This window comes from Xanthomonas sp. 1678 (genome assembly GCF_031455575.1).
Lineage (GTDB): Bacteria > Pseudomonadota > Gammaproteobacteria > Xanthomonadales > Xanthomonadaceae > Xanthomonas_A.
In genome coordinates, this window is sequence record NZ_JAVDSZ010000010.1 from 1 (window position 1) to 115,343 (window position 115,343).

Genomic DNA, 115,343 nt, shown 5'->3' on the forward strand with positions numbered 1-115,343 from the left:
GCCGAGACCTGCACCGGCAGCCGTCCGCCGCGGTAGCGCTGCACCGCCGGACGCGGCCGGTCCCACGGCAGTTCCAGCAGCCGCGGCGCATCGGCCAGGTCCTGACGCCAGTACGCCAGCTGCGCCTCCAACGCCTCCCCCTGCAACCACTGCCGCTGCCACAGCGCGTAGTCCGGGTACTGCACCGGCAAGGGCGGCAACGGGTCCGGCTCGCCGGCATGGAACGCCGTGTACAACGTGCGCAGCTCGCGGATCAGCACCCCCATCGACCAGCCGTCGGACACGATGTGGTGCTGGGTCAACAGCAGCACGTGCCGCCGCGGCGACAGCCGCACCAGGCTGCCGCGGATCAAGGGACCGCGTTCCAGGTCGAACGCCTGCCGGGCTTCCTCCGCGTCCAGCTGCGCCAATGCCGCCTGCTGCGCCTCGGGAGCTTGGTCGGAGAAGTCAAACTGCGTGAGCGCAAAGCCCACCGACGCCGGCGCGATCACCTGCCGCGGCACCCCCGCCTCGCTGGCAAAGCAGGTCCGCAGCGCCTCGTGCCGCGCCACGATCCGGTCCAGCGCCGCCTGCAGCGCCGCCAGGTCCAGGTCCCCGTCCAACTGCAGCCCCGCCGCGATGTGGTACGCCGCCCCCGCCGCCGCATCCAGCCGGTCCAGGAACCACAGCCGCTGCTGCGACCACGACAGCGGCAAGGCCTGCGAACGGTCCGCCGGGAGGATCGGCATTGCGAGGATCGGCTGCACCGCCATCCGCTGCCGCACGATGTGTTCGGCCAATGCCATCGGCGTGCGGTGATCGAAGAAATCCTGGGGCACCAGCTCGACCTGCCAGCGATCACGAATCCGCGCGATCAGTGTGGCGACTTCGATCGACTGGCCGCCCAGCGACAGGAAATCGTCCTGGATGGAGACCTCCGCAAGCCCCAGGACATCCTGCCACAGTGCCGCGATGCCCGGCGCCACATCACCCGCATCGCCCACTGGCGACGGCGGCAGGTCGCGCGCCGGGCCGGGCTGCGTCTGCTCCATGCGCCATGCCCAGATCTCGTTCAAGGCATCGCTTTGGTACAGCTCCCGGCAATGAAGACGCCGCGGCTTGCCGCTGGAAGTGCGCGGCAAGTGGCCCTTGCGCAGGAACACGATCGCCTCCACGTCCGGCAGCGCATGGACCATGCTCAACTCGCGACGGACACGCGCTACCAGCGCGTCGCTGAACCGGATCGTCCTCGCATCGACCTCCTGCACTACCACCACGCGCGCCGGTTCGCTGTCCTCCATCGAGAACACCACGCAGCCATTGCGCAGGAACGCGGCATCCAGACATTCGACCGTCTGCTCCACGTCCTGCGGATAGACGTTGCGGCCGGCGATGATCATCACCTCCTTGATCCGCCCGCAGATGTACAGCCAATCGTCCGCGACGAACGCCAGATCGCCGCTGCGCAGCCACTCGCCCGTTTCGCCGCGAAGCGCCGCGCGGAAGGTCTGTCCGCTCAGCTCCGGACGCCGCCAATAGCCTGCGGCGACCGACGCGCCCTGCACCCACAGCTCGCCGACCGCCCCGTTGTCCACGCGGGTACAGGTCTCCGGATCGACCAGCGCAAGGCGGTGCGATGCGCATTCCGGCCGGCCAACGCTGGCGAACGCAAGGCCCTCCTCCGCGACCTGCACGCGTCCGCCGCGCAAGGCGTCGCGATCCACCCGCAGCACCGGCGGGCGCCGATCGCGGCCGGCAAGGGCGCTGTCGGCAGCGACCAGCAACGTGGTCTCGGCCATCCCGTACGCGGGAACGAAGGCATCGCGGCGCATGCCGCAAGACGCGAACGCCGCGACGAACGCGTCCTGCGTTTCGGGCCGGACCCGTTCGGCGCCGTTGATGGCGATCCGCAGCCTGTGCAGATCCAGGTCGGCAATGGCCATGTCGCGCTGCCGGTCGGCGCAGAGCTGGTAGGCGAAATTGGGCGCCACCGTCACCGTCGCGCGAAAATCCGACAACGCCTGCAGCCAACGCATGGGACTGGCCAGAAACGCCGCCGGCGCGAAATGGATGCTCTGACAACGCGCGAACAGCGGATACAGGATGGCACCGATCAACCCCATGTCGTGGTAGGGCGGCAGCCACGAGAGCACGACGTCGTCGCGCTGCAGGCCCAGCAGTTCGGCGGCGACACCGGCATTGGCCATGATGTTGCGATGCGTCACCATCACCCCTTTCGGGTCGCCGGTCGATCCGGAGGTGTATTGCAGGAAGGCGATGTCCGCCACGCCAAGCGACGGGCGCTGCCACGCGCGCCCGCAACCGTCCAGCGCCTCGAATGCGAGCCATTGCACGCCTGCATCGTCGGCATGGCTGCCACCGAGCCTGTCGACGATCGCGCCTGGCGCGATCGCCCAGCGCGCCTGCGCGTCACGCGCGATCCCCTGCACCCGCGGCGCGCGGCGCGCGTTCAACGGCGGCGTCACCGGCACCGCCACGGCACCGGCGTATGCGCAGGCAAAGAAGGCGACGATGTAGTCGAGCGAGGGCGGACAGGCCACCAGGACCCGGTCGCCCGGCGCGATCCGCGCCTGCAGCGCGGCGGCGATCGTCTGCGCACGCCGATGCAGTTGCAGGAAGGTCAATCCCTCGCCGGCACCGTCGCGCTCCAGGAACGTGAAGACCTGGCGCTGCGCATCTTCACCGAGAGCGCGATCTTCGAGCAGGTCAACGAGCGTGGAACAGTCTGCATCACTCCTTCCCCGCATCGCCCGAAGCCTCTAGCTTGACCGTACTGGATTCCATGGAACGCTCAGGCGGCCCGCCCATCGGCAAGGCCCGCGAAGTTCGATCATACCCGCGTGCACCGTCGTGTCGACGGCACCGATGCAATGCAGCTGCACCGTCCGCGCTCACGTGCGCCCGCGCTGCGGGTGAATGCAGGTCAGAACAGCACGTCCATCTGCGGCACGCCGAGCCGCTGCCCGGCCACGTCGATCGTGATCGCCTCACCTGCGTACGATTCGGGCACGGGCGCCTCCAGGTAGCCCTCGCCGACGCACGGCATCGCCTGCACTGCCGCCGGCGGCAACGGCACGCCGAAGATGGCGTCGTGCCCATGCCGCGCCGTGCCGCGCAGCAACATGACCTTGCGTGCCCCTTGCACCATGCAGAACACCGCCTCCGACCCGTCCGCGCCGGCGTAGCCATGCACCCAGTGGCGGCCGGGAACGCCGGGGAACGTACGCCGGCTGCGCGCCACGGTACGAAACACGAAGCGTGCCAATTCCGCGGCGTAGCCTGCGGCATCGGCGGGCGCGCTCCGCAACCAGTCGTGGATGCTGGCCTGCAGGGCCTCGCGTTCCAGCAGCGGGCGGCCGCGCAAGGTCCGCCGCGCCTGCGCAAGGCAGGTCTGCAGCCGTACCGGGTCATCGCCGCAGGCGCTCTGCAAAGCGCGTTCGACCGCTGCGGCTACTGCATGGTCGGCGCTCGCCGTGGCGGCGTCGAATGCAGGCGCCGCCAGGCCGTCGCCGAACCATGGCGTGGACGCGGGATCGGCCATCGTGCGCAAGGTGACCTCCGGTTTCTGCTGCCGGGCAAAGTAGTCTCGCAGCACGCTGCAGATGGCCTCGGCAGCGGCCGGATCGCAGGCGTCGCGCTCCAGCCCGAACAGCGCCAGGAACGCCTGGTCGAGGCGGCGCCGGTAGCTGCGCTCCATCAACCCGCGAACCGGTTCGTCCAGCGCCGCGAACGCCGCACCGGACGCGTACTTTCCGAAATAGAAGGACAGGGCCTCGCAGGCGCCCCCGAACACGTGCAGGTCATCCCTGCCGAACGCGGGGAAGGTGTCGACCGCTCGCCCCCAGTTGCGCACCGACCTGGCCGAGCCATAGTCCAGTTGCTCGCCGTTGATGGTCAGGTTGCTGGTGGTGCAGGCGCCGAAGTACAGGCGATTGGCCTGGCAGAAGGCCAACTGATGCACGACGCGCTCGATGAAGTGCGCCAGCGACCGCACGGCGATGCCACAGCGCCGACGCTGCTCCTCGTCCGCGTCCAACAAGCGGATCGCGTCGCGCACGCGGGTGACGTCCTCCAGATGCGCGAAGCGCTGCTCGCGCAACGGCCGATGATACGGCGCGCGCTCCAGCGCCGAGGTGCGGAAGAAGTTGGGCCGCACGATCAGCGCCTTTTCCTCGCCGCTCTGGGTCTGCGTGCCGGTCGCGATGATCGCGACGATCGGAATCGCGCCATACGGCAGTTCCGCGCCGGCCAGCCGCGCGTACACCAGCTCGCGAATGGCCTCTTCGACGGTGACCGAGCCATGCGAATGCTGGATGTCGCGCTCCACGCCGACCAGCGGCGTAACGCCGATCCCCTTGACCTGCAACTGCCCGTGGGTGCCGCAACGGCCGCTTCCGGCATGCGGCCCCACCCCCATCCCGCCATAGCGGTCGGCAAAGAAGGTCTTCTCCTGCGCCTCGAACGCCTCGGCGGCATCGTGCTCCTGCGGGACGGCATAGGCGCACGTCCCCGTGATCCAGTCGCGCAGCCGCGGCGGGTCGGCCGCGGCATCCTCGCCAGGCCGGGCATGCGCGGCCAGCCAATCGAGGTCGATCCACAGCAGCCGCGGCCGCGCCAGCCGCCGTGCCTGGAATGGCACCCACATGGAGGCTGGGAAATCGCGTTGCCGGGGTATCAGGTCGAGGTGCATGGCGACTCCTTTGCCGAAGGCGGAACACGGGACGGCCAGGCGCGCGCCGGCTTCATCGCGCACGGGTGCCCTGCGCCGAGCCGGCGTAGGCGGCCAGCAGCGGCGACACCAGCCACACCAGCATCGGCACGATCGCCGCAGGCAGCGCCCCGGGGCGATACACCGCCAGCAGCCCGGTGGTCGCCAGCGCGAGCGCAGGCCCCAGCCACATGAAGCGCAGATACTGCAACGGGCCGTGGATCGACGTCACTTCCTCCGAGGGGCGCCACTGCAGCAGCCGCCGCCCGGACACGGACATCCTCCAGATCGAGCGCACCATCGCGTCGAAGGTGGTGGCTGCTTCGGTCGGCATGATGACCCATTTGAACAGCAGCACCTGCACACCGCCCAGGCTCAACCCGGCCAGGGCGCGCAGGTGCAGCGGCCACAGCCGCGGACTCATGCAGGCGCGGCGCACGATGCCGTACAGGCCAAATCCGAATTCCACCCCGACCATGCTCGCGGCAACGACGGCGGTCCACAGCCAAGGCCATGGCAGCAGTGCCCAACCGGCGATCATCAGCGTCAGCTGCGACATGGCATTGAGCGCACGCACCAGGTTGCACAGCAACTTCCAGCGCGACAGCAGCGACAGCGGCGTGCCCGCCCGGCCCGATCGGCCATCGCCGCGCGGTACCGGCACCCACGGCAGGACCCAGGCGGCGTTCTGCCAGTCGCCGCGGGTCCAGCGGTGTATCCGGACCACGTCCAGATACACGTCGTAGGGGCATGGCTCGCGGAAGTTGACCGCGTCGGCGAAGCCGACCCGCGCGTAGCAGCCTTCGATGACGTCGTGGCTGAGGATGCGGTTGTCGGGGAAGCGTTCGCCGACCGCCGCCAGGAAGGCATCCACGACCACGATGCCCTTGCCGAGATAGAAGCTTTCCTCGAAGGCGTCGTTGTAGACCTCACGGTCCGGGAATCCGGGATACGGCAGCCCGCTCACCTTGGACCAGACGATCCTGGAATACACCGAGCGGGTGCTGTCGACGTCGTTGAAGGTGCTCGACGGCGACAGCGCGCCATGGCCGGCGACAACCACCCCGGTCTGCGGATCGAGCACGGGGCGATTGAGCGGATGATGCTGCGTTTCCACCAGCCGGATCGCCGCCGCCGGCGGCACCTCGTTGTCCGAGTCGACGCAGATCAGGTATGGCACCGCGCCGAGCGCGGTCGCGTCGCCTTCGATCACCGCGAACGGCGCGCTATCGCGGTCGCGCAGGAACCGCGCCAGATGCAGCAGCTTTCCGCGCTTGCGCTCCCATCCCATCCAGCATTGCTCCTGCGCGTTCCAGGCGCGTGCGCGATGGAAAAGGTAGAAGGGCGGCGCGCGATCGCCGGCATGCTTGCGGTTCAGCGCGGCTACGGCGGCGACCGCGTGCGCCACCAGCGCCGCATCGGCGGGCATGGTCTGCGCATCCGCATCAGGCAGGTCGGTTGCCAGCGCGAACAGCAGGTTGGGGTCCTGGTTGGCCAGGAAGTGCTGCTCCAGGCGCGCACACAGCTGGTCGATCTTGGCCGGCGCGGACAGCATGCACGGGATCGCCAGCACGGTCCTGGCCTGGTCCGGGATCCCGGCGCGGAAATCCAGCCGCGGCATCGCCCGCCGCGGGACCATGTGCAGCAACAGCTTTTCGAGGAACTGCCGTGCCGTGTCCAGGCAGACGACCGCCAGCGCCGCGACCAGCGCCACGCCGATCCAGGCCGGGGCATGCCGCGCGGGCAACCACAGCAGCGTCACGGCGACGGCGCTCAGCACGGCGGCCGCCCACAGGAATGCCCGATGCCGGCGCGCGCGCGCGCGCGGCACATCGTCCGCGCAGCGCGTCGCCAACGCCATCGACGCATGCAGCTCGCACGTGCCGTCCCCCAGGTAGAAGCCGACATGCGCACGCGCCGCCTGCGGGTCGGCGGCATGCGCCGCATCGGCCAGTTGCAGTGCCGCCGTGGCCAGCGCCCGCAGGTCGCAGCGCCAACGCCGCGCCAACGCCGCTGCGCGCGCGCAGCAGGCCTCGCGCGTGCCGATCCAGCTGGCGGCATAGCCACCGGAACGTTCTCGCCGGAAGATCGGATCGCACGGCCCTGGATCGAACGCCTGCTCAACGAATCGATCCCACTGCGCCTGCGCCAGCGCCACGGCCTGCGCGTCGGTTCGCGGCGCGGCGTTCGGCGACGGCCCGGCGGCGGCGCCTGATGCGCGTTCGATCAGCGCCAAGTCCAACAGGTGCCGCAACGCCCACAGCTCGTTCAAGCTCAGCGACTGCGACTGCTGGTAGGCGGCGAGGAACGAAGGCAACTGCCGCAACGGCGCCGCCAGCGACGCCACCGCATCGGCGACTGCCTCCACGCGCAGCGTAGCGCCGGTCGCCAACCCCAACACCGGCAAACGGAAGCAATACCGCGAGGAGACATAACTGCGCGCGGCCACCAAGGGGTCCGCTGCATCGTCCGCAGCGGCGCCGGCCCGCGCGGTTGCCTGCACTCCCACGCTGCGCTGCATCATGGCGATGCGCCCCAGCAACGCGGCGACCAGGCGGCCATCGTCGACGCCGGTCGGCACGCCGTGGCGCGCCGCCAGGCTGCGCCCGGCCAGGGCCGCACTGTCAAGATCCACTGCGGCGCAGACTGTCATGCATGTCGAACCCGGATGAAACTTCGATGAAAACGGAACCGCTCTGGGCCGACGCCCGCCGCAAGTTGACTTTCCAAAAGCTCCTAACCTAGATTCAAACATATCAGACGCTCGCCATTCCCGGCCAGCCTCTCGCCTGGCCCTTCCATGCCGCGGACACTGCGCATTTTCCGAACACTGGTTCTGGCGTTCGTCGTTCTGCTCCTGGCATTGGCACTCGGCATCTACGCACTGCTGCGAATGGGCACGGCGCAGTTGAACGGCAGCGTTTCCGACGCCGGCGTGCGAGGCGCGGTCGCCGTGCAGCGCGATGCGTCCGGCACCGTCACCCTGCGTGCGGGCAGCCGGCGCGACGCGGTATTCGCGCTCGGGTTCGTGCACGGCCAGGAACGCTTCTTCTCCATGGATCTGATGCGCCGCGGCGCCGCCGGCGAACTGTCGCAATTGCTCGGCCCGATGGCGCTGCCGATGGACCGCCAGCGCCGCCAGTTCCGCATGCGCAGCCGTGCGCAGGCCGCGCTGGCCGGCCTGCCCGCATCGCAGCGCGAGGAACTGCAGGCGTATCGCGACGGCGTCAACAGCGGCTTGCGCGAGCTTACCGCGCGGCCGTGGGAGTACTGGGTATTCCGGCAGCCACCGGCCCAATGGAACGAGGAAGACAGCCTGCTGGTGCTGTATGCGATGTACTTCGAGCTCAACGACGCCTCCAACGGCCGCGAACTGGCCTTCGCGCGCATCCAGGACGCCCTGGGTCCGGCGGTTCGCGCATTCCTGTCCGCCGCCGGCGGGCCGCTCGATGCGCCATTGACCGGCGCGGCGCTGCCGACGCCGCCGGTGCCGCCGGCGGCCGACTTCGATACCCGCCGCGCGCCATCGGCCGCATCCGCCGCGCCGGTCTCGTCCGCACCGGTCGACCGGGCGATGGCCGGCAGCAACGCCTTTGCGGTGGGCGGTGCGTTGACCGCCTCGCGTGCGGCAATGGTCGGCAACGACATGCACCTCGGGCTGGGCATGCCCAATCTCTGGTTCCGCGCGCGCCTGCAATACCCGGTCGACGAGCAGCCGGCGACAGTGGACATCAACGGCCTCACCCTGCCCGGCGCACCGCCGGTGGTCGTCGGCAGCAACCGCTTCGTGGCCTGGGGGTTCACCAACAGCTTCGGCGACTGGACCGACTGGGTGCGCGTCCGCGTCGACCCGGCCCGCGCGGAGTTCTACGCCAGCGATGCCGGTTGGGAACGCTTCAACGAGGTACGGGAAACGATCCATGTCCGCGGCGGTGCCGATGAGATCCTGACGGTGCGCGAGACGCGCTGGGGCCCGCTGATCGCCCGCGACAGCGACGGCGTCGCGCTGGCGATCGCGTGGACGGCGCTGTTGCCGGGCGCAGTGAACCTGCGCCTGGGCGAACTCGACCGCGCGCGCGACGTCGGCCAGGCACTGGAGATCGCCAGCGCCGCCGGCATCCCCGCGCAGAACTTCGTGGTCGGCGACCGCGCCGGGAACATCGGCTGGACCATCGCCGGCAGCATGCCGTTGCGCCGCACCGGCGGCGACCCGGTGCTGCCGGCGGACTGGAGCCTGCCCGGCCATGGCTGGGACGGCCTGTTGCCGGCCGCCGCGCATCCGCGCATCGTCAATCCCGCGTCCGCCCGGCTATGGTCGGCCAATGCCCGCGCGCTCGACCCGCACGATGCGGGCTACGCACTGATCGGCGACGGCGGCTACGACCTGGGCGCGCGCGCCGGACAGATCCGCGACGACCTGTCGCGCCGCAACCGCTTCGCCGAGGCCGATTTCCTGGCGATCCAGCTCGACGACCGCGCCCCGCTGATGGATTACTGGCGCGAGTTGCTGAAGCAGACACTGGCACGGGCGTCTGCGCGAGCGCCGATGCGCCGCCTGCAACCCCATGTGGACAGCTGGAACGGCCATGCGGCGGTCGATTCGGTCGGCTATCGCGCAATCCGCCAGTTCCGCCAGGAAGTGACCAACACCACCCTGGGCGTGTTCGCCGATCGCATCCGCGAACGCGACAAGGACTTCTACCCGCCAGCCATTCCGCAAGGCGAGAACCTGGTCCGCCGCCTGCTGCAGGAGCGCCCGGCGCACTTGCTGCCGGCGCACTATCGCGACTACGACGCGATGCTCACCGCATGCGCCGACAAGGCCTACGCCCAGCTCGCCGGCAACGACCCGGACCGGCTCGCCGCGCGCACCTGGGGCGAGGAAAACACGGTGCGGGTAAGGCACCTGCTCAGCGGCGCGATCCCTGGGGCGTCGTGGCTCCTGGACATGCCGGACGTGCAGGCGCCGGGCGACCTGAATCTGCCGCGCGTGCAGGGCGCGTATTTCGGCGCGACCGAGCGCTTCGCCGTCCAGCCCGGCCACGAGGAAAAAGGCTACCTGCACATGCCGCCGGGACAGAGCGGAAACCCGCTGTCGCCGTTCTACGGTGCCGGGCACGACGCCTGGGTCAAGGGCACGCCGACGCCGTTCCTGCCCGGCGCCACGGTCTATACGCTGACCCTGCAGCGCGCGCGGTGACGCGCCGGCACGCGCCCATCCACCGCTGCGGATCAAGGCACCGTCACCGCCCTCACGAACGCCAGACCGGCGGCCGCTTTTGCAGGAACGCGCGCGGCCCCTCCTGGCAATCCGGCCCCTCCAGCCGCCGCTCCTCCCATTCGTAGCGCGCGGCGAACGCCTGCTCCACGCTCAGGCCGGAAGACGCCAGCGCCGCCTCCTTGATCGCGCGCAGCGACGCCGGGGAACAGCGCAGCATGTCCTGTACCCACCCCTCCACGCAGGCATCCAGCTCGTCCGTCGCGACCACGTCGTTGACCATGCCCCAGTCCAGCGCGCGTTGCGCGGAGAACTGGCGCCCCGTCAGCAGATAGCCCATCGCGATCCTGGGCGGCAACTGCCGCGGCAGCCGGAACACGCCACCGGCCCCCGCGATCAGCCCCAACCGCGCCTCCGGCAGCCCGAACATCGCCCGCCGGTCGACCACCAGCACGTCGCAGCACAGCGCCAGTTCGCAGCCACCGCCCAGCGCATAGCCGTTGACGCGCCCGATCAGCGGCTTGGAGAAGCGGCGCTCGGTCAGCCGCGGCCAGCCGGCCGCACCGCGGCTGCCGAAGCTGGAGGGTGCCACGCCCTGATCGATACGCGCCGCCAGCTCCTTGAGGTCCTGGCCCACGGAGAAGGCGCGATCGCCGGCACCGGTGAGGACCGCGACGCGGATCTGCGGATCCTGTTCGATGTCGTCCCAGACCCGCGCCAGGTCGCGGTGCATGCGCAGGTTCATCGCGTTGAGCACATCGGGACGGTTCAAGGTCACCCGGGCCACGTGCCCGGCCTTGGCGTAGATCACGTCGGAAGAGAGGTCTTGCAGCACAGGGTCGGTCATGGTCTGGTCCTGGAAATGGCCGGACCGCGGCGGCGCGGCGCAGGCACGGCAACGGCGCGCGTCTGCGGCGCCGCGCTCACGGCGGCTTCTCGCATGCCTGAGCCTGCCACAGCGCGGCGTACACGCCGGGGGTGGCCATCAGTTCGTCGTGGGTGCCGTTCTCGACGATCCGGCCTCGGTCCAGCACCACGATCCTGTCCACGTGGCCCAGCGACGCGAAGTTGTGTGCGATGACGATGGTCGATGCGGCGCGGGAGATCTGCGCCAGGTTCTCCTGGATAGCGCGCTGGGTGCCCGCATCCAGCGCCGCGGTCGCCTCGTCGAACACGAACAGGCGGGGATTGCGGAGCACGGCGCGCGCGATCGCCACGCGTTGCCGCTCGCCTCCGGACAACCGCAGGCCGCGCTCGCCGACCATCGTGTCCCAGCCTTGTGGCAACCGCTCGATCAGCCCGTCCAGCCCGGCCAGGGAACAGGCACGCTGCAGCGCAGCGACGTCGGCATCGGGACGTCCCAGGCTCACGTTGTTGCGCAGGCTGTCGTTGAACAGCACCGTGTCCTGCGGCACCACCGCGATCGCCTGGCGCACGGACGCGACGTCGAGCGCTTGCAGGTCCTGGCCATCCAGCACGACCCGCCCGTGCGCAGGCCGGTACAGGCCCAGCAACAGCTTGGTCAAGGTAGTCTTGCCGGATCCGCTGGCGCCGACGATCGCGACCGTTTCGCCCGGCTGCACGGTCAACTCCACCCGCCGCAGGATCGGCCGCCCCGGCTCGTAGGCGAAGTCCACCTCCTCCAATGCCACCTGCAACGGCCCGTCCGCGGCCAGCGGCGTGCTGCCGCCGGGGCGTTCGGCCGGCTCGGCCAGGATGGTCCTGAGCTTGCTCACGTGGCCGAGCGCCTGCATCAGGTCGCGCGACATGATCCCCAGAAGTTCGATCGGCGCGATCATCTGCATGACGTAGGCGCTGACGAGGATGAAGTCGCCCTTGCTCATCTGCCCGGCCGACACCTTCTGCGCCGCGACCAGCAGGATCGCGCCCAGCGCGAGCGTGAACACCGCGGCGATCGCGCCGTCGACCTGCAACCTGGCCCGATAGAATCCGTCCCAGCCGCGCACGCTGTCGTCCAGCGCCAAACGCATGCGTCGAAACACGCTGCGCTCGGCGCAGAAGGTGCGCACCGCCTCATAGTTGAGCAGCGCATCGGCGGATACGCCGGAAAACACGATGTCGGCATCGGCGGCGCGCCGGTGGGCATCGCGCTGCCGTCCCATGCCGCGGTACGACAGCCACGAATACGAGGCAGCGAAGGCGAACCAGATGGCGACGATCAGCGGCTGCTGCAGCGCGAACAGCACGCCGACCATCGCCCCGATCTGCAGCACCACCGGCAGCACCCCGAACACCAGGCTGGCCTGCGCGGCCTGCACCGCATTCAGGCCTTCGGTAGTGGTGCGTTCGAGTTCGCCGATGCTGCGCTTGACGTGGTAGCCATGCGGCAACGCGAACAGGTGCTGGTAGACGCGGTGCGAGACCGCCGCGCGGGACGCGTAGGCGACCTTCTGGTACACGTAGCCCAGCAAGCCGCGCGCGACCCGGGAAAAGCCGAGACAGGCGGCGAACACCAAGCAGGCGATCGTCATCCGGTAGCCCGCCCCCGGTCCTTCGCTGTCCACGGCGGCGCGCAGGGCCAGTGGCGCCAGCGCCTGCAGTCCCGCGTCCAGCAGCAACAGGAACGCGCTGGCCACCAGCTTGCCACGCTGCGAGCGCTCCAGTAGCACGTCCCGCAGCAGCGTGGGACGGCGCATGGGTGACGCGCCTGCCTCGGCCGCGCTCAAGCGGCGGTACCGACGCCGGCCGCGGCGGCCGGCGCCGCCGGGACCGCGCGATGCCGCTCGCGCCGCGGACGCTTCGCGGCATTCGCCGCGCCCAGCGCATATGGATGTTGCATCGTCACATTCCGCTCCCGAGAAAAGCGACAGGCGCTCGCCGACGCCGCGGCGCATCGCAGCATCGCGCAACAGCCGGCCTGCAGGAAGTGCGCACTGCGCCCGCACGCGGCCGAGCGGCATCATAACGCGGCGCACGCGCATGTCCCGGTCCAGGCAAGTGTGGTAAAACCCTGCCGACAGCACGCTCAAGCAGACGCAACCGGATCCTGGAATTCGATGACAGCTTCTCGCCGGCACCGCCCCCGCCTCATGTCACCTCAGGACCCACAGGGAGTGCCCGAGGCGAGGCCAGCGCCCGCTCCCGCCGCTGCCCGCCGTACCCTGCTCCGAACACATGCCGTGCCGTCCCATGGATGACAGCGTGCGGCTGCCGCGGCCACACCTGGTTTCCATCGGGACCGCCACTCCCGCGCACAGCTATTCGCAGCAGGCGCTGCTGGATCTCTTCGCGATCGACGACGAGCGCATCCGCTCGATCTACCTGCGCGGTTCGATCGAACGCCGCTTCCTGGAGTTGCCGCCCACGGACGCATCGGGGCGACCGCAGGCCGAGAGCCAGCAGGACCTGCTGCACAAGCATCGCAACCACGGCACGCAGATCGGTGCCAGTGCGGTGCGTGCGTGCCTGGAGCGGGCAGGATTGGCGGCGCAGGACGTCCGCCACCTGTGCTGCGTCACCTCCACCGGTTTCCTGGTACCGGGACTCAGCGTGCTTTTGTGCCAGGCACTGGGATTGTCGGCGTCCTGCAGCCGGCTGGATGTGGTCGGCATGGGCTGCAATGCCGGTCTCAATGGCCTCAGCGCGGTTGCGACCTGGGCTCAGGCGCATCCGGGCGAACTGGCGGTGATGGTCTGCGTGGAGATGTGCTCGGCCGCCTACGTGGTTTCCGACAACCTGCAGACGGCGGTGGTCAACAGCCTGTTCGGCGACGGCGCCGCCGCGGTCGCGCTGCGCGCCGCCCCGGCGCCCGAGCGCCTCGCGCCGGCGCTGCTGAAGTTCTCTAGCTTCGTCATCCCGCAGACCGTGGACGCGATGCGCTTCCAGTGGGACGACGCGCACGGCAAGTTCAGTTTCCTGCTAGGCCGCGACGTCCCCTACGTGGTCGGCGCGCACGTCGAGGGCGTGGTCGATGCCCTGCTCGAAGGCACCGGCGTACGCCGCAGCGAGATCGCCCATTGGCTGGTGCACTCGGGTGGAAAGAAGGTCATCGACTCGGTCAGGATGAACCTGCGGCTCAGCCGCCACGAGCTGCGGCATACGCTCGGCGTGTTGCGCGACTACGGCAACCTGTCCAGCGGCTCGTTCCTGTTTTCCTGCGAGCGCCTGCTGCAGGAAGGCTGCGTCCGTGATGGAGACTACGGCGTTATGATGACGATGGGCCCCGGCTCCACCATCGAGACCGCGCTCGTGCGTTGGTCGGCGGCCGAACAAGGATAAGGACACGCCTCCCCCCATGATCCGACTCGAGTCGCTCGGCGCCACCGTGATCCCGCTGCAACTGGATGGCACCAACGGCCTCACCCAGGACACGATCGACTGCCTGCAGCAGGCCTGCGACCAGGCCGAGGATCTGAACGCGCGCAGCGTGCTGGCCATCGCCTACGGCGGCCCCCGCGGCGGCACGACCGGGACCGGTCCTGGCCCGTCGCTGCCGCTGGTCAACCGCTGGGAGCGCGCGGTGCAGCGCGTGGAGCGTTGCGCGGCGGTCACCGTGATGCATGTGGACGGCCACGCGGGCGAACTGGGCCTGGGCCTATTGCTAGCGACCGACTACCGCACCGCGTCGCCGGACGCCAGTTTCAGCCTGCACGACGCCGTCGGCCGCTGCATGCCGGGCATGGCGCTGTACCGGCTGGCGCAGCAGGTCGGGATCGCGCGCGCGCGCGGCCTGGTGCTGCTCGGCCAGATCGTCCCTGCGCTGCAGGCGGAGCGGCTGGGGCTGCTGGACGCGCTCGTGGATGACGCAGCGCAGGCGCTCGACGCGTTCGCCAGGGCGGCCACGCACCTGGAATGGAGCGGCGTGCTGACCCGCCGCCAGCTGCTGCTGGAATCGACCGCCACCAGTTTCGAAGAGGCCCTTGGCGCCCACCTGGCGGCCTATGACAGGAAGCTCCGCGACCACGCGTTCGCGGCCGAACGGTAGGCCCGCCACCTCCGGGCACGGACATCCACCCACCATGCACATCGCCTCGCACGACCCGCCCCCTCCGCTGCCAACGGCGCTGGCCGACGCCTCGGGCGACGCCAAGCGCCTGTCGGCGCAGGTGGCGCCGCTGGAGGCAGCCATCGCGGCATTGCCGGCGCCGCCGGCCCGGTCCGAGTCGCAGCGCAGGCAGGCCGGCGACTTGCACGCACAGGCGCGCGGACTGCGCCGCCGTTTCGCGCAGGCGCATGCGGCCTGGCTCTATGCGCAACTCACCCGCGGCTACCGCGACCGGCCCAGGGTCGGCGCGCTGCTCTATGCCGCAGCGGACGCGGTGCCGGGCCTGGTGCCCAGCGCGGCGCAGATCGAGCAGGAACGCGAATATCCGCAGCGGCTCAAGGACGGTCGCGAACTCGACCAGGCCATCCTGCTCTCGGCGTTGCTCGGCGAGCAGAACGCCGGCACCCACCTGATCGACAGCATGCTGCTGCCGACCCCGGCCGCGCTGGCCGCGCTCGGCGCCTTCCAGGCCGAGGGCCACCTGGATCTGGGGCCGGTCAGGCTCGCGCGCGAGGGCCGCACGGGCGTGCTCACCACCCACAACGACCGCTATCTCAACGCCGAGGACGACGCCCTGGCCATGGCAATGGAAACCGCGGTGGACGTGGCGCTGCTGGATCCGGCGATCGGCGTGTGCGTGTTGCGTGGCGGGCACTGCACCCACCCCAAGTACGCGGGCCAGCGCGTGTTCAGCCCCGGCATCAACCTCAAGCTGCTGCGCGATGGACGCATCTCATTCGTCCACTTCCTCATCGAGCGCGAGCTGGGCTATGTCAGCAAGATCGCCGACGGCCTGCTGCGCGAAGACGGCGGCGCCCGCCACGAAGGCAAGCCGTGGATCGCCGCGGTCGAGGCATTCGCGATCGGTGGCGGGATGCAGCTGGCGCTGGTCGCCGACCATGTCATCGCCACGCCGGACAGCTACTTCTGCCTGCCCGCCGCCAAGGAAGGGCTGATCCCGGGCACCGCCAACTTCCGCCTCGGGCGGATCGCGGGAAGCCGCGTCGCCCGCCGCCTTGTGCTGGGCGGACGCCGGATCCAGGCGACGGATGCCGACGCGGGCTTGCTGGTGGACAGCGTGGTGCCCGCCGCGGAGATGGACGCGGCGATCGCCGCAGCGGCGCGTCAGCTGGACTCGGTCTCGGTCGTGGCCAACCGGCGCATGCTGCATCTGGCCGAACAGCCCGTGCAGGCGTTCCGCGAGTACATGGCGGAATTCGCCCTGCAGCAGTCGGCGCTGCTCTACGACGCGCGCATCCTGCACAACCTGCCGCACTGAACCGAGCGGCCGCAACCTCTGCACCCGGGCCAGATACGTTCCTGCCGAGACCACGATGACCGTTGCCCTGCCCCTGTCCGGACTGCACCCATCCATCACCGACCCGGTGTTGCGCTCGATCAGCCTGCTCAACGAGATCATGGGCCGCTACCCGGAGGCGATCTCCTTCGCGCCCGGCGCTCCGCATCCGCAGTTCTTCGACGACATCGACATCGAGCGCCACGTGCAGCGCTACAGTCGCCACCTACGGGAGACGCGGCATCTGAGCGAGGCGCAGATCCGCCAGTTGCTGTTCCAGTACGGGCCCAGCCAGGGACTCATCAACGACCTGCTGGCGCAGGCCTTGCGCAACGACGAAGGCATCGACGTCGCCGCCGCGGACATCGTGGTCACCGTCGGTTGCCAGGAAGCGCTGCTGCTCGCGCTGCGTGCGCTGTGCCCTTCGCGCAACGATGTCCTGGCCATCACCAACCCCAGCTTCGTCGGCATCACCGGTGCCGCCAGGCTGCTCGGCATCGAGACCGTCGCGATCGCCGAGAACGAGGACGGCATCGACCTGGAGGCGCTGCAGCACGAATGCACGCGGCTGCGCGGGGAGCAACGGCGCATCGCCGCGCTCTACGTCGCGCCGGATTTCTCCAACCCGTCGGGCACTGTGATGGGCCTGGAGGCCCGCCACGCCCTCCTGCAGGCGGCGCAGGCGCACGACCTGCTGCTGCTGGAGGACAACGCCTACGGGTTCACGTCGCCGGGCGAACAGGCCCTGCCGACGCTGAAGGCGCTGGACCGGGATCGGCGCGTCCTGTATTTCGGCACCTGCGCCAAGATCTGTTTTCCCGGCGCGCGGGTGGGCTACGTGGTGGCGGACCAGCCCGTCGCCGGCGGCGGCCGCGAGGTACCGAACCTAGCCGCGGCCCTGACCCTGCTCAAGAACATGGTGACGGTCAACACCTCTCCGGTATGCCAGTTCATCGTCGGCGGCATGCTGCTGGAGTCGGGCCTGTCGCTGCGGCGCCTGTCCGCGGTCAAGGCGGCGTTGTACCAGCGCAACATGGCACTGCTGCAGGCCGCATTGCGCCGTCATCTGGGCGCGTCGCGCACGCCCTGCCCCTGGAACGGGCCGACCGGGGGCTTCTTCATGCGCATTGACACCGCGCGGGAAGTGACCGAAGCGCTGCTGCAGCGGTCGGGCGAGGACTACGGCGTACTGTGGATGCCGATGCGCTACTTCTACCTGGACCGTAGCGGCGACCGGCAGATCCGGCTGTCGTGCAGCTACCTGAACCCGGACCAGATCGAAACCGGGGTCGCGCGGCTGGCGCGGTTCCTGGATGAACAGCAACTGCTGCCCTGAGCCAGGTACGCCCGATGAAACCGCTCGTCGTCAAACCCGCAAGCATGGACGAATTCCCCGCGGTCGTCGGTCTCGCCGCCCTGGTGATGGCGGAGGTGCCGGCACTGGGCAGGCGCGACATCGCCTATTTCCGCGACTGGGTGATCCCGGCGATCCGCCACGGCCAACTGGGGCTGTTCTTCGATCCGGCGACCCATCGCCCGGTTGGGCTGGCCACCTGGGCCTATCTGGCGCCGGACGTGGAGGCGCGGATCCTGGCGGCCGACCCCGCGCCGCTCCACGACAGCGAATGGAAGGAAGGCGGCAACGTGTGGGTCATCGACCTGGTGTCGCCGTTCGGCGCGGCCCGCTCGATCGGCCGCTGCCTGCGCGAACAGTTGTTCCCGGACGTCGCGCGGCTGCACTGGCGCGGTCATATGTCCAGGCGCGCGGCGCAGCCGATCGCGCAGGTCTGGACGCGGGCGGCCCCAGTCTAGGCGGGATCGGCTGCTGCCACGACGGTCGCGGCAGCGCGCCCGGCCGGCCGTACGCCCGTGGCGGCGCGTTCAGCCCGCGTGCTCGGCGGCGGTGGTGAAGCTCTCGCCGCAGCCGCATTCGGCGGTGGCGTTGGGGTTGCGGAAGATGAAGGTCTCGCCCAGGCCCTGCTTGGCGAAGTCGATCTCGGTGCCGTCGACCAGCGGCAGGCTGGCGGCGTCGACGTAGATGCGCACCCCGTCCTGCTCGAACACCGCATCGTCCGAATGCGCCTCGCGCGCCAGGTCGGTGACGTGGCCCCAGCCGGAGCAGCCGGTCTTGGCGACGCCGAAGCGCAGGCCCAGCGCGCCAGGGGTCTGGGCGACGAAGCGCTGCACGCGCTCGAAGGCGGCAGGAGTGAGGTGGATGGCCATGGCGTAACGACTCCGGGAACAGCGAACGGTCATTATAGGGAGGAAGCGCTGCGGCGGATGCGCGCCACGCCTCGCAAGCGCCGCGGTTCAGCCAGTACACTTGCCCGTTCCATATCGAGTCGCTACGGCGGGGATTCAAGTCATGACGGTGGTAAGCGTTGAGCATGCGCTGGCCGGGAAGATCCCGGCGGGCGGCGAAGTGACGGTACGCGGCTGGGTCCGCACCCGGCGCGATTCCAAGGCGGGGCTGTCCTTCGTCAACGTCAGCGACGGCTCGTGCTTCGCGCCGATCCAGGTGGTGGCGCCGGCCGAGCTGCCCAACTACGAGTCGGAAGTGAAGCGGCTGACCGCCGGCTGCGCGGTGATCGCGCGCGGGCGCCTGGTCGCCTCGCAGGGCCAGGGCCAGAGCTTCGAGATCCAGGCCGAGGGCATCGAGGTGGTGGGCTGGGTCGAGGATCCGGAGACCTACCCGATCCAGCCAAAGGCGCACTCGCTGGAATTCCTGCGCGAAGTGGCGCACCTGCGCCCGCGCACCAACCTGTTCGGCGCGGTCACCCGCATCCGCAACTGCCTGGCGCAGGCGGTGCACCGCTATTTCCACCACAACGGCTACAACTGGATCAGCACCCCGATCATCACCACCTCCGACGCCGAAGGCGCCGGACAGATGTTCCGCGTGTCGACCCTGGACCTGGCCAACCTGCCGCGCGACGGCAAGGGCCAGGTCGATTTCAGCCGCGACTTCTTCGGCAAGGAAACCTTCCTGACCGTGTCCGGCCAGCTCAACGTCGAGGCCTACTGCCTGGCGCTGAGCAAGGTCTACACCTTCGGCCCGACCTTCCGCGCCGAGAACAGCCACACCACCCGGCACCTGGCCGAGTTCTGGATGATCGAGCCGGAGATCGCCTTCGCCGACCTGGCCGAGGACGCGCGGGTCGCCGAGGATTTCCTCAAGTACCTGTTCCGCGCGGTACTGGAAGAACGCGGCGACGACCTGGCGTTCATCGCCGAGCGCGTGGACAAGACCGCGATCAGCAAGCTGGAAGCGTTCATCAACTCGCCGTTCGAGCGCATCGAATACAGCGATGCGATCGCGCTGCTGCAGAAGTCCGGGCACAAGTTCGAGTTCCCGGTGGAATGGGGCCTGGACCTGCAGACCGAGCACGAGCGCTGGCTGACCGAACAGCACGTCGGCCGCCCGGTGGTGGTGACCAACTACCCCGAGCACATCAAGGCCTTCTACATGCGCCTGAACGACGACGGCAAGACCGTCGCGGCGATGGACGTGCTGGCCCCGGGCATCGGCGAGATCATCGGCGGCAGCCAGCGCGAGGAGCGCCTGGACGTGCTGGACACGCGCATGGTGCAGTTCGGCCTGGACCCGCAGCACTACGGCTGGTACCGCGACTTCCGCCGCTACGGCACGGTGCCGCACGCCGGCTTCGGCCTGGGCTTCGAGCGCCTGGTGGTCTACATCTGCGGGCTGAGCAACATCCGCGATGCCATCCCCTACCCGCGCGCGCCGGGCAGCGCCGAGTTCTGAGGCGATGACCGACGCCGCCGCCACGGTGACCATGTATCGGCCGCTGGGACCGGAGGAGTTCGCGCTGGTGCGCGACTCCGGGTTCCGACGCTGGCCGCCGCGCTTGCCCGAGCAGCCGATCTTCTATCCGGTGACCAACCAGCGCTACGCCGAAGAGATCGCCGGGCGCTGGAACGTCAAGGACAGCGGCGTCGGCTACGTGGCGCGGTTCGCAGTGCGCGCGGCGTTCCTGGCGCCGTATCCGATCCAGAAGGTGGGCGGCGCGCAGCACACCGAATGGTGGATCCCGGCGGAGGCGCTGGATGCGCTGAACGACAACATCGTCGGCCCCATCGAAATCGTCGCACGCTTCGATGCGCCGCTTGAGGAGACCTCGCCATGATCCTGTTCTTCGCGCTGTGCTTCGTCGGCGTGGCGATCGCCGGCTTCAGCGCGTTCGTGATCTTCTGGCCGCTGACCCTGGTGCATATCCGCGACCGGCATCCGCCGCTGGTGGCCGCGTTCGGCCCCGGCGCCTTCCTCAAGCCGGTGGCGCTGGGCTGGCTGCTGGCGCGGCGCTACCGCCCGCTCGGCGACCGCTCGCTGTCCGGGCTGGCGACGCCGGCCTGGCTGTCGCTGCTGACCATCTTCTTCGGCCTGGGCATGGCCGCCCTGCTCTGGCTGCTTTCCGTGGTGACTTCATGACTTCAGACGCTTCCGCCGCCGACCGCTGGTACCTGGCCAGCCTCGGCCGCATCCTGGTGTGGGCACGCCTGCGCGTGCGCGAGGCCGGCACCGCCGAGGTGCTGGACAGCGACGGCAACACGCTCAGCTACGACAGCGAGGACACCGCGCAGGCGGCCCTGTTCGACGCAGAATTCGTCGCTTACGACGGCCTGGACGAGGACGATGCGCTGGCGCGCGGCTTTTCGCTGAGTGAAGTGTCGCCGCCGCAGGCCGACGACGACGCGGCGCTGCGCGGGCGCATGACCCAGACCCTGGGCGCGCGCGTCTGAGCCGCCGATGCACATCCCGCCGGCGTTCGCCGAAACCGACCTGCAGGCGCTCGACGCGCTGATCGCGCGCGATCCGTTCGTCACCCTGGTCACCGTCGCCGACGGCCTGCCCTGCGCCACGCCGCTGCCGGTGCTGTACCGGCGCGACGGCGCGCGCATCGTGATCGAAGGCCATTGGGCGCGCGCCAATCCGCAGTCGCGGCATGCCGGCCCGGCGCTGCTGATCGTGCACGGCCCGCAGGCCTACGTGTCGCCGGGCTGGTATCCGGACAAGGAGGCGATGGCGCGCGTGCCGACCTGGAACTACGCCATCGCGCAGCTGCACGGCCAGTTGCAGGTCAGCGACGACGAAGCGCTACTGGCCGACATCGTGGCGCGGCTCAGCGAGCGCCACGAGCAGGCGATCGGCAGCGACTGGCGCTACGAGCCGCACAACGACGCGCACCGGCGCCAGTTGCGCGGCATCGTCGGCTTCCGCTTCGAACCCGAGCGGGTCGAGCTGAAATTCAAGCTCAGCCAGAACCACCCGGCCGCGAACGTGGCGGCGGTGAGCGAGGCCTTGCAGGCGCAGGCCGATCCTGGCGCGCAGGCGGTGGCCGCGTTGATGCGCGAGCGCCTGCAGCGACGCTGACCGCATCTGTCGCCGCGCGCGCTGACGCGCCGCTCGGCCCCGACGCAACATACGCCGGCGTGTGTACGCACCGTCGCCGCGCGCCGATGAACCGCCCTATGCCCGCTGCGGCCGCGCCGCGCCCATGCGCGCGCCGGCTTCTGGGATAATGCGTCGCTATGAGCAAAATCGATCAGCTGCTGCACAACAACCGCGCCTGGTCCGAGCGCATCAATCGCGAGGACCCGGATTTCTTCAGCCGCCTGTCCAAGCAGCAGACGCCGCAATACCTGTGGATCGGCTGCTCCGATTCGCGGGTGCCGGCCAACCAGATCATCGACATGGCGCCGGGCGAGGTGTTCGTCCACCGCAACATCGCCAACGTGGTCGTGCATACCGACCTCAACTGCCTGTCGGTGATCCAGTTCGCGGTCGAGGTGCTGAAGGTGCGGCACATCCTGGTGGTCGGCCACTACGGCTGCGGCGGCGTGCATGCCGGACTGACCCGCGCGCGCCTGGGCCTGGTCGACAACTGGATCCGCCATGTCACCGACGTGGCCGAAAAGCACGAGGGCTGCCTGCAGCAGGCCGGCGACCTGAGCCTGCAGCATGCGCGCCTGTGCGAGCTCAACGTGCTCGAGCAGGTGGTCAACGTCAGCCGCACCTCGATCGTGCGCGACGCCTGGAGTGCCGGCCAGGAACTGACCGTGCACGGCTGGGTCTACAGCCTGCGCGACGGCCGCGTGCACGACCTGGGCATGGAACTGGAGCGCATCGAGGACCTGGCGCCGCGCTACGATGCGGCGCTGGCGCGGATCTGCCAGGATCGCGAGGATCGCTGATCCGGCGCCGGCGCCCGCACCGACGCGACCACCCAAGGACACCGCATGCTCCCCGCCCCGCTGAACCTGCACGCCTGGATCGAAGAACACCGTCACCTGCTGAAGCCGCCGGTGGGCAACAAGTGCATCTACGCCGGCGAGTTCATCGTGATGGCGGTCGGCGGGCCGAACGCGCGCTCGGACTTCCACTACGACGAAGGCCCGGAGTGGTTCTACCAGCTCGAAGGCGAGATGGTGCTGAGGATCCAGGAAGACGGCGCGGTGCGCGAGATCCCGATCCGCGCCGGCGAGACCTTCCTGCTGCCGCCGAAGGTACCGCATTCGCCGCAGCGGCTGCCCGATTCGGTGGGCCTGGTGATCGAGCGCCGCCGCCTGCCGCACGAGAACGACGGCCTGCAGTGGTACTGCGAACACTGCAATCACCTGTTGTACGAAGAATACTTCCCGCTGCGCAATATCGAGACCGATTTCCCGCCGGTGTTCGCGCGCTTCTACGCCTCCGAGGCGCTGCGCACCTGCGGCCGTTGCGGACAAGTGCACCCAGTGCCGGCGCCCGCCGCCGCGCCGTGAGCGCGCCCTCGCCGACCATCGCGCCGGGCCGCGATGCTGCATAGCCTGATCGCGCTGAAGCCGCGCGACGTCCCGCTCCGCGTCGCCCTGCGCAACACCTTCGCGGTGGTCGCTCCGCTCGCCGTGGGCGTGGCCAGCGGCCATGACGCGCTCGGCCTGGCGATGGCCACCGGCGCGCTGAACACCATGTTCTCCGATCAGCCCGGGCCGTACCGGGCGCGCATGCAGCGCATGCTGATGGCGGCGCTGGCGGCCGGCGGCGCCGCGCTGCTGGGCATGCTGATCGGCGCGCATACCCCGGCGCTGGCGCTGGCGGCGCTGCTGCTGGGCCTGGGCGGCGGCCTGCTGGTGGCGCTGGGCCCGGTCGCGGCGCGGGTCGGGCTGACCAGCATGATCCTGCTGGTGGTCAGCGCCGACGTGCGCCTGCCGGCGGCGCAGAGCGTCGGCGTGGCCACGCTGATCTTCGCCGGCGGCGTGCTGCAGATGCTGATGGCGCTGGCGGCGTGGCCGCTGCAGCGCTACCGCCCGGAGCGTTTCGCGCTGGCCGAGCTGATGCGGCAGCTGGCCGGCATCGCCCGCCAGCGGCCGAGCGCGACGCTGGCGCCGCCGGCCACCGAGGCGGTGCTTGAGGCGATGGTGATGCTGCACGGCGAGCATCGCTCGCGCGGGCTGGCGGTGCAGTCGTTCCGGATCATCGCCGAACTGTGCGAACGCGCGCGGCTGGAACTGCTGACCCTGGCCGATCTGCACGGGCGCCTGGACGAGGCGGCGCAGGCGCGGCTGCCGATCGAGCGGGTGCTGGAGCGCAGTGCGGTGGTGCTGGACCAACTCGCCTACGCGCTGGACAACGCCGAGGACCCGGCCGCGGCCGAGGCCTCGATGACCGGCTTCGACGACCTGGTCGAGGCCTTGGCGCAGGTCCAGACGCAGGCGCAGGACACCCGCGAGCGGCGCCTGCTGCGCATCGCCGTGGCCCGCGCGCAGGGCCTGGGCGGGCAGCTGCGCGCGCTGGTGCGCAACGGCCACTGGGCCAGCAGCCGCGGCGAGATCCAGGCCGAGCTGGCCGAGGCGCGGCTGCCGGCGGCGCTGCGCCCGCTGGCGCCGCTGCAGACCCTGCGCGCCAACCTGGGCTTCTCCTCGGTCGCGTTCCGGCATGCGCTGCGCTGCGGCGTGTGCCTGAGCCTGGCGGTGCTGTTCGCGCGCTGGCAGGCGATCCCGCACGGCTACTGGATCCCGATGACCACCGCGATCGTGCTCAAGCCGGATTTCGGCGGCACCCTCAGTTTCGGCGCGCTGCGCGTGGCCGGCACCTTCGTCGGGCTGGTGCTGGCCACCGTGCTGGCCCACTTCACGATGGACGGCGCGGTGGTGCGGCTGTTGTTGCTGACCGTGTTCTGCCTGGGCTTCCGCCTGCTGACTCAGGTCAACTACGGCCTTGGCGTGGCCTCGCTGACCGGCATGCTGGTGCTGCTGCTGTCGTTCGAGGGCATGGCCCCGGGCGAAGCGATCGGCGAGCGCATCCAGGCCACCGTGCTCGGCAGCGCGCTGGCGCTGGTCGCCTACGCGCTGTGGCCGACCTGGGAGCGGCGGCATATCCGCGCCACCCTGGCGCAGCTGCTGCTGGCCTATCGCGACCACCTCGCCGCGCTGCTCGAGGGCCGCCTGCAGGCGCTGCCGGAGACCCGCGCCGCGTCGCGCACCGCGCGCACCAACGTGCAGGCCTCGATCGAGCGCCTGCGCGGCGAGCCGCGGCGCAAGCGCAACCTGCGCGAACTGACCCTGGCCGAGTCGGTGCTGGCCAACGGCAACCGCCTGATCCGCGCCTCGCTGGCGCTGGAGGCGGTGCTGCGCGACAGTCCGGCGCTGCCGCCGCTGCCGGAACTGCAGCAGTTCCAGCGCCAGGCGCACGCAGCGCTGAGCCAACTGGCCGAGAGCCTGGGCAGCGGCACCGCGCCGGCCCAGGCCAGCTTGCGCAATGACGAACGGCGCCTGGCCGAGGCGCTGGCCGCGCGCCAGGCCGACGCCGCCGACGCCGCGGCGCTGTCCGCGCTGGCCGATACCAGCGACCGCGTCGCCGACAGCGTCGGCACCCTCACCCACCTGTTGCGCAGCGCCATGCTGCCGGCCGCCGTCGCAGCCGCCGACGAAGCGCCGCAGCGCGACCGGTAGACTGTGCCCTCGTCCCGTCACCCGCCGCCGATGAACGACCTCCTGACCCGCACCCACGCCACCGCGCTCGACGCCGCCGACCCGCTGCGCGAACTGCGCCGCGAATTCCTGTTCCCGCAACACCAGGGCACCGATCAGGCCTACTTCGTCGGCAACTCGCTGGGCCTGCAGCCGCGCGGCGCCCGCGCCGCGGTGCAGGAGGTGCTGGACAAATGGTCGACGCTGGCGGTGGAAGGCCACTTCACCGGCGACACGCAGTGGATGACCTACCACGAGCTGCTGGCCGCGCCGCTGGCGCAACTGGTCGGCGCACTGCCGCACGAAGTGGTGGCGATGAACACGCTGACGGTGAACCTGCACCTGTTGATGGTCAGCTTCTACCGGCCCACCCGCGAACGCCCGGCGATCCTGATCGAGGCCGGCGCGTTCCCGTCCGACCAGCATGCGCTGGCCTCGCAGATCCGCTTCCACGGCTTCGATCCGGCCACCGAGCTGATCGAAGTGCAGCCCGATAGCGACGACGGCATCGTGTCGATGGCCGCGATCGAACGCGCCATCGCCGAACACGGCCCGCGCCTGGCGCTGGTGCTGTGGCCGGGCGTGCAATACCGCACCGGGCAGGCCTTCGACCTGGACGCGGTGACGCGGCTGGCGCGCGCGGCCGGCGCCGCGATCGGCTTCGATCTCGCCCACGCGGTCGGCAACCTGCCGCTGACCCTGCACGACACCGCGCCCGACTTCGCGGTGTGGTGCCACTACAAATACCTCAACGCCGGACCCGGCGCGGTCGCCGGCGCCTTCGTGCACGAACGCCACGGCCATGGCGACACGCCGCGTTTCGCCGGCTGGTGGGGCCACGACAAGCGCACCCGCTTCCAGATGGGGCCGCAGTTCGTCGCCGCGCCCGGCGCCGACGGCTGGCAGCTGAGCAATCCGCCGATCCTGAGCATGGCGCCGCTGCGCGCCTCGCTGGAACTGTTCGAACGCGCCGGGCTGCCGGCGCTGCGGCGCAAGTCGCTGCAGCTCACCGGCTACCTGGACACGCTGATCCGTGCGCGCCTGGCCGAGACCCTGCAGATCCTCACCCCGGCCGACCCGGCACAGCGCGGCTGCCAGTTGTCGCTGCGCGTGGCCGGCGGCCGCGAGCAGGGCCGTGCGTTGTTCGAGTACCTGCAATCGGTCGGCGTGCTCGGCGACTGGCGCGAGCCGGACGTGATCCGGATCAGCCCGGTTCCGCTGTACACCCGCTACCGCGACGTCTACCGCTTCGTCGAGGAAGTGGAAACCTGGGCCGGCGTCTGAGCCGCCTCCTCCTGCGCGGCCACCGCCGCGCGTCTTGCCGGACTTTTCCTTGAGCGACTCCCCTCGCAGCATCACCCTGATCGGCGCCGGCCTGGCCGGCTCCCTGCTCGCCATCCTGCTCTCGCGCCAGGGCTGGCGCGTCACCGTCTACGAACGCCGCGGCGACCCGCGCGTGCAGGACTACGAACGCGGCCGTTCGATCAACCTGGCCCTGGCCGAGCGCGGTCTGCATGCGCTGCGCCAGGGCGGCGCCGATGCCGCGGTGATGGCCAAGGCGGTGATGATGCGCGGGCGCATGGTGCATTTCGCCGACGGCCGCCAGCAGTTGCAGCGCTACGGCCGCGACGACAGCGAGGTGATCTGGTCGGTGCACCGCAACGACCTCAACATCACCCTGCTGCAGCTGGCCGAACAGGCCGGCGCGCAGATCCATTTCTACCGGCGCCTGCACACGGTGGACTTCGACGCCGGCTACGCGCGCTTCATCGACGACCGCGACGACCAGCCGCACGACATCCGCTTCCACAGCATGATCGGCGCCGACGGCGCCGGCTCGGCGCTGCGCGCGGCGATGCAGCGCAAGGCGCCGATGGCCGAGCACACCGAGTTCCTGGACCATTCGTACAAGGAACTGGAAATCCCGCCCAACGCCGACGGCAGCTTCCGCATCGAGGCCAACGCGCTGCACATCTGGCCGCGCGGCCACTACATGTGCATCGCCCTGCCCAACGACGAAGGCACCTTCACCGTCACCCTGTTCCTGCCCAACACCGGCGAACCGAGCTTCGCCACCACCCGCAACGGCGCCGAAGCGCTGGCCTTGTTCGCGCGCGACTTCCCCGATGCGCTGCCGCTGATGCCGCAACTGGCCGAGCACTGGGAGCAGCACCCGCCGGGCCTGCTCGGCACGCTGCGGCTGGAGCGCTGGCACCTGGACGGGCGCGCGGTGCTGCTCGGCGACGCCGCGCACGCGATGGTGCCGTTCCATGGCCAGGGCATGAACTGCGCGTTCGAGGATTGCGTGGCGCTGGCCGCGCACCTGCAGCGCGAACCGGACCTGGGCCGTGCCTATGCGGCGTTCGAGGCCGAGCGCAAACCCAACGCCAGCGCGATCCAGCAGATGGCGCTGGAGAACTACATCGAGATGCGCGACCGCGTCGGCGATGCCGGCTTCCTGCTGCAGCGCGAACTGGAGCAGGCGCTGCAGGAGCGCCACCCGACCCGCTTCGTGCCGCACTACACGATGGTCACCTTCCTGCGCACGCCGTACGCGCTGGCGCTGCGGCGCAGCGAGATCCAGCGCGACATCCTGGTGCAGGCCACGCAGGGCCACCGCGACCTGTCGCGGATCGATTGGGCCTGGCTGCAGCGGATCGTGCACGAACGCCTGGCGCCGCTGGAAGGCGCGCATTGAGCCGATCTTGGCTTACCCTGTAGGAGCGGCTCTTGTCCCCTTTTCGGGATTAGCCGCGACCGGCATTACCGGTAGCGTTGGTCGCGGCTGAAGCCGCTCCTACAAAAGCGAGCCCGCGCGTTTGCATCCGCGGCCGACGCGCACCACCCCACACCGCTCTGGTCCGACCATGCCCGACAGCTTTCTGTTCTACGACCTGGAAACCTTCGGCGCCGATCCGCGGCGCACGCGCATCGCCCAGTTCGCGGCGGTGCGCACCGATGCGCAACTGAACGTGGTCGAGGAGCCGATCAGTTTCTTCGTGCAGCCGGCCGACGACCTGCTGCCCTCGCCGATCGCCACCCTGATCACCGGCATCGCCCCGCAGCAGGCGCTGCGCGACGGGGTCAACGAGGCCGACGCGTTCGCGCGCATCGCCGAACAGATGGCGCGTCCGCAGACCTGCACGCTGGGCTACAACTCGCTGCGCTTCGACGACGAGTTCGTGCGCCACGGCCTGTTCCGCAATTTCCACGACCCCTACGAGCGCGAGTGGCGCGGCGGCAATTCGCGCTGGGACCTGCTGGACATGCTGCGGCTGATGCACGCGCTGCGTCCGGAGGGCATCGTCTGGCCGCAGCGCGAGGACGGCGCCACCTCGTTCAAGCTGGAACAGCTGGCGCTGGCCAATGGCGTGCGCGACGGCGACGCGCACGAGGCGCTGTCCGACGTCTACGCCACCATCGGCATGGCCCGGCATTTCCGCGAGCGCCAGCCGCGGCTGTGGGACTACGCGCTGAAGCTGCGCGACAAGCGCTTCTGCGGCGGCCTGCTCGACGTGGTGGCGATGCAGCCGGTGCTGCACGTGTCGATGCGCTATCCGGCCGCGCGCCTGTGCGCGGCGCCGGTGCTGCCGCTGGCGCGGCATCCGCGCATCGACAGCCGGGTGCTGGTGTTCGACCTGGAAGGCGACATCGAGCCGTTGCTGCGCTACAGCCCGGAGCAGATCGCCGACCGCCTGTACACCCCGCAGGCCGACCTGCCCGAAGGCGAGCAGCGCATCCCGCTGAAGGAAGTGCACCTGAACAAGGCGCCGGCGCTGGTCGCCTGGTCGCACCTGCGCGAGCCCGACTTCGTCCGCCTGCAGATCGATCCGGCGCAGGTCCAGGCCAAGGCCGCGCGCCTGCGCGAGGCCGGGCCGGAGCTGGCCGAGAAGGTCCGCCGCGTGTTCGGCAACGAACGCGCGGCGGCCCCGGCCGACGCGGATGCGTCGCTGTACGACGGTTTCCCGGCCGACGCCGACAAGCGCGCGATGGCACAGGTGCGCGCGAGCCCGCCGACCCAGCTGGCGCCGCTGGAATCCAGCTTCCGCGATCCGCGCCTGTCCGAACTGCTGTTCCGCTATCGCGCGCGCAACTGGCCGCAGACGCTGTCCATCGTCGAGCAGAGCCGCTGGGACGACTACCGGCGCCGGCGCATGGTCGACGACAGCGGCCTGTCCGAACTGAACTTCGACGCCTATTACGCGCAACTGGCCGATTTACGCTTGACTCACCCCAACGATGCTACCAAGCAGGCTCTGCTCGACCAGCTGGCCGCCTGGGGCCACGACCTGCAACGCACCCTATGACCAGCTATTTCAGCGACGCCAGCTTCAAGTTCCTGCGTGCCCTGGCGCGACACAACGACAAGGCCTGGTTCAACGACAATCGGCACAAGTACGAGGAGCACGTGCGCCAGCCGTTCCTGCGCCTGATCACCGACCTGCAGCCGGACCTGGCCCAGGTCAGCGAACATTTCCGCTCCGACCCGCGCGGCGTCGGCGGCTCGCTGTTCCGCATCCATCGCGACGCGCGCTTCTCCCACGACAAGTCGCCGTACAAGACCTGGCAGGGCGCGCGCCTGTTCCACGAGCGGCGCAAGCAGGTGCCGGCGCCCTCGTTCTACATCCACCTGCAGCCGGGCGAGAGCTTCGTCGGCGCCGGCCTGTGGCATCCGGAGCCGGACACGCAGCGCAAGGTGCGCCAGTTCATCTTCGACAACCCGGGCAGCTGGAAGGCCGCCGCGCACGCGCCCAAGCTGCGCCGGCGCTTCGAACTGGAGCAGACCGAAGTGCTGGTGCGGCCGCCGCGCGGGTTCCCGGCCGAGTTCGAGTTCATCGACGACCTCAAGCACAAGAACTGGGTGTTCTGGCGCCAACTCGACGACGCCACCATGACCGGGCCGAAGCTGCGCGCGCTGATCGCCGCCGACCTGCAGACGCTGGGGCCGTTCGTGGATTATTTGTGCGCGGCGTTGGATCTGGAATTCTGAGACGGCAACGCCTTCTGTAGGAGCGGCTTTAGCCGCGACCGGGCGTTGCCGGTAGACACCCCGTCGCGGCTAAAGCCGCTCCTACAGAAGAACATTCTGAACACCGGAGGCACACGATGAAAAAATGGCTGGCCTTGCTGTTCCTCGCCCTGCTCGCCCTCGGCGGCTACGTCGTCGCCGGGCCGTACCTGGCGATCCGCGGGATCAGCCAGGCGCTGGAACAGCGCGACGCCGCGGCGCTGGAGCGCTACGTCGACTTCCCCACCCTGCGCGTGAACCTGAAGGCGCAGGTCGACGATGCGTTGCTGCGCCGCGCCGGGCCGGAGCTGCAGTCGGGCCTGTTCGGCGGCGCGTTGCTGTCGCTGGCCGGCAGCGTCAGCGGCATCGGCGTGGATGCGATGGTCACCCCGGCCGGAATCGCCGCCTTGCTGCAGGGCGATGCGCTGTGGAAGCGTGCCCGCGGCGACACCGTCGGCGGTGACACCTACGCCGCGCCGCGTCCGGTACAACCGCTGCAGCAGGCCGAGCACCGCTTCGAATCGACCTCACGCTTCGTCGCCACCCTGCACACCGCCGACGGCACCGCGGTGCCGTGCGTGTTCACCCGCAACGGACTGCGCTGGAAACTCAGCAACATCCTGCTGCCGTTGTAGGAGCGGCTTCAGCCGCGACGTGATTCCACCGAAGCCGCATTCGTTTCTGCACCGATGTGTCGCGGCTGAAGCCGCTCCTACAGGGGGCGGCGGCGCCGCTCAGCGGCGCCAGGCGGTCGTCTCGAACGCCCGCTGCAGGCGCCGGAACGTTGGCCGCAACTGCCAGCGTGCCGACCACGGCAGGCGCGCCAGCGCGGCGCGCGCGTCCAGCGCCGGCAACTCGCCGGTCCAGGCGAACACGATGTGGTTGTCCATCTCCGGTTCGTCCATGCGCAGCACGCGGCCGCCGAAGATCTTGCGCAGGTGCGCCAGGTGCTGGCGGGTGTCGGTGTCGTACAGGTTCACCGCCAGCACGCCGCCGGGCGCCAGCGCGGCATGGCAGTCGTCGTAGAAACCGCGGGTGCGCAACGCGGCCGGGATGCCATCGGCATCGTAGGCGTCGAGCAGCAGCAGGTCGTAGCGGCCGCGGCGTTGCGGCAGCAGGCGCGCGCCGTCGCCGTGCAGCGCCTGGAAGCGCGCGTCGTCGGCCGGGATGTGGAAGGCGTCGCGCAGCGCCAGCACGTCGGCGTCGGCCTCGATCGCCTCGATCCGCGCCTGCGGCAGGTGCCGATGGCAGAACTTGGCCTGCGAGCCGCCGCCCAGGCCGACGATGCCGATGCAACGCGGCTGCGGCCGCAGCAGCAGCGCGCCAAGCATGCTGCGGGTATAGCCCACCTCCAGCACGTGCGGCCACCAGGTGAGCATCCGGCTCTGGGTCACTTCGCCCTTGAACTGAAGGCTGGTGTAGCGCCAGCCGCGCTCCACGTAGGGCCGCCCGGGTAGCACGCGCGTCTCCGACCCGTCCGGCCGCAGCAGCTGGCGCAGCGTGGCCCAGCGGCTGGCGCCGCCGTTGCCGCCGGAGGCCGCGCTCACGGCTTGGCGATGACGTTGGCCACGCCGTGCGGCACGTGCCCGGCGGCCACGCGCTCGCGTGCGGCGCTGTCGATGTTGTGCTGCGAGTCGTCGAAGAAGATGTCGGCGCCGAACGCCTGCAGGAACGGCCCCTTGTGGCGGCCGCCGAGGAACAGCGCCTCGTCCAGGCGCACGCCCCACTCGCGCAGCGTGCGGATCACCCGTTCGTGCGCCGGCGCCGAGCGCGCGGTGACCAGCGCGGTGCGGATCGGCGAGGCCTCGCCGGCCGGGAACGCGGCCTGCAGGGCGTGCAGCGCGGACAGGAAGTTGCGGAACGGCCCGCCGGTCAGCGGCTCGCGCGCGTTCTCGCGCTCGTAGCGGCCGAACGCCTCCACGCCCTGCTCGCGCGAGAAGCGCTCGCCCTCGTCGCCGAAGATCACCGCATCGCCGTCGAAGGCGATACGCAGTTGGGTGGACAGGCGTTCGGAATCGATCGCCCCGGCCGCCGCGGCCGCCTCCTGCGCGCGCTCGCCCGGCGGCTTGGGCAGGATCGTCGCCGCGGCGATGCCGTGGCTCAGCGCGCGCCGCACCGAATCCGGATTCGCCGACAGGAACAGGTCGGTGCCGAACGGCTTGACGTACGGCCAGGTCGGCTCGCCCGAGGTGAACGTGGCGCGGACGATGCCCAGCCCGTAGTGCTGGATCGAATTGAAGATGCGCAGGCCGGTGTCGGCGGAATTGCGCGACAGCAGGATCACCTCCACCGGCGGCGTCTCCGGCGGCGTGCCCTGGTTCAGCGCCAGCAGCTTGCGCACCACCGGGAATGCCACCCCCGGCGCCAGCACATCGTCCTCGCGCTCGCGCTGGTACGCGCTGTACGCCTCCACCCCCTGCTGCTCGAACAGGGCATGGCCCTCTTCCAGATCGAACAGGGCGCGCGAGGTGATGGCGACGGTGAGCAGGCGGGGGGCGTTGTCGGACATGGGAGCAGGGATTCGGAATTGGGGATTCGGGATTGGCAAAAGCGGCTTGCTGGATCGGAACGTAAAAGAGCAAACGTCGGAGCGGCAGACCCACCGTTACGAATCCCCAATCCCGACTCCCTGCTTCCAATCGGGCGGTGATTCGGAATTGGAGATTCGGGATTGGCAAAAGCGGGCTACTGGATCGGAACGCAAAAGAGTGAAGTGGCGGAAAGACCGACCCGCTGTTGCGAATCCCAATCCCGCCCCCCAGTCCGCGCTTTCACACCATGAACTGCTCGCTCAAGATCCGCTCCTCCAGATTGTGTTCCGGATCGAACAGCAGCGTGACCAGGCGGTCGCGCGATTCGCGGATGGTGACTTCGACCACGTCGCGGGTCTCGTGCGAGTCGGCGGTGACGCTGACCGGACGCTTGTAGTGGTCGAGCACGCGCAAGCGCACTTCGGTGTCGGCCTTGAGGATCGCGCCGCGCCAGCGCCGCGGGCGGTACGGGGCGATCGGGGTCAGTGCCAGCGTGTGCGAGCCCAGCGGCAGGATTGGGCCATGCGCGGAATAGTTGTAGGCGGTGCTGCCGGCAGGCGTGGAGACCATGACGCCGTCGCAGATCAGTTCGTCGACCCGGGTCTGGCCGTTGAGGTCGATGCTGACATGCGCGGCCTGGCGCGTCTGCCGCAGCAGCGACACCTCGTTGTAGGCCAGCGAACCGGTGCTGGTGCCGGATTCGGTCTGCGCCAGCATCTCCAGCGGCCGCAGCTTGGCCGGCTCGGCCTGCGCCAGGCGTACGGGCAGGTCGTCGTCGCGAAACTGGTTCATCAGGAACCCGACCGTGCCCAGCTTCATGCCGAACACCGGCTTGCCCAGCCCGCCGTGGCGATGCAGGGTCTGCAGCATGAACCCGTCGCCGCCGAGCGCGCACAGCACATCCGCATCGGCAGGCGCGTGGTCGCCATAGCGCGCGATCAGCTGATCGCGCGCCTGTAGCGCAGGCGGCGTGGTACTGGCAAGAAAACAGATACGGGGAGCGGACGGCAGCACGGAAGCATTCATGGCCCGATCATACCCGGCACACCGTTACGACGCGCCCTCGCCCGCATAGGCGAAGCGGTGAGCCGAACAGACTCGGCTCACGCAATGCCTCTGGAGCAAAGCCCCCCTTCTGTTAAGGGGGGCGCGGCGACAGCCGCGGGGGATAGGCGAAGCGGCCCGACGGCGCCAAACGTTTGCGCCGCAAACGTTTGGGTCAGGCCCGCAAGCGGGCCTGACCACGGGGTACAACCCCGTGTGTCGTTACACCCCGTGCGCCGCCAACTGGCCCAGCCGCTGCACCGCCACCGACACGGTCGGGTAGTCCAGCGCCTTCTGCGCCGCCAGTTCCTGCAGCATGTTCAAGGTGAAGCGCAGGCTGCTGTCGTCGCGCTGCAGCCACTGCTGCACCTTGGCCTCGGCATTGCCGCCCGGCAACGCCAGGGCCTGCCCGGCCAACGCGCTGTGATGCTTGGCCAGTTCGTCGCGCAGCACGCCGCGGGCCACCGCATGCCAGCGACCGTTGACCTCCAGCGCGTCGATCTGCTCGAACAGCCACGGCAGCTGCAAGGCCTCGCCGAGGCGGAAGTGCACCTTCGATACCTCCACCGGCTTGAGCTTGCGGGTGCGCGCCATCTCGATGATGTCGAACGCCGGCTCCAGGAAGCGCAGTTCCGACAGCTGCTGCGCCAGCGCCGCCGGCAGGCCCTTGTCCTGCCATTCCTGCACCAGCGCCTCGTACAGCGGACGCTGCGAGTCCGACAGCACGCCGGAGGCGACGCGGATGTCGTTGAACGGCTCGTGGTAGCGGTCCACCGCCGCGGTGATGCCGGGCATCGGGCCGGGGCGGAACAGCAGCCAGCGCACGAACGCGCGCTGCAGCTTCCAGATCACTTCCAGCGCATCGATCTGCACCGACTCGGGCACCTGCCCGTCCAGCGCGTCGATCTGCGTCCACAGCGCGCGCGCGTCCAGCGTCTCGCGGCTGATCGTGTACGCCTTGGCCACCTCGCCGATGCTGCGCCCGGTGTCTTCCTGCATGCGCATCAGGAAGGTCGCGCCCATGCGGTTGATGGTGGTGTTGGTGACCGCGGTGGCGATGATCTCGCGCTTGAGCCGGTGCCGCTCCATCGCATCGGCGTACTTCTTCTGCAGCGGCTGCGGGAAGTAGCGCTGCAGCTCCTTGGACAGGTACGGGTCCTCGGGGATGTCCGATTCCAGCAGCTGCTGGAACGCGACCAGCTTGGAGTACGACAGCAGCACCGCCAGCTCCGGCCGGGTCAGGCCCTGGCCGCGGGCCTTGCGCGCGGAGATCTCCGCATCCGAGGGCAGGTATTCGATCTGCCGGTCGAGCAGGCCCTGCGCTTCCAGGGTGCGGATGAAGTGCTGCTTGGAGCCCAGCCGCTTGGCGCTCATCCGCTCCATCAGGCTCAGCGCCTGGTTCTGGCGGATGTTGTCCCACAGCACCAGCTCGGCGACCTCGTCGGTCATCGACGCCAGCAGCGTGTTGCGCGCCGCCACGGTCAGCTTCTTGGCCTGCACCACGTCGTTGAGCAGGATCTTGATGTTGACCTCGTGGTCGGAGGTGTCCACGCCGGCCGAGTTGTCGATGAAGTCGGTGTTGAGCAGCACGCCGACCTGCGCGGCCTCGATGCGGCCGAGCTGGGTCAGCCCCAGGTTGCCGCCCTCGCCGACGATCTTGCAGCGCAGCTCGCCGCCGTTGACCCGCAGGCCGTTGTTGGCGCGGTCGCCGACGTCGCCATGGGTCTCGCTGGCGGCCTTGACGTAGGTGCCGATGCCGCCGTTCCAGAACAGGTCCACCGGCGCCTTGAGGATGGCGTTCATCAGCTCGTTCGGCGAGAGCTGCTTGACGTTCGCCTCCAGGCCCAGCGCCTCGCGCACCGGCGCGCTGATCTCGATCGACTTCAGCGTGCGCGGATAGATGCCGCCGCCGGCGCTGATCAGCTTGGCGTCGTAGTCGGCCCAGCTGGAGCGCGGCAGCTTGAACAGGCGCTCGCGCTCGGCGAACGAGCCGGCCGCATCCGGCGTCGGATCCAGGAAGATGTGGCGGTGGTCGAACGCGGCCAGCAGGCGGATGTGCCGCGACAGCAGCATGCCGTTGCCGAACACGTCGCCGGACATGTCGCCGATGCCGACCACGCTGAAGTCTTCGCTCTGGCAATCGCGGCCCAGCGCGCGGAAGTGGCGCTTGACCGACTCCCAGGCGCCGCGCGCGGTGATGCCCATGCCCTTGTGGTCGTAGCCGACCGAGCCGCCGGAGGCGAACGCGTCGCCGAGCCAGAAGCCGTGGTCGAGCGCCAGCCCGTTGGCGATGTCGGAGAACGTGGCGGTGCCCTTGTCGGCGGCCACCACCAGGTACGGATCGTCCTGGTCGTGGCGCACCACCTGCGGCGGCGCCACGATCTTGCCGCCGACGATGTTGTCGGTGATGTCGAGCAGGCCCTGGATGAACAGCTTGTAGCAGGCGATGCCCTCGGCCAGCACCGCGTCGCGGTCGCCGCCGGCGGGCTGGCGCTTGCAGAAGAAGCCACCCTTGGCGCCGACCGGCACGATCACCGTGTTCTTGACCATCTGCGCCTTGACCAGGCCCAGCACCTCGGTGCGGAAATCCTCGCGCCGGTCCGACCAGCGCAGGCCGCCGCGCGCCACCGCGCCGAAGCGCAGGTGCACGCCTTCCACGCGCGGGCCGTACACGAAGATCTCGCGGTACGGGCGCGGCTTGGGCAGCTCCGGTACCTTGGCCGAATCGAGCTTGAAGCTGATGCAGTGGCCCGGCTGACCGTCCTTGCCGGTCTGGTAGTAGCTGGTGCGCAGAGTGGCCTGGATCACGCCCTTGAAGCTGCGCAGGATGCGGTCCTCGTCGAGGCTGGCGACCTGGTCGAACAGTTTCAGCATGGCCGCGGTAGTCGCCTCCAGCTGCGCATCGCGGTTGCCGCCGCGCGCGTCGATCACCGGCTGCAGCGCCTTCAGCGCGGCCTCGTCGCCGCCCGCCAGCAGGCGCAGCTGCGCCGACAGCGCGGCCTGGCCGTCGGCGATCTGCGCCTTGCTCTCGTTGCCGGTGGCCGGATCGAAGCGCGCCTCGAACAGTTCCACCAACAGCCGCGCCAGCAGCGGATAGCGGCTGCAGGTCTCTTCCACGTAGGCCTGCGAGAACGGCACGCCGGTCTGCAGCAGGTACTTGCAGTAGCCGCGCAAGATCGCCACCTGGCGCCAGTCCAGCCCGGCGCCGACGATCAGCCGGTTGAAGCCGTCGTTCTCGGCATCGCCGCGCCAGATGCGCACGAACGCTTCGCACAGCGGCGCGTCGGCGCGTTCGACGTCGATGCTGCCGGCCAGCGGCTCCACCTCGAAGTCCTGGATGTACAGCACGGTGCCGTCTACGGTGAGCCGGTACGGGCGTTCGGAGATCACCCGCAGGCCCAGGTTCTCCATCATCGGCAGCACGTCCGACAGCGGCAGGTCGTCGCGCTGGCGGTACAGCTTCAGGCGCAGGCTGTCGGCGCCGTCGCGGCGCAGCGACTGCAGGCTCAGGTGCAGGTCGTCGGGACCGCGCAGCGCGGCCAGGCGCTCGACGTCGCGCGCGGCGATCTGCGCGGTCGATTCCTCGATGTAGCCGGCCGGCAGCGCGCGGCCGTAGCTGGCCGACAGGCGCAGGCCGTCGCGCTCGCCGCGGCTGGCGACCAGCGCCTCGCGCAGGTCGTCCTGCCAGTTGCGCAGCAGGTGCGCCAGGCGCGATTCCAGTTCGGTGGTGTCGAATTCCAGCGCCTCGCCCGGCTTGGGCCGCACGATCAGGTGCAGCTGCGCCAGCGGCGATTCGCCCAGCACCACGCTGGAGTCGATGTATTCGCCGTGCAGCGCGTCCTTCAGCAACGCCTCGATGCGCAGCCGCACGTCGGTGTTGAAGCGCTCGCGCGGGATGTACACCAGCGCGGAGATGAAGCGGCCGTACTTGTCGCGGCGCAGGAACAGGCGGCTGCGCACCCGCTCCTGCAGGCCGAGGATGCCCATCGCGGTGCGGTACAGCTCTTCCTCGTTGGACTGGAACAGCTCCTCGCGCGGCAGCGTCTCCAGGATGTGGCGCAGCGCCTTGCCGCTGTGGCTGCTCGGGGTCAGCCCGGACTTGCGCATCACGTAGTCGTAGCGCTCGCGCACCAGCGGGATCTCCCACGGCCGGCGGTTGTAGGCGCTGGAGGTGAACAGGCCGAGGAAGCGCTGCTCGGCGACGATGCGGCCCTTGGCATCGAACTCCAGCACGCCGATGTAGTCCATGTAGCCGCTGCGGTGCACGCGCGAGCGCGCGTTGGTCTTGGTCAGGATTAGCGCGTCCTTGATTCCGGACTCGCTCAGGCCATGCGCGGCCAGCGTGCGCACCGGCCGCGCCGGCGACTTGTCGTGGCCGCGCAGCAGGCCCAGGCCGCTGTCCTCCAGCGGCGCCAGCACGTCTTCGCCGCCCTGCTTCTCGACCCGGTATTCGCGGTAGCCGAAGAAGGTGAAGTGGTCGGCCGCGGCCCAGCGCAGGAATTCCTGCGCCTCGCGCCGGCCCTTGTCGTCCACCGGCAGGCGCCGCGTGGTCAGGTCGTCGGCCAGCGACAGCATCTTCTCGCGCATGCCGCTCCAGTCGCGGACGATGTTGCGCACCTCGCCGAGGATGCGCTGGATCGCCGCGTCCACCCGCGGCATGTCTTCCGGCGGCTGGCGGTCGATCTCCAGCAGCATCAGCGATTCCGGCTTGCCCTCGCCCACCGCCTCCAGCTTGCCGCCCTTGTCGCGGCTCATGCGCAGCACCGGGTGGCCGAGCACGTGCACGCCGATGCCCAGTTCCGACAGCGCCATGCTCACCGAGTCCACCAGGAACGGCATGTCGTCGTTGACGATCTGCAGCACCGTGCGCGAGGACTCCCAGCCGTCGTCCTTCAGGTTCGGATTGAACACCCGCACGTTGACCGTGCCCGGCTTGCGCTTGCGTGCGAATTCCAGCGTCGACGCCGCCAGCGCCGCCCACTCCTGCGCGCTGTGGTGGGGGAACTCGTCCTCCTCCATGCGCCGGTAGAACTCCTCGGCGAACGCCTGCGCCTCGTCCTGGCGCGCGCTCGGATAGCGCTTGCGCAGCGCCGCGTACACCGGCTCCAGGCTGAAACCGGTCGCGGCGGCGGCCGGTGCGGCATCGATCATCCGCGAGTTGGTCGCGGCCTGCGCGGCGCGCTTGCGCGCGACCGGCGCGGCCTTGGCCTTGCCGGCCACGGGCTTGGCCACGGGCTTGGACGCGGGCTTGGACGCGGTGGACGCGGGCTTGGCGACGGGCTTGGACGCGGATTTGCTGGAGGATCCGGCCGACGATTTGCTGGAACGGGAGGCGTCTTGTTTGGGTTTCATGACGGGGAGCAACAACGATGCTCGTTAGGAAAGCCGGAATTGTACCGGTGGCGCGTTCAACTACCTTGCTGCATGGCGCAAACCGGGCGGCGCGGCGCCACGACGCGCCATATCGTGCAAAGCGGCGCACGCGCTTCGTCACGCCGCCGTAACTCCCACCCGCGGAGCGTCGCCGCTGCCGTGTGCTGTCGCGATCGGCGCGCCGCTGTCAAGGCTGTTCTAATTCTAAACTGGACGGTATAGTCCACATTCGATGAGCATCTCCCCGGCCCCCGCCTCCCTGCGTCAGGCGCGCGATCAGCGCGTGTACGACGCCGTGCGCGAGCTGCTGGCCGAGGAAGGCATGCGCCTGAGCATGGACGCGGTGGCCGCCCGCGCCGGCTGTTCCAAGCAGACCCTGTACAGCCGCTACCGCAGCAAGCAGGACCTGCTGCAGCGGGTGATGCAGAACCACATGGAACTGAGCATCACCCACCTGGGCCCGGCCCAGGGCGATCTGCGCGGCAGCCTGCTGCGCTTCGCCTGCGAGCACCTGGAGCTGCTGTCCGAACCGCGCGTGCTGCAGAGTTCCCAGCTGATCTCCGCCGAGTCGCGGCATTTCCCCGACCAGGCCCGCGCCCTGTTCCGCGACAGCGCCGAGACGCTGATGCAGCGCCTGGGCGAACGCCTGCAGCTGGCGGTGGCCGCCGGCCAGCTGCGGCATGACGATCCGCACTTCATGGCCGAACTGCTGTTGAGCATGATCGTCGGCATGGATTTCGAGCGGCAGCGCTTCCACACCGCCCATCGCAGCGACGCCGCCGCGCAGCGCGCATGGGCCGAATTCGCCGTCGACGGTTTTCTGCGCGCGTTCGCCGCGCCCCCTTCCCTTTCGTTTTCAACACCAGACCGGAGTACCACCCGATGACCTCCCCGTTGCGTTCCCTCGCCCTGGCCTGCGCCGTCGTGGTGGTGTTGGCGTCCTGCAAGAAGAAAGAGGAACAGCAAGCCATGCCGCCGCCGGAAGTGGGCGTGCTGGAAGCCAAGCCGCAGTCGCTGCCGCTGCAGCGCGAACTGGTCGGGCGCCTGTCCGCGTACCGCAGCGCCGACGTGCGTGCGCGCGTGGCCGGGGTGCTGGAGAAGCGCCTGTACACCGAAGGCACCGACGTGAAGGAAGGCCAGCCGCTGTTCCAGATCGATCCGGCGCCGCTGCGCGCCTCGCTGGCCTCGGCGCAGGGCCAGCTGGCCGCAGCCGAGGCGACCTACACCAACGCCAAGGTCGCCGCCGGCCGCGCGCGCAGCCTGGCCCCGCAGTCCTACGTGTCCAAGTCCGACCTGGATACTGCCGAAGCCACCGAGCGCACCTCGGCCGCATCGGTGCAGCAGGCGCGCGCGGCGGTGGAAACCGCGCGCATCAACCTGGGCTACGCCACGGTCACCGCGCCGATCGCCGGCCGCGCCGGCAAGCAGCAGGTCACCGAGGGCGCGCTGGTCGGCCAGGGCGACACCACCCTGCTGACCACGATCGACCAGCTCGATCCGCTGTACGTGAACTTCTCGATGAGTTCGGACGAAATGGCGCAGCTGCGCCAGGCGCAGACCCAGGGCAGCGTGGCGCTCAACGAGGAAGGCAAGTCGACCGTGCAGGTCAAGCTCGGCGACGGCAGCACCTACGCCCAGCCCGGCACCCTGGACTTCTCCGACACCGCGGTCGACCCGAGCACCGGCTCGGTCACCCTGCGCGCGCTGCTGCCGAACCCGGACCGGGTGCTGCTGCCCGGCGCGTTCGTCACCTTCGCCGCCAACCTGGGCCAGCGCAACAACGCCTTCCTGATCCCGCAGGAAGCGATGCTGCGCGACGCCAAGGGCGCCTATGCGCTGGTCGTCGGCAAGGACGGCAAGGTGGCGCGCAAGGACGTGGCCACGGCCGGCCAGCAGGAAGGCAAGTGGATCATCACCTCCGGCCTGCAGGCGGGCGACCAGGTGATCGTCAGCGGCCTACAGAAGGCCAAGGAAGGGGCACCGGCCAAGGCCACGCCGTGGACGCCAGGCGCCGCACCGGGCCAGGGCGCTGCCGCGCCGCAGGGCCAGGGCCAGGCCGCAGCGCCGCAGGGCCAGGCCGCCGGCAAACCGCAGGACGCAGCGAACGGCGACACGCCGGCCGCCGCGGCCGATTCCAAGCCCGAGCAGCAGTAACGGACCCCCGCCATGCCTAAGTTCTTCATCGAACACCCGGTCTTCGCCTGGGTGGTGGCGATCCTGATCTCGCTCAGCGGCGTGATCGCCATCCTCAACCTCGGCGTCGAGTCCTATCCCTCGATCGCGCCCCCGCAGGTCACGGTCACCGCGACCTACCCCGGCGCCAGCGCCAGCACCACCGAACGTGCGGTCACCCAGGTGATCGAGCAGCAGCTGACCGGTATCGACCACCTGCTGTACTTCAACTCCTCCTCGTCCTCCAGCGGCACCGCGACCATCACCCTGACCTTCGAGACCGGCACCAACGCCGACATCGCGCAGGTGCAGGTGCAGAACAAGGTGTCGCTGGCGACGCCGCGCCTGCCCTCGGAAGTGACCGCGCAGGGCGTGGTGGTGGCCAAGGCCAACGCCGGCTTCCTCGCCGTGTTCGCGCTGCGCTCGGAGAATCCGTCGGTCGACCGCAGCGCGCTCAACGACATCGTCGGCTCGCGCGTGCTGGAGCAGATCTCGCGCGTGCCCGGCGTCGGCAGCACCCAGCAGTTCGGCGCCGAATACGCGATGGACATCTGGCTCAACCCGGAGAAGCTGCAGGGCTACCACATGTCCGCGGCGGACGTGTACAACGCGATCAGCGCGCAGAACGTGCAGTTCGCGGCCGGCTCGATCGGTTCGGATCCGGCGCCCAGCGGGCAGTCGTTCACCGCCACGGTCTCGGCCGAGGGCCGCTTCAGCTCGCCCGAGCAGTTCGAGGACATCATCCTGCGCGCGGACGGCAACGGCACCGTGGTGCGGCTGAAGGACGTGGCCCGGGTCGCGTTCGGCCCGACCAGCTTCGGCCTGGATACCCAGTACAACGGCAAGCCCACCGGCGCGTTCGCGATCCAGCTGCTGCCGGGCGCCAACGCGCTGAGCGTGTCCGAGGCGGTCAAGGCCAAGATGGACGAGCTGCAGCCCAGCTTCCCGCAAGGCGTGAGCTGGTTCACCCCGTACGAAAGCACCACCTTCGTGCGGATCTCGATCGAGGAAGTGGTCAAGACCCTGATCGAGGCGATCGTGCTGGTGTTCCTGGTGATGCTGGTGTTCCTGCAGAACTTCCGCGCCACCATCATCCCCACCCTGGTGATCCCGGTGGCGCTGCTGGGCACGTTCCTGGGCATGTGGCTGATCGGCTTCACCATCAACCAGCTGACCCTGTTCGCGATGGTGCTGGCGATCGGCATCGTGGTCGACGACGCGATCGTGGTGATCGAGAACGTCGAACGCATCATGTCCGAAGAGCACCTGGCGCCGAAGGCGGCCACGCAGAAGGCGATGACCCAGATCACCGGCGCGGTGGTGGCGATCACCGTGGTGCTGGCGGCGGTGTTCATCCCCTCGGCGATGCAGCCCGGCGCGGCCGGCGCGATCTACAAGCAGTTCGCGATCACCATCGCCATGTCGATGGCGTTCTCGGCGTTCCTGGCGCTGAGCTTCACCCCGGCGCTGTGCGCGGCGTTCCTGAAGCCGACCCACAACGACAACCCGAACTGGATCTACCGCACTTTCAACAAGTACTACGACAAGCTGGCGCACCGCTACGTCGGCGCGGTCGGCGGCACCATCCGCCGCGCGCCGCGCTGGATGGCGGTGTTCGCGTTGCTGGTGGTGCTGTGCGGCTTCCTGTTCACGCGCATGCCGGGCAGCTTCCTGCCCGAGGAAGACCAGGGCTTCGCCCTGGCCATCGTGCAGTTGCCGCCGGGCGCCACGGTCGGCCGCACCAACGAGGTGTTCGCGCAGATGCGCGGCGTGCTCGCGAATCAACCGGCCGTGGAAGGCATGCTGCAGGTCGCCGGCTTCAGCTTCCTGGGCCGTGGCGAGAACGTCGGCATGGGCTTCATCCGGCTCAAGCCCTGGGCCGACCGCGACGTCACCGCCGCGGACCTGATCGGCCAGCTCAACGGCGCGTTCTACGGCATCAAGGGCGCGCAGATCTTCGTGGTCAACCTGCCCACGGTGCAGGGCCTGGGCCAGTTCGGCGGTTTCGACATGTGGCTGCAGGACCGCACCGGCGCCGGCGAAGAGGCGTTGTTGCAGGCGCGCAACATCCTGCTCGGCAAGGCCGCCGAGCGCCAGGACGCGCTGGCCGGCGTACGCCCCAACGGCCTGGAAAACGCCCCGCAGCTGCAGCTGAGCGTAGACCGCGTGCAGGCGCAGTCTATGGGCCTGTCGGTCAGCGACATCTACCAGTCGATCCAGATGATGCTGGCGCCGGTGTACGTCAACGACTTCTTCTACGAAGGCCGCATCAAGCGCGTCAACCTACAGGCCGACGCGGCGTACCGCACCGGTCCGGAGTCGCTGCGCAACTTCTATGTGCCCAGCAGCAGCGCCACCGACAGCAACGGCCTGCCGCAGATGATCCCGCTGAGCACGGTGGTGAAGTCGGACTGGATCTACAGCTCGCCGTCGCTGAGCCGCTACAACGGCTATTCGGCGGTCAACGTGGTCGGCAACCCGGCCCCGGGCGGCAGTTCCGGCCAGGCGATGAGCGCGATGGAGGAGATCGTCAACACCGACCTGCCGCCGGGCTTCGGCTTCGACTGGAGCGGCATGTCTTACCAGGAGATCATCGCCGGCAATACCGCCACGCTGCTGCTGGTGCTGTCGATCGTGGTGGTGTTCCTGTGCCTTGCCGCGCTGTACGAGAGCTGGTCGATCCCGGTGTCGGTGCTGCTGGTGGTGCCGATCGGCGTGCTCGGCGCGATCACCTTCTCGCTGCTGCGCGGCCTGCCCAACGACATCTACTTCAAGATCGGCCTGATCACGGTGATCGGCCTGGCGGCGAAGAACGCGATCCTGATCGTGGAGTTCGCGGTGGAGCAGCGCGCGGCCGGAAAGACCCTGCGCGAGGCGGCCACCGAGGCGGCGCACCTGCGCTTCCGCCCGATCCTGATGACCTCGTTCGCGTTCATCCTCGGCGTGCTGCCGATGGCGATCTCCACCGGCGCCGGCGCCAACGCGCGCCACTCGATCGGCACCGGCGTGATCGGCGGCATGGTGTTCGCCACCCTGCTCGGCGTGCTGTTCATCCCGCTGTTCTTCGTGGTGGTGCGGCGCATGCTCGGCGACAAGCTGGACGAGCCGTCGAAGGAATACGCGGCGCTGCAGCAGGAAGGGCAGACGCGGAACCAGCCGGATCGGTGAGGGGCCGGGATTCGGGATTCGGGATTCTTATGAATCCTGGGTCCTCGAGGACCTCGGCCCGTGATGCAAAAAAAGCGGCCGATAAGGCCGCTTTTTTTTGTGGTGCCGGCAATGCCTGCCGCAGTGCCGGCTATTCCCTATTCCCTATTCCCGGGCTCTTAACGCAGCCCGGTCTCGTTCCGCGCAATCACCAACCGCTGGATTTCAGACGTGCCCTTGTAGATCTCTGTGATCTTGGCATCGCGGTTGAGCGTTCCAGCGCCGCCGCTCAAGCGGCGGAGCTGGAGCGCGGTCAGGCCTCAGCGCAGCCCGGTCTCGTTACGGGCGATCACCAATCGCTGGATCTCGCTGGTGCCTTCGTAGATCTCGGTGATCTTGGCACCGCGGTTGAGCGTTCCAGCGCCGCCGCTCAAGCGGCGGAGCTGGAGCGCGGTCAGGCCTCAGCGCAGACCGGTCTCGTTACGGGCGATCACCAATCGCTGGATCTCGCTGGTGCCTTCGTAGATCTCGGTGATCTTGGCATCGCGGAAGTAGCGCTCCAGCGGCATTTCCTTCGAATAGCCCATGCCGCCGTGGATCTGCACCGCCTGGTGGGTGATCCACATCGCCGCTTCCGAGGCGGTCAGCTTGGCCACCGAGGCCTCGGTGGTGAAGCGCTGGCCCTGCCCCTTCACCCATGCCGCACGCAGCGTCAGCAGCAGCGACGCGTCGAGCTTGCACTTCATGTCGGCGATCTTGGCCTGGGTCATCTGGAACGCGCCGATCGGCGAGCCGAACGCCTTGCGCTCCTTCACGTAGTCCAGGGTGGCCTGGTAGGCGGCGCGGGCGATGCCGATGGCCTGCGAGGCGATGCCGATGCGGCCGGCGTCGAGCACGCTCATCGCGATCTTGAAGCCCTCGCCCGGCGAGCCCAGGACCTCGTCCGGGGACGCTACATAATCCTGGAACTCGATCTCGCAGGTGGCCGAGGCGCGGATGCCCAGCTTGGGCTCGGTCTTGCCGCGGTGGAAGCCGGGCTTGTCGGTATCCACCACGAACGCGGTGATCCCGCGCGAGCCCTGCTCCGGATCGGTGACCGCGAACAGCACGATGTACTTGGCGACCGGGCCGGAGGTGATCCAGCTCTTCTTGCCGTTGATCACGAAGCTGCCGTCGTCCTGGCGGACCGCCCGGCAGCGCATTGCGGTGGCGTCGGAGCCGGACTGCGGCTCGGTCAGCGCGAACGCGCCGATCTGGCTGCCGTCGGCGATCGCGCGCACGTAGGTCTGCTTCTGCGCTTCGTTGCCGTTCTTCAGGATGCCGGCGCAGAACAGCGAGTTGTTGACCGACATGATGGTGGAATGGGCGGCGTCGCCGGCGGCGATCTCGACCATCGCCAGCACGTAGGAGATCGGGTCCATGCCGGCGCCGCCGTATTCCTCCGGCACCTCGATGCCCATCAGCCCGTTCTCGCCGAGCAGGCGGATGTTCTCCAGCGGGAATTCGCCGGTGCGGTCGTGATGCTCGGCGCTCGGGGCGATCCGTTCCTGGGCGATGCGTCGCGCCACGTCCTGGATCATCAATTGTTCTTCAGTAAAGCTGAAATCCACGTAGAACCCCTCCCGGGCTGTCTGGTGCGCCATTGTAGCCACCCAGACCATACGCAGGCGTGTGCACGACTTGACCCGGTGCGCCCGCGGGACCAGAATATCTCTATATCGCGATGGGAAGATATTAATGGATCTGGAGGACTGGTCGACCCGGCTCAAGGTGTTCGCCGATGCCACCCGCGTGCGCCTGCTGGCGCTGCTGGAGCAGGAAGAGTTGACCGTGGCCGAACTGTCGGCGATCACCCGGCTGGCGCAGCCGCGCGTCTCCACCCACCTGGCCAAGCTCAAGGAAGCCGGGCTGGTGCGCGACCGCCGCGCCGGCGTGTCTGCCTACTACCGCTTCGACGAGGCGCAACTGGACCCGGCGCAGCGCGCGCTGTGGCTGGCGCTGAGCACCGGCAGCGACGACCCGCTGCTGCGCCAGGACGCCGAGCGCGTGGCCGCGGTGCTGGCCAACCGCGCCGCCGACCAGAACTGGGCCGATTCGGTGGCCGGCGACATGGAACGCCACTATTCGCCCGGGCGCACCTGGGAAGCGCTGGCGCGCACCGCGCTGCCGCTGCTGGAAACCGGCGACGTGCTCGATATCGCTTCCGGCGACGGCGTGCTGGCCGAACTGGTCGCCCCGCACGCGCGCCGCTACGTGTGCATCGACACCAGCGCGCGGGTGGTGGCCGCGGCCAGCGAACGCCTGCGCCGGCTGGGCAACGTGGAAGTGCGCGAAGGCGACATGCACGCGCTGCCGTTCGCCGACGCCAGCTTCGACCTGGTGGTGATGATGCATGCGCTGACCTACGCGGCCAAGCCGGCGCAGGCGGTAGCGGAATCGGCGCGGGTGCTGCGCCCCGGCGGGCGCCTGCTGCTGTGCAGCCTCGCCCGCCACGAACACAAGGCCGCGGTGCAGGCCTACGGCCACGTCAACCTGGGCTTCGCCTCCAAGGAGCTGCGCAAGTTCGTGGACAAGGCCGGCCTGGACGTCTCCAGCCTGGAAACCGTGACCCGCGAGAAGCGGCCGCCGCATTTCGAGGTGATTTCGTTGATTGCGGTGAAGTCGGCGGGACCGGGGACCGGGGACCAGGGACCCGGGCAGGCAAAAACAGGAGCAAAAACATGAGCACAGACATCGCTGCCCCGGTCCCCGGTCCCCGGTCCCCGGTCCCGGCCCCCTGGCTCCACCCCCAGCGCACGCAGCAACTCCTGCAGGCCCTGTCCGAACGGATCCTGATCATCGACGGTGCGATGGGCACCATGATCCAGCGCCACGACCTGCAGGAGGCCGACTACCGCGGCGAGCGCTTCGCCGCCGGTTACGACAGCGCGCACGTGCACGGCCCCGGCTGCGACCACGCGCCGCAGGGCCACGACCTGAAGGGCAACAACGACCTGCTGCTGCTGTCGCGGCCAGAGGTGATCGCCGGCATCCACCGCGCCTACCTCGACGCCGGCGCCGACCTGCTGGAGACCAACACCTTCAACGCCACCTCGGTGAGCCAGGCCGACTACCACCTGGAGCACCTGGTCTACGAACTCAACAAGGCCGGCGCACGGGTCGCGCGCGACTGCTGCGACGCGGTCGAGGCGCTCACCCCGGACAAGCCGCGCTTCGTCATCGGCGTGCTCGGCCCGACCAGCCGCACCGCCTCGATCAGTCCCGACGTCAACGATCCGGGCTTCCGCAACACCAGCTTCGACGAATTGCGCGGCACCTACCGCGAGGCGGTCGAGGGCTTGATCGACGGCGGCGCCGACACGCTGATGGTGGAGACCATCTTCGACACGCTCAACGCCAAGGCGGCGCTGTACGCGATCGAGGAAGTGTTCGACGCGCGCGGCGGGCGCCTGCCGGTGATGATCTCCGGCACCATCACCGACGCCTCCGGGCGCACCCTGTCCGGGCAGACCGCCGAAGCGTTCTACGCCTCGGTCGCGCACGGCCGGCCGCTGTCGGTGGGGCTGAACTGCGCGCTCGGCGCCAGCGACCTGCGCCCGCACGTGGAGACCTTGGCGCGGATCGCGGACGGCTACGTCAGCGCGCATCCCAATGCCGGCCTGCCCAACGCCTTCGGCGAGTACGACGAGACCCCGGAGGAAATGGCCGCGACGCTGAAGGAGTTCGCCGAATCCGGGCTGCTGAACCTGGTCGGCGGCTGCTGCGGCACCACCCCGGCGCACATCCAGGCGATCGCCGAGGCGGTGCGCGGGTTGCGTCCGCGCGTGCCGCTGGCGGCGCAGGCGCAGGCCGCCTGACGATGACGACCACGCATCCACTGCCACGCCAGGCAGTCGCGCTGCACGCGCAGCGCAATGCACGCGCCGATCGCGCGCGCGCATCCACGGCAACGATTCTGGAAGGCTGAGCCCATGTCCGTCCGCATTACCCGCCTGTCCGGCCTGGAGCCGCTGCTGCTCACCCCGGACCTGCTGTTCGTCAACGTCGGCGAACGCACCAACGTCACCGGCAGCGCGCAGTTCCGCAAGCTGGTCAAGGAAGAGCGCTACGAGGAAGCGGTGGAGGTGGCGCGCCAGCAGGTCGCCAGCGGCGCGCAGATCCTCGACGTCAACATGGACGAGGGCCTGATCGATTCGGAGAAGGCGATGACCCGCTTTCTCAACCTGATCATGTCCGAGCCGGACATCGCGCGCATCCCGATCATGGTCGACTCCTCCAAGTGGAGCGTGATCGAGGCCGGGCTGAAGTGCCTGCAGGGCAAGAGCGTGGTCAACTCGATCTCGCTGAAGGAAGGCGAAGCGGTGTTCGTCGAGCACGCGCGCAAGGTGCTGCGCTACGGCGCCGCCGCGGTGGTGATGGCGTTCGACGAGCAGGGCCAGGCCGACACCTGCGCGCGCAAGGTCGAGATCTGCACCCGCGCCTACCGGGTGCTGACCGAACAGGTCGGTTTCCCGCCGGAAGACATCATCTTCGATCCGAACATCTTCGCCGTGGCCACCGGCATCGAGGAACACGACAACTACGCGGTCGACTTCATCGAAGCCACCCGCATCATCCGCAAGACCCTGCCGCACTGCCACGTGTCCGGCGGCGTGTCCAACGTGTCATTCTCGTTCCGCGGCAACGAGACCGTGCGCCAGGCGATCCACTCGGTGTTCCTGTACCACGCGATCGCCGCGGGCATGGACATGGGCATCGTCAACGCCGGCGGCATGCCGATCTACGACGACCTGGACCCGGATCTGCGCGAGCGCGTGGAGGACGTGATCCTCAACCGCCGCCGCGACGGCACCGAGCGCCTGCTGGAGATCGCCGAGCGCTACAAGGGCAAGAAGGGCCAGAGCAGCGTCGAGGACTTGGCCTGGCGCGAAAAACCGGTGCGCGCGCGGCTGGCGCATGCGCTGGTGCACGGCGTGGACGCCTACGTGGAACTGGACACCGAGGAAGCGCGGCAGCAGTCCACGCGTCCGCTGGACGTGATCGAAGGCCCGCTGATGGACGGCATGAACGTGGTCGGCGACCTGTTCGGCGCCGGCAAGATGTTCCTGCCGCAGGTGGTGAAGTCGGCGCGGGTGATGAAGAAGGCGGTGGCCTACCTGCTGCCGTACATCGAGGCGGAAAAGCTGCGCACCGGCGACACCGGCAAGTCCAACGGCAAGATCGTCATGGCCACGGTCAAGGGCGACGTGCACGACATCGGCAAGAACATCGTCGGCGTGGTCCTGGCCTGCAACAACTTCGACGTGATCGACCTCGGCGTGATGGTGCCGACCCAGACCATCCTCGACCGCGCCCGCGCCGAGAACGCCGACATCATCGGCCTGTCCGGGTTGATCACCCCGTCGCTGGAAGAGATGAGCCACGTCGCTCGCGAGATGCAGCGGCAGGGCTTCTCGATGCCGCTGCTGATCGGCGGCGCCACCACCTCGCGCGCGCACACCGCGTTGAAGATCGACCCGCATTACGGCGCGCCGACGGTGTGGGTCAAGGACGCCTCGCGCGCGGTCGGCGTGGCCCAGTCGCTGATCTCCAAGGACCTGCGCGCCGCGTTCGTCGCCGCCAACGACGCCGACTACGCCGAGATCCGCCAGCGCCACAAGAACCGCGGCGACGCCAAGCGCCTGGTGTCGCTGGAGAAGGCGCGCGCGCAGCGCTTCGACGGCGGCTGGGACGCGTACACCCCGCCGGCGCCGCGCCAGCCCGGCCTGCACGTGTTCGACGACTACCCGCTCGAGGAACTGCTGCCGCTGATCGACTGGACCCCGTTCTTCCAGGCCTGGGAACTGGCCGGCAAGTTCCCGGCGATCCTCAGCGACGCGGTCGTCGGCAGCCAGGCCAGCGAGCTGTACCGCGACGCGCGCGCGATGCTCAAGCGCATCGTCGGCGAGAAATGGCTGACCGCCAAGGCGGTGTTCGGGCTGTGGCCGGCGAATGCGGTGGGCGACGATGTGGAAGTGGTGCTGGGGCGGGACTCGGGACTCGGGACTCGGGACTCGGAAGCGCTTGCCTCCTCGGCCGCGCCCACAGCGGATGCATCTGCCGAGTCCCGAGTCCCGAGTCCCGAGTCCCGACATCTCCTGCACTTCCTGCGCCAACAAGTCGACAAACCCATCGAGCGCCCCGATTTCTGCCTGGCCGATTTCATCGCGCCCAGGGACAGCGGCAAGCAGGACTGGATCGGCGCGTTCGCGGTCACCGCCGGCATCGGCATCGAGCCGCACGTGGCGCGGTTCGAGGCCGCGCACGACGACTACAACGCGATCCTGCTCAAGGCGCTGGCCGACCGCCTGGCCGAGGCGCTGGCCGAGCGCCTGCATCAGCGCGTGCGCAGGGAATTCTGGGGCTATGCGCAGGACGAGGCGCTGGACAACGATGCGCTGATCGCCGAGAAGTACCGCGGCATCCGCCCTGCCCCCGGCTATCCGGCATGCCCCGAGCACAGCGAGAAGAAGACCCTGTTCGCGCTGCTCGATGCCGAACGCAACGCCGGCATGTCGCTGACCGAGAGCTTCGCGATGCTGCCCACCGCGGCGGTGTCTGGCTACTACTTCAGCCATCCGCAGAGCCAGTATTTCGTGGTCGGGCGGTTGACCAAGGAGCAGGTCGCCGACTACGCGCGGCGCAAGGGCGTGCCGCTGCTGCAGGCCGAACGCTGGCTGGCCTCGAACCTGGACTACGACCCGGAATGAGCCGTGCCGGACGCGCGCCGCGCAGCGGCAGCGTCGGCCCGGCAGCGCAGCAGCCGGCGCGGTTCGCAGCATGACATCGGAGCGGCACGCATGAACATCGTGGTCACCGGCAGCAGCGGCCGCATCGGCCGCGCGATCCATGTCCGTCTGTCGCGGCAGCACCGCGTCGCCGGCTTCGACAGCGCGCCCTCCTCCACCAGCGCCTGGGTCGGCGACCTGGACGATGGCGCGCTGCTGGCGCGCGCGCTGCAGGGCGCGGACGCGGTGATCCATACGGCGGCGCTGCATGCGCCGCACGTGCCGCATGTGCCGGCTGCGAGATTCCGCCAGGTCAATGTCGACGGCACCCGCCGCGTGCTGGATGCGGCCGCCGCCGCCGGCGTGCGCCGCATCGTCTTCACCAGCACCACCGCGCTCTACGGTAGCGCGGCCAACCCCGGCGACACCGCGGCCTGGGTCGACGAAACGCTGCCGCCGCAGCCGCAGACCATCTACCACCACACCAAGCTGGAAGCCGAAGCCCTGCTGCGCGAGGCCGCCGCCCAGGGCGGGCCGAGCGTGCGCATCCTGCGCATGTCGCGCTGCTTTCCGGAACCGGCCAATCTGATGGCGGTGTTCCGCCTGCATCGCGGCATCGATGCGCGCGACGTGGCCGACGCGCATGCCGCGGCGCTGGTCCATGCCGGACCGGCCGAGGCGACCTTCGTCGTCTCCGGCGCCACACCGTTCCTGCGCGAGGACTGCCAGGCGCTGCATCGCGAACCGCAGGCGCTGCTGGAGCGACGCGCGCCGCTGCTGGTCGAGGCCTTCCGTCAGCGGCGCTGGCGGCTGCCGACGCGGATCGACCGCGTCTATTCGGCGCAGCGGGCGATGCAGGCGCTGGACTGGCGACCGCGCTACGGGTTCGAGGAGGTGCTGGCGCAGTACGACCAGCACGTCCCGGAGATCCTGCCGCCCGGCGACGGCATGCCCGCGCGCGAGTGAGCGCGCGTCGGCAGGAGTGCGCCACTGCTGCAGAGCGAGCGCGGGCCAGCCTCGGACCTGGACAACCGAAGCGAATCCTTCTCCCTCCGGGGCCATGGCCCCCTTTTCGGGGGAAGGTGCCCCGAAGGGGCGGATGAGGGTGCGACCGCTACGCAGCGCCACGCCCACCAATGCGCCTGGGCCGCACCCTCACCCCAACCCCTCTCCCGATGGGAGAGGGGCTAAGCATGGCAGCGCCATTCCTGCCGAGCGCCTCCCTTCTCCCTCCGGGACCATGGCCCCTTTTCGGGGGAAGGTGCCCCGAAGGGGCGGATGAGGGTGCGACCGCTGCGCAGTGCCTCGCCTACCAATGCGCCTGGGCCGTACCCTCACCCCAACCCCTCTCCCGATGGGAGAAGGGCTAAAACCGACGCTCAGCGCAGCAACACCGACACGCCGAGACCGCCCTGCCAATCCGAGGATGGCGCGGACAGGCCGCGCAGCACCGACAGGTCCAGTTGCACGCGCCCGGCGAGCAACCAGGTCAGTCCGGTGCCGAGCGCGCGCATCTCGTCCTCGCCGCCGCCGATGCCGGCTTCGGCATAGGCGCTGAGGTTGCCCTGTGCGTAGAACGTATAGCTCGGCGACACCGTCCAGCCGTGGCCTTCGTCGCTGTCGCTGAGGTTGGCGTACAGCGCGACATTGCGTCCGCCGTCCAAGTCCCAGCCGGCGCTGACGCCGAGATCGTAACGATGCCCGTCGTCGCCGTAAGGCGCGCGCCCCACCGGCACAGCGGCGGTGCCGAGCACCGCCCAGGAAAACCTATCGCGCGTGCTCGGCAGCGCCCATTTCAGGCCGACACTGGCATCGCCGCCGCCATGCCCGCGCAGGTCCTGGCCGGCGCCGCGCACGCGCTGCCAGACCTGGCTGTCGATGGCCACCTGCAGTTCCGCCTGCGCGCTCATGCCGATCCGCAGCCGGCTGTCGGCCACGTATTCGGTGCTGTGCACGCCACCGCTGCGATCGTAGGTCACATCCGACACGGCCTGCTCCCATGCCACGCCGCCGGCCGGCAGGGTCTGCGAGGCGAAGCCGATCCCGGGGCGGTCGAAAGCCGGCGCGTCGGCGGCGCAGGCGGCGCCCGATGCGCCCAGCGCGCCCAGGACCAGCACGCCGCGCATAAACAGGAAGCCAGTGCGTCTTGCGACAAGGCCGGCGCTGCTCCCGCTACGGACATCCGGACCGCGCGTCGCGCAGCCACCATGGGCGCGAACGTTCGCACGTGGCGTCATCGCAGAATTGTCGGTGGTCATGCCCTCCCGGTCCATTGCGCGACGCCGCCGTTACGGCGTCGCCCCCGCTTCGGCCTGCACCGCCTTGAAGTGCGCGGTGAAGCCCGGCAGCAGCACGCGGTTGCCATAGCCGCTGAGATGGTCGGCATCGAAGAACAGCGGGCGGCCGTCGCGCATGCCGGCGCAGCGGGTGGGCTCGCACAGCTCCGGCAACGGATCCCAGACCGACGCATGCGGCAGCCGCGCGGCGATCCGCTGCAGGCTCTGCAGCACCGGCGCACGGTAGCTTTCCATCGTCGCGCGCGGGATCTGGGTGCCGCGCGCGCAGATCGCGTTGCCGCGGTTGAACCAGTCCGAGCAGCGGTACGGCGGCGCGCGCAGCAGCGGCTTCGGCGCCTCGAACACGATGCGCACGCCGCGCTGCGCCAACGGCTGCAGCAGCGCGACCGCCGCGTCCTCGCCAGCGGCGCGTACCGCCTGCGCCGGCGCACCGCCCTGCTCGGCCATCACCGCCGCCTCGTCGAACAGTTCGGTCTGCTCGGCCAGGCGCAGCAGCCGCAGCGCGGGCAGGAACAGCACGTCGCCGGCGCGCGCATGCGCGGCGACATCGTCCAGGGTGCTGCGCTCGTAGGCCTGGCACCCGGCATGCGTCGCCTGCCAGGCCTGCAGGCCGACGATCGGGCAGCCGCCGACGCCGTACAGGCGGACCGCGACCCCGCTTTGCAGCGCGAACCGGCGCAGCAGTTCGTTGTAGGCCAGCGCATGCGAATCGCCGGCGACGAACAGTTGTCCGCCATCGCGGTTGCGCAGGTCGCAATCGCCGCGCTCGAACAGCTTGGCGCTGCCGACCTGCACGTCCACCCGCCCGGTCTTCAGCGTGCAGCGCGGGAAATCCTTGCGCAGATCCTTGGCGTAGGCGTACCAGTCCAGCGGATGCCGGCTCACCGTGCTCAGCGAGTAGTAGCGCTGCGTGTCCAGCAGCAGCGCATGCACGCCGGCGGCCAGCACGACCAGCCCCAGCCCGGCGGCGATGGTCCGCGCCGGGGTGCGCGTCCTGCCGATGCGGCCGCTGCGCCACGGCCGTTCCACCCAGCGGTACGACGCCAGCGCCAGCGCCACCACCAGCGCCAGCGCCGACACTTTGGCCAGCGCCGATTCCAGGCCCACGGTCCAGCGGAACAGCACGAACACCGGCCAATGCCACAGGTACAGCGAATAGGAGACGCGGCCGATCGCCACCACCGCACGCTGCGACAGCGCACGCTTGGTCCAGCCGGCGGGCGCGCCGTGCAGCAATCCCAGCAGGCCCAGCGTGCCCAGCACCGGCCACAGGCCGTCGGGCCATGGCGAATGCCCCGGACGCGCGCGCCACAGCCCGTAGCCGACCGCGGCCAGGGCCAGCGCCAGCAACGGCGAACGCCAGCTCCAGGCCGCCCGCGGCGCCGCCGCCACGGCGCCATCGAAGCGCCCGCCGAGCGCCAGCGCCTGGTACAGCAGCACGCCGCTGCCCAGCTGCCAGAAGCGCGCGGTGGTCAGGTAGAACGCATCGCCGGCCTCGCCGCCGCCGCGGCTGCGCAGCCACGCGTAGCCCAGCGACGCGACCGACGCCAGCGCCACCAGCAGCGCCGACCACACGCGCCCGCGGCCGCCGCGGTTCCAGGCCAGGAACAGCAACGGGAACAGCAGGTAGAACTGCTCCTCCACGCCCAGCGACCAGGTGTGCGTATACGGATTGAACTCGGCCTTCGGCGAGAAATAATCGTTGCCGGTGGCCGCCAGCACCCAGTTGCTGAGGCCGACGAAGGCCATGCGTCCGGTCTTGGCGCTGGTCTCGCTCAGCCAGGACTCGGGGATGAACAGGCCGCTGGCCACGCCGGTCGCCAACAGGCAGGCCACCAGCGCCGGCGCGATGCGGCGCATGCGGCGTGCGTAGAACTGCGCGAACACGCCCCAACTGCCGGCCGCCGGCAAGCGCTGCAGCGAGGCGCTGACCACGAAGCCGGAGATCACGAAGAACACATCGACGCCGGTGAACCCGCCCGGCAGCCAGGCCGGATCGAGGTGATAGGCGATCACCGCCGCCACCGCGATCGCGCGCAGCCCGTCGATGTAGGGCAGATAGCCGCCCGCCGCGTGCGCGGACGGCGCGGAGCGCAGCTGCGCGGAGCCTGCCGTCTCCGTCCCTGGACCCATGGCGCTTACCAGATCAGGTCGTCGGGGATCTGGTACTTGGGATCGGCGTAGGGATCTTCCTCGGCGCTGGCGTTCGGATCCACCCGCAGCGCCACCGACGCCGGGAAGATCGCCTCGGCCTGGTCGAGCAGCGCCGCCGTCACCAGCAGGTAGCGCCCGTTCTGCTGCAGCACGCCCAGCTCGCCGGCGTTGAGCGCCTTGAGCTGGTCGGCGGTGACGTAGATGCGCTTGATCTTGCCGCCATAGGGGAAATGGCGGGCGATGTCGGCCTCGGCGTGGTTCAGCGCCTGGTCCTTGAGCAGTTCGTCGAGCTTGGCCCGCGCTTCGCGGCGCAGCCTGGCCTGTTCCTGCTTCAGCCGCTCGGCCTCGATGCGTTCGTCCTTCTCGCGCTGCGCACGGATCGCATAGGCCTTGGCCAGATCGATGTCCTCGCGTGTGCGCGGCGGCCGCGCGCCGTGCGGCCGCGCCGGTTGCTGACCAGGTGCGCCTTGCGGCCTGCCCGTACCCTGCTGCGGACGGCCACGCCCGTCGCCGGCCGCATGTGCACGACCGGCGCCGTCGCCACGCGGACGGCCGACGCCGTCATGCGCGCGCGCGCCACCGGGCTTGCCGGCGGCGTGCGGACGTTCGCCACGCGCGCCCGCCGGCTTGTGGCCGTGCGCCGGATGCTGGCCGGGCCGCCCTCGCGAGGGCTGCGCGGGCGTGGCGTTGCGCTCTGGGCGTTCGGGTTTCGGCACAGGCTTGAAGCCCAGGCCGAGCAGCTGGTCGCGGAGGGTATCGCTCATCGTGTCAGGATCGGATCGGTTCGTGCATCAGTAATGCGGAGGGGGCGGTTCGTCGGCGGGATCGGCATACAGCGTGCTGCGCACCTTGCCCAGGTCTTCCAGCAGGTGGCGCAGCAGCACGGCGTTGCGCTGGCTTTCGGCACGCGCCTCGGCCAACGCATCGCTCACTTCGGACAGCGCCTGTTCCTGGAAGGACAGGCGCGTCTCCAGCTCGATCAACCGGTTCTCCAGCAATCGATCCTGGGTGGAGAAGTCATGCTTCACTGATCGAACGCCCGCGGCCGATGCCATAGTAAGCCAGGCCGAAGGTCTCGATTTCCGGCGGATCGTAGAGATTGCGCCCGTCGAACACCACCGCGTCGCCGAGCAGTTCCTTCATCCGGGTGAAATCCGGGCTGCGGAACTGCTTCCACTCGGTGACCACGACCAATGCATCGGCGCCTTCCAGCGCAGCGAAGGCGTCCTCGCAGAAGCTCAGGTCGTCGCGTTCGCCGAAGATGCGCTTGGCTTCCTCGGTCGCCTCCGGATCGTAGGCACGCACCTTGGCCCCGGCCTCCCACAGCTGCGCCAGCAGGCGGCGGCTGGACGCGGCGCGCATGTCGTCGGTATTGGGCTTGAACGCCAGGCCCCACACCGCGAAGGTCTTGCCGGCCACGCTCTGGCCGCGGTAGTGGCGCTGGATCAGCTCGTACAGATGGCCCTTCTGCGCCTCGTTGACCGCTTCCACCGCGTCCAGCAGCTTGGCCTCGTGGCCGTACTGCTGCGCGGTGCGCGCCAGCGCCTGCACGTCCTTGGGGAAGCACGAGCCGCCGTAGCCGGCGCCCGGGTAGATGAAGTGCCAGCCGATGCGCGGATCCGAGCCGATGCCCTGGCGCACCTTCTCCACGTCGGCGCCGACCCGCTCGGCGATGTTGGCGATCTCGTTCATGAAACTGATCTTGGTCGCCAGCATCGCGTTGGCCGCGTACTTGGTCAGCTCGGCCGAACGCACGTCCATCTCCACGATGCGGTCGTGGTTGCGGTTGAACGGCGCGTACAGGCGGCGCAGGCGCGCGGCGGTGCCCGGCTTGCTGCTGCCGATCACGATGCGGTCCGGGCGCATGCAGTCGGCGACCGCGTCGCCTTCCTTCAGGAATTCCGGATTGGACACCACGTCGAACTCGATCGTCTCGCCGCGCTTGTCCAGCTCGGCGGCGATCGCCGCGCGCACCTTGTCGGCGGTCCCGACCGGTACCGTCGACTTGTTGACCACCACGGTCGGCCCCTGGATGTGCTGGCCGATGGTGCGGGCCACCGCCAGCACGTACTGCAGATCGGCGCTACCGTCCTCGTCCGGCGGCGTGCCGACGGCGATGAACACGATATCTCCATGCGCGATGGCGCTGGCCGCGTCGGTGGTGAAGAACAGCCTCCGTGCGGCGTGATTGGCCTTGACCATCGGCGAGAGGCCAGGCTCGTAGATCGGGACTACGCCCTTGTTGAGCCCATCCACTTTGGCTTGGTCGATGTCCACGCACACCACGTGATGGCCGACCTCGGCCAGACAGGTTCCGGTGACAAGCCCGACATAGCCGGTGCCGAATATCGCTACGCGCATGTAATCTCCTATCGGTTATTGAAGGATGCCCAACAGTTCCACGTCGAACGTCAGCATGGAATCCGGGCCGATCGGGCCGCCCGGCGTGCCCTGCGGGCCATAGCCCAGATTCGACGGAATCCAGAAACGGTATTTGGAACCGACCGGCATCAACGCCACGCCTTCGCTCCAGCCCGGCACCACCTGGCTGAGCGAGAACTCGGCCGGCTGGCCGGTCTTGTACGAGCTGTCGAACACTTCGCCGCTAAGCAGCTTGCCTTCGTAGTTCACCCGCACCTTGCTGGTCGGCATCGGCCGCTCGCCGCTGCCCTGGCGCAACACCATGTACTGCAAACCTGACGGCGTGGTGACCACGCCCTTCTGGGTCTTGTTCTGGGCCAGGAAGGCGTTGCCCTTCTCGCGGTTCTCGGTGGCGGAGGCGGCCTGCTTGGAGGCGCCGAAGGCCTGCAGCATGGCGGCCGCCTGCTCCTGGGTTAGCGCGGTCTCGCCCTTGGCGAACACGGTGCGCACCGCGCCCAGCAGCGTGGGCAGATCGATGTCGTTCTGGATCCGCGCCAGCGACGGGCCGACCGCGCGATCGCCGAGCATCAGGCCCACGTTCTGCTTGGATACCGGCGGCGGCTGGCTGCCCGGCGCCATGCCCGGCAGCGGCTGGCCGCTGCGCGCGGCCAGCTGGGTGCGCAACGCGGTGTCGGTGGCCTGGGTCTGCTCGTCGGACAGCAGCGGCTTGCCGCCCTTGAACGCGTTCTCGATCGCGCGCTGCATGGCCGCCAGGTCGATGTCCTGGGCGATGGGCTCGAACGAGCGCGCCACGTCCATGCCGATCGCATAGCTGATCTTCTGCTTCTCGCTGGTCAGTGCCGCCGGCTTGGCCGCAGCCGGTGCCGTCGGCGCCTGCGCGAACGCACTGCCCGCCACCACCGCCATCCCCATCAACAGCGACGCCGCGGCGCCACGCATTCCCATCTTCATTCGCTACTTTCCTGGAAGTGAACTAGAGGCGCCGCGATGGCGCAGAGGCCGCATTGTCGCATGCGCGGCAAGGATATCGACCCGGTTTCAATGTGATGCCGGCTGCGCTTTCAGTTCGCGTTCGATGGCCGCGCGCAAGGCCGCATCGTCCGGCGCGACCTTGCTGGGAAACTGCGCGACCACGCGTCCATCGCGCGCGATCAGATACTTGTGGAAGTTCCAGCCCGGCGCCACGCCGGTGGCCTGGGTCAACTGTTTGTACAGCGGCGTCGCCTCGGCGCCGAGCACATGCACCTTCTCGAACATCGGGAACTTGACCCCGTAGGTCAGCGTGCAGAATTCCTGGATCTGCTTCTCCGATCCAGGCTCCTGGCCCTTGAAGTCGTTGGACGGAAAACCGAGCACGCTGAAGCCCTGCGCGGCATAGCGCTGCTGCAGCTGTTCCAGGCCGTCGTACTGCGGGGTGAAGCCGCACTTGCTGGCGGTATTGACCACCAGCAGCACCTTGCCGCCGTAGGTCTTGTTCAGGTTCACCTTATCCTTGCCGGCCAGCGGACGGTAGTCCAGGTCCAGCAGCGAGGCCGCCAAGGCGCTGCCGACGGTGCCGGCAGCGGCCAGGATCGCGAGGAAAAACAAACGTTTGGACAGTTTCATCGGGGCACCGGAAGTAGGAAGGGGAACGTGCAGGCGGTAGGCCATGAGTTGGGTCGGTCATCGTGTTGACATGACGTGTGACGGTGTTATAGTTAAATACAACACCACTCATCCAGAGCAGGGGACACGATGAACCTCCAACGCATGCAGCGCAGCCTTCCGGCCCTGGTCATCGTCGGCGCCCTGCTCTCGGTGAGTTGGGTCGGCGCCCAGCGCAGCCAGGGACGGTCGCCCGATTATGGCGCCAGCGAGCCGCAGGAACACAGCCACGCCCCTCCCGCCACGGCCGCGCCGGTGCGGCGGATGCGTGCATCGCTGTCGATGCCCTATTTCTCCTTCGCGCACACGCTGCGCCCACGGAGCTGACCATGAGCGATATCCAATGGAGCGATGGCGCTCCGATCTACCGCCAGCTGAAGGATCGCGTGATCGCGATGATGCTGGACGGCATCATCAAGCCCGGCGACGCGCTGCCCTCGGTGCGCCAGGTCGCCGCCGAATACCAGCTCAACCCGATCACCGTCTCGCGCGCCTACCAGGAACTGGCCGACGAGGCCCTGGTCGAGAAACGCCGCGGGCTGGGCATGTTCATGACCGAGGAAGCGGCCAAGAAGCTGCGCGGCAGCGAGCGCGACCGCTTCCTCAACGAAGAGTGGCCACTGGTGCTGGAACGGATCCAGCGCCTGGGCCTGACACTGGAAGACTTGTTGCCACCGGGGAAAACACCATGACTGCCGCTGTCGCCGCATCCGAATCCGTCGTCTCCGCGCGCTCGCTGCGCAAGACCTATAACCACAAGCCGGCGCTGGCCGATGCCTCCTTCGCGATCGCGCCGGGCCGCATCGTCGGCCTGATCGGCCCCAACGGCGCCGGCAAGACCACCGCGCTGAAGGCATTGCTCGGCCTGACCTCGGTCGAGGGCGAGCTGCGGGTGCTGGGCATGGACCCGCGCAAGCAGCGCGACGCGCTGATGAACGACGTGTGCTTCATCGCCGACGTGGCGGTGCTGCCGCGCTGGATGCGGGTGCGCGAGGCGATCGACTTCGTCGCCGGGGTGCACCCGCGCTTCGACCGCGCCAAGTGCGAGCGCTTCCTGGCCAATACCAAGCTCACGCCCAAGCTGCGCGTGCGCGAGATGTCCAAGGGCATGATCGTGCAGCTGCACCTGGCGCTGGTGATGGCCATCGACGCGCGCCTGCTGGTGCTCGACGAACCGACTCTGGGCCTGGACATCCTGTACCGCAAGGAGTTCTACCAGCGCCTGCTGGAAGACTACTTCGACGAACAGAAGACCATCATCATCACCACCCACCAGGTCGAGGAGATCGAGCACATCCTCACCGACGTGCTGTTCATCCGCGACGGCCGCATCGTGCTCAGCGCCGACATGGAGCACATGGCGACCCGCTACACCGAACTGCTGGTGCCGGCCGAGCGCATCGACGCGGCGCGCGCGCTGCAGCCGATCGACGAGCGCGGCCTGCCGTTCGGCAAGACCGTGTTCCTGTACGACGGCGTGCCGCAGGCGCAGCTGGCGGCCTTGGGCGAAACCCGCAATCCCGGCCTGGCCGACCTGTTCGTCGCCATCATGAAGGGGACCTACGCATGAACGCACCCGCCAAGTCCATCTCGCCGCTGTCCACCTTCAAGTGGCTGCTCAAGCGTGAATTCTGGGAACACCGCGGCGGTTTCCTGTGGGCGCCGGTCATCGCCGGCGCGGTGATCACCGTGCTGTACGCGGTGCTGGCGCTGATCGGCACCATCGCCGGCGGCGGCAACGACAGCAACGGCATCAACGTCGACGGCGGGCCGGAGAAGCTGCACGAGATCGTCGGCGCGGTCGGCGACGGCACCATGCTCGCCGGCGTGGTCCTGGCCTGCATCGTGCTCGGCTTCGTGGTGTTCTTCTACGCGCTGGGCTCGCTGTACGACGACCGCCGCGACCGCAGCGTGCTGTTCTGGAAGTCGCTGCCGGTGTCGGACGTGAGCACGGTGCTGTCCAAGGCGGTCTGGGCGCTGCTGCTGGCGCCGATCGTGGCGATCGGCGTCGGCCTGCTGATCGGCGTGGCCCTGTGGGTGGTCACCGCACTGACCGTCTCGGTCAACGGCATCACCCAGAGCAGCGCGGTGTTCACCCATTCGCATCCGCTGCGCATCATCGGCGGGGTGCTGTCCAACGTGCCGATCTACGTGATGTGGGCGTTGCCGACCATCGGCTGGCTGATGTTCTGCTCGGCCTGGGCCCGTACCAAGCCGTTCCTGTGGGCGGTGCTGCTGCCGATCCTGGGCTGCGTGATGGCGAGCATGATGGCCATCCTGCCGATGCTGCACGTGAACCACAAACTGGTCTGGTACACGGTGGTCTACCGCGGCCTGCTGAGCATGCTGCCGGGCACCTGGCTGCCGGTGCTCAGCGAGACCGCGCCGCCGGCGCAGATCGACGGCCCGCAGGACCTGGCCAACGCGATCCAGCTCAGCGACGCCTGGCGCATCTTCCAGAGCGCCGACATCTGGATCGGCGCGGCGATCGGCGTGGCCTTCATCGTCGCGGCAATCTACCTGCGCCGCTGGCGCGACGAAGCCTGATCCACGCGACGCCCTCACCATTCCCTCTTTCTGCAAGGAGTTCCCGATGATGCGCAAGACCTTCGCGCTGTGTGCGCTGCTGCTGGTGCCGGGCCTGGCCCTGGCCGACGACTGCAAGCATTCCGAGCCGCGCAACCTGAAACTGGACCTGGCAGGCGTCAAGCGCGTGGTGTTCGACGCGCAGCAGAACAACCTCAAGCTGACCGGCGCCGGCGGCAGCGCGTTCGAACTGCGCGGCCGCGCCTGCGCCTCCGACGCGGACATGCTCAAGCAGCTGACCCTGCGCCAGCGCCGCGACGGCGACACCTTGACCGTGACCCTGGAGCACGAGGGCACGCTGCGCGGCATCAGCCTGGGCAACCGCTACGCCTACCTGGACGTCGCCGGCAGCGTGCCGAGCAACCTGCCGGTGCAACTGCGATTGGGCTCCGGCGACGCCGACATCGGCGGCGTGGCCGCGCTCGACGCCGCGGTCGGCTCCGGCGACCTGCACGTGCACGGCGTGCGCGGCGCGGTCAGCGCTACGGTGGGCTCGGGCGACATCGATCTGCGCGACATCGGCAGCCTCAGCCTGCCGTCGCTGGGCTCGGGCGACGCCAAGGCCAGCCAGGTCGGCGGCGACGTCAAGATCGGCACCGTCGGCTCCGGCGACCTGACCGTGCACGGCGTGCGCGGCGCCGTGCAGATCGGCAGCATCGGCTCCGGCGATGCGCAGCTGCGCGACGTGACCGGCAACGTGGCGCTGCAGTCGATCGGCTCCGGCGACCTGGAGGTCAGCGGCGTCGGCGGCAACCTCAGCGTGCAGCGGGTCGGCAGCGGCGACGTCAACCACAGCGGCGTGCGCGGCAGCGTCAACGTGCCCAAGCCGCGCTGACCCGCGGCGCCCCTTCGCTTCGATCGAGGACACACCCATGCAGCATCGTTCCCTGGCACTGGCCGGCGTCGCCCTGACGGCGCTGCTGGCCCTGGCGGCCTGCCAACCCTCCACGCCGCAGTCCGACCGGACCACTAGCAACACGCCCAGCGCGCGCAGCCTGAGCTTCGACAACGGCGACATCACCCTGAAGGTGTCCGGCCAGCCGCCGGCGACCATCACCCGTAGCGGCGACCTGCTGATCGACGGCAAGCAGGTCGCGGTCAGCGCCGAGCAGCACGCCCTGCTGGTGGCCTACCGCGAGCAGCTCGGCGCGATCGGCATGCAGGGCCTGGAGGTCGGCAAGCAAGGCGCCGCGCTCGGCGTGAAAGCGGCCGGCGACGCGCTGGCCGGGGTCATCAGCGGCAACACCGAGCATGTCGGCGAGCACATCGAGGCGCAGGCCGAGAAGCTCAAACAGGAAGCGTTGAAGATCTGCGGCCAGGTGGCGACGCTGCGCCAGGCGCAGGACACGCTGGCGCAGAAACTGCCGGCATTCCGCCCCTATGCCAGCCTCGACGCCAGCGACATCAGCGACTGCGACAATTCGGTCAAGTAATTGCGGCGGTCCCGGCCTAAAATGGCCGGGACACCCTGCTTTGAATCGATCGATGAAGAAGACGCTAGCCGCCTGGTTTTCCCTGATCGCGCTGTGCCTGTTGCTGGCGGCGTGCGGCGCGCGCGACGGCGCGTCGACCTCCTCGCGTGCCGAGCGCGGCAAGCCGCGGGTGGCGGTGGACAGCATGACCGTGATGCTGCGCCGTGCGCCGGCCGCCAATGCCTCGATCGGGCCCGACGGCAGCCTCAGGATCGACGACATCGAGCTGCCGCTGCCGCAGGCCCAGCGCAGCCAGCTGCAACAGCTGTTCATGCAGTTGCAGATGCAGCGCCAGCGCACCCTGGAAACCGCCCCGCCCGACCCGAACATGCGCTCAGTCGGCTTTGCGACCACCCCGGAGATCGACGCCCTGCAGGGCGCGGTGCTGCGCGACATCCCGTCGCTGCAGCCGTACCGGGAGAGCTTCGGCAACCTGCAGGCCGAGCGCCGCTGAGGCGACGCGCGCCGCAGAAGCGGCATCGGCCGCGACCGCTGCAATGGCGATGGACCTGCACCCTCAGGTCCTGTCGGGGCTGAAGCCCCTCCTACAGTGCACCCAGACATTCCATTGCGCGTCCCCCTGTAGGAGCGGCTTCAGCCGCGACGAGCGCAGTAGCGACGGTTCCGGCTTCGGTTCCTGTCAGCGCTGAAGCCTTCCCCAGCCCATCTGGCGGGAGATCGCACGTTCCCGTTGTGGAAGCGACTTCAGTCGCGACGAGCGAAACCATGAGGTTGCAGGCTTCGGAACCATGTCCGGGTTGATGGCCGACCTACCGGCAGTTCATAGGCGGCTCAAGGCAGGCCCGCGCCATCAGTCGCGACCAACGCAGCCATCAAACGCTCGGCGCCAGACCCGGCGTCAAGAGCACACGCCCCCTCCTCCACGCAAGACTTAGCAAGCCCGCAGTGGCCTTTCAGCTCACTGGACTCGCCAAAGCGATACATCGCCCCCGCATGGCACGGCACCCGCCGCACCATGCAGGCACACCTTCAGCCTCCGCTGCCGCCACCGGCGTGGATGCCGCCCCTGGTCAGCGCCGCCGGGTCGAGCAGCTTGCGCAGCTCGGCCTCGCCCAGGCCGCTGTCCTCGATCGCGATCTCCAGCACCGGGCGGTTCTCCTTGTAGGCGCGCTTGGCGATCGCCGCCGCCTTCTCATAGCCGATGATCGGATTCAGCGCGGTGACCAGGATCGGATTGCGGCCCAGCGCCTCGCGCACCCGCTCCTCGCGCACCTTCAACCCGGCGATCGCCGAATCGGCCAGCAGCCGCGACACGTTGGCCAGCAGGTTGATCGAGTCCAGCAGGTTGGCCGCGATCAGCGGCAGGGCCACGTTCAACTGGAAATTGCCGGTCTGCCCGGCCACAGTGATCGCGGTGTGGTGGCCGATGACCTGCGCGCAGACCATCACCGTGGCCTCGGGAATCACCGGATTGACCTTGCCCGGCATGATCGAGCTGCCCGGCTGCAACGCCGGCAACTCGATCTCGCCCAACCCGGCCAGCGGCCCGGCGTTCATCCAGCGCAGGTCGTTGGCGATCTTGATCAGCGCTACCGCCAGCGCATTGAGTTGGCCGGACAGTTCCACCGCATCGTCCTGCGCGGCCAGGCCTTCGAACTTGTTGTCGGCGCTGTCGAACTTGCAGCCGGTGAGTGTGGACAAAGCCTTGGCGACCTTGCCGCCGAAGCGCGGGTCGGCATTGATCCCGGTGCCGATCGCGGTGCCGCCCAGCGGCAGCCGGCGCAGGCGCTTGAGGCTGTCCTGCAGCCGTTCCTGCGCAGAGCCCAGCTGCGCCGACCACGCTCCGAACTCCTGGCCGAAGGTCAGCGGCATCGCATCCATCAGATGCGTGCGCCCGGTCTTGACCACCTTGTCCAGTTGCTTGGCGCGCTTGTCGATGACCTTGCGCAGGTGCTTCAACGCCGGCAGCAACTGTTCCTGCGTGGCCAGCTGGGCGGAGACGCGGATCGCGGTCGGCACCACGTCGTTGGAACTCTGGCCGAGGTTGACGTGGTCGTTGGGATGCACCGCCGGCGCGCCCGGCTTGGCCGCGCGCGAGGCCAGCGTGGCGATGACCTCGTTGGCATTCATGTTGGACGAGGTGCCCGAGCCGGTCTGGTAGATGTCGATCGGGAAATGCGCATCGTGCTTGCCGCCGGCCACCTCCAGCGCCGCCGCCTGCACCGCCTTGGCCACCGCTTTGGGCAGCAGGTCCAGCTCGGCGTTGACGCCGGCCGCGGCGGCCTTGATCAGGCCCAACGCGCGGATGAAACCGCGCGGCATCGGCTGTCCGGACACCGGGAAGTTCTGCACCGCGCGCTGGGTCTGCGCGCCCCACAGCGCCTCGGCCGGCACCTGCAACTCGCCCATGCTGTCGTGCTCGACCCTGAAGTTGTCACTCATTGCGCAATCTCCGCATCTGCAAAAGAGGAATTCACCCGGCGCTGTCGTGAGCGACGTCCGGGAAGGCAGGCTGGCGGAGCTGCGGCTGGCGCGCGCATTATCCGCGGCGCAGCGCCCGGCGTCAGCAGTGTGCGCCAACGGATGTTAGCAATGCCTGGAGGCAGACTTGGCGGCCGCAGCGATGCTCGGCGACGCCGACGCGATCCGCCTGCATCGACCTGGCGTAGCTATACGGCAACGCGCCGAGGCACGCCCCGTCCGCGGCAGTCATGCCGTTGCCGGCTTGCGCGACGCACGCAGAGCGACGTCGTGGACACGCCACGCTGATGATGGCGGCGGGTCGTGGTGATGTTGGTTGGCCGCGTGCAAGCGCCTGGCGCACGTGCGGCTGGATCGCCGGACCGATCGGCAGGGCGCCAGTGCCGCGGCGACCGTGGCCCCACCCGGCGCGACGTCGCTGCGCCGCCGGGGCTCTCGATCCAAGGCAGCAGCAGCGACCTCGCGGCCGGCCGCCGGACGCGCCGGTTACTGCTGCCGGTTGCTCTGGAAGACCAGGTCGTTGTACGCCTTCAGCAGCCGCCCCGGCGAGCCCGCCGGTGCCAGCGTTGGGCTGTCCAGCCAGCCCTGTTCGATGCGGCTGTACGGGGTCTTTTCGACCACCCGCTTGATCCGCGCCTTGCCTTCCTTGCGGAAGTTCTCCGCGGCGGTCTCGAACCCGTTCCAGTCCAGCTTGCCCGGTTCCTGGTCGGCGACCTTGGCGTGCGCCTCGTCGGACAAGGTGTTGAAGCCAGCGAGCAATGCGTTGGCCTTGGCCGCATCGAACGCGTCCTCCTGCAGCAGGGCGACGATCTCCTTGGCCTCGAGCATCATCGACAGGCGGTAGAAGTCACGGGTGCGGCCTTCGGCCCGCTCCATCGCCTTCAGCTGCTCGCGCTGCGCGGCATCGTTCTGCGCGTCCAGTTCGTCGCTGAACGCCTGGCTGGCGTCGGCGAACTCGGACAGGGCGGCCATCAGCGGCGCATGCAGCTGCTTGCCCTTGGCGAAGCCGTCGTCCTGATAGTCCTCGCGCTCGTAGTAGTCGCGCACCTGGTTGCCGATCGGCTGCAGCATCTTCAGTGCCGCCGTATAGCGCTTGGCGGCCGCATCCAGCGCCGGCAGCGCGGGTTTGGCCGCGGCCGCCTGGATCATCGGTGCATCGCAGACCTTCATGTCGTACTGGTCGATCTGAGCCGGCCCGTACACGCTGGTTTCCTTGCCGGTCGGGCCGGTCTCGGGATCGTCCATCCAGCGGACGTAGGACTGCGCGCCGCGGTGGATGTCCGCATCGACCTGGTTGAAGCACTCGATGTACGCGTTGAGCTTGCGGGTCAGCGCCTCGTGCGCATCGCTCGACGCGCGGTCGGCGGGCGCCTTGGTGGCGGCGTCCTGGGCGGCCGGCGTAGCCGACGGCTTGCCGCCGCAGGCGACCAGGAACATGGACACGGCAACGGCCAGCGCGGCCAGGCGGAAGGAAGATGGCATAGGAACACGTCCCTGTTGAAAACGATTACAGCCGCGCATTCTAGCAACGCGTGCCGGTGATGTCGCGACAAGCGCAGTCGGGGAAACAGGTTCGGCCTCGCTGCAAACAGCCACCGCGCGCGCGGTTATTCGCGACGCCCGGTGGCCCCGTCGCGGGCCTGGCCGGTGCCCGGCCGGCGTAGAATATCCGCCCCACCGCTGCCGCCCTGCCCCTGCCCATGTCGGATTCCGCCCTGCTCGCCCTGTCCCCGCTCGATGGCCGCTACGCCGGCAAGGTCGATGCCTTGCGGCCGATCTTTTCCGAATATGGCCTGATCAAGGCGCGGGTGAAGGTGGAGATCGAATGGCTGCTGGCGCTGGGCGCCGAGCCGGGCATCGCCGAGCTGGCGCCATTCTCGGCCGCGGCCACGCAGCGGCTGCGCGCGCTGGCCGACGGCTTCGGCGTCGAGCACGCGGCGCGGGTCAAGCAGATCGAGCGCACCACCAACCATGACGTCAAGGCGGTGGAGTACTTCATCAAGGAGCAGCTCAAGGACGACGCCGAACTCGGTCCGGCGCTGGAGTTTGTACATTTCGCCTGCACCAGCGAGGACATCAACAACCTCAGCTACGGGCTGATGCTGGAGCAGGCGCGGCGCGAGGTGTTGCTGCCGACGCTGGACGGCGTCGTCGCCTCGCTGCGCGCGCTGGCCCATGCCCAGGCCGCGCAGCCGATGCTGTCGCGCACCCACGGCCAGACCGCCTCACCGACCACGCTGGGCAAGGAAATCGCCAATGTCGTCGCGCGCCTGGAGCGCCAGCGCCGGCAGATCGCCGCGGTCGAACTGACCGGCAAGATCAACGGAGCGGTCGGCAACTACAACGCGCACGTCGCCAGCTATCCGGACGTGGACTGGCCGGCCTTCGCGCAGCGCTTCGTCGAGGGCCTGGGCCTGGTGTTCAACCCGTACACCACCCAGATCGAGCCGCACGACAACGTCGCCGAACTCGGCGATGCCACCCGCCGCGCCAACACCATCCTGGTCGACTTGGCCCGCGACATCTGGGGCTACATCTCGCTCGGCTACTTCAAGCAGAAGCTCAAGGAAGGCGAAGTCGGCTCCTCGACCATGCCGCACAAGGTCAACCCGATCGATTTCGAGAACGCCGAAGGCAACTTCGGCATCGCCAACGCGCTGTTCGAGCACTTCAGCGCCAAGCTGCCGATCAGCCGCTGGCAGCGCGACCTCACCGATTCCACCGTGCTGCGCGCGCTCGGCACCGCGTTCGGCCACACCCAGGTGGCGCTGGATTCGCTGGCCAAGGGCCTGGGCAAGCTGACCGTCAATCCCGAGCGCCTGGATGCCGACCTCGACGCCGCCTGGGAAGTGCTGGCCGAAGCGGTGCAGACGGTGATGCGCCGCCACGGCCTGCCCAACCCGTACGAGCAGCTCAAGGCGCTGACCCGCGGCCAGGGCATCACCGCCGCGTCGATGCAGGCCTTCGTCGAGACCCTGGAGCTGCCCGAGGACGCCAAGCAACGCCTGCGCGCGCTGACCCCGGGCGGCTATACCGGCCTGGCCGAGCGCCTGGCGCGCGCGATCTGAGCGAGGCCGCGCCCACCGAGCTTTCCCCGCGGCACCTTGGCGTCCGCCCAACAGGAGATCTGCGATGACACGGAATCTGTTTCTCTGCCTGCCCTTGCTGGCATTGAGCGCCTGCACGCAACAGCAGGCACCGGCTGGCGGCGAGCCCGCGGCCGGCACGCCGGCGCCCGCGGCGGCTCCAGCCGCAACGGCGCCGCCGGCAGCGGCAGCGCCCAGCGCGCCCACTGCGGCGACGGCCCCGGCCAGCGCAGCGCAGGCCGGCGGCGAGAACGGCGAGCGCGCCACGCTGATGGTGACCTCGACCGCCGGCACCATCGACTGCGACGGCCACAACCTGGACATCGTCGGCAGCGGCGCCAAGCTGGTGCTGCGCGGCCAATGCGCCACGGTGGCCTTGCTGGGCGACAACGGCAGCCTGCAGATCGAGCATGCCGACGGCGTGCGCGTGGTCGGCAACAATGCGCAGGTGGTCATGACCAGCGATACCAAGGAGGTCGAACTGTTCGGCCGGCACGGCAACCTGCAGATGAGGCGCATCGACACGCTGACGGTGACGGGCAACGAAAACCAGCTGCGCGCGACCTCGCTCGGCGCGGTGACACTGCAGGGCGACAAGAACGAACTGACCCAGCAAAGCGGTACCGCGAAGGTGCAGGACTACGGCCGCGACAACAGGATCGCCGGCAACTGACGCGCAGCGGCGCGGCGCATGCTTGGGACTCGGGACTCGGGACTCGGGATCCGTGATCCGTGATCCGTGATCCGGCGGAGCTTGCGCTGGACCGGCGCTGTCGTTGACGTGCCACGAGTGCTGTTGCACGGTCACGTGCGACAGCCTGGACGCTTCCCTTCCCAGCTTCCGGCGCCTCAGCCCGGCACACGGCGGCGGCATGCGCGCGCTCAGGTCCTGACGAAGATCTCCACGCGCCGGTTCAACTGCCGCCCTGCCGGATTGTCCACACCCTGCAACTGGTTCGGCGCCACCGGCCGCGCCTCCCCGTAGCCCTTGGCCGCGGCCTGCAGCGTCAGCCCGCGGCTGCGCAGCGCGTCGAGCACCGCGTTGGCGCGGCGTTCGGACAGCGCCTGGTTGTAGTCGTCGCCGCCCTTGCTGTCGGTATGCCCGCCCACTTCCATGTCGCGCGCCTGCACGGTGCCGAGCGCGGCCGCCAGCGTGTCGAGCACCTTCGCGGCATCGGCGCGGATCTGCGACTTGTCGAAGTCGAACAGCACCCGGTCGTTCAGCGTGATCAGGTAGCCGCATGGCGCGCCGGGCGGCGCGAACTTGCGCAGCGGCGGGAAGCGCCCGGCCGGCGGCACCTTGGGCAGCGGCGCCATCGCCACCGTGCGCCCGGGCGTGCCGACCATGCCGGTGCCGTCGCCGTGGTTGCGGATCGTTTCCCGCTCGCCGTTCCAGGTACCGGACCCGTCGGCATTGATGGTCACCAGGCCTGCGGGGCCGTTCCAGGTGCCGCTGCCGTCGCCGTTGTTGCGGATCAGGCCGCTGTCGCCGTTCCAGCTGCCAGCGCCCTTGCCGTCCAGCGTGATCAGCCCGGCCGGGCCGTTGTAGCTGCCGGACCCATCGGCCTCGACGCGCACGATCGCGTCCTCGCCCTCGCCGACCGTGCCGTTGATGGTCCCGCTGCCGTCGGCGTTGACCTGTACCAGCCCGCCCTCGAAGTTGGCCGTGCCGCTGCCATCGGCGTTGATCTTGAACAGACCGTCCTCGCCGTTGCGCAGCAGATTGCCCTGCGCATCGACCGAGGTGATGCCGGCATCGTTGACCAGGCCGCCGTCGCTGCCGCATCGCGCCGGCGCGATGCTGACGCCCTGGATCGGATCCAGCGCGTCCTTCATCGACGCCTCCAGCGCCCACTGCGCAGGCGTCACCCCGAGGATTTCCGGGATCACGATCATCGGGATGGCGGGGAATTCCGGCACCGCCGCCTCGGCCGCGACGCCGGCCGTGCCCGGTGCGCCCGCCGATGGCGCCGCAGCTGCCGGCGCGGGCGGCACGGCCTCCGCACCGGGCTTGTCCGCTGCGCCGCATCCGGCCAACAGCATCGACGACAGCAGGATCGGCAGTCCGCGCATTCCTTTTTCTCCCTGGGTCCGAGGCGCGCACTTCAGCCTGACCGCGGGGCGCTTGTCAAACCGGCAGGCGCACCGGAACACGCGCCCCCATGCCGGTTGCGCACGTCACAGCACGTCGCCGGCGCAACCGCCATGCGCCCGCGCAACGCATCGCGCGCCGGGCTGGGCGACAATGGCGGCATCGCCGGCACCGTAGTCGGCCTCGCCCTGCCGGATCGCCGCCCATGAAGAAACCCGCCTCGTTCCCGATCGAAATCGACGCCACCCGGCAGCTGCCGCTGGGCATGCCGGCCGCGACCTTCCTGCGCGACTACTGGCACAAGCGCCCGCTGCTGATCCGTAACGCCTTCCCCGGCTTCGTCTCGCCGATCGAGCCGGGCGACCTGGCCGGGCTGGCCTGCGAGGAGGCCGCGCTGTCGCGGCTGATCGTGCACGACCGCGCCGCCGATCGCTGGAGCGTGCGCAGCGGCCCGTTCGAGGAAAGCGAATTCCCCGGCATGCCCGACCACGACTGGACCCTGCTGGTGCAGGACGTCGACAAGTGGGACCCGGACATCCGCGCCCTGCTCGAGCAGTTCCGCTTCCTGCCGCGCTGGCGGGTCGACGACGTGATGGTCAGCTTCGCCGCGCCCGGCGGATCGGTCGGCGCGCACGTGGACCACTACGACGTGTTCCTGCTGCAGGCGCACGGCCACCGCCGCTGGCAGATCGACGCCAGCGCCTCGCTGGGCCGCAAGGCGCCGCCGACCGACTTCCGCGAGGACGTCGAACTGAAGTTGCTGCGCAGCTTCGCCCCCACCCACGACTGGGTGCTCGGCCCCGGCGACATGCTGTACCTGCCGCCGCTGGTGCCGCACCACGGCGTCGCCGAGGACGCCTGCCTGACCTTCTCGGTGGGCACGCGCGCGCCGTCCTCGGCCGAGCTGATCGGCGACTACCTGGACACCCTGATCGACGGCGCCGACGAGGCGCTGCGCTACCACGACGAGGACCTGCAGGTGCCGGCCGATCCGTACGAGATCGATGCGGCGGCGATGGGCCGCGTGGTCGAGGCGCTGAACGCGCTGCGCATGAACGATCCGGACCGCCTCGGCGCCTGGTTCGGCCGCTTCATCACCACCTACCGCGCCGCCGGCGAGATCCTGCCGCCGGCCAATCCGCCGGCGCCGCAGGAAGTGACCGCCGCGCTGGAACAGGGCCTGGTCCTGCAGCGCCACCCCTGGGCGCGGCCGGCCTGGCGTCGGGCCACGCGCGGCGCCACCCTGTTCTGCAGCGGCCTGGAATTCGCCCTGCCGCTGAAGGACGCGCGGCGCCTGGCCGCGGCCGAGCGGATCGACGGCGACGACTACGCGGCGCTGTCCGCCGCCGGCCGCCAGACCCTGCTGCAACTGGTCGAGGCCGGCTTCTACCAGCCGCTGGACGAGGCCGAGCACGGCGACGAGGATGCCGACCCGCAGGACTGAGCCGCCGCCATGCCCGCCGCCCCCGGTTTCCGCATCGAAACGCTCGACCCGGCCCGCCAGGCGGGCGAACTGCGGGCGTTGCGCGAACAGGCCGGCCTGCCGCCGCCGCAGGCGCCTGCCGAGGCCGCGCTGGATGCGCTGAGCCACCACGTGCTGGCCCGCACCGACGACGGCCAGCCGCTCGGCACTGCGCGGCTGAGTCCCGAGCGGCGCATCGGCTGCATGGCGGTGCTGCCGGCCTGGCGCGGCCGCGGCGTCGGCAGCGCACTGCTGGGCGCGCTGATCGAGGAAGCGCAGCGCCGGCGCTGGCCGCGGCTGGACCTGCAGGCGCCGCCGGCCGCGCTCGACTTCTACGCCCGGCACGGGTTCCTGCCGCTCGGCGCGCGCGTCGCCGACGCCCATGGCGGCGAACGGCAACCGATGCGGCGCATCCTCGGCGCCGCCGCCGCGGTGGAGGATGCGGCCGCGGCGATCGCGGCCAGCGCCGCGCTGGTCGCGCAGGCCCGGCGCCAGCTGCTGATCTACAGCCGCGCGCTGGATCCGGGCCTGCTGGACAGTGCGCCGGCGCTGGAACAGCTGCGCCGCTTCGCCGTGGCCGCGCACGACAAGCAGGTGCGCGTGCTGCTGCACGACGCGGCCGCCCCGCAGCGCGCCGCCGCGCCGTTGCTGGCCCTGGCGCAACGCCTGCCCAGCGTGTTCCGCTTCCGCGAGGTGGTCGATCCGGTCGACCAGGGCTACGCCGCGGCCTACCTGGTCAACGACGGCGGCGGCTACTACTTCCGTGCACTGGGTCACCGTTACGACGGCGAAACCGACCTGCTCGGCAGTGGCCGCGCGCGCCAGCTGCGCGACGCGTTCGCGCGGGTCTGGGAGCGCTCGCGCGACTGCACCGAGCTGCGCGCGCTGGGCTGGTAGCGCCGTACCGTCGCCGCCATGGCGCAACGGATGAACCCTGCGTAGCCCCTGTGTATCCGAAATGCACACCCCGGCTGGCTCATGGGGGTATAATTTTTTCGCTTGATTACGCCCGTGCAGGCCACGCGCCCGCCGGTTCCTATCGCAAGCCAACCCACAAAGCGACCCGACCCCACCATCGTGGACAATCTCCTAAAGCAGTTTGCGCAGTCATCGCAACTCGCCGGCGGCAATGCCGCCTATATCGAAGACCTGTACGAGCAGTACCTGGTCTCTCCCGACAGCATCGACCCCAAGTGGAAAACCTACTTCGACGGCTTCCAGGGCCGCGATGCCGGTGACGTTCCCCACTCGGCGGTCATCGCCCACATCGCCAGCGCCGCGCGCCAGGCCGCCAACAGCGGCACCAGCCCCGGCGGCGACGAGCGCGAGCGCCATGTCGGCCGGCTGATCACCGCCTACCGCTCGCGCGGCCACCTCGGCGCCCGGCTCGATCCGCTGGGGCTGACCCCGCCGATCAATCCGCCGGACCTGGGCCTGCCGTTCCACAGCCTGTCGGAAAGCGACCTGGGCAGCGAGTTCAGCACCGGCGGCCTCGGCGGCCAGCCGCGGATGAAGCTGCGCGACCTGCTGGCACGGCTGAAGGCGACCTACACCGGGTCGATCGGCAGCGAATTCATGCACATCCCCGAATTCGAGCAGCGCCAGTGGATCTACCAGCGGCTGGAGACCGCCGGCGGCAACATCGCCGGCGACGCCGACAGCCGCCGCCGCACGCTGGAGCGGATCACCGCCGCCGAAGGCCTGGAGCGCTACCTGCACACCAAGTACGTCGGCCAGAAGCGCTTCTCGCTGGAAGGCGGCGATGCGCTGATCCCGATGATGGACGTGGTGGTGCGCCGCGCCGGCGCCGATGCGGTCAAGGACATCGTGGTCGGCATGGCCCACCGCGGCCGCCTCAACGTGCTGGTCAACACCCTGGGCAAGAACCCGCGCAAGCTGTTCGACGAGTTCGAAGGCAAGTTCGAGCACGCCCACGACGACCGCGCCCACACCGGCGACGTCAAGTACCACATGGGCTTCTCCGCCGACGTGGCGGTGGCCGACGGCAACTCGGTGCACCTGGCGCTGGCGTTCAACCCTTCGCATCTGGAAATCGTCGACCCGGTCGTGGTCGGCAGCGTGCGCTCGCGCCAGGAACGCTACGGCGACGCCGCGCGCAAGACGGTGCTGCCGGTGGTGATCCACGGCGACGCCGCGTTCGCCGGCCAGGGCGTGGTGATGGAGCTGTTCCAGATGTCGCAGGCGCGCGGTTTCGCGGTCGGCGGCACCGTGCACATCGTCATCAACAACCAGATCGGCTTCACCACCAGCGCCCGCGACGACGCCCGCTCCACGCTGTACTGCACCGACGTGGCGAAGATGATCGGCGCACCGGTGTTCCATGTGAACGGCGACGATCCGGACGCGGTGGCGTTCGTGGCCAACCTGGCCTACGACTTCCGCCAGCAGTTCAAGAAGGACGTGGTCATCGACCTGGTCTGCTACCGCCGCTGGGGCCACAACGAGGCCGACGAGCCGGCGGCGACGCAGCCGGTGATGTACCAGACCATCCGCAAGCACAAGACCACCCGCGAGCTGTACGCCGCGCAGCTGGAAAGCGAAGGCGTGATCCAGCCGGGCGAGGCGCAGGCGCTGGTCGACAGCTACCGCAACAAGCTCGATTCGGGCGAGTACACCACCGAGCTGGCGACCCGCAAGCCGGACGACTTCGCCATCGACTGGAGCAACTACCTGTCCGGCAAGCTCGCCGACAAGGTCGACACCACGGTCAAGCGCAAGACCCTGGACCAGCTGGCCAAGATCATCACCACGATCCCGGCCGGCGTGGAGCTGCACCCGCGCGTGGCCAAGATCTACGAGGACCGGGTGAAGATGGCCGCCGGCGATCTGCCGGGCGACTGGGGCTTCGCCGAGAACCTGGCCTACGCCACCCTGCTCGCCGAGGGCCACAAGCTGCGCCTGGTGGGCCAGGACGCCGGTCGCGGCACGTTCTTCCACCGCCACGCGATCCTGCACGACCAGAAGACCGACAGCTATTACCTGCCGCTGCGTCAACTGGTCGAGAACCCGGAAGACGCCACCGTGATCGACTCGCTGCTCAGCGAAGAAGCGGTGATGGGCTTCGAGTACGGTTACTCGACCACCGATCCCAATGCGCTGTGCATCTGGGAAGCGCAGTTCGGCGATTTCGCCAACGGCGCGCAGGTGGTGATCGACCAGTTCATCGCCGCCGGCGAAGCCAAGTGGGGACGCATCAGCGGCCTGTCGCTGTTCCTGCCGCACGGCTACGAAGGGCAAGGCCCGGAGCACAGCTCCGCGCGCCTGGAGCGCTTCCTGCAGCTGTGCGCGCTGGAGAACATGCTGGTCTGCGTGCCGACCACGCCGGCGCAGTGCTTCCACATGATCCGCCGGCAGATGCGCATGACCACGCGCAAGCCGCTGGTGGTGATGACGCCCAAGTCGCTGCTGCGCCACAAGCTGGCGGTGTCGACGCTGGAGGAACTGGCCGACGGCGAGTTCCAGCACCTGATCCCGGATGCGAAGGCCGACCCGAAGCTGGTCAAGCGCGTGGTGGCCTGCTCGGGCAAGGTCTACTACGACCTGCTCGAGGACCAGACCAAGCGCGGCCAGGACGACGTCGCCATCCTGCGCGTGGAACAGCTGTACCCGTTCCCGCGCGAGCTGCTGGCCGCGGAACTGAAGCGCTACAGCAACGCCACCGACCTGGTCTGGTGTCAGGAAGAACCGCAGAACCAGGGCGCCTGGTACCAGATCAAGCACCATCTGCAGGCCTGCCTGGCCGACGGGCAAAGCCTGCACTACGCCGGCCGTCCGCGCTCGCCGTCTCCCGCTGCCGGCCATTTCGCCGAGCATCTGGAAGAGCAGCTGAAGCTGGTCGCCGACGCGCTATTGAATCCGTTCAACGACCAAGTCGCTGAATAAACCTCTTCACCTTCCAAAAGACCCCACTAGGACGCCCTCTGCAATGGCCACCGAAGTCAAAGTTCCGGTACTGCCCGAATCCGTATCCGATGCCACCATCGCCAGCTGGCACAAGAAAGCCGGCGACGCGGTCAAGCGCGACGAGAACCTGGTGGACCTGGAGACCGACAAGGTCGTGCTGGAAGTGCCCTCCCCGGTCGACGGCGTGCTGAAGGAAATCAAGTTCGAGGCCGGCGCCACCGTGACCAGCTCGCAGCTGCTGGCGATCATCGAGGAAGGCGCCACCGCCGCGGCGGCTCCGGCCGAGGCCAAGGTCGCCGACGCACCGGCGCCGGACGCGCCGAAGGCCGCCGCTGCCGAAGCGCCAAAGGCGGCCAAGGTCGAGTCGGCCAAGGCCGCCGGCGACGTCTCCAGCCTGCCCCCGGGCGCGCGCTTCTCGGCGATCACCGAAGGCGTGGATCCGGCCCAGGTCGACGGCACCGGCCGCCGCGGCGCGGTGACCAAGGAAGACATCCTCAACTACGCCAAGAACGGCGGCGCCGGCAAGGCCGCTGGCGCGCGTCCGGAAGAGCGCGTGGCGATGACCCGCGTGCGCAAGCGCATCGCCGAGCGCCTGATGCAGTCGAAGAACTCGACCGCGATGCTGACCACCTTCAACGAGGTCAACCTGGCCAAGGTCTCGGCCGCGCGCAAGGAGCTGCAGGACGAGTTCCAGAAGGCCCACGGCATCAAGCTCGGCTTCATGAGCTTCTTCGTCAAGGCCGCCGCCAACGCGCTGCAGCGCTTCCCACTGGTCAACGCCTCGATCGACGGCGAAGACATCATCTATCACGGCTACAGCGACATCTCGATCGCGGTGTCGACCGAGAAGGGCCTGGTCACGCCGGTGCTGCGCAATGTCGAGCGGCAGTCGTTCGCCGACATCGAGAAGGGCATCGCCGACTACGCCAAGAAGGCGCGCGACGGCAAGCTGAGCCTGGAAGAACTGCAGGGCGGCACCTTCACCGTGACCAACGGCGGCACCTTCGGCTCGCTGCTGTCGACCCCGATCATCAACCCGCCGCAGAGCGCGATCCTGGGCATGCACGCGATCAAGGAGCGTCCGATCGCCGAGAACGGCCAGGTCGTGATCGCGCCGATGATGTTCCTGGCGCTGTCCTACGACCACCGCATCATCGACGGCAAGGACTCGGTGCAGTTCCTGGTCGACATCAAGAACCAGCTGGAAAACCCGGGCCGGATGCTGTTCGGCCTGTAAGCGCCTGACGCCCCTCTCCCACCGGGAGAGGGGGTGGGGTGAGGGTACGACCGCACTGGACATCGCCCAGCGCCCACCCTCAAAGCACCCCGGCAGCTCGCTCCGCTCCGCCGCACCCTCATCCGGCGCTACGCGCCACCTTCTCCCGACGGGAGAAGGGAAAGGCAAAGGAATCTGAAATGGCTGAAAACTTCGACGTCGTCGTCATCGGTGCCGGTCCGGCCGGTTATCACGCTGCAATCCGCGCCGCCCAGCTGGGTCTGAAGACCGCCTGCATCGACGCGGCGCTGGGCAAGGACGGCAAGCCGGCGCTGGGCGGCACCTGCCTGCGCGTGGGCTGCATTCCGTCCAAGGCGCTGCTGGATTCCTCGCGCCAGTTCTGGAACATGGGCCACCTGTTCGGCGAGCACGGCATCAGCTTCAAGGACGCCAAGATTGACGTCGAGGCGATGGTCGGGCGCAAGGACAAGATCGTCAAACAGTTCACCGGCGGCATCGCGATGCTGTTCAAGGCGAACAAGATCACCCCGTATTACGGGTTCGGCGAGCTGCAGCCGGGCAACGTGGTCAAGGTCAAGCAGCACGACGGCAGCGAGGTCGAGCTCAAGGGCACCAACGTGATCATCGCCGCCGGCTCGGATTCGATCGAACTGCCGTTCGCCAAGTTCGACGGCGACGCCATCGTCGACAACGTCGGCGCGCTGGACTTCACCGAAGTGCCCAAGCGCCTGGCGGTGATCGGCGCCGGCGTGATCGGCCTGGAACTGGGCAGCGTCTGGAAGCGTCTAGGCGCGGAGGTCACCATCCTCGAGGCGCTGCCGGACTTCCTGGCCCTGGCCGATGCCGAAGTGGCCAAGACCGCGCTGAAGGAATTCAAGAAGCAGGGCCTGGACATCCATCTCGGCGCCAAGGTCTCCAAGACCGAGGTCAGCGGCAAGGGCAAGAAGAAGGAAGTCGTCGTCACCTACACCGACAGCGAAGGCGAGAAGAGCCTGACCGTGGACAAGCTGCTGGTGGCCGTGGGCCGCCGCGCCGCCACCAAGGGCTTGCTGGCCGACGGCACCGGGGTGAAGGTCAACGAGCGCGGCCAGATCGAGGTCGACGAACACTGCCACACCGGCGTCGACGGCGTGTGGGCGGTCGGCGACTGCGTGCGCGGGCCGATGCTGGCGCACAAGGGCTTCGAGGAAGGCATCGCGGTCGCCGAACTGATTGCCGGCCTGCCCGGCCATGTCAACTTCGACACGATCCCGTGGGTCATCTACACCGAGCCGGAGATCGCCTGGGTCGGCAAGACCGAGCAGCAGCTCAAGGCCGAGGGCGTGCCGTACAAGACCGGCAGCTTCCCGTTCGCGGCGATCGGCCGCGCGGTGGCGATGGGCGAGCCGGCCGGCTTCGTCAAGGTCATCGCGCATGCCGAGACCGACCGCGTGCTCGGCCTGCACCTGGTCGGCGTCGGCGTCTCCGAGCTGGTCCACGAAGGCGTGCTGGCGATGGAGTTCAACGGCTCGGCCGACGACCTGGCACGCATCTGCCACGCCCACCCGACCCTGTCCGAGGCGATCCACGACGCCGCGATGGCGGTGAGCAAGCGGGCGATCCACAAGGCCAATTGATGCCGGGATTCGGGATTGGGGATTCGCAACAGCGGCGGCCCCCCATTCCGCATCTTTCCGGCAATGGCGTAGCGCCGGGCGAAAGCCCGGCGTTGTGCTTTGCGGATCGCCGAATCAGTTGATCCACGACGCATGTCCTGCTCCTCGCACGGTGAACGCTCGCACATGCAACATCCCGCTGTCACGAATCCCCAATCCCGAATCCCCAATCCCATGAAAAGCATCTGCGTCTACTGCGGCTCCAACGCCGGCAACAAACCCGCCTACGTCGAGCGCGCCACCGCGTTGGGCACGCGTATCGCCGAGCAGGGCCTGCGCCTGATCTACGGCGGCGGCAACGTCGGGCTGATGGGCACCGTGGCCAACGCGGTGCTCGCCGCCGGCGGCCAGGTCACCGGCGTGATCCCCAAGCAGCTGGCCGACTGGGAAGTCGCGCACCGCGGGCTGACCGAACTGGAAATCGTCGGCTCGATGCACGAGCGCAAGTCGCGCATGTTCGACCTGTCCGACGGCTTCGTCGCCCTGCCCGGCGGCTTTGGCACCATGGAAGAGATCTTCGAGATGCTGACCTGGCGCCAGCTCGGCATCGGCAACAAGCCCTGCGCATTCCTGGACGTGGAAGAGTTCTACGCCCCCTTGATCGGCATGATCGACCGCATGGTCGCCGAACGCTTCCTGCACCCGGACCAGCGCGCCGACCTGTGGTACGGCAACGACATCGACACCATGCTGGCCTGGATGCACGACTACACCCCGGCGCAAGCATCGAAGTGGATCGACGAAAAGCGCCAGAACGCGCTGCGTTGAAACGCACCGCACTTAACCAGCCGCAACCCCAGGGCGCGCGGCGACGCGCCTAGCATCCCGCAGAGGCTTCAGTCCCGAGAAGGCGCACAGTCTGCGCGTGCGGGCGACGCTGGCCGCGGCTGAAGCCGCTCCTACAGGGACTTCGAAGCGCTGGTCGGTGCGCTGCGGGGCTTCAGCCCCTGCCCGGCTGAATCGACGCCTGGAGATTTCCCGCTGCGTTCGTCGCGACTGAAGTCGCTCCCACAGGGGACTTCCAGACGCTGGTCGGCATATCTCCGACCCATTCGTTGTGCGCGTGCGGATCGATGAAGAACGCCGCGGCGCGCGGCGCTGAATTTCGCCACGTCTGCCAGCAACACCTGGGCGCCACAACTGCAGCCCCGCATGCCTTCACTGTTCGTCGAAACTCTCCCTACCCGGCGACAAGCTTCGACGTATGACGACGCGTGCCCCAGCATTCCTGTGCTTCCTCCATGCAACGCGGATGGAACACGGACTGGTCTTCGTCGCCTTGAAACACCATACCTCGTCATTGAATCGTAGCTAGGCTGATTCAACGGCAGCAGCCCGTCAGGCTAGTTGCTGTTGCTCTGGGCTGTGCTCTGGGCTGTTGCTCTAGGCCGTTGCTCCGGGCTATTGCTCTGGGATGTTCGGCTGTTGCTCTAGCTGTTGCTCTAGCCGTTGCTCTAGCCGTTGCTCTAGCCGTTGCTCTAGCTGTTGCTCTAGCTGTTGCTCTGGCTATTGCTGTTGATTTACCGGGTTCCCTTCCGCAGCGGCGGCCATGGCGGGGAAAAACCCGAAGGGCGGCGCACAGGGATGTGCGCCGTTCGCGGCAGGGGCAGGATGCCCCTTCCGCGAATCCCCGTCATGGACGCGGACCTGGAGCGCGGAGCGCGGAAGGCGCAAGGCAGGGCGTGCTTTCTTTTGGTTACTTTTCTTTGCACGAGCAAAGAAAAGTGACCCGCGCTCAAGCGCGGAAGCTTTGCTTGTAAGCCAAAGCAACCAAACAAGGCACATGCAAGAGCAAAGCCCAGCGCACGACACCGATGGCGACCGCACGCGCCTCTCCGCGCATGACGATCGGAGAGAAGACTAGCGCTAACGAACGACAAAAAACGGCGCTATCCGCATAGCATCGAACCGCCACAAGCGATCCCTCGGAACCAAGTGCACGCACCTCAATCGTGCTGCGCAGGCCGCCCCAACAGATACCCCTGCCCATAATCGCAGCCCAGCTCGCGCAACGTATCCAACTGCTGCTCAGTCTCGATCCCCTCGCCAATCGTCTCGATCCCCAGCGTACTGGCCAACGCCAGAATACTGCGCACCAGCGCATAACTGCCGGTGCCACTGTCCCCATGCAACCCGGCAACGAAACTCTGATCGATCTTCAGCGCCGAGATCGGAAACCGATGCAGATACGACAAGGCCGAAAATCCCGTGCCGAAATCGTCCAACTGCGCCAACACCCCACGATCGCGCAGCGCCTGCAGAATCGTCAGCGTCCGCGGCGCATCGTCGAGCAGCGCCACCTCCGTGATCTCCACCCGCAACCGCTGCGGATCGGCACCGGCGGTATCGATCAAGCCGAACAACCGATCGGTGAAATCCGGCGAACGGAAATGCCGCGGCGACACATTGACCGACACGTAACCGTCGCCGCCCCGCGCCAGGCGCTGGATCACCTGCTCGTACAGCAGCCAGTCCACCTGCTCGATCAGCCCACTGTCCTCGCCCAGATCGATGAACTGGCTCGGCACCAACAGCCCGCGGCTCTCATGGCGCCAGCGCAGCAAGGCCTCGTGGCCGACCACCTGGCCATCGATCAGGCGCACGATCGGCTGATAGAACGGCTCGAAATCGCCGCTCTTGATCGCCCGCCGCAGGTCCGCCTCCAGGTCCAGGCTGCGCAGCGCCGCCTCGCGCATCGCCTCGTCGAAGACCGCGCACCGGTCCTGGGTCTGCGCCTTGGCCCGGTACATCGCCGCGTCCGCGTCGCGCAGCAGCTCCTCGCCGCTGCTGTAGCGCGGATGCCAGGCGGCGATGCCCAGGCTGCCGGACGGGAACAGTTCGCGGCCGGCCACCCACATCGGCTGACCGAGCACGCCGAGCAGGCGCTGCGCCAGTTCGCGCACGCCGTCCAGGCCATCCTCGCACTGCACCAGGATCGCGAATTCGTCGCCGCCCAGGCGCGCCACCACGTCATCGCTGCGGATCGTGGAGACGATGCGCTTGGCCACCTCCACCAGCATCTCGTCGCCGGCGGCATGGCCGATGCTGTCGTTGACCAGCTTGAACCGGTCTAGATCCAGGAACAGCACCGCGAAGGCCATGCCGTCGCCAGTGCGCGCGCGGTTGATCGCTTCGCCGAGCCGGTCCAGCAGGTGCGAACGGTTCGGCAACCCGGTCAGCGCATCGTGCAGCGCCTGGTGGGTCAAGCGTTGCTCGGCGCGCCAGCGCTCGGCGATCTGCGCCAGCAACTGCTGATTGACCTCGGCCAGTTCGCGGGTACGCTCCGCCACCCGCTGCTCCAGCTCGGCATGCGCCAGCTGCAGCCGCTCCTGCGCGCGCTGCCGCGCCAGGCCGCCGCCGACGTTGTGGGCGACGAAGGTCAGCAGGCGCTGGTCGTATTCGGTGAACCGCACCTGGGTGGTATAGCTCTGCACGACGATCGCGCCGACCACCTCGCCCTCGTCGAACAGCGGCACGCCGAGCCAGCTGTGCGAGCGCGTGCCGTACTCCTGCACCTCGCCCTGCGCCACCAGCGCCTCGATGTCCGCCAGTTCCAGCAGCGACGGCTGGCGCTTGCGCATGACGTATTCGGTCAGCCCCTTGCCGCGGCGCCGCAGCGGCCGCCGCGGGCTGTATTCGTCCACCGAGTAGACGAATTCCAGCATCTTGCCGTCGTCGGACAGCAACGCGATGTACAGGTTGCGCGCATCGATCAGCCCGCCGACGATGGCATGCACCTCGGCGTAGAACTGCTGCAGGCTCTCCGAGCGGATCGCCAGCTCGGCGATGCGGAACAACGCCAGCTGCAAGGTCTCGGCGCGCTTGCGCTCCAGGATCTCGTCCTGCAGGTCGTGGTTGGCGCGCTGCAGTTCCTGCGTGCGCAGCTGCACGCGCCGCTCCAGCTGCACCTGCGCATGGCGCCGGTCCATCGCGGTCAGCACGTGCTGGGCGACGTAGGCCAGCAGCGCGCGGTCGGCGTCGGTGTAGTGCAGCGCACGGTCGTAGTTCTGCACCACGATCGCGCCGCACACGCGGCCCTCGCGCAGCATCGGCACGCCCAGCCAGTCCTTGCTGTCCGGCCCATGCCTGCGGTCGTAGCCCACCCGCAGGCGCTCGCGCACCTGCTCGGACGGCCCGCGCACCGCCTGGCCGTGGCGCAGCAGCGCGAAGGTGAGGCTGCTGGGCATGTCGCGCTGGAAGTACAGCTGCTCCGGGTCGGCGACGAAGTCGTCGTGCTTGTCGCAGAAATACAGGAAACGCATGCTCTGCTGCTCTTCGTCGTACTCGACGATGTAGCAGTTCTCCGCGTACATCAGCGAGGCCAGCACCGAATGCACGTGCTGCAGCATCTGCCCCATTTCCAGGTCCGCGCCGGCCAGGTCGGCGATCTCGTACAGCGCCTGCTGCAGCTGCTTGGACTTCTCCAGGCCCTCGATGCGCGCGCGCATCCGCTCCGTGTCCAGCAGCGCCAGGCCGAACGCGGCCGCCATCTCGCACCAGGCAGTGCGCTGCGGCGCGGCCAGCGGCTGTTCCAGCCGCGCGGCCACGGCCACGCAGGCGCCGTCCGGCGTCTTCAGCACGTGCAGCAGCGCCTGCGCAGGCGCGGTCACCGTCTCCACGAGGCTGCGCCGGACCAGCGCCGGCAGCCAGGCCGGCGCATGTGGCGTGGCGCCGAACAGGCGCCCGACCGCGCCGTCGCCACAGGCGATGGCCACGTCGCTGCCCAGCGGCAGCAAGCCGCACAGCATGGCCGCGGTCTGTACGCAAGCCTGGCCGTCGGGTTGATCCTGGCGGGCGATCGCGGACGGCTTGAACATCGACAACAACTCCTACATGACGTCGGACCTGCCCCACGTCTCCCCCTGCCGCCAGCATACCTTTTACCTGAAGGGGCGCACGCGCAATGACCCCGTGCGCGGTGCTGGCGCGTTCACTGTCTACGATGCCTGCTGCCTTCCCGCCCTCGCCCGCCGCCGCCTCGCCCACGCCACGCTATGCGCCGGGCCGGCGAACGCTTAGGCTTGCCGCCGTGGATGCCCTGGTCGAAACGAGCGATGAAGCCCTGATGCTGGCCTATGCGGCCGGCGACGCCGGCGCGTTCGAGACCTTGTACGCGCGCCACCGCGGCCGCCTCTATCACTACCTGCTGCGCCAGCTGCGCGACGTGGCACTGGCCGAGGAAATGTTCCAGGACGTGTGGCAGCGGGTCATCGCCGCGCGCCAGGGCTGGCAGCCGCAGGCGGCGTTCAGTACCTGGCTGCTGCGCATCGCCCACAATCGGCTCGGCGATCACTGGCGCGCGGCCAAGCACCGCCCGGCCGCGCCGGCCGACGCAGATCTACGCACCGCCAGCGTGCCGGATCCGGATACCCCGGAACGGCAGCTGTCCGCGTTCGAACAGCGGCGCCAGCTGCAGCTGGCGCTCGACGACTTGCCGGAGGATCAACGCGAAGTGCTGCTGCTGCGCCTGGAACAGGAACTGAGCCTGGAGGAGATCGGACAGATCACCGGGGTCGGCCGCGAGACGGTCAAGTCGCGGCTGCGCTATGCGATGGACAAACTGCGCGCGAGGCTGGGCGAATGAACGCCGACGAGCCACTGACCCCGGAAGAACGCGCCCTCGCCGAACGCCTGCGCCTGGGCCGGCAGGCGCAGCCGTCGTCAGCGCTGGACGCGGCGATCCTGGCCGCGGCGCGCGCGGCGGTGGCGTCAGCGCCGGCGGCCACGCCGCCAGTGGATGCGCGCGCCGAACCCGAACCCCATACCGATGCCGTGCAGCCGGCGCCGATCGCCGCCGCGCCGCAGCTGGCGCGCGAAACACCGCCCACCGTCGCCAGGCGTCGCACGCGGTGGCCGGCCTGGACCGGACTGGCGGCGTCGCTGAGCCTGGCGGTCGGCATCGCCTGGCAACTGCGGACGCCACCTCCGCCGGTACCGATGCCGGCCGCAGCGCCGGCGCCCGCGACAGCGGAGACGGCAGAGTCCGCGGCGCCAGCACCGGCGCCTGCCAGCCACGCTCCGTCGGCCGACGCCGCTGCGCGTACGGACGTGGCACAGCCAGAGCCCGCGCCACCGCCGCCCTCGGCGAGCGCTCCCGCCATGCAGGAAATCGTGCCGACAGCGGCGTCGGCACCAGCACAGGTCGTCGCCGAACCGGCGCCTGTCGTCGCAGCGAAGCCGGCACCGCGGATGGTCGCGCCTCCGGCACCGCCTGCGCCGCCCGCGCCGATGTCCGCGCCAGCAGCCGACGCGCAGGAGGCGCTTGCCGACGCCGCGGCAGCGCGCACGCAGCAGGAGTCGGCGGCACAGGATGAACAGCGCTCCACCGTGCAGGATCGCGGCCAGCCACTGCGCGCGCGGCGGGAGGCACTGGCCCGCACGCAGGCAAAGACGGCGGCATCCGACGCACGCATAGAAGGCGGGCTCATGGCCGCACCGGCGCCTGCCGCGCCCGCCGCGCCGATCGCCGAAGACGCGATTCCGTTCGCCGCGACCGCGGTCCCCGCCGACGCGGCACTCGAGGCCGCCGCGGATGCGGATGCGCGGCTGTCGCGGCGGCAATGGCTGCACCGCATCCGCGAGCGCCGCGACGCAGGCGACCACGCGACTGCGCGCGCCAGCCTGCAGCGGTTCCAGCGCGAGCATCCGCACACGCGCATCCCCGACGACCTGCGCGCCCTGCTCGACTGAGCTGCGCGCGGCGCCGCTGGCTGCACGTGCCAGGCGAGCGGGCCCAGCTGACCACGAGTCCGCCGGGATCGGTGAAGCCCCCGCAACCGCAAGACCCTCGGGTGCGTAGCGTCCATCCACCCGCTGGCGCCGAACAACCTGCCCGGCAAGCGACCACCGCATCCCGCGACGTCGCCAGTCCCGGCGAGCCGCTTGACACCCGCCGGGCGCGGGCCGATGTTGCCGCTCTGTCCAGAGCGACGCCCCGCCATGCGCAGCAGCCCGATTGCCCGTCTCGCACTGCTCGCGCTCCCGCTCGGCTGGGCGTTGGCCGGCCACGCGCAGACGATCGCGCCACCTGCGCGCATCGGCATCGAGCACGCGGTCGCCACTGCGATCGACGGCTCGTCGATGCCTTACGACATCGGCACCCTGTCGGTGCCGGAGAACCGCGACAAGCCCGATAGCCGCCGGATCCAGGTCGGCTTCGCCCGGGTCAAGGCGCGCCACCCGAGCGGCGCACCGCCGATCTTCCTGCTGGCGGGCGGACCGGGCACGACGATGCTCGACATCGTGCTGGATCGGGACGACACGGCCAGGCGCCGCGTCAAAGCCTGGCAGGCGTATGCGGAGGTCGCCGACCTGGTGGTGGTCGAGCAGCGCGGCTACACCCTGCGCGGCGAACAAATGGAACTGGACACGCCGGCCTTGCCGCTGGACCAGCCGATGACCACCGCGCAGGACATCGCCATCGTCCGCGGCCTGGCCCGGCGCGCGCAGGCCGCCTATCCGCAGGCCGATCTGTCCGGCTATTCGGTCGCGCAGATCGCCGACGACGTCGACGACCTGCGCCAGGCGCTGGGCTACGACAGGATCAGCCTGGTCGCCGCCAGCTTCGGCTCGCAGTGGGCGTTCGCGGTGCTCAAGCGCCATCCCGGGCGCGTGGCGCGCGCGGTGATCTCCGCGACCGAACCGCTGGACGCCGGCTACGACCAACCGTCGCAGGTGTTCGCCGCATTCCAGCGCATCGCCGCGGAAGCCGACCAAGCGCCCGCGCTGGCCCCGTATCTGCCCAACGGCGGCACGATCGCGGCGCTGCAGGCGACGTGCGCGCGTTTCGCCGCCGGTCCGATCCGTGTGGACGTCGAGCACGACGGCATGCGGCAGCAGGTCGTGCTGGGGCTGGAGGACTACCAGCTGGCGCTGATCACCTACTCCGCGAACGCCGCCACCTTCCCGCGCTTCGTGCTCTCGGCCTACCACGGCCACTACGAAGACTGGGCTCGCGACGCCATCGCCTGGCGCGCGCCGGAGAAGCGCGCGTTGATCAATCCGCTGATCAACATCGGCCTGGACATGAGCGCGCCGCGCAAGCGCCTGCTGTGGAGCGACCCGGCGCTGCCGCTGCTCGGGCGCTGGAACTTCGCCGCGTATCTGGCGACCAAGGGCGAATGGGCCACCGCCGACGCCGGCGACGCCATGCGCGCACCAGTCCTGGATCCGACCCCGGTGCTGTTCGTGCAGGGCGACTGGGACACCTCCACGCCGCTGGAGAACACCCTGGCGTTGCTGCCCTACTTCCCCAACAGCCGCACGCTGCTGCTGCATCGCGCGCAGCACAACGGCACCTTCGCGCTGCTGCGCAGCCGGCCGGACCTGGCCGCCAAGGTCTACGCGTTCCTGCGCGACGGCGACACCCGCACCCTGCCGGCGGAAGCGGCGCTGGACCCGGTGGCGTTCGCCGCGCCGGCATTTCCCGCGCCCGGATCCGCTGCACGCGCAATGGTGGACGACCGCCGCTGAGCGCGATGTTCGAATAGCGCGCATTGCCTGCAGCATCCGATCGCGCTCCCGAACCGCACCGACATCGACCGACCGGCGGCATCCGCGGTCCGCCGCGGCGCCTCGTCTAGAATGGCGCCGATGCCCGATACGCTTCCCCACCCCGTCAGCCACAGCGTGGACATCAAGCACAGCCGCTTCCTGGCCCACGCGGCGCCGATCGCCGACGCCGCCGCGGCGCTGGCGTTCGTGCAGCAGGTCGCGGTGGCCGACGCCACCCACAACTGCTGGGCCTACCGGTTCGGCGACGACTACCGCTCCAGCGACGACGGCGAACCGGCCGGCACCGCCGGCCGGCCGATCCTGGCGGCGATCGACGGCCAGGGCTTCGACCGCGTGGCGGTGGTGGTCACGCGCTGGTACGGCGGCATCAAGCTCGGCGCCGGCGGCCTGGTCCGCGCCTACGGCGGCAGCGCCGCCGAGTGCCTGCGGCTGGCGCCGCGGCAACCGCTGCTGGCGTTGAGCCTGCTGACCGTGCACTGCGAGTTCGACGATCTCGGCATCGTGCACGCGGCGCTGAGCGCCTGCGCTGCCGAAAAACTCGATGAACGTTTCGACGCCGAGGGCGCCGAATTGCGCCTGCGCCTGCCCAGCGATCGCGTGGACACCTTGAAAACACGGCTGCGCGACGCCACTCGGAACAGGGTCCGCTGCTCGGAAACCTCCCCCGCATGAACGATCCGTCGGCCGACCAGGCCAAGTCGCTGCGCAAGCTCGGCAGCCTGCGCACCTTGTGGCCGTTCGTGCAGCGCCAGCGCGGCCTGTTCGGCGCCTGGCTGTTCGCGCTGGCGGTGTCCTCCAGCGCGACGCTGAGCCTGCCGGTGGCGGTCCGGCAGATGATCGACCACGGCTTCAGCGACGGCAGCAGGATCAACCAGTCCTTCGCGCTGCTGTTCGCGGTGGCGGTGGTGCTGGCGATCGCCACCGCGCTGCGCTTCTACTTCGTGTCCCTGCTCGGCGAGAAAGTCGTCGCCGACCTGCGCGGGCGGCTGTACGCGCACCTGATCGGCCTGCACGCAGGCTTCCACGACCGCAACCGCAGCGGCGAACTGGTGTCGCGGCTGTCGGCCGACAGCGAACTGCTGCGCGGAGTGATCGGCAGCACCATGTCGGTGGCGCTGCGCAGCACGGTGACGGTGATCGGCAGCATCGTGATGCTGTTCGTGACCAGTCCGCACCTGGCCGCCTATGCGCTGCTCGGCATCCCGCTGGCGGTGTTGCCGATCGTGCTCGGCGCGCGCCGCCTGCAGAAGATCTCGCGCGCCAGCCAGGACCGCGTCGCCGACGCCAACACGCTGGCCGCCGAGACCCTGGGCGCGGTGCGCACGGTGCAGGCGCATGCGCGCGAACCCTACGAACGCGGCCGCTTCGGCCAGGCGCTGGCGCTGTCGGTGGACGTGGCGCGGCGCCGGGTGCGCGCGCAGGCGCTGATCACCGCCACCGCGATCGTGCTGGTGTTCGGCGCGATCGTGCTGGTGCTGTGGTCCGGCGCGCACGAGGTGGCGGCCGGCGAACTGAGCGCCGGCGCGCTCGGCCAGTTCGTGCTGTACGCGATGTTCGGCGGCGGCTCGGTGGCGTCCCTGGCCGAAGTCTGGAACGACCTGCAACGCGCGGCCGGCGGCATGGGCCGCATCGCCGAACTGTTCGCCGAACGGCCCGAGGTGGTGGCGCCGGCCGCGCCGCAGCCGCTGCCGCAGCCGCTGCGCGGCGAGGTACGCTTCGAGAACGTGGTGTTCCGCTATCCGCAGCGGCCCGACCATCCGGCGCTGGACGGCTTCGACGTGCACGTGCGGCCCGGCGAGAGCGTGGCCCTGGTCGGCCCGTCCGGCGCCGGCAAGAGCACCGTGCTGTCGCTGCTGCTGCGCTTCCACGACCCGCAGGCGGGTACGGTGCGGGTGGACGGCGCCGACCTGCGCGAGTTGGACCCGGCGCAGCTGCGCGAAGGCATCGGCCTGGTCCCGCAGCATCCGACCCTGTTCGCCGCCAGTGCCGCCGACAACATCCGCTACGGCCGGCTCGAGGCCAGCGATGTCGAGGTCGAGGCCGCGGCGCAGGCGGCCGAGGCCGACGCCTTCATCCGCCAGCTGCCGGGTGGCTACGCCAGCGAGCTGGGCGAGCGTGGCGCGCGCCTGTCCGGCGGCCAGCAGCAACGCATCGCCATCGCCCGCGCCTTGCTCAAGGACGCGCCGATCCTGCTGCTGGACGAAGCCACCAGCGCGCTCGACGCGCAGAGCGAACATGCCGTGCAGCAGGCGCTGGAACGGCTGATGGCCGGGCGCACCACGCTGGTGATCGCGCACCGCCTGGCGACCGTGCTCAAGGCCGACCGCATCGTGGTGATGGACCACGGCCGCATCGTCGCCCAAGGCACGCACGCCGAGCTGCTGGCACAGGGCGGCCTGTACGCGGAACTGGCGCGGCTGCAATTCATCGACTGACCACGCCGCGCTAACGCCGGCGGGGCTACGGTCCCGCTGCGCCCCACGCAGTGGGCGGCGCAAGGCGCCGGCATCGTTTCCGGCGCAATCCGGTTCGACGAATCGCCTTCGACAGGAGACACGCCATGTCCTTTCGCCAACTACCCGCCCTCGGCCCCGACGGCGAGGCCTATCTGATCACCGAGTTCCAGGACGAAGCGCAGCATCAGCAGCAGGCCCAGCAGGATGCGCGCTCAGTCCCGGCGCTGCGCTACGAACTGGCCGACGGACGCAAGCTGATCCGCCGCGGGCAGCAGTTCACCACCACCGGCGGCGAGTTGACCTTGACGGCGGTCTGAGATCGCTCCGCCGCACCGCGCAGTCCGCCGCGACGCATTGCGGCAGCGCGGCTGGTACGTCATGCATGCGCCGCAGTGGTCAATTATTGACCATGCCTCATGACACGCCCACCGCGCAAGGCGACCCGGCACTTATCCACATGTTTGCGCGCGTTTCATCCACACCGCCTGTGGATGAATGCGCTGCCTGCATTTTCGGAATCGACATTGGTCCCGCAGGCATACCCTGTAGGAGCGGCTTCAGCCGCGACCGGACCTTGCCGGTAACGCCTGGTCGCGGCTGAAGCCGCTCCTACAGGGGGTTCGCTGAAAGGGTGGCCACGCGCAAAACCACCGGCTCAGCGCGGCAACACCCGGCCGATGCCGCTGGCGTCGATCTCGGTCGCCGCCGCCTGCAATGCGGCCGCGGCGGTCGCGGGATCGAAGCCGATGCGGAAATGCAGCTCGCCTGCCGGCGTGCGCGAGGAATGGATCGAGGTCAGGCTCACGCCGTGGCGCTCGAACACGTACAGCAAGGCCCGCAACGATCCGGCGCGGTCTTCCGGCAGATACACGCTGAGGGTCAGCGGCTCGGTCAGATCGGCGAGCAGATAGCCGACCCGCTCGTAGCTGTAGTTGCCGCGCGCGATCGTCGCCTCGCCCAGCGCCTGGCGATTGGCGTCGAGGAAATCGGCGCGGAACTGCGCGCGTGCCGCGTCGTCGCCGCGGCCGACCTGGTCGCGCAACCGCGACAGCTGCGCGATCAATCCGTCGAGCACGCTGCCGACGTAGGGATTGCCGAACTGGATGTCTTCGTAGATGGCCGGATTCAGCGCCAGGATGCGCGCGATGATCGCCGTATCCAGCTCGAACGAGGCCGAGCGGTACGGCAGCAGCGCGTCCAGCGCACCCAGCGTCGGCGCATGCTCGCGCAACACGCCGGCCTGGGCCAGGTGGCTGGCGTGCACCATCGCCTGCACCAGCGCCATCACCCGGTCGTGGTGGTCGGGCGTGGTGCGCACGCACTCGGCCTCCAGCGCCGCGCACAGCTGCTGCAGCCACGGCTGCCAGAGCGCCAGCCGCGCTTCGCACACCACCAGCACGCGTCCTTTGAGCGTCGGCGACTTCGGCGGCGCGGTCATCGGGTGCAGCCCGGCCACCTCCGCCTGCGAGGCCAGCATCGCCGCCACCGGCTCGCGCTTGACCGAGGTCACGTCCAGCCACAGCTGCGCGCGTTCGCGCCCGGCGGCGCGGCGCACGTAGTCGCCGATCAGTGCCGGCGTATGCCGGATCGGCGCGGAAAAGATCAGGACCTGCGCACGCTGCAGCAGCGCGTCCGGATCCAGCGACTGCGGATCGGCCGGGTCGTGGCCGACCACTTCGAGCTGCATGCGCTCGCGGAAGAAACGGCCCAGCCAGCGGCCATAGGCGCCGGCGCTGCCGACGATGCCGACGACCGGGCGCTGGCTCACGCCAGGCGCTCGGCGGCGAAGCGCAGCGGCGTGGCCAACGCCGCGGGCGCGGCGGCAAGCACGTCCAGTTCCTCGTAGTCCGCGGCCAGGGTCGCTTCCAGCGCCGCGTGCACGCCGGCGATGGCGCGACCGATCGCCAGTTCGAAGGCGTCGCCGCGCAACAGGAACGCGACCAGCAGCGACATCAGCACGTCGCCGGTGCCGGCCACGTCCACCGGCAACAGCGGCGAGCGCCAGCGGTAGATCGCCTCGCGGCTCACCGCCAGCGTCACCAGCTGCCCGGCATCGCCGCTCACGCTGTGCGCCAGCACCCACTGCGGCCCGCGCGCCAGCAGCGCCTGCGCCGCGGCGATGGCATCGTCCTGGGCCAAGGCCGGCATGCCGGTCAGGCGCCCGAGTTCGAATGCGTTCGGCGTGACCAGCCACGCCTGCGGCAGCAGGCGCTCGGCGAACACGGTCTCCAGCCCCGGCTCGACGTAGGGTCCGGTATGCGTATCGCCGATCACCGGATCCAGGCAGTAGCGCAGCGTCGGACACTGCGGCAGCGTGCTGTCGAGCCAGTCGGCAAACGCAGTGCCGTTGCCGACGCTGCCGAAATAGCCGGACACCAGCATGCGCGCGCGCTGCGGCAGGCCACGCTCGCTGGCGCCGAGCAGCAGATCGGCGAACCAGTCCGACGGCAGCACCTTGCCGCGCAAGGTGTCGTAGAACGGCGCATTGCTCAACAGCGTGGTCGGGATCTCCGCCACGCGCAGGCCCAACGCGCGCATCGGCGGCATCGCCGCACTGTTGCCGGCATGGCCGTAGACCAGTTGCGACTGCACGGAAATGACGTCGACCGGCACCGGCCCGTCGGGGCGCTGGCGACGGCCGTGGATCAGGTGGCTTTCGGCGGATGCGGTCATCGCCGTAGTTTAAGGGCTGGGATTGGGGATTCGGGATTTGGGGATTCGCCACGGCAGACTCCCGGGCATGCCACACGGCCCCAGCAACCGACACATGCCGTCTACATGCCTCGCCGAGCAATGAAGCGCCGGTGTTGCGAATTCCAACTCCTGCCACTGGAAGCGGCACCCGCAGACGCCGAATGCGCCGCGCAAGCGCCTTCCTGTCCAACTCGAGAACTCCCGGACCCAGGATCTGCCGTTACGAATGCCAATTCCACCCGCAACCAAAAAGGCACGTACCCGGCGCCAATCGAGCCCCACACGTGCCTCTTCCCGCCCAGCACGGGACCTACCGGCACCAGGAATCCGCCGTTACGAATCCCCAATCCCCAATCCCTAATCCCCGCAACTAAAAAGGCACGTGCCCGGCGCCAAAATCGCGCCTCACACGTGCCTGGTCCTGCCAACACGGGATCCACCGGGCACTAGGAATCCGCCGTGGCGAATCCCCAATCCCGAATCCCCAATCCCGGCCTCACGACGTCATCCGATCCCAGAACCCCTTCACCCCGTCGATGAAGGTCGCCGACTTGGGCGAATGCTTGCGCGCGTCCTCGCCGGTGAAGGTGGATTCGAACTGCTCCAGCAGCTTGCGCTGGTCCGGGGTGAGGTTGACCGGGGTTTCCACCACCACGCGGCAGTACAGGTCGCCTTCGCTGCGGCTGCGCACCGAGCGTACGCCCTTGCCGCGCAGCCGGAACAGCTTGCCGGTCTGGGTCTCGGCGGGAATGCGGATCTCCGCTTCGCCGCCCAGCGTGGCCACGCGCACGGTGTCGCCGAGCGCGGCCTGGGAGATGCGGATCGGCACCTCGCAGTGCAGGTCGTCGCCGTCGCGCTGGAAGATCGCGTGCTCGCGCACCCGCACTTCCACGTACAGGTCGCCAGGCGGGGTGCCGGCCGGGCCGGCTTCGCCCTCGCCGGACAGGCGGATGCGGTCGCCGTTGTCCACGCCCGGCGGGATCTTCACCGACAGCACCTTGGTCTCCTCGACGCGACCGGCGCCGTGGCAGGTGCCGCACGGGTTCTGCACCATCTGGCCGCGCCCGGCGCAATGCGGGCAGCTCTGCTGCATCGCGAAGATGCCGCGCTGGATGCGCACCTGGCCGCGCCCTTGGCACGTCGTGCAGGTCTCGACCTTGCCGTCTTCCGAACCGCTGCCGTGGCAGTGCTCGCATTCGCCAAGGGTCGGGATCTCGATGCGCCGCTCGATCCCGGCCACCGCTTCTTCCAGGTCCAGCTCCAGCACGTAGCCGATGTCGGCGCCGCGCCGCGACGCGCGGCCACCGCCGCCGGCACCGCCGAAGATGTTGCCGAAGATGTCGCCGAAGATGTCGCCCATGTCCGGGCCGCCAGGGCCGCCGCCACCGCCCATCCCGCCCATGCCGTGCTCGAACGCGGCATGGCCGTGCGCGTCGTACATGCGCCGCTTGTTGCCGTCGGACAGGACCTCGTAGGCCTCCTTGCACTCCTTGAACGCGGCCTCGGCGGCATGGTCGCCCGGATTGCGGTCGGGATGGTGCTTCATCGCGCAACGGCGATAGGCCTTCTTCAGTTCCTCGTCGCTGGCGGTACGGGCCACGCCCAGCACTTCGTAATAGTCGCGTTTGCTCATAGGGCGGAGATTGGGGATTCGAAATTCGGGATTCGTGTAAAGCAAAAGCGGAGAGCGCTAACTCGTCCGCTTTTGCGAGCGCTACGGACAGGGTATCGGGAACGGGAAGCCGAGAGGCGAAGGCCTTTCGAATCCCCTACTCCCGAATCCCGAATCCCGGCTTACTTCTTGTCGTCCTTGACCTCGGTGAACTCGGCGTCGACCACGTCGTCGCCGGCGGCCTGCGCACCGCCCGGGGCGGCGCCCGGCTGCTGTTCGCCGGCGGCCGCGGCCGCGTACAGCGACTGACCGGCCTCTTCCAGCGCCTTGGTCTTGGCCTCGATCTGGCCCTTGTCGTCGCCCTTCATCGCCGTTTCCAGGTCCGCCAGGGCCGACTCGACCTTGCCGATCACGTCGCCGCCGACCTTGCTGCCGTGCTCGGTGATCGCGCTGCGGGTGGCGTGGATCAGGCCGTCGGCCTGGTTGCGCGCCTGCACCAGCTCATGGAACTTCTTGTCTTCCTCGCGGTTGGCTTCCGCGTCGGCGACCATCCGCTGGATCTCGTCGTCCGACAGGCCGGAACCGGCCTTGATCTCGACCTTCTGTTCCTTATTGGTCTTCTTGTCCTTGGCCGACACGTGCAGGATGCCGTTGGCGTCGATGTCGAAGGACACCTCCACCTGCGGCAGGCCGCGCGGCGCCGGCTCGATCCCGGACAGGTCGAACTTGGCCAGCGACTTGTTGTAGCGGGCCTGCTCGCGCTCGCCCTGCAGCACGTGCACGGTGACCGCGGACTGGTTGTCCTCGGCGGTGGAGAAGGTCTGCGAGGCCTTGGTCGGGATCGTGGTGTTCTTCTCGATGATCTTGGTGAACACGCCGCCCAGGGTCTCGATGCCCAGGCTCAGCGGGGTCACGTCGAGCAGCAGCACGTCCTTGACGTCGCCGGCCAGCACACCGCCCTGGATCGCGGCGCCCAGCGCCACGGCCTCGTCGGGGTTGACGTCCTTGCGCGGTTCCTTGCCGAAGAACTCGGACACCGCCTGCTGCACCTTCGGCATGCGGGTCTGGCCGCCGACCAGGATCACCTCGGTCACGTCGCTGGCGCGCAGGCCGGCGTCGTTGAGCGCGGTGCGGCACGGCTCGATGGTGCGCTTGACCAGGTCCTCGACCAGCGCCTCGAGCTTGGCCCGGGTCAGCTTGATGTTGAGGTGCTTCGGGCCCGACGCGTCGGCGGTGACGTACGGCAGGTTGACTTCGGTCTGCTGCGAGGTCGACAGCTCGATCTTGGCGCGCTCGGCCGCGTCCTTCAGGCGCTGCAGCGCCAGCGGGTCCTTGCGCAGGTCGATGCCCTGGTCCTTGTTGAACTCGTCGACGAGGTAGTCGATGACGCGCTTGTCGAAGTCTTCGCCGCCCAGGAAGGTGTCGCCGTTGGTGGCCAGCACTTCGAACTGCTTCTCGCCGTCGACGTTGGCGATCTCGATGATCGACACGTCGAAGGTGCCGCCGCCCAGGTCGTACACCGCGATCTTGCGGTCGCCGCCCTGGCCCTTGTCCAGACCGTAGGCCAGCGCCGCGGCGGTCGGCTCGTTGATGATGCGCTTGACGTCCAGGCCGGCGATGCGGCCGGCGTCCTTGGTCGCCTGGCGCTGGCTGTCGTTGAAGTACGCCGGCACGGTGATGACTGCCTCGGTGACCGGCTCGCCCAGGAACGCCTCGGCGGTCTTCTTCATCTTCTCCAGCACCTGCGCGGAGATCTCCTGCGAGGCCAGCTTGCGGCCGTCGGCGGTGGCCACCCAGGCGTCGCCGTTGTCGTGCTGGACGATGCCGTACGGCACCAGGCCGATGTCCTTCTGCACTTCGGCGTCGGTGAACTTGCGGCCGATCAGGCGCTTCACCGCGTAGAAGGTGTTCTTCGGATTGGTGACCGCCTGGCGCTTGGCCGAGGCGCCCACCAGCACTTCGCCGTCCTTGGTGTAGGCGACGATCGAGGGCGTGGTGCGGTCACCCTCGGAATTTTCGATGACGCGGGCCTTGCCGCCGTCCATGATCGCCACGCACGAGTTGGTCGTGCCCAGGTCGATGCCGATGATCTTGCCCATTGGATGACTCCTGAAAATTTCTGGTGTCCGGCCGCTGCCGGGGTCTGGTTCGGATATAGGGATGGCCGCCGTTCATTCAAGCCATCACCGCAAATTAGCGTTCCGCCGCAGCCGCGCCCGATTCAGGCGCGGGCGGCCGGCGCCGCGCCTCAGTCGTGCTTGGCGACCACGACCAGCGCAGGCCGCAGCAGGCGATCGTTGAGCAGGTAACCCTTCTGGAACACCTGGATCACGTGGCCGGGGGCGACGCCGTCGGCTTCGGCCTGGCTGATCGCCTGGTGGTGTTCCGGGTTGAACGGCTGCCCGGTCGGGTCGAGCAGGGTCAGGCCGTTGTCGGCGGCGACCTTGAGCAGTTGCTTGTAGGTCAACTCAAGACCGTCGCGCAGCGGGCTGGGCTCGCTGCCGGCCGCGGTCAGGCCGGCGTCCAGGCTGTCGAACACCGGCAGCAGGTCGCCGAGCAGGCGCTCGTTGGCGAACTTGCGGGCCTGCTCGACGTCGCGAGCGATGCGCTTGCGCTGGTTTTCCAGATCGGCGCGCTCGCGCAGCGTGTCGGCCTTGACCAGCGCCAGCTCGCTGCGCAGCGTCTCGATCTCCGCCTGCAGCGGGTCGGTCGACGGCTGCTGGGCTTCGGACAGGTGTTCAGAATCGAATTCGGGGTGCTCTTGGTTCATTTCCGGTTCCCTGGCGGGAGATGCACCCGCCCTACCGGACCACCTATGTGGGTGGTGTGGGGCGGATTCAAGATGCTGTGTTGCGTTTTTCGGGATCGGGGACCGGGGACCAGGGACCCGGGCGATACGGTTCCGGAGCTTGGCTGACTGGCGAAACGTGGCTGCCGGATGCGACTCGCGGCGGCGCGGCAGTCAGCGTTCGGTCGGCGGGGTCGGGTCCAGGGTGGCGCCCAGCACTTCGGCGGCGGTCTGCACCAGCGGGATCACCCGGTCGTAGTCCATGCGCTTGGGGCCGATCACCCCCAGCACCCCCAGCACCTGGCCGCCGGCCATGTACGGCGCGGTGACCAGCGACACGCTCTCCAGCGGCACCACGCCGGTCTCTTCGCCGATGAAGATGCGCACGCCGGGCGCCTGGATGGTGCGCTCCAGCAGCTGCAGGATCTCGCGCTTGCTGGCGAAGATCTCGAACAGCTCGCGCAGCCGCTCCAGGTCCGACAGGTCCTGCACGCCCATCAGCTTGGTCTGCCCGGCCAGCACCATGTCGTCGCCGGCCGGGGCCAGCGCCTGCTCGGCCAGTTCCACGCTGTGCGCCAGCAGCAGCTCCATCTCGTCGCGCGCGTGGCGCAGGTCGCGCACCAGGCTGGCGCGGATGTCGGCCAGCCCGCGCCCGGCAAAATGCGCGTTCAGGTAATTGGCCACGCGCTCCAGCTCGGCCGGTTCGTAGGTCTTGCGCGGCTCGATGACCCGGTTCTGCACCTCGTTGTCGGCGAACACCAGGATCGCCAGCACCCGGCGCGCGTCCAGCGGCACGAAGTCGATGTGCCGGAACGCGAACTGCTCGCGCTTGGGCGCGCTGACCACGCCGACGAAATGGGTCATCGCCGACAGCAGCTCCGAGGCGCTGCCGAGCAACGCCTGGGTGCCCGCCGCGCTGCTCATCTCCGCGCGCAGCCGCGCCACCTCGCCCTCGCCGGGCGGGCGCATCTGCACCAGGCTGTCGACGAACACCCGGTAGCCGGTGGCGGTGGGAATGCGCCCGGCCGAGGTATGCGGCGAGCTGAGCAGGCCGGCGTCCTCCAGGTCGGCAAGGATGTTGCGGATCGTCGCCGGGCTCACGTCCAGCCCGGCGTGGCGGGCCAGGGTCTGCGAGCCGACCGGTTCGCCGTCGCGGATATAGCGCGAGATCAACGTGCGCAGCAGCTGCCGGGCACGCGGGTCGAGCGAGGAGTGGACCGGGGAGGCGCGCATGGAATCAATCCGTGAGACTGGACACTAGATAATGGCTGCATGCCGGCTTGGCAAGTCATTGGCCCACCTACCCGCGCATGCTAGCGTTGCGCGGCCCTGGATTTGCGACCCCCATGCTCAGACATCTCTCGATCAAGGATTTCGCCGTCGTACGCGGTACCGAACTGGAATTCGGCCCTGGCATGACCGTGGTCTCCGGCGAAACCGGCGCCGGCAAGTCGCTGATGGTGGACGCGCTCGGCTTCCTGTCCGGGCTGCGCGCCGACAGCGGCGTGGTCCGCCACGGCGCCGACCGCGCCGAGCTGTCGGCCGAGTTCGCCGTGCCCGAGGCCGCTCCCGCGCGCGCCTGGCTGCGCGAGAACGAGCTCGACGACGACGCGCAATGCCAGCTGCGCCGGGTGATCCGCGCCGACGGCGGCTCGCGCGCCTGGATCAACGGCCGCCCGGTGACGCTGTCGCAGCTGGCCGAACTGGCCGGGCACCTGGTCGAGATCCACGGCCAGCACGAACACCAGGCGTTGCTGTCGCGCGGCAGCCAGCTCGGCCTGCTCGACGCCTACGCCCGCAACGAGGCCGAACGCGCCGCGGTGCGCGCCGCCGCCACGCGCTGGCAGGCGCTGCTGGCCGAACGCGACGCGCTGATGGCGCAGGGCGACGTGTCCGACCGCATCGGCTTCCTCGAACACCAGTTGGCCGAGCTGCAGCGCGAGGACCTGGAGCCGGCGGCGATCGCCGCGCTGGACGCAAACCATCGCCGCCAGGCCCACGCCGCCGCGCTGATCGGCGCCTGCGAGGGCGCGGCGCAGCGGCTCAACGGCGACGAGGCGCCGGCGGTGCTGGAACTGCTGCAGCAGACCCGCCACGACCTCGGCAAGGTCGGCGAGTACGACCCGCGCCTGGGCGAGGTCCAGGCGCTGATCGACAGCGCCACGATCCAGCTGGAAGAAGCCCTGGCGCTGGTCGACCGGGTCCGCGACGACCTCGATGCCGACCCCGCGCAGTTCGAGGACATGGAACGCAAGCTGGGCCGGCTGCACGACCTGGCGCGCAAGCACCGGGTCACCCCGGACACGCTGGGCCAACACCGCGACGCGCTGCTGGCCGAAGTCGAGGGCCTGCGTGGCGCCGGCGAGCGGCTGGACGTGCTCGACGCGGAGATCGCCCGTGCCGCGCAGGCCTGGCGCGACGCGGCGGCGGCGCTCACCGGCACCCGCGCGCGCGGCGCGCAGGCGCTGTCGCGCGACACCACCGCGCTGATCGGCGAACTGGGCATGGGCGGCGGGCGCTTCGAGATCCAGCTGGAACCGCACGAGGCCGAGCGCCCCGACCCGGCCGGCGCCGAGCGCGTGGAGTTCCTGGTCGCGGCCAACGCCGGGCAGCCGCCGCGCGCGCTGCGCAAGGTCGCCTCCGGCGGCGAACTGTCGCGCATCTCGCTGGCGATCGAGGTCGCCGCGCTGGGCCTGGACGCGGTGCCGACCATGGTGTTCGACGAAGTGGACTCGGGCATCGGCGGCGCGGTCGCCGACATCGTCGGCAAGAAGCTGCGCGCGCTCGGCGAACAGCGCCAGGTGCTGTGCGTGACCCACCTGCCGCAGGTCGCGGCGCAGGGCCACGCCCACTACCGGGTCAGCAAGGCGCCGGTCGAGGGCATGACCCAGAGCTCGGTCGAGCTGCTGGCGCCGCGCCAGCGCGAGGAAGAGCTGGCGCGGATGCTGGGCGGGGTCGAGGTCAGCAAGGAAGCCCGCGCCGCGGCCAAGCGCCTGCTGCAGAGCGCTGCCGGCTGAGATCCTGCCAGCGGCGGTGCAGCGTGCGGGGCTTTTTCCAGCGGGTATGACCGGTGCTGGCCGGCGCCCGTTCAAGGGCCGGCCGCAAGAATTTCCGCCCTGCCGGCCGCCGGGCTCCGGAACTAGTACCCGGATCGCCGCAGCAGAATGGACGCTGGTGGAGATGGCTTCGGGCATTGGCGTGACGAGCGCAGGAAGCCTGCAGCGTTCGGATCGGCCGGGTCGGGGCTGAAGCCCCTCCCACAGTGCACCCAGTCTGTTCCGCGAAGCCCTGCAGGGGCCGTTTCAACCGTGACGTGCGACGAACGAAGTCAGCACCCGACCGGTACACGCGCGTGGGGCTTAAGTCCCCACAGTGCATCAGCGAGTCGGCCGCAGCTCCCTGTAGGAGCGGTTTCAACCGCGACTAAGGGAGCCATTCAACCATCCGGCTTCGGAAGCAGTCGGGACTGAAGTCCCTCCCACATTGCGTCCAGCGAGTCGGCCGCAAGCCCCTGTAGGAGCGGTTCCGGGTGGCCCCGGGTATCAACCGCGATGAACGGAGCCATCCAGCTCGCCGGCTGCGGAAGCCGTCGGGACGGATGACTCTATTGATGCCGCAGGCCATGGAAGCCCTCCCACAGGTCACAGGCAACTCGCCGCAAGTCCCTGTGGGAGCGACTTCAGTCGCGACGCGCGGAGCAATGGATTCGACGGCTTCAGGCAGCACCCGGTGTCAGACAGCACCCCGTCGATGGTTCAGGGCACCGGTCCCCTGCCTACAGCAGGAAACACCCGAAGCAGGCAACACACAAAAAGTGACTACGCTCCCAGCGCCGCATCCATCCTGCCGATGCCGAGCCTGCCCTGCCCCTCGGAACTCAACCCTTCTTGCCCGCCGGGCGCTTGCTGCGCACGTACAGCACCAGCGAATGCTCTTCCAGCTCGTAGCCGTGATCGGCGGCGATCTTGCGCTGCAGTTCTTCGATCTCGGCGCTTTCGAACTCGATGACGTTGCCGGTATCCACGTCCACCATGTGGTCGTGGTGACCGCCGCGGTCCAGTTCGTACACCGCCTGGCCGCCTTCGAAATTGTGCTTGAGCACCAGCCCGGCCGCCTCGAACTGGGTCAGGACCCGGTACACCGTGGCCAGGCCGATCTCGTCGCCGTGGTCGAGCAGCTGGCGGTAGATCTCCTCGGCGGTCATGTGGTGGCGCGCCGACTTCTGCTCGAGCAGCTCCAGGATGCGCATCCGGGGATGCGTGACCTTCAGGCCGACTTTGCGCAGATCGTGGGATTCCATGGCGTCTCCGTTCATAGCTGGTTTAGCGCCAGCTGCCTCGGGATGGGTCGCGGCGGTCGTCAGAAGTGTATCATCGACCTGATTTCCCTCAGTACTGTCCCCGATGCGCAATCTCTTGCTGGTCGCCGTTGTTGCCCTGTCCACCGCTGGCTGCGGGATCATCTACAAGCAGCCCATTTATCAAGGCAACCTGATCAAGCAGGCGGCCGTCGACCAACTCAAGGTCGGGCAAAGCAAGCAGCAGGTCAGCGCATTGCTGGGCACTCCGTCGATCCCGGATCCGTTCCACGCCCAGCGCTGGGACTACACCTCCAGCGAGCGCGTCGATCGCGTCGGCAAGACCGAAATCAAGAATTTCGTCGTGTACTTCGAGAACGACACGGTGACCCGCTGGGAAGGCGAGTATTTCCCGGACCGCGATTCGGAACTGGCCAAGAACAGCGTGCGCCAGTTCGGCCGCAACCTGGCCAAGGACAAGAAGAAGCAGCGCCGCGGCGAATAAGCGCGCACGGCGACACCCCAGGTGGCGCTAGCGCGGTTTCGCGCGGCGCCGCCGGGCTTCCTTCGGATCGGCCAGCAACGGCCTGAGCAGCTCCACCCGGTCGCCGTCGTGCAAGCGCTGGCTCGGTGCGGCCACGCTGCCATGCACCGCACAGGGCATGCCCGGCGTGGCTTCGGCCAGGTCGGCGGCCGCCACGGCATCGGCGACGGTGGCGCCTTCAGGCAACTGCAGCGTGCGCGCCACGAAGCGCTCCGGCCAGGCCAGCACCACCTCGACCCGCACCCCGCTCACGCGTCTTCGCGGTCGGCGACGCGGACGAAGTCGTTGACCATGCGGTCGGCCAGGCTCTGGAAACCGAGCGCCAGCGCCGGCCCCAGCAGCCGCGAGGCCGGTTCGAAATCGAGCATCAGGCTGACCTTGCTGGCGTGGTCGTTGAAGCCCTGGAACTCCCACTGGCCCTGCAGCCGCTTGAACGGGCCGTCGCGCAGCAGCATATCGATGCGGCCGGGGCGCTGCAGCCGGTTTTCGGTGGTGAACCAGGTCCGGAACGAGCCCAGGCCCAGGTCCAGCCGCGCCACCAGGAACTGGTCGCTGTGCTCGAGCACATGCGCCGCGTCGCACCAGGCGAAGCGGCGCGGATAGGCGGCGACATCATTGACCAGGTCGAACATGCGCGTTGCGGGGTGTTCGACCAGGGCGCTGCGGCGGATGATAGGCATTCGGTGCGGGGAAGTAGACCAAGACGTTCGGGAGGACCCCGAATCGGAGACAATAGCAAGATGAGCAAGAAACCCGCCAAGGATAAAGCAAACGGCGCGACGGCCACCAAGACCATCGCGTTGAACAAGCGTGCGCGCCACGAATACCACCTGGAGGACCGCTACGAAGCCGGCCTGGCCCTGCAGGGCTGGGAGGTCAAGTCGATCCGCGCCGGCCGCGCCAACATCGGCGAGAGCTACGCGTTCGTGCGCCAGGGCGAACTGTTCCTGTTCGGCGCGCAGTTCACCCCGCTGATCCAGGCCTCCACCCATGTGGTGGCCGACGACCGCCGCACCCGCAAGCTGCTGCTGCACCGGAGCGAGATCGACAAGCTGATCGGCCGCGTCGAGCGCGACGGCTACACCCTGGTGCCCACCGCGATGTACTGGAGCAAGAACAAGATCAAGCTCGAGATCGCGCTGGCCAAGGGCAAGCAGGACCACGACAAGCGCGACGCCGCCAAGGACCGCGACTGGGCCCGCGACAAGCAGCGGATCATGCGGCGGCACAATAAAAATGCGTGATTGGGGATGACGGGATTGGGGATTCGCAAACGCGGCAAACCAGATGCCGCCGTTACGAATCCCCAATCTCCAATCACCAATCCCTGCCCCATCACGTCCCGCCAAGCATCCGCATCAGGCTCGGCAAGCCCCGGCCCTGCATGTATGGATCGCGTTGCAGATCCAGGCACTGCGCCAGCAGCAATTGCTTGACCCGGTCCGGGAAGCCGATGAACTCGCGGCGCACCGACAGGAACGCGGCGATCAGCCCGGACACGTGCGCGGCGGCCATGCTGGTGCCGCTCATCTCCACCATCCAGGTGCTGGGGTCGTCGACGTCGTAGCGGTGATGGGCCGAGACGATCTTCTCGCCCGGCGCCACCAGGTCCGGTTTGTGCCGGCCATCGGCGGTCGGCCCGCGCGAGGAGAAATACGACACGCCGTAGCTGTGCGGGCTGCTCTTGTGCACCGAACCCACCGCCAGCGCCTCCTCCAGGTTGGCCGGATCGCCGATGCTCAGGTCCAGGTTCAACGGATAGGCCTGCCCGTCGTTCTGCATCAGCCAGGCCAGGCCTTCGTTGCCGGCCGCGATCACCACCACCACGCCCTGCCGCCATAGCCGGCGCAGTTCGTTGCATAGCGGGGTGAAGCCGCAGCCGTAGCTTTCCGCATCGAAATAGCCGCCCAGGCTCAGGTTGACCCCATGGATGACCAGTTCGCCGGCGCGCTCGTTGATCTCGGCGACCTGCTGCACCCCCTTGATGATCCACGAGTCGCGGCCGTTGCCGTCGTCGTCCAGCACCTTCAGCCCGTACAGCCGCGCCTGCGGCGCCATGCCGGCGAAACGCAGCGGCGTGGCTGGCGCCACCCCGGGCAGCGGCGCCTCGCAATGCCCGGCGATGATCCCGGCCACGTGGGTACCGTGGCCGTTGCCGTCCATGGCGGCGAAGCCGGCGCCGTCGCGGCGGCGCAGTTCGCGGGCGCGGCCGCGCTGGGTGCAGTCCCACTGCGCCAGCACCGTTTCGGCCAGGCCCGGCTGCTGGAAATGCGGATGCGCCGCGGCGATGCCGCTGTCCAGCACCGCCCAGCCGATGCCGGCGCCGAGCGCGCGATACGCCACCTGCGCCGCGTCGGCCTGCACCGTGCTGCGCGACTGGTAGATCAAGGCGCGCTTGCCGGCGTCGCGCCACAGCCGCTTCAGGCTCAGCGTGCGATAGCGCTCGCGCAGGCTCTCGATCTCGAACCGGGTCAGGCGCGCCGACACGTAGCGCTGCAGCGTGTCCTCCAGCTCGATCGCCGCGTCCAACGCATCGCCGTTCAGCCCGGTGGAGGCCTGGGTCAGCTCGCGCAGCGCGGCGACCAGTTCGTGCTTCAGTTGCGCCGGCTCGCGCTCGCCCGGCAGGCGGTCCAGTTCGATCAGCACCTCGTGCCGATAGTCCGGCGCATGCGCCTCCAACTGGTCGGACAGGTCCTTGATCAGCACCGGGTGCGCGATCGGCTGGTCGAAGCCCACGCCGACCGCGCGCCGCACCTCGGCGCGGACCTCGGGAATGGACAGGTAGCCGGAGCCGGAATGCGGGTTGCGTTGCCAATCCGGATTGATCCGCGACCCGGCGATGTTGTGGAAGCGCCCCTGCGCGTCGGCGATGTCGTCGCTTAGATCATCGTCCAGCGCCACCGGATCGCGGCGCTCGGCGACGTTGACCCAGCGCTTCACGCAGGCCGGGAACGGCAGCTTCGGCGTGCCGGTCCACTGCTTGAACATGCTGCGCACCACCGGCAGGCCCAGCGGCGAGCCCAGCGTCAGCAGCAGCGACACCTCGCAGCCTTCGGCTTCGAATTCGCGCAGCACGTCGTAGGCGATCAGCGAGCCCTGGCTGTGCGCGACCACCACGAACGGACCGCCGCCGGCACGCATGCGCTGCAGCAGACTTTCGCGCATCTGCTCGCGCCGCGCCGGCACGAAGAAGAAATCGTGCACGTCCTGCAGCAGCGCCGCGGAGATCAGCTTCAGCAGCATCCGGTTCAGCACGTCGATCGGCCCCTGCGCATGGATGCCGGTGGCGTCGGGCGCGGCGGTCTGCACTTCGTCCAGCAGCTGCTGCAGGAATGCGCGCTCCACATCGCTGCCGGCCAGCGTCTCGGCCAACTGGCGCAGATCGGCCATCTGCGGCACCACGCCCAGCGCACCGAGCACGCGCTGCTCGGCCTGGTTCAGCGCCGGGCCGCGATCCTGGTCCTGGCAGCTGCCCGGCTCCGGCGACGGATAGCGCTCGCGGCTGACCCAGTACGCCAGGCGCGTGCGCTCGCCCATCTCCCGACCGAACAAGGCGCGATCCCACTGGCAGCGCAGCACCTCGGCCGGCGGCTTGTTGCCGATGCCATGGATGTAGACGACCGTCCGCGCCCGCCCCTGCGCCAGCGAGCCTTCGCCGGTGGCCTTGGGCCGGAGCGTGCGTGGGGGCGCCACGGACGCGGCAGCGGCGACAGGTCCACCGTCAGGAGAGGGCGGCTGGCGGCTGGCTGCTTTGGCTGCTTTGGCTGCTTTGGCCGCCTTGGCCGCCTTGGCTGTCTTGGCCGTCTTGGCCGTCTTGTCTGTCTCGGCCGTTCTGGACTTGCCTGCTACGGGCTTGGAGCTCGCCAATGGCTTCGCTGGGGCGGGCCGGAGCCGCCTACCCGGTCCGGCGGCGGCCTGTTCAGCGACCTGGTCCCGGATCCGCTTCGCACCGGCCTTCTTCGGCGCGGTCTTCTTGGGCGCAGCCTTTTTTGCCGCAACGCCCCGCTTCGTGGGCGCGCGGCCGGCCGGCGGGGTCGCTTCTGCCGGTTTTGCCGCGGGCGCCGTAGCGGGCGCTCGCTTCCGGTCGCGCCCGCCGTCGCGCGCACGCTGTTGCCTGGTTGCCATCGCGGTGCTCCATGCCTGGGGGAGATCCGTCGGCGCATACCACCAGCTGCCGCGCCGAGTGAAGCCAGCTTAAGCCGCCCCAGTCGCAAGACTTGTGACTGGCCTCCCCGATCCCTACACTGTGCAGGTCAGCGTTTTACGTTCTCCCCGGGGGTGCACTGGTTTCGACGGGGGTTGCAAAATCGCTTGGCGCATGCCGAGGGGGCCGCTTTCCTCGTAAATCCAGCAGCAAACTTATAGTTGCCAACGACGACAACTACGCACTGGCCGCTTAAGGCCTAGCCCCGAAATCGCTTGTGTCCGTGCTCGCGACGTAGGGTCATTATCACGGAATCGCCGGTGGTGGCTGCCTGTCAACCATTGGCTAAATGAAGCAGGCTGGTCCCGGGATGCGCTTCGCACATCGTGCTGTTCCGGGATGAGATCCAACGATGAGCTAAGCATGTAGTGCCGGGGATGGAGTGCCTTCGGACGGCGGTTCGATTCCGCCCACCTCCACCATCTGAACGTTCGCAGCGGTTCGCGGACGTACGACAAGGGTCGGATGTTCCTGGATTCCAGGGCAATCCGGCCCTTTTTGTTTGTGCCCGCCATCGACGAGGCACGCCTCACCGGCACAGCGATCCACCTGCGGGGTCTCCGGAATCAGGGCGGCACCGCAAGGCGATCGCGACGGCAGCCGTTGCAGCGAACATCGCCACCGCGTCGGTTCGACGCTGCACATGAGCGGATCGAGGGGCTGACAGTCGGTGCGAGCGGCGCCGGTAGCCCACGGCGCAGCTGAAGCGTGCGAGGCTGCCCCGGGCGTAGGGGCAGCGGCAACACGTCAAACGAAGATGGTCCAGCCGCGGATACCTGCACCCTTGAAGCAGCCCCGAGATTTACCTACGGCCGCACAGCTGGTGACGCGAGCATGCAACCGGGACTGTTACGACCATGTCCTCGCCGCAGTCGGAACGACGCGCGCACTCAGCGCGGATCCTTCTGGTTCTGCGTCACGGATCCGACATCCCCGGCTTGTGGCAGCTGAAGTCGCTGTCTTTCTCGCCGGTGAAGGTCGCACCGGTAAGAGGATGCTTGCAACCTTGCGACGAGGCGATCAGGGCTCCCTGCCCCGCCATGCCGGTAAGCGACCGGCAACGAGGCTTGAGGCCCCGATGCGCCGCCCCGGCGACATGCCCATCACGCATGGCATGTACGGTGATGCCATCGATTCCCGACAACGGTGTGCCATGCCACTGACCAGCGAACAATTGCGCATCCTGCAAGACATCCACGACACCAAGCCGGTCAGCGAGGAGGAGGCGAACTGGGCGGTGCGGCAAGGCTATGCCGCACAGGGCGAAGATGGAGACATCGCCCTGAAACCCGAGGGCCTGCAACTGGTCGACGACGAAGCGCCATAGCGCCGGTTCGGCTAGCGTCTGCCGGGACAAATGCTGGCGGCGATCGTTGCATAACAATCCCAGGCATCGCTCCCATTGGCGTTCCGGCGCGCGTCCAAACGTTCCGCAAGGCAAGTGCCGGTGTCGCAGCGATCGGCAGCGGCTGGAGAGCAGGCGATGCCTGCCGCAGCGTCCTGGCGTGCGCTGTTGCGCTCGCGCGGCAACCCTGCCCCTGCCGAGACGCCTCGCGGACGCGAGACATCCCGGCCGCCGCGGATCAGGCCGCTTCGCGCAACAAGCCGCCGATGCCGGCGATCGCGCCGCCGATCGCCTGGGTGCGGTGGTCGTCGCTCATCGCCACGCCTTCGGCGCGAACGAACTCGATCTCGGTGATGCCGAAGAAGCCGAACGCCGCGCGCAGGTAGGTTTCCTGGAAATCGTTCGCCGCCGCCGGGCTGCCCGGGCTGTAGATGCCACCGCGCGAGGACGCGACGATCACGCGCTTGCCGCCGGCCAGGCCTTCCGGACCGGCGGCGCCGTAGCGGAAGGTCTTCCCGGCCACGGCGAGACGGTCGATCCAGGCCTTCAGCGAGCTGGCGATGCCGAAGTTGTACATGGGCGCGCCGACCACGACGACATCGACGGCCAGGAACTCTTCCAGCACTTGGCTGTTTTCGATGGCCGCCGGGTCGGCATCGCCGGCCGGCGGCGACCAGTGGCTCAGCGGCGCGGCATGCACGTCGCGGTAGGCGACGTCCACGCCGGGATGCGCGGCGACGAACTCGGCGACGATGGCCGCGGTCAGGCCGCGCGAGACGGAATGCGCGCCAAGCGCGCTGCTGTCGATATGCAGGAGTTTCATGGAGGTTCCCTTTGCGTTGACCGCGTAGCGGCATGGAAAAGACGATACGCGCGAAACAATCAAGCGATTAGCCCACATGAAGTAGACTGATCGTTCGCGACGAGAAACGATGATCCCGACGATGGACGGCGTACTGCACGACCTCAACGATCTGTATTTCTTCGCCTCGGTGGTCGAACACGGTGGATTTTCCGCCGCCGGGCGGGCGCTGGGCCTGCCCAAGTCGCGGCTGAGCAAGCGCGTCGCCCAGCTCGAGGAACGGCTCGGCGTGCGCCTGCTGCAGCGGACCACGCGACGCTTCGTGGTCACCGAGGTCGGCATGCGCTTCTACCAGCACTGCCGCGCGGTGCTGGAAGAAGCGCGCGCCGCGCAGGATGCGGTCGACGAACTGCGCATCGAGCCGCGCGGCGTGGTCCGGGTCAGCTGCCCGGTACCGCTGGCCCAGAACGTGTTGGGCCCGATCCTGCCGGCATTCCTGCAGCAACACCCCAAGGTGCGGGTGCGGCTCACCGCGACCAACCGCCGCGTGGATGTGATCGGCGAAGGCTACGATGTGGCGATCCGGGTGCGCGACAAGCTCGATACCGATGCCACCCTGGTGGTGCGCAGCATCGGCCATGCGCGCGGCATGCTGGTGGCCAGCCGCGCGTTCCTGGACGCGCATGGCCGTCCGCAGACGTTGCAGGAGCTGGCGCAGCTGCCGGCCTTGTCGATGTTCGAACACGAGGGCGCGCAGTTGTGGGAGCTGCTCGACGGCGACGGCAACAAGACCGCGGTGGAGGTCACGCCGAGGCTGGTCAGCGGCGATTTCTCGGTGCTCCTGGCCGCTGCCGTGCAGGACTGCGGGGTGGCGCTGTTGCCCGAGGAATTCTGCGCGCCCCTGCTCACCAACGGCACGCTGGAATGCGTGCTGCCGGACTACAGCACCGCCCAGGGCCTGCTGCATTTCGTCTACCCGAGCCGCCGCGGCCTGCTGCCGGCGATCCGCAGCTTCGTGGATTTCCTGGCCGAACGCCTGCCGCAGGCCACGTTCCGCCACGACTGCCCACGGCCGGCGGCCGACTAGAGCCAGACCGCCAAGCTGCACATGGCAGCGTCGCCGACGCCGGTCGCGCAGCAGCGGCGCCCATGCCTCTGTACGAGTGAGGCGAGTGCGACGCCCGCCCTGCACCGGCTCACGCCTCCAATAGGGGAACGACGGATCGGCACGCGGCATCGCCCGAGGCGACATCTGACCGGCGCTCTGCCCGCCCTGCCGCAATCACGCGGCCAATGCGGCGGACGGCCCAGAATTTGCTACTACGATGCGACCCTAACGCAGCGCGATGTCCGCATGCACGTCCTTCTCCTTCCCCAGCCCGTCGTTGCCAGGCAGATACCGCGCGCCGCGCAAAGCGCCGCGCAACCGTGAGCGTTCCGATGCGCCACGACTTCCGGCTCGGCCTGATCAGGATTCTCGGGCCGACCACCGCCGTGCTGTTGCTGCTGTTCGGGATGTACCAGTTGCTGAAGGCGCAGCCGTGGGTGGCCGCTGCCGGCATGGCGTTGGCCGCGCTGGCGGCGCTGGCCACCTGGCTGGCGCTGCGCCGCGGCGACAGCCGCATGGACGCGCTGCTGACCCTGAGTTGGCTGCTGGGCAGCGCGCTGGCCAGCCACGCGCTGCATCAGGCCGCGATCCCGTGGCTGTACCTGGTGATGATGAGCAACTTCTTCGTCGTCTCGCGCAATGTCGGGCTGGCCTGCAATGCCACCTTGATCGTGATCATGCTGGTCACCTCGAGCAGCGCGGAGACCGCGCTCGGCGCCGAGCACACCTTCTCGCTGACCGCCGTGTCGCTGCTGATCACCGGCCTGGGCTACGTGCTGTCGCTACGCCTGGAGGACGATCGCCTGCGCCTGGAACAGCTGGCCTCGCACGACGCGCTGACCGGGCTGCCGAACAGGCGCATGCTGGAGCGCAGCCTGTCGCAGCGCGTGACCGATCCGCGCCGCAACACGCGCCGGCATGGACTGGTCGTGCTGGACATCGACCACTTCAAGGTGGTCAACGATCTCTACGGGCACGCGGCCGGCGACCGCACGCTGGCCGAACTGGCCGCGCTGCTGCGTTTCGAGGTGCGTGCGCCGGACGAGGTGTTCCGCTTCGGCGGCGAGGAATTCGTGGTGGTGGCGCGCCTGCAGTCGCGCAGCGAGCTGGTCCGTTTCAGCAAGCGCCTGCACCAGGTCATGCGCGAGGCGTTGCGCGGTCCCAACGGCAGCGTCACCGTGTCCCTCGGCGCGGCCATGCTGTGCGACGAGCTGCACTGGCAGGATTGGTTCTCGCGCGCCGACGCGGCGCTGTACCAGGCCAAGAACGGCGGCCGCGACACGTACGTGGTGGCCGAGGATCTGGTCCACGAGCAGTCGCTGCAGAAACAGGAGTGAGCGGCCGCGCCGTGCGGGCGCAGGCAGCGTGTCGCCGGTATGCGTCGCGGTGACGCAGCGACATGCAGCCGATGTTGCGGCCACGCGCGCCGCTTCTGGCGTAGCGGGCGCTGCGGCATTCCGGCCGCAGCGCCCTCGCCTGCCGTCAGGCCGCGATCAGCGCGAAGCCGGCGCCGGCAGCGGCGCTAGCGCCACGTCCTGCGGCAACACCGCATCCTGGCCCCAGCCGCCGAGCGCCTTGTACACCCGCACCACGCCGACGTTCACCGATGCCTCGGCCTCGGCCAGGGCATCGTCGGCGGCCAGTTGCGTGCGCTGGGTGTCGAGCAGGGTCAGGAAATCCTCCGAGCCTTCGCGATAGCTGATCTCCGCCAAAGTTGCGGCGCGCCGCGCCGCTTGCGCCTGATCGACCACGATCGCCAGCCGCGCCTGCTGCTTGGCGTAGGCGGTCAAGGCGTTCTCGGTGTCTTCCAGCGCGCCGAGCACCGCCTTCTCGTAGTCGGCGGCGGCGCCGTCGGCCTGCGCCTCGCTGGCGCGCAGCCGCGCCCGCACGGTGCCGAAATCGAACGCCGCCCAGCTGATCGACGGGGTCAGCGACCAGGCCTTGCTGCTGCCCTGCAGCAGCGAGCCGGCATCGCCGGACAGGAAGCCGACGAAGCCGCTGAGGCTGATCCGCGGGAACAGATCGGCGGTGGCCACGCCGACCCGCGCCGTCGATGCCGCCAATCGGCGCTCGGCGATGCGCACGTCGGGGCGCCGGCGCAGCAACTGGGTAGTATCGCCCAGCGGCAAGGCACGGGCGTAGGCCGGCGTCGCGCGCGGCGCCAGCAGCTCGTCCAGTGCGCCGGGAGTGCGTCCCAGCAGCACCGCCAGGCGATGCCGGGCCTGCGCTTCGCTGACTTCCAGCAACGGGATGTCGGCCTCGATCGCCTTCAGCCGGGCGCGGCTGCTCTGCACGTCCAACTCGCTGCCGGCGCCCAGTTGCAGGCGGGTTTCGGTCAGGCGCTGGGTGTCGCGCAGGTTGTCCAGCGTGGTGCGCGCCACCGCGATGCGCTTCTGCGCGCCGCGCAGCTCGAAGTAGTTGCGCGCCACTTCCGCGGCCACCGTCACCTGCGCATCGGCCATGCCGGCCTGCTCGGCTTCCAGGTCGGCACGCGCCGCCTCGCTGGCACGGCGCTGGCGTCCGAACAGGTCCAGCTCCCAGCCGGCGTCGAAGCCCAGGCTGTAGCTTTCGGTCAGCACGCGCGCACCGCCGGCGTTCGGGTCCGGCGCCTTGCCGCGGCTGTAGTCGCCGCCGGCGGTGACGTGCGGCGCCTGGTCCAGGCGCCGCTCGGCAAACACCGCGCGCGCTTCGTGCACGCGCGACAGGGCGATGCGCAGGTCGAGGTTGGCGACCAGGCTCTCGTGCACCAGTTGCTCCAGTACCGGGTCGTCGAACTGCGCCCACCACGACGCCACCGGCGAGGTGGTCGCGAACACCGGTGCCGCCGCGCCCTGCAGCGTCACCGGCGCCTGTTCGGGCGCGCGGTAGTTGGGGCCGACGCTAGCGCAGGCGCTGAGCAGCGCCAACGCCAGCGCGCCGATCGCGGGGCGGATCACCATGGCAGCACCTGGCCGACGTGGGTGTAGCTGCCGGTCGGGCCGTCGGCATCGAGCAGCGCCATCATCACGCTGCTGCGCGCGCCGTCGGCGACTTCCAGCTCGCCTTCGCCGGCGTTCATGTCGGTCTTCACGTAGCCGGGGTGGATGGTGTTGACCTTGATCGGGGTGTCGCGCAACTCGTAGGCCAGCTGCACGGTCCACGCGTTGACCGCGCTCTTGGAGACGTTGTAGGCCGGCACCTTGAAGTCGTAGATCGGCGAGCCAGGCTGGCTGTGCAGCGCGAGCGAGCCGAGCAGGCTGGACACGTTGACGATGCGCGCGGCCGGCGCGGCGCGCAGCAGCGGCAGGAACGCCTGGGTCACCGCGATCAGGCCGAACACGTTGGTATCGAAGGTCGTGCGCCAGGTCTGCAGGCTCTGCTGCGACACGGTCAGCTTGAAGTCGTCGACGATGATGCCGGCGTTGTTGACCAGGATGTCGAGCCGGCCGTGGCGCGCCTGCACGGCGGCCACTGCGGCGGCGATGCTGGCGTCGTCGGTCACATCCAGGGTCAGCGCTTCCACCGGCAGGCCTTCGCCCTGCAGTTCCAGCGCGGCGGCGCTGGCGCGGGTGGAATCGCGGCCGGCTAGTAGCGTGTGCACGCCGGCCTCGGCCAGCTGGCGCACGGTATGCAGGCCGATGCCGCGGGTGGCGCCGGTGACGAGGGCGATTTTCTGGGTCGTGGTCATGCGGATTTCCTAAAAGGGGGAATGGATGGATCAGCCGTGGGCCGGCGCATCGGCGGCGTGCGCCGGCGCATGCGACACCAGCGGACGCCCGGCCAGCTTGCGCAGGGCGACATAGAACACCGGGGTGAGGAACAGGCCGAACAGGGTCACGCCGAGCATGCCGGCGAACACCGTGATGCCGGTGGCCGAGCGCACTTCGGCGCCGGCGCCGTGCGAGAACACCAGCGGCACGGTGCCGGCGATGAACGCGATCGAGGTCATCACGATCGGGCGCAGACGCAGGCGGCAGGCCTGCAGCGCCGATTCCACGATGCCCTTGCCCTGCAGCTCCAGTTCGCGGGCGAACTCGACGATCAGGATCGCGTTCTTGCACGCCAGGCCCATCAGCACCACCAGGCCGACCTGCACGAACACGTTGTTGTCGCCGCCGGTCAACCACACGCCGAACAGCGCCGACAGCAGCGTCATCGGCACGATCAGGATCACCGCCAACGGCAGCGTCCAGCTTTCGTACAGCGCCGCGAGCACCAGGAACGCCAGCAGCACCGCCAGCGGGAACACCACCATCGCCGCGTTGCCCTGGGTGGCCTGCTGATAGCTCAGATCGGTCCACTCGATCTCCATGCCGTTGGGCAGCACCTGCTTGGCGATCTGGGTGATCTTGGCCATCGCTTCGGCCGAGGACAGCATGCGCGCATCCGCTTCGCCGGCCAGGTCGGCCGCCGGATACCCGTTGTAGCGCAGCACCGGGTCAGGGCCGAACGACTGCTTGACCGTCACCATCGAGCCGATCGGCACCATTTCGCCGGCGGCGTTGCGGGTGCGCAGCCGCGCGATGTCCTCCACGCTCTCGCGGAACGGCGCATCGGCCTGGGCGATCACCTGCCAGGTGCGGCCGAACTGGTTGAAGTCGTTGACGTAGGTCGAGCCCAGATAGGTCTGCAGCGTATCGAACAGATCGGTCAGGGCCACGCCCTGCGCCTTGGCCTTGACCCGGTCGACTTCCGCGTCCAGCTGCGGCACGTTGGCCTGGTAGGTGCCGATCGGATAGCTCATGCCCGGGGTCTGCGCCACCGCGCCCTGCATCGCGTTGACCGCGTTCTGCAGTGCGCCATAGCCCAGGTTGGCGCGGTCCTCGATGAACAGCTGGTAGCCGTTGCCGTTGCCCAGGCCCAGGATCGGCGGCGGCATGAACGCGAAGGCCATGCCCTCGCCCAGCTGGGAGATGCGCTGGTTGATCTCGGCATTGATCTCCAACGCAGTGCGGTGGCGCTTGGCGAACGGCTTCAGGGTCAGGAACACCACGCCGGTATTGGGCGTATTGGTGAACTGCAGCGCGTTCAGGCCGGGGAACGAGATCGCATGCTCCACGCCTTCGGTCTGCATGGCGATGGTGGTGACCTTGCGCAGCATCGCGTCGGTGCGTTCGAGCGAGGCGCCCTCGGGCAGCTTCACGCCGGCGATCAGGTACATCTTGTCCTGGGTCGGGATGAAACCGGCCGGCACCGCCTTGAACATCACGCCGGTGACCACCAGCAGGCCGAGGTAGACCACGAACACCACGCCGCGCCGACCGAGGATCCGCGACACGCTGCCCTGGTAACGATCGGAACTGCGGTTGAAGAAGCGGTTGAACGGG

General features: G+C 69.3%; 93 protein-coding genes and 1 other RNA gene (1 of these 94 running past the window's edge). 56 read left to right on the top strand and 38 right to left on the bottom strand.

The window, feature by feature from the left end:
• On the bottom strand, positions 1–2,624 hold a 2,624-nt coding region (locus J2Y70_RS16820; RefSeq protein WP_309920022.1), incomplete at its 3' end, for an AMP-binding protein.
• Between J2Y70_RS16820 and J2Y70_RS16825 the strand changes: the two genes are divergently transcribed.
• On the top strand, positions 2,604–2,768 hold the full coding sequence (locus tag J2Y70_RS16825) for a hypothetical protein (RefSeq protein WP_309920027.1): 165 nt from the start codon (positions 2,604–2,606) through the stop codon (positions 2,766–2,768). The genes J2Y70_RS16820 and J2Y70_RS16825 overlap by 21 nt on opposite strands.
• 155 nt (positions 2,769–2,923) lie before the next feature.
• On the opposite strand, the gene J2Y70_RS16830 is transcribed toward J2Y70_RS16825, so the two are convergent.
• Both J2Y70_RS16830 and J2Y70_RS16835 read right to left on the bottom strand, forming a co-directional pair.
• Complete coding sequence (locus J2Y70_RS16830) at positions 2,924–4,690, bottom strand: hypothetical protein (RefSeq protein WP_309920030.1); 1,767 nt, start codon at positions 4,688–4,690, stop codon at positions 2,924–2,926.
• 52 nt (positions 4,691–4,742) lie between these two features.
• Positions 4,743–7,343, bottom strand: coding sequence for a hypothetical protein (locus J2Y70_RS16835; RefSeq protein ID WP_309920035.1), 2,601 nt, complete (start codon positions 7,341–7,343; stop codon positions 4,743–4,745).
• A gap of 165 nt (positions 7,344–7,508) precedes the next feature.
• On the opposite strand from J2Y70_RS16835, the gene J2Y70_RS16840 reads away from it, so the two are divergent.
• Positions 7,509–9,908 carry a penicillin acylase family protein gene (locus J2Y70_RS16840; RefSeq protein ID WP_309920038.1) on the top strand — a complete coding sequence of 800 codons (2,400 nt, stop codon included), beginning with the start codon at positions 7,509–7,511 and terminating at the stop codon, positions 9,906–9,908.
• A 52-nt stretch (positions 9,909–9,960) separates the two neighbouring features.
• Here J2Y70_RS16840 and dpgD read toward each other — a convergent pair whose 3' ends face one another.
• Positions 9,961–10,773 carry an enoyl-CoA-hydratase DpgD gene (dpgD, locus tag J2Y70_RS16845; protein WP_309920040.1) on the bottom strand — a complete coding sequence of 271 codons (813 nt, stop codon included), beginning with the start codon at positions 10,771–10,773 and terminating at the stop codon, positions 9,961–9,963.
• A gap of 76 nt (positions 10,774–10,849) precedes the next feature.
• Positions 10,850–12,583 (bottom strand): ABC transporter ATP-binding protein, encoded by a 1,734-nt coding sequence (locus J2Y70_RS16850; RefSeq protein ID WP_309920043.1) that lies wholly within the window; start codon positions 12,581–12,583, stop codon positions 10,850–10,852.
• A gap of 493 nt (positions 12,584–13,076) precedes the next feature.
• On the opposite strand from J2Y70_RS16850, the gene dpgA reads away from it, so the two are divergent.
• Genes dpgA through J2Y70_RS16875 form a run of 5 tightly spaced genes read left to right on the top strand, consistent with a single transcriptional unit; the run spans position 13,077 to position 18,040 of the window.
• Positions 13,077–14,165, top strand: coding sequence for a 3,5-dihydroxyphenylacetyl-CoA synthase DpgA (dpgA, locus tag J2Y70_RS16855; RefSeq protein ID WP_309920045.1), 1,089 nt, complete (start codon positions 13,077–13,079; stop codon positions 14,163–14,165).
• Between the two features lie 16 nt (positions 14,166–14,181).
• Positions 14,182–14,871, top strand: coding sequence for an enoyl-CoA-hydratase DpgB (gene dpgB, locus J2Y70_RS16860; RefSeq protein WP_309920048.1), 690 nt, complete (start codon positions 14,182–14,184; stop codon positions 14,869–14,871).
• Positions 14,872–14,905: 34 nt separating this feature from the next.
• Positions 14,906–16,210 carry an enoyl-CoA hydratase/isomerase family protein gene (locus tag J2Y70_RS16865; protein WP_309920051.1) on the top strand — a complete coding sequence of 435 codons (1,305 nt, stop codon included), beginning with the start codon at positions 14,906–14,908 and terminating at the stop codon, positions 16,208–16,210.
• Between the two features lie 55 nt (positions 16,211–16,265).
• Positions 16,266–17,564 carry a PLP-dependent aminotransferase family protein gene (locus J2Y70_RS16870; protein ID WP_309920054.1) on the top strand — a complete coding sequence of 433 codons (1,299 nt, stop codon included), beginning with the start codon at positions 16,266–16,268 and terminating at the stop codon, positions 17,562–17,564.
• A gap of 14 nt (positions 17,565–17,578) precedes the next feature.
• Positions 17,579–18,040 carry a toxin-activating lysine-acyltransferase gene (locus J2Y70_RS16875; RefSeq protein ID WP_309920058.1) on the top strand — a complete coding sequence of 154 codons (462 nt, stop codon included), beginning with the start codon at positions 17,579–17,581 and terminating at the stop codon, positions 18,038–18,040.
• A gap of 69 nt (positions 18,041–18,109) precedes the next feature.
• On the opposite strand, the gene J2Y70_RS16880 is transcribed toward J2Y70_RS16875, so the two are convergent.
• Positions 18,110–18,451: an iron-sulfur cluster assembly accessory protein gene (locus J2Y70_RS16880; RefSeq protein WP_309920060.1), complete on the bottom strand. Its 342-nt coding sequence runs from the start codon at positions 18,449–18,451 to the stop codon at positions 18,110–18,112.
• A gap of 142 nt (positions 18,452–18,593) precedes the next feature.
• Between J2Y70_RS16880 and asnS the strand changes: the two genes are divergently transcribed.
• The 13 genes from asnS (at position 18,594) to J2Y70_RS16945 (ending at position 30,841) form a co-directional block, all read left to right on the top strand.
• Positions 18,594–19,994 carry an asparagine--tRNA ligase gene (gene asnS, locus J2Y70_RS16885; RefSeq protein WP_309920063.1) on the top strand — a complete coding sequence of 467 codons (1,401 nt, stop codon included), beginning with the start codon at positions 18,594–18,596 and terminating at the stop codon, positions 19,992–19,994.
• Complete coding sequence (locus tag J2Y70_RS16890) at positions 19,951–20,376, top strand: ADP-ribosylation/crystallin J1 (protein WP_309920065.1); 426 nt, start codon at positions 19,951–19,953, stop codon at positions 20,374–20,376. The genes asnS and J2Y70_RS16890 overlap by 44 nt, the downstream gene beginning before the upstream one ends.
• Positions 20,373–20,678 (top strand): hypothetical protein, encoded by a 306-nt coding sequence (locus J2Y70_RS16895; RefSeq protein WP_263394726.1) that lies wholly within the window; start codon positions 20,373–20,375, stop codon positions 20,676–20,678. Before J2Y70_RS16890 ends, J2Y70_RS16895 begins: the two co-directional genes overlap by 4 nt.
• Positions 20,675–20,989, top strand: a complete 315-nt coding sequence (locus tag J2Y70_RS16900) for a hypothetical protein (protein ID WP_309920069.1) — start codon at positions 20,675–20,677, stop codon at positions 20,987–20,989. Before J2Y70_RS16895 ends, J2Y70_RS16900 begins: the two co-directional genes overlap by 4 nt.
• A 7-nt stretch (positions 20,990–20,996) precedes the next feature.
• Positions 20,997–21,620, top strand: coding sequence for an FMN-binding negative transcriptional regulator (locus J2Y70_RS16905; RefSeq protein WP_309920072.1), 624 nt, complete (start codon positions 20,997–20,999; stop codon positions 21,618–21,620).
• Between the two features lie 158 nt (positions 21,621–21,778).
• On the top strand, positions 21,779–22,441 hold the full coding sequence (gene can, locus J2Y70_RS16910; protein WP_263394729.1) for a carbonate dehydratase: 663 nt from the start codon (positions 21,779–21,781) through the stop codon (positions 22,439–22,441).
• Between the two features lie 45 nt (positions 22,442–22,486).
• On the top strand, positions 22,487–23,011 hold the full coding sequence (locus J2Y70_RS16915; protein WP_309920075.1) for a 3-hydroxyanthranilate 3,4-dioxygenase: 525 nt from the start codon (positions 22,487–22,489) through the stop codon (positions 23,009–23,011).
• 33 nt (positions 23,012–23,044) lie between these two features.
• A complete protein-coding gene (locus tag J2Y70_RS16920) occupies positions 23,045–25,180 on the top strand; it encodes an FUSC family protein (RefSeq protein ID WP_309920078.1) in 2,136 nt (711 codons plus the stop codon).
• Between the two features lie 30 nt (positions 25,181–25,210).
• A complete protein-coding gene (kynU, locus tag J2Y70_RS16925) occupies positions 25,211–26,482 on the top strand; it encodes a kynureninase (RefSeq protein ID WP_309920081.1) in 1,272 nt (423 codons plus the stop codon).
• A 49-nt stretch (positions 26,483–26,531) separates the two neighbouring features.
• Positions 26,532–27,896: an NAD(P)/FAD-dependent oxidoreductase gene (locus tag J2Y70_RS16930; protein WP_309920084.1), complete on the top strand. Its 1,365-nt coding sequence runs from the start codon at positions 26,532–26,534 to the stop codon at positions 27,894–27,896.
• 169 nt (positions 27,897–28,065) lie between these two features.
• Positions 28,066–29,505, top strand: a complete 1,440-nt coding sequence (gene sbcB, locus J2Y70_RS16935; RefSeq protein ID WP_309920087.1) for an exodeoxyribonuclease I — start codon at positions 28,066–28,068, stop codon at positions 29,503–29,505.
• The gene (locus tag J2Y70_RS16940; protein WP_263394735.1) at positions 29,502–30,188 is read left to right on the top strand and encodes a DUF2461 domain-containing protein; all 687 of its coding nucleotides are present in this window, start codon (positions 29,502–29,504) and stop codon (positions 30,186–30,188) included. Before sbcB ends, J2Y70_RS16940 begins: the two co-directional genes overlap by 4 nt.
• 116 nt (positions 30,189–30,304) lie before the next feature.
• Positions 30,305–30,841 carry a DUF2939 domain-containing protein gene (locus J2Y70_RS16945; RefSeq protein WP_309920089.1) on the top strand — a complete coding sequence of 179 codons (537 nt, stop codon included), beginning with the start codon at positions 30,305–30,307 and terminating at the stop codon, positions 30,839–30,841.
• Positions 30,842–30,940: 99 nt separating this feature from the next.
• Here J2Y70_RS16945 and J2Y70_RS16950 read toward each other — a convergent pair whose 3' ends face one another.
• From J2Y70_RS16950 to J2Y70_RS16965, 4 genes are all read right to left on the bottom strand, one after another.
• Positions 30,941–31,753 (bottom strand): transferase, encoded by an 813-nt coding sequence (locus tag J2Y70_RS16950; protein WP_309920092.1) that lies wholly within the window; start codon positions 31,751–31,753, stop codon positions 30,941–30,943.
• The gene (locus tag J2Y70_RS16955; protein ID WP_263394738.1) at positions 31,750–32,715 is read right to left on the bottom strand and encodes a 5'-nucleotidase; all 966 of its coding nucleotides are present in this window, start codon (positions 32,713–32,715) and stop codon (positions 31,750–31,752) included. The genes J2Y70_RS16950 and J2Y70_RS16955 overlap by 4 nt, the downstream gene beginning before the upstream one ends.
• Positions 32,716–32,977: 262 nt before the next feature.
• Positions 32,978–33,748 (bottom strand): NAD kinase, encoded by a 771-nt coding sequence (locus J2Y70_RS16960; RefSeq protein ID WP_263398466.1) that lies wholly within the window; start codon positions 33,746–33,748, stop codon positions 32,978–32,980.
• A gap of 255 nt (positions 33,749–34,003) precedes the next feature.
• Complete coding sequence (locus tag J2Y70_RS16965; protein ID WP_369011106.1) at positions 34,004–38,932, bottom strand: NAD-glutamate dehydrogenase; 4,929 nt, start codon at positions 38,930–38,932, stop codon at positions 34,004–34,006.
• Between the two features lie 454 nt (positions 38,933–39,386).
• On the opposite strand from J2Y70_RS16965, the gene J2Y70_RS16970 reads away from it, so the two are divergent.
• From J2Y70_RS16970 to J2Y70_RS16980, 3 genes are read left to right on the top strand one after another with little or no spacing between them, the layout of a single operon-like run.
• Complete coding sequence (locus J2Y70_RS16970; protein ID WP_263394739.1) at positions 39,387–40,040, top strand: TetR/AcrR family transcriptional regulator; 654 nt, start codon at positions 39,387–39,389, stop codon at positions 40,038–40,040.
• Entirely contained in the window at positions 40,037–41,308 is a 1,272-nt protein-coding gene (locus tag J2Y70_RS16975; protein ID WP_309920098.1) for an efflux RND transporter periplasmic adaptor subunit, read from the top strand. Before J2Y70_RS16970 ends, J2Y70_RS16975 begins: the two co-directional genes overlap by 4 nt.
• Positions 41,309–41,320: 12 nt before the next feature.
• On the top strand, positions 41,321–44,494 hold the full coding sequence (locus J2Y70_RS16980) for a multidrug efflux RND transporter permease subunit (protein WP_309920101.1): 3,174 nt from the start codon (positions 41,321–41,323) through the stop codon (positions 44,492–44,494).
• Positions 44,495–44,652: 158 nt separating this feature from the next.
• Here the strand turns inward: J2Y70_RS16980 and J2Y70_RS22270 are convergent, their stop codons facing one another.
• Genes J2Y70_RS22270 through J2Y70_RS16990 form a run of 3 tightly spaced genes read right to left on the bottom strand, consistent with a single transcriptional unit; the run spans position 44,653 to position 46,116 of the window.
• Positions 44,653–44,766: an acyl-CoA dehydrogenase family protein gene (locus J2Y70_RS22270; protein WP_369011105.1), complete on the bottom strand. Its 114-nt coding sequence runs from the start codon at positions 44,764–44,766 to the stop codon at positions 44,653–44,655.
• 27 nt (positions 44,767–44,793) lie between these two features.
• The gene (locus tag J2Y70_RS16985; RefSeq protein WP_309920104.1) at positions 44,794–44,907 is read right to left on the bottom strand and encodes an acyl-CoA dehydrogenase family protein; all 114 of its coding nucleotides are present in this window, start codon (positions 44,905–44,907) and stop codon (positions 44,794–44,796) included.
• Between the two features lie 27 nt (positions 44,908–44,934).
• Entirely contained in the window at positions 44,935–46,116 is a 1,182-nt protein-coding gene (locus J2Y70_RS16990) for an acyl-CoA dehydrogenase family protein (RefSeq protein WP_309920106.1), read from the bottom strand.
• A 94-nt stretch (positions 46,117–46,210) separates the two neighbouring features.
• Here J2Y70_RS16990 and J2Y70_RS16995 point away from each other — a divergent pair, with 94 nt between their 5' ends.
• The 4 genes from J2Y70_RS16995 (at position 46,211) to J2Y70_RS17010 (ending at position 52,206) form a co-directional block, all read left to right on the top strand.
• A complete protein-coding gene (locus tag J2Y70_RS16995; protein ID WP_263394743.1) occupies positions 46,211–47,197 on the top strand; it encodes a metalloregulator ArsR/SmtB family transcription factor in 987 nt (328 codons plus the stop codon).
• Positions 47,194–48,330, top strand: coding sequence for a homocysteine S-methyltransferase family protein (locus tag J2Y70_RS17000; RefSeq protein WP_309920110.1), 1,137 nt, complete (start codon positions 47,194–47,196; stop codon positions 48,328–48,330). The genes J2Y70_RS16995 and J2Y70_RS17000 overlap by 4 nt, the downstream gene beginning before the upstream one ends.
• Positions 48,331–48,444: 114 nt before the next feature.
• Positions 48,445–51,222 carry a methionine synthase gene (metH, locus tag J2Y70_RS17005; RefSeq protein ID WP_309920115.1) on the top strand — a complete coding sequence of 926 codons (2,778 nt, stop codon included), beginning with the start codon at positions 48,445–48,447 and terminating at the stop codon, positions 51,220–51,222.
• Between the two features lie 90 nt (positions 51,223–51,312).
• On the top strand, positions 51,313–52,206 hold the full coding sequence (locus tag J2Y70_RS17010) for an NAD(P)-dependent oxidoreductase (RefSeq protein WP_309920118.1): 894 nt from the start codon (positions 51,313–51,315) through the stop codon (positions 52,204–52,206).
• 413 nt (positions 52,207–52,619) lie between these two features.
• Here the strand turns inward: J2Y70_RS17010 and J2Y70_RS17015 are convergent, their stop codons facing one another.
• The 7 genes from J2Y70_RS17015 to J2Y70_RS17045 form a co-directional block, all read right to left on the bottom strand.
• Entirely contained in the window at positions 52,620–53,366 is a 747-nt protein-coding gene (locus J2Y70_RS17015) for a transporter (RefSeq protein WP_309920121.1), read from the bottom strand.
• A gap of 162 nt (positions 53,367–53,528) precedes the next feature.
• Entirely contained in the window at positions 53,529–55,670 is a 2,142-nt protein-coding gene (locus tag J2Y70_RS17020) for an acyltransferase family protein (protein WP_309920124.1), read from the bottom strand.
• A gap of 5 nt (positions 55,671–55,675) precedes the next feature.
• Positions 55,676–56,455 carry a DUF2058 family protein gene (locus tag J2Y70_RS17025; RefSeq protein ID WP_309920129.1) on the bottom strand — a complete coding sequence of 260 codons (780 nt, stop codon included), beginning with the start codon at positions 56,453–56,455 and terminating at the stop codon, positions 55,676–55,678.
• Between the two features lie 27 nt (positions 56,456–56,482).
• A complete protein-coding gene (locus J2Y70_RS17030; RefSeq protein ID WP_263394750.1) occupies positions 56,483–56,719 on the bottom strand; it encodes a SlyX family protein in 237 nt (78 codons plus the stop codon).
• A complete protein-coding gene (locus J2Y70_RS17035; protein WP_309920135.1) occupies positions 56,709–58,052 on the bottom strand; it encodes a UDP-glucose/GDP-mannose dehydrogenase family protein in 1,344 nt (447 codons plus the stop codon). Before J2Y70_RS17035 ends, J2Y70_RS17030 begins: the two co-directional genes overlap by 11 nt.
• Before the next feature lie 15 nt (positions 58,053–58,067).
• Positions 58,068–59,024: an FKBP-type peptidyl-prolyl cis-trans isomerase gene (locus J2Y70_RS17040; RefSeq protein ID WP_309920138.1), complete on the bottom strand. Its 957-nt coding sequence runs from the start codon at positions 59,022–59,024 to the stop codon at positions 58,068–58,070.
• Between the two features lie 87 nt (positions 59,025–59,111).
• Positions 59,112–59,678, bottom strand: a complete 567-nt coding sequence (locus tag J2Y70_RS17045) for a glutathione peroxidase (RefSeq protein WP_309920141.1) — start codon at positions 59,676–59,678, stop codon at positions 59,112–59,114.
• A 129-nt stretch (positions 59,679–59,807) separates the two neighbouring features.
• Between J2Y70_RS17045 and J2Y70_RS17050 the strand changes: the two genes are divergently transcribed.
• From J2Y70_RS17050 to J2Y70_RS17080, 7 genes are read left to right on the top strand one after another with little or no spacing between them, the layout of a single operon-like run.
• On the top strand, positions 59,808–60,044 hold the full coding sequence (locus J2Y70_RS17050) for a hypothetical protein (RefSeq protein ID WP_309920144.1): 237 nt from the start codon (positions 59,808–59,810) through the stop codon (positions 60,042–60,044).
• Positions 60,045–60,046: 2 nt separating this feature from the next.
• Entirely contained in the window at positions 60,047–60,409 is a 363-nt protein-coding gene (locus tag J2Y70_RS17055) for a GntR family transcriptional regulator (protein WP_046980357.1), read from the top strand.
• Positions 60,406–61,287, top strand: coding sequence for an ABC transporter ATP-binding protein (locus J2Y70_RS17060; protein WP_309920152.1), 882 nt, complete (start codon positions 60,406–60,408; stop codon positions 61,285–61,287). The genes J2Y70_RS17055 and J2Y70_RS17060 overlap by 4 nt, the downstream gene beginning before the upstream one ends.
• On the top strand, positions 61,284–62,264 hold the full coding sequence (locus tag J2Y70_RS17065) for an ABC transporter permease (RefSeq protein ID WP_263394756.1): 981 nt from the start codon (positions 61,284–61,286) through the stop codon (positions 62,262–62,264). Before J2Y70_RS17060 ends, J2Y70_RS17065 begins: the two co-directional genes overlap by 4 nt.
• A gap of 49 nt (positions 62,265–62,313) precedes the next feature.
• Positions 62,314–63,138 carry a hypothetical protein gene (locus J2Y70_RS17070; protein ID WP_309920455.1) on the top strand — a complete coding sequence of 275 codons (825 nt, stop codon included), beginning with the start codon at positions 62,314–62,316 and terminating at the stop codon, positions 63,136–63,138.
• Between the two features lie 37 nt (positions 63,139–63,175).
• A complete protein-coding gene (locus J2Y70_RS17075; protein ID WP_309920156.1) occupies positions 63,176–63,736 on the top strand; it encodes a DUF2884 family protein in 561 nt (186 codons plus the stop codon).
• Between the two features lie 52 nt (positions 63,737–63,788).
• Positions 63,789–64,229 (top strand): hypothetical protein, encoded by a 441-nt coding sequence (locus J2Y70_RS17080; protein ID WP_263394758.1) that lies wholly within the window; start codon positions 63,789–63,791, stop codon positions 64,227–64,229.
• Between the two features lie 536 nt (positions 64,230–64,765).
• On the opposite strand, the gene J2Y70_RS17085 is transcribed toward J2Y70_RS17080, so the two are convergent.
• Positions 64,766–66,178 (bottom strand): class II fumarate hydratase, encoded by a 1,413-nt coding sequence (locus tag J2Y70_RS17085; RefSeq protein ID WP_309920159.1) that lies wholly within the window; start codon positions 66,176–66,178, stop codon positions 64,766–64,768.
• Positions 66,179–66,703: 525 nt separating this feature from the next.
• Positions 66,704–67,699: a YiiG family protein gene (locus tag J2Y70_RS17090; RefSeq protein ID WP_309920162.1), complete on the bottom strand. Its 996-nt coding sequence runs from the start codon at positions 67,697–67,699 to the stop codon at positions 66,704–66,706.
• A gap of 218 nt (positions 67,700–67,917) precedes the next feature.
• Between J2Y70_RS17090 and purB the strand changes: the two genes are divergently transcribed.
• Together purB and J2Y70_RS17100 are read left to right on the top strand one after the other, a co-directional pair.
• Positions 67,918–69,285, top strand: a complete 1,368-nt coding sequence (gene purB / locus J2Y70_RS17095; RefSeq protein WP_263394761.1) for an adenylosuccinate lyase — start codon at positions 67,918–67,920, stop codon at positions 69,283–69,285.
• 64 nt (positions 69,286–69,349) lie between these two features.
• Complete coding sequence (locus J2Y70_RS17100) at positions 69,350–69,976, top strand: DUF3060 domain-containing protein (RefSeq protein ID WP_309920167.1); 627 nt, start codon at positions 69,350–69,352, stop codon at positions 69,974–69,976.
• Between the two features lie 209 nt (positions 69,977–70,185).
• Here the strand turns inward: J2Y70_RS17100 and J2Y70_RS17105 are convergent, their stop codons facing one another.
• Entirely contained in the window at positions 70,186–71,376 is a 1,191-nt protein-coding gene (locus J2Y70_RS17105; protein WP_309920170.1) for an OmpA family protein, read from the bottom strand.
• A 224-nt stretch (positions 71,377–71,600) separates the two neighbouring features.
• Between J2Y70_RS17105 and J2Y70_RS17110 the strand changes: the two genes are divergently transcribed.
• The 6 genes from J2Y70_RS17110 (at position 71,601) to J2Y70_RS17135 (ending at position 80,441) form a co-directional block, all read left to right on the top strand.
• On the top strand, positions 71,601–72,839 hold the full coding sequence (locus J2Y70_RS17110) for a cupin domain-containing protein (RefSeq protein ID WP_309920173.1): 1,239 nt from the start codon (positions 71,601–71,603) through the stop codon (positions 72,837–72,839).
• A gap of 9 nt (positions 72,840–72,848) precedes the next feature.
• Positions 72,849–73,754 (top strand): GNAT family N-acetyltransferase, encoded by a 906-nt coding sequence (locus J2Y70_RS17115; protein ID WP_309920176.1) that lies wholly within the window; start codon positions 72,849–72,851, stop codon positions 73,752–73,754.
• Positions 73,755–73,934: 180 nt separating this feature from the next.
• Positions 73,935–76,760, top strand: coding sequence for a 2-oxoglutarate dehydrogenase E1 component (locus J2Y70_RS17120; RefSeq protein ID WP_309920181.1), 2,826 nt, complete (start codon positions 73,935–73,937; stop codon positions 76,758–76,760).
• A 43-nt stretch (positions 76,761–76,803) separates the two neighbouring features.
• Positions 76,804–78,018 carry a dihydrolipoyllysine-residue succinyltransferase gene (gene sucB / locus J2Y70_RS17125; protein WP_309920184.1) on the top strand — a complete coding sequence of 405 codons (1,215 nt, stop codon included), beginning with the start codon at positions 76,804–76,806 and terminating at the stop codon, positions 78,016–78,018.
• A 179-nt stretch (positions 78,019–78,197) separates the two neighbouring features.
• Complete coding sequence (gene lpdA, locus J2Y70_RS17130; protein ID WP_309920187.1) at positions 78,198–79,634, top strand: dihydrolipoyl dehydrogenase; 1,437 nt, start codon at positions 78,198–78,200, stop codon at positions 79,632–79,634.
• A gap of 213 nt (positions 79,635–79,847) precedes the next feature.
• Complete coding sequence (locus tag J2Y70_RS17135; protein WP_309920190.1) at positions 79,848–80,441, top strand: TIGR00730 family Rossman fold protein; 594 nt, start codon at positions 79,848–79,850, stop codon at positions 80,439–80,441.
• A 1,178-nt stretch (positions 80,442–81,619) separates the two neighbouring features.
• On the opposite strand, the gene J2Y70_RS17140 is transcribed toward J2Y70_RS17135, so the two are convergent.
• Positions 81,620–84,490: an EAL domain-containing protein gene (locus J2Y70_RS17140; RefSeq protein WP_309920193.1), complete on the bottom strand. Its 2,871-nt coding sequence runs from the start codon at positions 84,488–84,490 to the stop codon at positions 81,620–81,622.
• Between J2Y70_RS17140 and J2Y70_RS17145 the strand changes: the two genes are divergently transcribed.
• From J2Y70_RS17145 to J2Y70_RS17175, 7 genes are all read left to right on the top strand, one after another.
• Positions 84,483–84,692 (top strand): hypothetical protein, encoded by a 210-nt coding sequence (locus J2Y70_RS17145; protein ID WP_309920194.1) that lies wholly within the window; start codon positions 84,483–84,485, stop codon positions 84,690–84,692. The two genes, J2Y70_RS17140 and J2Y70_RS17145, sit on opposite strands and share 8 nt — an antisense overlap.
• Before the next feature lie 10 nt (positions 84,693–84,702).
• Positions 84,703–85,257, top strand: coding sequence for an RNA polymerase sigma factor (locus tag J2Y70_RS17150; RefSeq protein WP_263394771.1), 555 nt, complete (start codon positions 84,703–84,705; stop codon positions 85,255–85,257).
• On the top strand, positions 85,254–86,363 hold the full coding sequence (locus J2Y70_RS17155) for a hypothetical protein (protein WP_309920197.1): 1,110 nt from the start codon (positions 85,254–85,256) through the stop codon (positions 86,361–86,363). The genes J2Y70_RS17150 and J2Y70_RS17155 overlap by 4 nt, the downstream gene beginning before the upstream one ends.
• A 249-nt stretch (positions 86,364–86,612) precedes the next feature.
• Positions 86,613–88,145, top strand: coding sequence for an alpha/beta fold hydrolase (locus tag J2Y70_RS17160; RefSeq protein ID WP_309920200.1), 1,533 nt, complete (start codon positions 86,613–86,615; stop codon positions 88,143–88,145).
• Positions 88,146–88,256: 111 nt separating this feature from the next.
• Positions 88,257–88,859: a YigZ family protein gene (locus tag J2Y70_RS17165; protein WP_309920203.1), complete on the top strand. Its 603-nt coding sequence runs from the start codon at positions 88,257–88,259 to the stop codon at positions 88,857–88,859.
• Complete coding sequence (locus J2Y70_RS17170; protein ID WP_309920205.1) at positions 88,856–90,622, top strand: ABC transporter transmembrane domain-containing protein; 1,767 nt, start codon at positions 88,856–88,858, stop codon at positions 90,620–90,622. Before J2Y70_RS17165 ends, J2Y70_RS17170 begins: the two co-directional genes overlap by 4 nt.
• 125 nt (positions 90,623–90,747) lie before the next feature.
• A complete protein-coding gene (locus J2Y70_RS17175) occupies positions 90,748–90,960 on the top strand; it encodes a hypothetical protein (protein WP_263394776.1) in 213 nt (70 codons plus the stop codon).
• A 338-nt stretch (positions 90,961–91,298) separates the two neighbouring features.
• Here the strand turns inward: J2Y70_RS17175 and J2Y70_RS17180 are convergent, their stop codons facing one another.
• The 6 genes from J2Y70_RS17180 to hrcA form a co-directional block, all read right to left on the bottom strand.
• Positions 91,299–92,411 carry a prephenate dehydrogenase gene (locus tag J2Y70_RS17180; protein WP_309920210.1) on the bottom strand — a complete coding sequence of 371 codons (1,113 nt, stop codon included), beginning with the start codon at positions 92,409–92,411 and terminating at the stop codon, positions 91,299–91,301.
• Positions 92,408–93,316 carry a pyridoxal kinase gene (gene pdxY / locus J2Y70_RS17185; protein WP_263394778.1) on the bottom strand — a complete coding sequence of 303 codons (909 nt, stop codon included), beginning with the start codon at positions 93,314–93,316 and terminating at the stop codon, positions 92,408–92,410. The genes J2Y70_RS17180 and pdxY overlap by 4 nt, the downstream gene beginning before the upstream one ends.
• A 517-nt stretch (positions 93,317–93,833) precedes the next feature.
• Complete coding sequence (dnaJ, locus tag J2Y70_RS17190) at positions 93,834–94,970, bottom strand: molecular chaperone DnaJ (protein ID WP_309920214.1); 1,137 nt, start codon at positions 94,968–94,970, stop codon at positions 93,834–93,836.
• A gap of 161 nt (positions 94,971–95,131) precedes the next feature.
• On the bottom strand, positions 95,132–97,048 hold the full coding sequence (gene dnaK, locus J2Y70_RS17195; RefSeq protein ID WP_309920217.1) for a molecular chaperone DnaK: 1,917 nt from the start codon (positions 97,046–97,048) through the stop codon (positions 95,132–95,134).
• Positions 97,049–97,197: 149 nt separating this feature from the next.
• Entirely contained in the window at positions 97,198–97,719 is a 522-nt protein-coding gene (grpE, locus tag J2Y70_RS17200) for a nucleotide exchange factor GrpE (RefSeq protein WP_309920220.1), read from the bottom strand.
• A gap of 192 nt (positions 97,720–97,911) precedes the next feature.
• Positions 97,912–98,970: a heat-inducible transcriptional repressor HrcA gene (gene hrcA / locus J2Y70_RS17205; protein WP_309920223.1), complete on the bottom strand. Its 1,059-nt coding sequence runs from the start codon at positions 98,968–98,970 to the stop codon at positions 97,912–97,914.
• A gap of 113 nt (positions 98,971–99,083) precedes the next feature.
• Here hrcA and recN point away from each other — a divergent pair, with 113 nt between their 5' ends.
• The gene (gene recN / locus J2Y70_RS17210) at positions 99,084–100,754 is read left to right on the top strand and encodes a DNA repair protein RecN (protein ID WP_309920225.1); all 1,671 of its coding nucleotides are present in this window, start codon (positions 99,084–99,086) and stop codon (positions 100,752–100,754) included.
• A gap of 860 nt (positions 100,755–101,614) precedes the next feature.
• On the opposite strand, the gene fur is transcribed toward recN, so the two are convergent.
• Positions 101,615–102,037 carry a ferric iron uptake transcriptional regulator gene (gene fur / locus J2Y70_RS17215; protein ID WP_179565169.1) on the bottom strand — a complete coding sequence of 141 codons (423 nt, stop codon included), beginning with the start codon at positions 102,035–102,037 and terminating at the stop codon, positions 101,615–101,617.
• A gap of 103 nt (positions 102,038–102,140) precedes the next feature.
• Between fur and J2Y70_RS17220 the strand changes: the two genes are divergently transcribed.
• The gene (locus J2Y70_RS17220) at positions 102,141–102,539 is read left to right on the top strand and encodes an outer membrane protein assembly factor BamE (RefSeq protein ID WP_309920229.1); all 399 of its coding nucleotides are present in this window, start codon (positions 102,141–102,143) and stop codon (positions 102,537–102,539) included.
• Between the two features lie 27 nt (positions 102,540–102,566).
• Here the strand turns inward: J2Y70_RS17220 and J2Y70_RS17225 are convergent, their stop codons facing one another.
• Positions 102,567–102,821 carry an RnfH family protein gene (locus J2Y70_RS17225; RefSeq protein WP_309920457.1) on the bottom strand — a complete coding sequence of 85 codons (255 nt, stop codon included), beginning with the start codon at positions 102,819–102,821 and terminating at the stop codon, positions 102,567–102,569.
• A 5-nt stretch (positions 102,822–102,826) separates the two neighbouring features.
• The gene (locus J2Y70_RS17230) at positions 102,827–103,258 is read right to left on the bottom strand and encodes a type II toxin-antitoxin system RatA family toxin (RefSeq protein WP_309920233.1); all 432 of its coding nucleotides are present in this window, start codon (positions 103,256–103,258) and stop codon (positions 102,827–102,829) included.
• A 60-nt stretch (positions 103,259–103,318) separates the two neighbouring features.
• Between J2Y70_RS17230 and smpB the strand changes: the two genes are divergently transcribed.
• Positions 103,319–103,822 (top strand): SsrA-binding protein SmpB, encoded by a 504-nt coding sequence (gene smpB / locus J2Y70_RS17235; RefSeq protein WP_263394786.1) that lies wholly within the window; start codon positions 103,319–103,321, stop codon positions 103,820–103,822.
• A 91-nt stretch (positions 103,823–103,913) separates the two neighbouring features.
• Here smpB and J2Y70_RS17240 read toward each other — a convergent pair whose 3' ends face one another.
• On the bottom strand, positions 103,914–106,271 hold the full coding sequence (locus J2Y70_RS17240; protein WP_309920236.1) for a S8 family serine peptidase: 2,358 nt from the start codon (positions 106,269–106,271) through the stop codon (positions 103,914–103,916).
• A gap of 581 nt (positions 106,272–106,852) precedes the next feature.
• On the opposite strand from J2Y70_RS17240, the gene ssrA reads away from it, so the two are divergent.
• Both ssrA and J2Y70_RS17250 read left to right on the top strand, forming a co-directional pair.
• Positions 106,853–107,204: a transfer-messenger RNA gene (ssrA, locus tag J2Y70_RS17245) on the top strand.
• A gap of 731 nt (positions 107,205–107,935) precedes the next feature.
• On the top strand, positions 107,936–108,109 hold the full coding sequence (locus tag J2Y70_RS17250) for a hypothetical protein (RefSeq protein WP_263394790.1): 174 nt from the start codon (positions 107,936–107,938) through the stop codon (positions 108,107–108,109).
• A 256-nt stretch (positions 108,110–108,365) separates the two neighbouring features.
• Here J2Y70_RS17250 and J2Y70_RS17255 read toward each other — a convergent pair whose 3' ends face one another.
• Entirely contained in the window at positions 108,366–108,950 is a 585-nt protein-coding gene (locus tag J2Y70_RS17255; protein ID WP_309920239.1) for an NAD(P)H-dependent oxidoreductase, read from the bottom strand.
• A gap of 109 nt (positions 108,951–109,059) precedes the next feature.
• Here J2Y70_RS17255 and J2Y70_RS17260 point away from each other — a divergent pair, with 109 nt between their 5' ends.
• Positions 109,060–110,016: a LysR substrate-binding domain-containing protein gene (locus tag J2Y70_RS17260; protein WP_309920243.1), complete on the top strand. Its 957-nt coding sequence runs from the start codon at positions 109,060–109,062 to the stop codon at positions 110,014–110,016.
• Positions 110,017–110,357: 341 nt separating this feature from the next.
• Positions 110,358–111,374: a diguanylate cyclase gene (locus J2Y70_RS17265; protein ID WP_263394793.1), complete on the top strand. Its 1,017-nt coding sequence runs from the start codon at positions 110,358–110,360 to the stop codon at positions 111,372–111,374.
• 156 nt (positions 111,375–111,530) lie between these two features.
• On the opposite strand, the gene J2Y70_RS17270 is transcribed toward J2Y70_RS17265, so the two are convergent.
• The 3 genes in view from J2Y70_RS17270 to J2Y70_RS17280 are tightly spaced (at most 30 nt apart) and all read right to left on the bottom strand, a layout consistent with a single transcriptional unit that may run on beyond the window.
• Positions 111,531–112,976 carry a TolC family protein gene (locus J2Y70_RS17270; RefSeq protein ID WP_309920247.1) on the bottom strand — a complete coding sequence of 482 codons (1,446 nt, stop codon included), beginning with the start codon at positions 112,974–112,976 and terminating at the stop codon, positions 111,531–111,533.
• On the bottom strand, positions 112,970–113,704 hold the full coding sequence (locus J2Y70_RS17275; RefSeq protein ID WP_309920252.1) for an SDR family oxidoreductase: 735 nt from the start codon (positions 113,702–113,704) through the stop codon (positions 112,970–112,972). Before J2Y70_RS17275 ends, J2Y70_RS17270 begins: the two co-directional genes overlap by 7 nt.
• Before the next feature lie 30 nt (positions 113,705–113,734).
• A protein-coding gene (locus J2Y70_RS17280; RefSeq protein WP_309920255.1) for a multidrug efflux RND transporter permease subunit crosses the window boundary here: on the bottom strand, positions 113,735–115,343 show its 3' portion. The gene runs 1,565 nt beyond the window's last position; the window shows 1,609 of its 3,174 coding nt (coding positions 1,566–3,174); the start codon falls outside the window, past its right edge; its stop codon occupies positions 113,735–113,737.

Coding starts and splice junctions, on each gene's coding strand:
- dpgD (WP_309920040.1), bottom strand. CDS start 10,773: ATGACCGACCCTGTGCTGCAAGACCTCTCTTCCGACGTGATCTACGCC.
- J2Y70_RS17155 (WP_309920197.1), top strand. CDS start 85,254: ATGAACGCCGACGAGCCACTGACCCCGGAAGAACGCGCCCTCGCCGAA.
- dpgB (WP_309920048.1), top strand. CDS start 14,182: ATGATCCGACTCGAGTCGCTCGGCGCCACCGTGATCCCGCTGCAACTG.
- J2Y70_RS17160 (WP_309920200.1), top strand. CDS start 86,613: ATGCGCAGCAGCCCGATTGCCCGTCTCGCACTGCTCGCGCTCCCGCTC.
- can (WP_263394729.1), top strand. CDS start 21,779: ATGAGCAAAATCGATCAGCTGCTGCACAACAACCGCGCCTGGTCCGAG.
- J2Y70_RS17260 (WP_309920243.1), top strand. CDS start 109,060: ATGATCCCGACGATGGACGGCGTACTGCACGACCTCAACGATCTGTAT.
- J2Y70_RS17080 (WP_263394758.1), top strand. CDS start 63,789: ATGAAGAAGACGCTAGCCGCCTGGTTTTCCCTGATCGCGCTGTGCCTG.
- J2Y70_RS17060 (WP_309920152.1), top strand. CDS start 60,406: ATGACTGCCGCTGTCGCCGCATCCGAATCCGTCGTCTCCGCGCGCTCG.
- J2Y70_RS17175 (WP_263394776.1), top strand. CDS start 90,748: ATGTCCTTTCGCCAACTACCCGCCCTCGGCCCCGACGGCGAGGCCTAT.
- J2Y70_RS16865 (WP_309920051.1), top strand. CDS start 14,906: ATGCACATCGCCTCGCACGACCCGCCCCCTCCGCTGCCAACGGCGCTG.
- metH (WP_309920115.1), top strand. CDS start 48,445: ATGTCCGTCCGCATTACCCGCCTGTCCGGCCTGGAGCCGCTGCTGCTC.
- J2Y70_RS17100 (WP_309920167.1), top strand. CDS start 69,350: ATGACACGGAATCTGTTTCTCTGCCTGCCCTTGCTGGCATTGAGCGCC.
- recN (WP_309920225.1), top strand. CDS start 99,084: ATGCTCAGACATCTCTCGATCAAGGATTTCGCCGTCGTACGCGGTACC.
- J2Y70_RS17170 (WP_309920205.1), top strand. CDS start 88,856: ATGAACGATCCGTCGGCCGACCAGGCCAAGTCGCTGCGCAAGCTCGGC.
- J2Y70_RS17110 (WP_309920173.1), top strand. CDS start 71,601: ATGAAGAAACCCGCCTCGTTCCCGATCGAAATCGACGCCACCCGGCAG.
- dnaJ (WP_309920214.1), bottom strand. CDS start 94,970: ATGAGCAAACGCGACTATTACGAAGTGCTGGGCGTGGCCCGTACCGCC.
- dpgA (WP_309920045.1), top strand. CDS start 13,077: ATGGATGACAGCGTGCGGCTGCCGCGGCCACACCTGGTTTCCATCGGG.
- J2Y70_RS17035 (WP_309920135.1), bottom strand. CDS start 58,052: ATGCGCGTAGCGATATTCGGCACCGGCTATGTCGGGCTTGTCACCGGA.
- J2Y70_RS17115 (WP_309920176.1), top strand. CDS start 72,849: ATGCCCGCCGCCCCCGGTTTCCGCATCGAAACGCTCGACCCGGCCCGC.
- J2Y70_RS17165 (WP_309920203.1), top strand. CDS start 88,257: ATGGCGCCGATGCCCGATACGCTTCCCCACCCCGTCAGCCACAGCGTG.
- J2Y70_RS16830 (WP_309920030.1), bottom strand. CDS start 4,690: ATGCACCTCGACCTGATACCCCGGCAACGCGATTTCCCAGCCTCCATG.
- J2Y70_RS16990 (WP_309920106.1), bottom strand. CDS start 46,116: ATGGCGCACCAGACAGCCCGGGAGGGGTTCTACGTGGATTTCAGCTTT.
- grpE (WP_309920220.1), bottom strand. CDS start 97,719: ATGAACCAAGAGCACCCCGAATTCGATTCTGAACACCTGTCCGAAGCC.
- J2Y70_RS17010 (WP_309920118.1), top strand. CDS start 51,313: ATGAACATCGTGGTCACCGGCAGCAGCGGCCGCATCGGCCGCGCGATC.
- J2Y70_RS17220 (WP_309920229.1), top strand. CDS start 102,141: ATGCGCAATCTCTTGCTGGTCGCCGTTGTTGCCCTGTCCACCGCTGGC.
- J2Y70_RS17055 (WP_046980357.1), top strand. CDS start 60,047: ATGAGCGATATCCAATGGAGCGATGGCGCTCCGATCTACCGCCAGCTG.
- J2Y70_RS16890 (WP_309920065.1), top strand. CDS start 19,951: ATGCCATCCCCTACCCGCGCGCGCCGGGCAGCGCCGAGTTCTGAGGCG.
- J2Y70_RS16825 (WP_309920027.1), top strand. CDS start 2,604: ATGCAGTTGCAGGAAGGTCAATCCCTCGCCGGCACCGTCGCGCTCCAG.
- J2Y70_RS16870 (WP_309920054.1), top strand. CDS start 16,266: ATGACCGTTGCCCTGCCCCTGTCCGGACTGCACCCATCCATCACCGAC.
- kynU (WP_309920081.1), top strand. CDS start 25,211: ATGAACGACCTCCTGACCCGCACCCACGCCACCGCGCTCGACGCCGCC.
- J2Y70_RS17070 (WP_309920455.1), top strand. CDS start 62,314: ATGCGCAAGACCTTCGCGCTGTGTGCGCTGCTGCTGGTGCCGGGCCTG.
- J2Y70_RS16915 (WP_309920075.1), top strand. CDS start 22,487: ATGCTCCCCGCCCCGCTGAACCTGCACGCCTGGATCGAAGAACACCGT.
- J2Y70_RS17075 (WP_309920156.1), top strand. CDS start 63,176: ATGCAGCATCGTTCCCTGGCACTGGCCGGCGTCGCCCTGACGGCGCTG.
- J2Y70_RS16850 (WP_309920043.1), bottom strand. CDS start 12,583: ATGCGCCGTCCCACGCTGCTGCGGGACGTGCTACTGGAGCGCTCGCAG.
- purB (WP_263394761.1), top strand. CDS start 67,918: ATGTCGGATTCCGCCCTGCTCGCCCTGTCCCCGCTCGATGGCCGCTAC.
- sbcB (WP_309920087.1), top strand. CDS start 28,066: ATGCCCGACAGCTTTCTGTTCTACGACCTGGAAACCTTCGGCGCCGAT.
- J2Y70_RS17255 (WP_309920239.1), bottom strand. CDS start 108,950: ATGAAACTCCTGCATATCGACAGCAGCGCGCTTGGCGCGCATTCCGTC.
- J2Y70_RS16900 (WP_309920069.1), top strand. CDS start 20,675: ATGACTTCAGACGCTTCCGCCGCCGACCGCTGGTACCTGGCCAGCCTC.
- J2Y70_RS17045 (WP_309920141.1), bottom strand. CDS start 59,678: ATGAAACTGTCCAAACGTTTGTTTTTCCTCGCGATCCTGGCCGCTGCC.
- dnaK (WP_309920217.1), bottom strand. CDS start 97,048: ATGGGCAAGATCATCGGCATCGACCTGGGCACGACCAACTCGTGCGTG.
- J2Y70_RS16880 (WP_309920060.1), bottom strand. CDS start 18,451: ATGGCCATCCACCTCACTCCTGCCGCCTTCGAGCGCGTGCAGCGCTTC.
- fur (WP_179565169.1), bottom strand. CDS start 102,037: ATGGAATCCCACGATCTGCGCAAAGTCGGCCTGAAGGTCACGCATCCC.
- sucB (WP_309920184.1), top strand. CDS start 76,804: ATGGCCACCGAAGTCAAAGTTCCGGTACTGCCCGAATCCGTATCCGAT.
- lpdA (WP_309920187.1), top strand. CDS start 78,198: ATGGCTGAAAACTTCGACGTCGTCGTCATCGGTGCCGGTCCGGCCGGT.
- J2Y70_RS16895 (WP_263394726.1), top strand. CDS start 20,373: ATGATCCTGTTCTTCGCGCTGTGCTTCGTCGGCGTGGCGATCGCCGGC.
- J2Y70_RS16920 (WP_309920078.1), top strand. CDS start 23,045: ATGCTGCATAGCCTGATCGCGCTGAAGCCGCGCGACGTCCCGCTCCGC.
- J2Y70_RS17135 (WP_309920190.1), top strand. CDS start 79,848: ATGAAAAGCATCTGCGTCTACTGCGGCTCCAACGCCGGCAACAAACCC.
- J2Y70_RS17105 (WP_309920170.1), bottom strand. CDS start 71,376: ATGCGCGGACTGCCGATCCTGCTGTCGTCGATGCTGTTGGCCGGATGC.
- J2Y70_RS17270 (WP_309920247.1), bottom strand. CDS start 112,976: ATGGTGATCCGCCCCGCGATCGGCGCGCTGGCGTTGGCGCTGCTCAGC.
- J2Y70_RS17085 (WP_309920159.1), bottom strand. CDS start 66,178: ATGAGTGACAACTTCAGGGTCGAGCACGACAGCATGGGCGAGTTGCAG.
- hrcA (WP_309920223.1), bottom strand. CDS start 98,970: ATGCGCGCCTCCCCGGTCCACTCCTCGCTCGACCCGCGTGCCCGGCAG.
- J2Y70_RS17025 (WP_309920129.1), bottom strand. CDS start 56,455: ATGAGCGATACCCTCCGCGACCAGCTGCTCGGCCTGGGCTTCAAGCCT.
- J2Y70_RS16970 (WP_263394739.1), top strand. CDS start 39,387: ATGAGCATCTCCCCGGCCCCCGCCTCCCTGCGTCAGGCGCGCGATCAG.
- J2Y70_RS17140 (WP_309920193.1), bottom strand. CDS start 84,490: ATGTTCAAGCCGTCCGCGATCGCCCGCCAGGATCAACCCGACGGCCAG.
- smpB (WP_263394786.1), top strand. CDS start 103,319: ATGAGCAAGAAACCCGCCAAGGATAAAGCAAACGGCGCGACGGCCACC.
- pdxY (WP_263394778.1), bottom strand. CDS start 93,316: ATGACCGCATCCGCCGAAAGCCACCTGATCCACGGCCGTCGCCAGCGC.
- J2Y70_RS17050 (WP_309920144.1), top strand. CDS start 59,808: ATGAACCTCCAACGCATGCAGCGCAGCCTTCCGGCCCTGGTCATCGTC.
- J2Y70_RS17250 (WP_263394790.1), top strand. CDS start 107,936: ATGCCACTGACCAGCGAACAATTGCGCATCCTGCAAGACATCCACGAC.
- J2Y70_RS17040 (WP_309920138.1), bottom strand. CDS start 59,024: ATGAAGATGGGAATGCGTGGCGCCGCGGCGTCGCTGTTGATGGGGATG.
- J2Y70_RS16955 (WP_263394738.1), bottom strand. CDS start 32,715: ATGTCCGACAACGCCCCCCGCCTGCTCACCGTCGCCATCACCTCGCGC.
- J2Y70_RS16905 (WP_309920072.1), top strand. CDS start 20,997: ATGCACATCCCGCCGGCGTTCGCCGAAACCGACCTGCAGGCGCTCGAC.
- J2Y70_RS17275 (WP_309920252.1), bottom strand. CDS start 113,704: ATGACCACGACCCAGAAAATCGCCCTCGTCACCGGCGCCACCCGCGGC.
- J2Y70_RS16980 (WP_309920101.1), top strand. CDS start 41,321: ATGCCTAAGTTCTTCATCGAACACCCGGTCTTCGCCTGGGTGGTGGCG.
- J2Y70_RS17015 (WP_309920121.1), bottom strand. CDS start 53,366: ATGCGCGGCGTGCTGGTCCTGGGCGCGCTGGGCGCATCGGGCGCCGCC.
- J2Y70_RS16945 (WP_309920089.1), top strand. CDS start 30,305: ATGAAAAAATGGCTGGCCTTGCTGTTCCTCGCCCTGCTCGCCCTCGGC.
- J2Y70_RS16965 (WP_369011106.1), bottom strand. CDS start 38,932: ATGATCGATGCCGCACCGGCCGCCGCCGCGACCGGTTTCAGCCTGGAG.
- J2Y70_RS17065 (WP_263394756.1), top strand. CDS start 61,284: ATGAACGCACCCGCCAAGTCCATCTCGCCGCTGTCCACCTTCAAGTGG.
- J2Y70_RS16940 (WP_263394735.1), top strand. CDS start 29,502: ATGACCAGCTATTTCAGCGACGCCAGCTTCAAGTTCCTGCGTGCCCTG.
- asnS (WP_309920063.1), top strand. CDS start 18,594: ATGACGGTGGTAAGCGTTGAGCATGCGCTGGCCGGGAAGATCCCGGCG.
- J2Y70_RS16840 (WP_309920038.1), top strand. CDS start 7,509: ATGCCGCGGACACTGCGCATTTTCCGAACACTGGTTCTGGCGTTCGTC.
- J2Y70_RS17090 (WP_309920162.1), bottom strand. CDS start 67,699: ATGCCATCTTCCTTCCGCCTGGCCGCGCTGGCCGTTGCCGTGTCCATG.
- J2Y70_RS16995 (WP_263394743.1), top strand. CDS start 46,211: ATGGATCTGGAGGACTGGTCGACCCGGCTCAAGGTGTTCGCCGATGCC.
- J2Y70_RS16975 (WP_309920098.1), top strand. CDS start 40,037: ATGACCTCCCCGTTGCGTTCCCTCGCCCTGGCCTGCGCCGTCGTGGTG.
- J2Y70_RS16875 (WP_309920058.1), top strand. CDS start 17,579: ATGAAACCGCTCGTCGTCAAACCCGCAAGCATGGACGAATTCCCCGCG.
- J2Y70_RS17230 (WP_309920233.1), bottom strand. CDS start 103,258: ATGCCTATCATCCGCCGCAGCGCCCTGGTCGAACACCCCGCAACGCGC.
- J2Y70_RS17000 (WP_309920110.1), top strand. CDS start 47,194: ATGAGCACAGACATCGCTGCCCCGGTCCCCGGTCCCCGGTCCCCGGTC.
- J2Y70_RS17020 (WP_309920124.1), bottom strand. CDS start 55,670: ATGGGTCCAGGGACGGAGACGGCAGGCTCCGCGCAGCTGCGCTCCGCG.